Below are 113,938 nucleotides of genomic sequence, written 5' to 3'. Positions count from 1 at the left end.
GCTATAAGTCCTTTTACGTAATAAGGAACCCGTTCCCAACCTTCACCATTGCCACCCAGCCAATCAGACTCAGGACCAAGGTTTGATGCTTCCGGATAAAGTTCTTCGGCATGTCCGGTTGCTCCATCTTTTTGCAATTCCAATTGTTTCAGCAACCAGCCTTTGGCTTTTATACTGCCAAGGGGAAGCTGTATGTACGTGTCGGCCGTCAATGGTGCACGGTTGTATACATATTGCTTTCCATGGCTGTTTTGCGCAAATAGCAATGACGGAATCGAGGCAAATGCTAAGATGAGTGATTTCTTAACGTCCATGTTTATAAATGGCTTTGTGTGTTTAAAGAACAAGTTTATTATAAAATATTTACTGTTTTAGTTATTATTCGCAAATTGATACAATCTGAAGAATTTTTGAAACGTATAGGCGAGTATTATCACTGAATGTTAATATTGCTTAATGACTGGATAAAAAATCAAAATTGCGAGCTTTAGAATGTGCTTTATTTGTTGCCAAACCTAGCTGATCTCATGAAATGAAAAAGTACCTGTTTATTCACCTCATCCTTTGTGTTTTCTTTTTTACACCCTGCACGCTTATTGCCCAAATCGCGGAAAGGCCACGTCCTGTGGAATGGGATCAGCTGGTAGCGGGCGGACGGTTTAAAGACCGTTTGTTACCTATGCCAAAAGGCAAGCTAAGCAGCGATACCTGGGGTGCCAAAGATGTACTGCCCCGTTATGTAGATAATGGTATTGAAGACCGTATAAGATCTTATTGGGGAGGGAAAATAATTTTAGGATCGGATAAGCTGTATCATCTTTATGTAGCCGGCTGGCTCGAAAGCTCAGCGAAAGGCCATGCAGAGTGGCCCAATTCAATCGTTTACCATACGGTAAGCGATAACTCAATTGGCCCTTTTGTGGTAAAAGATACTGTTGGCCCAGGCCATAATCCTGAAGTTTTTCAGATCAAAGACGGCAGATATGTGATTTACATTATTGATGGATATTACATTTCAAATAGTTTAAACGGACCGTGGGAATTAAAGCATTTTGATTTTGATAAAAGGGACCGTCCGATTATCGAAGGCCTGTCTAATTTAACCTTTGCGCAAAGAGAAGATGGTTCTTGCCTTATGGTTTGCAGAGGGGGAGGTGTGTGGATCAGTAAAACAGGTGTATCTGCTTATAACCAAATTACCGACAGAAGGGTGTATCCGAATGTAAAGGGTGAGTTTGAGGATCCGGTGGTGTGGCGCGATAACGTTCAATATCATTTAATTGTTAACGACTGGTTAGGGCGAATTGCCTTTTACCAACGCTCAAAAGATGGGGTTAACTGGGTTACCGATACCGGAGAGGCATATACCATTGGGGTTGCAAAACATGAAAACGGACAAGTAGAAGACTGGTATAAATTTGAGCGTATTAAAGTGCTTCAGGATAATTACGGAAGGGCTATTCAGGCGAACTTTGCCGTAATAGATACTTCGAAAGCAGATGATAAGGCCAGCGATCGTCATAGTTCCAAAAATATTAGCGTTCCGTTGAATCCTGGCGTTTTATTAACCCTGCTGAATAAGGAAATGCCAACAACTAAAACCAATGTGATCAGCGTTAAAATTGTAGCCGAAAAAGGATTTAATCCACAAACAGATGTAGATGTTAAATCCCTACGTTTTGGGGCGTCAACTGAAGTTAACTTTGGCAGAGGGGGCAAGGTTTTAAGTGTAACAAAATCAAACAAAGACCTTATTGTAAATTTTGATGCCAAAGGCAGTGGCATCAAAAAAGAAGAATTTGCACCAAAACTAATCGGAAAATCTACCGCAGGTAAACTGCTTTATGGATATACCCGCGTACCATGGTTAAACTACAATGAGGCCATTCTTTCGGCCCGCAAACCGGTGTTTAATACAGAGGATAATAAAACCAACTTAAAAATAGTGGTGGAAAACTTTGGTCAGGTGGTTTCGAAAAAAAGTGCGTTGGAGGTTACTTGTCTTGTTGGTAACGTGAAGAAAGCTTTGGGCGTTTCAGCGGTTCCGGTGCTACAGCCATATGGTAAAACAGAAGTTAGTTTGCTTACAGGTCAGGTATTCGAAAAAGGGAAGGAGTATGCGTTTTCTGTAACTGTGAGTACCAATAATACAAAAGTTTCCTTATTCGAGTTTAAGGCCGTTCCGGTTAAATAGTTATCAGAAGGTTTCTTCAGTATTCAGGTCGGTTATGTGTAGGTTATCGAAATAACCTATCCCTGCTATTGTCAATCTGATTCCCATGATCTTACCAATTGATTTGTTGTATTGCGTTTTAAATGCTTCTTTATCATTGATAAATAATTTAACCTGTTTGTTTTCAATTCGGAGCTTTAAATCGGCACCGCGACTCAGGTCATGTCCAAGTGCCCTGAGGTCGTATTTATCACCGCTTCTGGTGTTTTCAGAGAATTGATAACTTGCCCAGGCTACACATTCAGGTTTAATGATACCGAACATATGTTTATTTCTTTCTCCGTAAATAAACAGATCTGCTTGCGAGCACCTTACACCGGCCCTGTTTTCTGAAGAAGCAACATGCATCGTGAGTTCAAAATTGTCTCCGTTAATGGCTGTAGGTTTTATATTTGAGAAAGCAACAAAGAAAGTGCGATTGGTATCCACGCCGGCACTATAAACTTCTTTTGCTGATACGCTTATCGGTTTTCGAAGGCCCAAATTCTTTACTAAAACGGGGTATACCCTGGTGGTATCCTTCATCACAGAAGTAATGGCGCTCCAATCTTTACTTTGCAAATAAACATATCCGGTATCAATGGGCTTGTTCTTATACAACAGCACCGGGTAATACCTTCCCGGAATCTCATAGTAATGATTAAAAAGGCTGTCAGAAAGGTTAATTCGCCTTATCCGGCCATCTCCAAAATCAACAGAAAAATTAGAAGATGAATCAGACAATGGTCCGGCTGCGTCCAGTTTAAATATGGCCGAATGGGGGGTAAGTCCTTCGGGGTTTATGCAGTTCAGTTTTATGTTTTGAGCAAATAAATCACTGTCTTTATTTAGTTTTCTTAATAATACTATCGCGATAAACGTAGTTAGTACTATAAAAGCTATAAAGTAAAACATTTTCTTGTTGCTTTCCTGCCTATACATCTCAGGAGTTTTAGCAGGAGCCTTCTGTACTAGTCCGGTTTTTACATCTATAATGGGGTTCTTAAACTCAAATTCGTACCAGTCTCTATAGCCTATAAATTTTGCAAGGGCATCGCGTGTTGCCTTTTGAGGATAATATCGGGTAGGTGTTTTAGATTTTCCAAAGATTCTTTTAAGGGTGCTTTCGCTTAAATGAATGGATGTTTTACGTGATAACAAACCACTCAACCTTACATAGTCGCTGTTCGTCCAATCAGAAATTGGTTTTTCACCAATCTGGTCAGCTACTTTCTGACAGCATATATCCAGCTGTTGAAAAAATATTGAATTTTCAGCTTGTTCAGAATGCCTGTTCATCTGGTGTAAGTGGTTGTTTTATAGTTGGTTAGGTTGTTTAAAATATTGACCAATATTTTGGATATGGTATTGGCGGCTCATTCTGTAAAACGGGATATAAATTTACTAAACCAATCAAAACTAAATCAGATTGACAAATAACAATCTTTTTTAAAACTTAACCAAATATAAATGAAAAGAAAATTATTACTTCTGGCGATGTTTTTGGGCCTGCAATATGCAGCCATCGCACAAACCAAAAAAGTATCGGGTAAGGTTATCGATGCCACCACAAAACAACCTCTGGCGGGTGTTAGTATTACTGTTTCAGACACCAAACAGGGAACAAGTACCAATGCGGAAGGCGCGTTTACCTTAAACGCCCCCTCCGACGCAAAAACCATCCTCTTAACTTTCGTCGGCTACCAGGACCAAATTGTTGAACTTACGGGTAAACCACTTCAAATTGGTCTGTTGGTTGATAATAAAGACCTCAACGAAGTTGTAGTAGTTGGTTATGGTACGCAAAGAAAAAAGGACCTGACTGGCGCAGTAACCTCAATAGGATCAAAGGATATAGGCGGACGACAAACCCTTCAGGTTTCTGAAGCCCTGCAAGGCAGTGTTGGAGGTGTTTCTGTAACCCGTAGCAGCAGTGCACCTGGCGCGGGATCCAGTATTTCGATAAGAGGGATTACTACCATCGGAACAAACAGCCCACTAATTATTGTGGATGGGGTGCCTGTAGGTAATATTGATAATGTAAACCCAAATGATGTTGAAAACATTACGGTGCTAAAAGATGCGGCCTCAGCTGCAATTTATGGATCAAGGGGAGCGGCAGGTGTAATCTTAGTGACCACTAAAAGAGCGAAGGAGGGCCAGAGCAGCCTGGAGTATAACTACGAGTATGGTGTGCAAAGGGCAACCGCATTACCTGAATATGCAGACGTACAAGATTATATGCGCTATTTTAATGAACAGGCTACAAACGACGGCGCTTCTACGGGCCCTTTTCCGCAAGCAAGTATAGATAAGTACTTAGAAAACAACCTGGCAGATCCGGATAAGTTTCCTAATACCAATTGGCAGGAAACGGTAATGACCAATAAATCCGCTCCACGCCAGCGTCACGATCTGGTATTTACCATGGGAACTGATAAAATTAAAACCAAAGCCTCACTAGGTTATTCAGATGCAGGAGCGTTTTACGACAACCGATCTTACAACAGATACCTGTTTCGCATCAATAATGACCTGCAGTTGAACAGCAAAATGAATATCAACTTAGATGTTGCCTATAAAAGAACAACCAATAAAGGCAATGGGAATGAATTAAATAACAGCTACAATCCCATTTATGAGGCACGTATAATGCCGCCAATTTATGATGATTTCTATTCCAATGGACTTTCAGCTTTTGGGAAAGATGGCAGAAATCCAATTGCTCAGATCAACGAGGGAGGATTTAGTAAAACCCTGGCAAATCAGATCAGCGGTCGCATTATGTTTAATTACAAACCTCTTCAGGGACTTACCTTAACCATGCAGGTAGCGCCAACTTTTGATCTGGATAAGGACAAGTATTTCTCTAAACAAATAAAGTTTACCAATGCCGATGGCAGCATAAGTACCATTGTGAACCAGCCTAAAACTATCCTGAGCGAAGGCAGGAACGAAGCCTTTAGTGTTAACGGGCAGTTGCTGGCTAACTATACCAGAGAGATCGCAAAAGACCATACCATTGATGTGCTTGTGGGTTATGAAGAAAACTACAGGTCACTTGAATCTTTGGGGGCTTCCAGAACCGGTTTTGCCCTTGTTGATTTTCCTTATTTAAATGCCGGAAGTACAGAACTGAGAGATAACTCGGGCAGTGCAAATGAATCAGGATTACATTCCCTTTTCAGCCGTTTGCAATACAATTACAAAAATAAATATTACATCCAGGGAAATATCCGTTCAGACAGGTCCTCCAGATTTGCGGAAAAATTCAGAAATGCAATATACCCATCGGTTTCTGCAGGCTGGACAGTTACCGAAGAGAGCTTTATGAAAAATATGAACTGGCTTTCTTTCCTTAAATTAAGAGGCTCATGGGGGCGTGCAGGTAATGAGCGATTGTTAGACCGAAACAATAACCCTGCTTATTATCCTTACCAGGCAACTATAGACTTTACAAACGCTTTGTTTTATCAAAATGGTGTTGTTACCCCATTAACCGGTGGCGGGCAGCAAGTATATGCCGTAGAGAACATCAGCTGGGAAACCAGTCAGACCACAGATGTTGGACTAGACGCAGCTTTTCTTGACAACAGGTTAACTGTTTCTGCTGATTACTATAAAAAGAAAACTTATGATATCCTGTTGCCGCTCGATATTCCGCTTTATTTAGGATACGACAAGCCTAACCAAAATGCAGGTGTATTAAATGTGAAGGGCTGGGAGCTGGAAATGGGCTGGAAAGATAAAATCGGGAACGTGAATTACTCCGTTGCTGCCAATGTTTCAGATGCGAAATCAAAAATCGGAGATCTGAAAGGAACAGAATTCAGAGGCGATCAGATTATCCGTAATGGCAGTGAATACAATGAATGGTTTGGATATAAGGCCAATGGAATATTCCAGACAGCGGCAGAAGTTGCCGGAGCACCGGTGCTAAATGCAAACACTAAACCAGGAGATATTCGCTACCAGGACCTGAATAACGATGGAAAGATCACTACCGACGATAAGGTGCTGTTGGGTGGAGCATTACCGCGCTATCAATATGGAGGGAATATAAGACTCGATTATATGGGTTTTGATTTCGGTGCCGTATTTCAGGGTGTCGGTAAAAAGTTAAGCCGTTTAAATGACGAAGTTACTCAGCCATTTGCCGAAGCGTTTGGAAATGTACCGATTGAAATGGTCGGGAAATTCTGGAGCCCAAATAATACTGCAGAACAAAACCTACAAGCCACTTATCCTAGGCTATCACGTACCTCTACATCGAACAACTATACCTTGTCAGATTTCTGGTTAATCGACGGCTCTTACTTTCGTGTAAAAAATCTTACACTCGGGTATACCTTAAAGGAAAGCTGGATAAAAAAGGCAGGCATTCAATCGTTCCGTTTCTATATCTCAGCTAACGATCTGTTTTCATCCAGTAAGTTTCCGAAATACCTGGATCCCGAAGCCGGAAACTATGCTTACCCAATTGTGACTACAATACTGGCCGGTGCAACCCTAAAATTTTAATCATGAAAAAGTTCTATTTAATTATCATCATATCTGTAGGCCTATCTGCCTGCAATAAACTCGACCTCAATCCACTTTCTGAGGCCTCAACCGGGAATTTTTATTCTAACCAAACCGAACTGGAACTGGCTGTTAATGACCTTTACCGACTGGTTTTCTGGGGGAATGATAACGAATTGTTTGGCGACAATGAGTGGCACCGCGGCCAGTTAACAAATGCAGTGATCGGCGGCACTATGAATGCCGACGATGCTGCGGTGCAAACTTATTGGCTGAACTGTTACAAAGCCATAGCAAGGGCAAATTCCTTTTTAGCCAATAAAGATAAAGCGGCGGGCAACACCACAACCGCCGTGATGTTGAGGCTGGAAGCAGAGATGCGCCTGATCAGGGCGAATCAATATGCTAAACTGGTCACCCATTTCGGCGATGTTCCTTTGCTGACCACTACTTTAACTTTAGAAGAATCTTATGGGATCACCAGAACCAGTAAGGATCAGGTACTTGATTTTGTTTTTAAAGAGCTTGATTTTGCAATAACAAATTTACCGGAAACCTATGCCCAGGCGGAAGTGAAAAGGCTAACCAAAGGAGCTGCATTGGCTATAAAAGCGCGTGCCGCTTTATATATGGGGAAATATGATGTGGCCCGAGATGCAGCAAAGAGAGTCTTGGATTTAGGTGCGGCCAATGTATATAGCCTTAATGCCAGCTATTCTCAATTGTTTCTAAAATCAGGTGAAACCAGCAAAGAGCTTATTATTAGTATTCCAAGAGACCAGGCTCAGCAGGTTTTTAACGGGGCAGCTTATGTGCAGGACAATGTCTCCAGGAATGCAGGGGGCTTTGGTGCCCAATTGCCAACACGGGATATTGTGGATGCTTATGAATGTACCGATGGAAAGCCCATTGACGAGTCGTCATTATATGACCCTAAACAGCCTTTCAAAAACCGTGATCCTCGTCTCACGGCTACAGTGGTAGAGTTCAACACCCAATGGCTTGGGTATAATTATACCCCACATCCTGATTCTTTAACTGTGTATAGTTCAAAGCAGAATAAAAGTGTATCCAATAAAGATTCACGTGCGGTTGCAGCATTTGCAAGTTTTACAGGTTTTCTATGGAAAAAAGGGATTGATCAAACCTGGGCCGACCGACTTGCCGAAGATAACGATGCCATCGTTATCAGATATGCCGAGATGCTACTCACTTATGCAGAAGCAAAGGTAGAACTGGGAGAAGCTGACGTTACCGTTTTAGATGCCATTAATCAGGTTAGGGCAAGAGCTTATGGTGTTACTGCTGCGCAAACCACATTGTACCCGGCTGTGACTACAACAGATCTAACAGCACTTAAAAAGATTGTACGAAGAGAAAGAAGGATAGAATTTGTAAAAGAAGGGCTTCGCTATATGGACCTGATCCGCTGGCATCTGGCCGAAAAGGTATTGACAAAACCGGTTATTGGCTTGCCCGACCCGGCAAATCAAAACCGATCAAAATGGCCTTTTCCGGGTGTTACCCCGCTTGACAACGATGGTCTGGCCGATTATTCTGGTTTTGGATCTGATGTTAAGGTGCTTATTGAAAGGAAGTTTGATAAAAGCAGACAATACCTGTGGCCTATACCGGCTGTAGAAAGAAGGGTAAATCCTAGCATCAGTCAAAACTTAAACTATTAATATAACACACACATAAATGAATATTAACCCTAATTTCAAAAGTTGTGCTGCCCTGGCGGCACTACTTTTCTCTTTGAACACATTCGGTCAGAAGACAATAAAACCACTGCAGGTAAGTGGTGTATATCCACATTTAGCAACATTTAATGAGGGCTGGCCAAAAACAGAAAAAAGCACAGTAGGATTTGGTGAGGGATTCGAAAATGGTATCGGTGCAATTATTCCTTGGGCAAACAAGCTATGGATGGTTACTTATTCCCCTCATACGCCTAATGGAAGTGCAGATAAGCTTTATAGTGTAGATGCAGATCTTAATGTAACCATACATCCCGAAAGTATCGGCGGTACTCCTGCCAACAGGATGATCCATAAAGAATCGAATCAGCTGATTACCAGTAGTTATTTTATTGATAAAAATGGAAAAGTAAGAGTGATTCCCTTTTCTGTAATGCCAGGCAGGATGACGGCAACCGCAAGGCACCTGATTGATCCGGCCAACAAAGTGTACTTCTATGATATGGAGGGTAAGGTGTATGAGGTTGATGTAAATAGTCTGGCTGTTAAGAAACTATTTGAAAAACCTGTACCAGGTTGGCATGGAAAAGGTGCTTATACAGGACAAAACCTATTTGTAGTTGCTAATAATGGTGAGGAAGCCGTTTTTAACTTAAAGAAGGAATCACTTGAAGCGGGCGACTTGCCTAAGGGACCTGAAGAAATGGGTGTTTTGGCCAGCTGGGATGGTAAGACCTGGAAGATCATAGAACGGAAACAATTTACGGATATCACAGGACCTGGAGGTATTTATGGTTCACCAGACGATAAAAGTCCGCTATGGGCAATAGGCTGGGATAAGCGATCGGTAATTTTGAAATTGCTTGATGATGGACAGTGGTACACCTATCGATTGCCAAAAGCCGCACGTACATATGATCATAGGGGCGGATGGTATACTGAATGGCCGCGCATCAGAGAAGTGGGCAATGGAAAAATGCTGATGGATATGCATGGCATGATGTACGATTTTCCAAAAACCTTTTCCAGAAACAACAGTGCAGGCATTTCTCCTGTAAGCAGCCATTTGCGTTATATTCCTGATTTTTGCAGCTGGAACAATCAGCTTGTAATTGCCACAGATGAAACTACTGTACTCCAAAATTCAATGGCAGGCCGGTCTCAATCTAACCTTTGGTTTGGGCAATGGAGCGATTTAAAAACATGGGGCGGTGCAACAGGTTGGGGTGGCCCATGGGATAACGATGCGGTAAAAGCAAATATGCCTTCGGATGCCTTTCTGGTTAATGATTTCAATAAAAAAGTACTGCATTTAACTCAGACATCAGATCAGGCCGTTAGCTTTACCCTACAGGTTGATAAAACAGGGAATAATAAATGGGTAGACTATAAGGTAATTAAAGTGCCGAAAAATGGTTACGAGAATTTTATTTTTCCGGCCGATTTTAAAGCTACCTGGATAAGGTTTAAAACTGATAAGGATTGTACTGCTTCTGCCTTCTTCCATTTTACAGGAACGATGCACGAAAAGCAAGATCCCATGTTTAATACCTTAAGCGATATTACCGACAAAGATGTAGTTAGTTCTACGGTTATTCGCCCTGCAAACTTCAACAAAAACCTGCAGGTATTGTCAACCAGCAACGGCAAATGTCAGTACGCAGAAGTCAATGAAAAATTGACCTTTTCTGCAGGGGCAGTAGACAGTACCTCCCAAATGAAACGTTTACTGGCCTTGGGGAAAGCTTATTCTGTTGATGAAGCATCGGTTATTATAAAAGATAAGACGGGAACTTTCCGTGTGCCAAAAACATCGGATGCCTACGAGACTTTTCTTTATCGCGACCGTCGTGAAGTTGAGTCGGAGCGCTTTATGCTAAACATACAAGGAACCTTTTATGAGGTAGGGCGCGAGGCCGGATTTATAGCCCTTCGTCCTGTTACCACACACCATAAAAAGATCATAGATTTTTGTACCTGGAGAGGTTTACTGGTACTAAGCGGAACCAAACCGGAAGCAAAGGCCGATGGCCATTACTTTGCTAATGAAAAAAACACCGATGGACTTTGGTTCGGAGGAATTGATGACCTATGGAAAATGGGCAAACCTAGAGGGCATGGAGGCGTTTGGAAAAATGCTTCGGTTAAGACCGGCACGCCATCTCTGCCATTTCTTATGACGGGATATGATAAGAAGAAGGTTTCCTTAAGTGCTGATAAGGATGTGAAGATCACCCTAGAAGTAGATTTTGACCTTTCCGGCTTTCATACCTATAAAACCTTTACGGTGCCTGCCGGTAAAATCATCAACTACGAGTTCCCGCAAGGATTTAGTGCACATTGGATAAGGGCAATTTCAGATAAAGACTGTACTGCAACAGTTGAGTTTACCTATCAATAAACAAAATGGATCTAATTAAAGACAAAACGGCAACTCAGTATCTCCTGAGTGCGCCCGTAATTGTGGCTGCGCTTGGGTATTTTGTGGATATTTATGACCTGCTGCTTTTTGGTATTGTGCGTATACCCAGCCTTACAGAGCTTGGGCTGAATGAAGCAGAACGCTCGGTTCAGGGGGCAAGTATTTTAAACTGGCAGATGAGTGGTTTACTGATCGGGGGAATACTCTGGGGAGTTCTTGGCGATAAGAAAGGGCGTTTGTCAGTTTTATTCGGCTCCATAATTACATACTCTATAGCAAATTTTGCCTGCGGATTTGTACACGATGTGAGCATTTATAAGCTATTCCGTTTTGTAGCCGGGATAGGATTGGCAGGAGAACTTGGAGCAGGCATTACGCTTGTTTCAGAAAGTTTGCCTAAAAGACTCAGGGCTATTGGTGCTTCGGTAGTGGCAGGAGTAGGACTTCTTGGCGCTGTTGCCGCCTATTTTACAGTAGAACTCTTTAGCTGGCGATATGCCTATTTCACCGGTGGTGGATTAGGCATATTGTTGTTGTTTCTGCGGATCGGTGTTTTTGAATCGGGCATGTTCAAATCTATGCAGGACTTTGATGAGCTTAAAAGAGGTTCACTGCTTTCCTTCTTTACTGATAAGAGCAGGCTTAAGCTCTATTTGAAATGTATAGGCATTGGATTACCCACCTGGTATGTGATTGGTATTCTGGCCACGTTTAGCAATGAATTTGGTAAGGCATTGCACATTACCGAAAACGTGAAACCCGGGTTGGCAGTCATGTGGTGCTATGTAGGACTAGCATCAGGCGATTTGCTGAGCGGTGTAATCAGTTATTATCTGGAATCTAGGCGTAAAGCGGTGGGATTATTTATGTTATTTACTTTAATCGGAACTATCATTTATCTATACGCCGGCATAAGCAGTGCCACAGGCATATATATGATGCTCTTGTGGCTTGGATTTGGTATTGGTTACTGGGCGATGTTTGTAACCATTGGCGCGGAACAATTCGGTACAAATATACGGGCAACTGCTGCTACCACTATCCCTAATATGGTAAGAGGGACAGTGGTAGGGATGACCACCTTATACGGTTTTTTGAAACCAACAGTATTAGAGCTGCACGCTGCGGCAATTGTTGGTTTCATCTGTTTTGCAATTGGCTTTTACTCGATTTTAACCATTCCTGAGACTCACGAAAGAGATCTTGATTTTGTAGAGCCGGAGTAAAACCCGGTCTGCATACTTTATAAGGCCTTGTAATTCAGTCATTAAAAATATTCTGTGAATTAATTTGGAAATGTAAATACTATATCTACATTTGTACTGTACTACATAAGTATTACAGTTCTACTTTACTCACAACGCTATGATCGAATTAACAAACCTTAGTTTCGGATACAGGAAAAAAGAACTTCTGTTTTGGAATCTGAACCTTAATCTGGAGACTGGCCATATTTATGGCTTGTTAGGGAAAAATGGGGCAGGTAAATCAACTTTACTTAAAAACATTGCGGGTCTGGTTTTCCCAACAGAGGGTACCTGCAAGGTTAATGGCCTTAGTGCCGCCAAGCGACTTCCTTCTTTTTTACAGGAATTGTTTTTTATTCCGGAAGAGATGGAACTGCCGTCGCTTTCAGGGAATGAATATGTTCGCCGTACTGCTCATTTTTATCCAAAGTTTGATCACGCGCAATTCTATAAAGTACTTGCTGAATTCAATGTGAATCCCGATGATAATTTAAACCAATTGTCTTTTGGTCAGCAGAAAAAAGTTATGATCACTTTTGGTCTGTCCACCAACACCTCATTGCTGATTATGGACGAGCCTACAAACGGGCTTGATATTCCTTCAAAAGTCCAGTTCAGAAGAATCATGGCCTCTTCAATTACAGAAGATCGCTGTATGATCATATCTACCCACCAGGTAAGAGATCTGGACAGTCTGATCGATACCTTACTTGTTCTTCACAAAAAAGAAATTGTGTTGAACAAGAGCCTGGATGAAATTGGCGACCGCTTACTTTTCAGTACTGCAGGTAGTTCCAATAAAGATGGAATACTATACTCTGCGTCTAATGCTATCGGTAATAATACCATTAGCCTCAATAACCAGCAACACAACAATAAGGTTGATATGGAGCTGCTCTTTAATGCGATAATTGACGATCACACTGCTGTAATTGAATCTTTAAAATAACGCTATCATGAACGAAACTTTCAACTTTACCCGCTTTCTTAACCTTTTTAAGAAACACACTGCTGAGCAATACAAAACTTATTTAATGTCGGCAGGTGTATTAATTGGGGTGTTAATCTTAGTCCTGGGTTTTATAAGTTATAGTACCCATGGGCATATGGGGCCTGTTATACAAGGAGCTATGTTTGTAAATTTCCTGTTTTTTTCAGGAACTATTTTTACCAGCTTGATCTTTACCGATCTGGGCGACAGAAAAAAGTCTATTCCGGCGTTGTCTCTGCCTGCTTCTCATTTCGAAAAATACCTGGTGTCCTGGCTATACTCTTATGTGATATTTCAACTGGTCTTTCTGGGCTGTTTTTATGCCATTGATTACCTGGTGATCAGTATCGGGAATGCAAACTCGCCAGACAAAATTGAGGTTATAAATGTATTTTCTACTGATAGGAAAGTCTGGGTGTCATTTTTAGTCTTCGCTATTTTACATTCCATCTGTTTTTTTGGCGCAGTATTTTTTGAGAAGCTTCATTTTATAAAAACGGTATTTAGTTTTTTCATTTTTATTGCGGTGTTGTGCCTGTTAAACCCGGTTTTACTTCATACTATATTTCAGGAGGAGATTGATAACGGGATTCCCTTTAACATGGTTGGCTTGGTCATAAATAAAGAATATATATATATTGAGCCAACACAAACAAGCTATATTATTGCAGCAACAATAGCCATTTTGATTTCGGTTATCCTTTGGATAAGTACCTATTTCAGGCTAAAAGAAAAACAAGTGTAAGATGGAATTTAGAGAGAATGAAGCGATATACATGCAGATTGCAGGTTATGTAACTGAAAATATCATGTTGGAAAAATGGTTGCCGGAAGAAAAACTGCCGTCGGTACGTGAACTGGCTGCCGATCTGCAGGTGAACCCGCTAACTGTGGTAAGGGCATATGAGTTTCTGCAAGGCAAAGAGGTAATTGCCAACAAAAGGGGTATAGGTTTCTTTATTGCTGCGGATGCCGTACAGAAAGTAAAGAACTACAGCAAAGAGCGCTTTCTGGGGCAGGAGCTACCAGAGTTATTCAAAAGTATGTATCTGCTTGGCATTAGCGTAGAAGATATTGCTGAGCGATTTGAGATTTTTAAAGCACAAAACTACCAAACTAAATAGTTATGAAAACCAGCACAATGTTTATACTAGCAGCAGTGGTTGCCACATTTATTGGCCTTACAGCTTATAATTTTAGCCTTAAAGCATCCTTTTTAAAAGGAGACTATAAAAATCCGTTTAATGGTTTAACGTTTAGTTCTGTTAAAGATGTAAACCAAGTCGAATTGCAATCGGCCAACAGAATTACCATCCGCATTGAGAAGGGCAAAACTCCGGGCCTATGGCTAAGAGACAGACTTAAGGGGAACCTGGTATGGACAAAAAATGGGAATACCATAAAAATTGACCTGACAAAGGCAGCAAAAGACGGCGGGTTTCAGATATGGGACAATGAATTGATCCTGATCATGCCAAGCACTGTGAAGCTAACCAGCCGTGCCTATCACAGAAATAAGGAAGAAGAAAAAAGAGCTCATATTTCTGGCGGCATTAATATTTCCGGTTTCGAGCAAGACGTGATGCAATTGGATTTGGGTAAATATACCACCACATTTTTAGACAAATTAAAGATAGGAACATTAAATGCAGTGATAGGGAATAAGGACAAGGGGAATGCCAGCCTGGTTATTTCTTCGGCAAACCAGATCAATACAGCGGCTTTTGATATTCCGGGTGAGGGAAGTCTTGACTTGATGGACCCAACCATTACTAAAACGCATTATACCATCTCTGATAAGGCAACGGTTTCTTTGAACGGCAAAGCCTTACAAGCTATTAAAACAGAATAGGTGTTGATGCCATAATCAATATTACCATAATCCGGAAACGGCAGCCATCATATTTTCAGATAATTTATAAATTAACAGAAAATATTTCCTGTATGACTATTAGTAAAAAGCATCTTTTGGGATTGCTGACTGTTTCCGGATTACTATAAAAAGTATTGCCATGATACATGGAGAGTTATTATTTATTCATCCATTTAGAGAAGGTAATGGAAGAACCGTGAAGATGTTAGCTAACCTAATGGCTAGGAAGCAAGGGTATGATGCATTGTTGTTTGAAAAGACAAATGATGGAAACTTTTTTGTATATGTGAAGGCAATACAAAAATCTGCTGAAAAAGACTGTCGATTAATGATAGAATTCATCAGTTCTATTTTTCCAAGCTAAGAGAAATCTTTTTTAGTGAAGCAGATGCAACATCATCTGGAATATTGATTCCTTCTATTTTAAAAGAAGCTATCATGGATTTAAGATTTTCTCTCTCATGGAGGTAGTACCCTTAGCTGAGGTTTTAGCTTTCTTAAGCACATCACAAAATACGGAAACATTTAAACAAATGCTGTAGCAAAATAGTGTTCTGTAGTTGGAGTTATCTAAAAGACAAGTTTATTTGTCTTTTAGATAAATAAACTGTATATTTAGACTTCTTTACTAATCCTTTGGTTATGAAAACGCTTATTAGATTCCCTAAGTACATCGGTTTATTCTTAATTGTGATCGGAATTCCTATCCTATTGACCTCCAGATTATCAACTGCTGAAATTCCCTTGCTGAGTGGTTTATTTATTTTATTTATATCTAGCCAGGGCAGGGAAGATGAAAGGTCGGGTGCTATCAGAACCTCTTCAGCTTTCTTGGCGTTAATCCTTGGATACTCGATTAAGCTGGTGATCAGTAATCTTTATGACCATCAGATCATTGCGTTCGATCTGATTTCAATTAATTACTTTCTGATTATGGTATTCGCTCTCGCAAATATTATCCGCTTCTCGAGATTATACTTCTTTATGGCCTAATCGGAATTAAATGAAAAACACTATAAAGGTAGAGCGTGCCAGGCATAACCTTACCCAAGCTGCGCTTGCAGATAAAGTAAATGTTTCGCGGCAAACCATTAATTCAATTGAGATTGGAAAGTTTGTCCCGTCTAGCGTACTGGTATTGAAGATTGCCGCTGTATTTAATGTTGCTGTAGAAGAGATTTTTGAGCTGGAAGAGCAGGACTGGAAATAGTAAAAAGCAGGGGTGATGAAAGGGATATGAAGTGCCTCTATTAGCTTGGTTTTTGAACGTCCTTTAAAGCGATCGTCTCGACCAAAGGAGTGGTCTACGAAGCAAATTGATGGCGTAACCAAGAGATCTCTCGGTTTCTCGGGACGAGGAAGGGTGATGAAAGGCAAACAAGGACGATGACGGGGGTGTTTTAGAGGTGCGAGTTATATCATGATGAAGAAGGAGTGTCTTAGGATCGTGAAACGGTTTCCATAACGGTTTTTAATTGGGGGGCGAACTCCAATCCCCATTTATCAACAGCAGAGATCAGCGGCAGAAGGGATTTTCCGGTTTCGCTGAGCTGGTATTCAACACGCAAAGGAACTTCGGCATAGCTTGTCTTTCCAACCATTCCATGAAATTCCAGTTCCCTCAGTTGTTGTTGTAATACGCGTCTGGTGATGCCGGTTATCGCATTTAGGAGATCTCTGGGGCGAGTTTTTCCTTTTGAAATTTCATCGAGTATGCAAAATTTCCATTTGGAGCCTACAACTTCCATTGCTACAATAAGACCGCAATTATAATCGATGGGAATTTTTCGCTGATACATATGACTTTTTTTAAATTCAAAAGTACTAAACTGATGGTTTAAGTCAATAGGGATTAATTAACCCCGTATTTCAGCGGCGCTTTATAAGCCTGATCTTTGTGGCACAAATTTAAACACATAACTTTTAATAATTATAGCATGAAAACTTTGGTAATTGTGATACATCCGGATCTCGAAAATTCGGCAATCAACAAGCGATGGATTCAAGAATTAAATAAATACCCTGAAAAGTATACCGTACATGATCTGCACGCCCTCTATCCGGATGAACAAATTGATGTTGCGCATGAACAAGAACTGGTTGCAGCACATGATAAAATCATATTTCAGTTTCCATTTTACTGGTTTAATTGTCCGCCGTTTTTAAAAAGATGGTTGGATCTGGTATTGACGCATGGTTGGGCATATGGCAAAGGCAGTGGGTATAAACTGGCCGGTAAGAAAATTGCTTTGAGTATTGCTGCGGGTATAAATGAAGAGGATTACCATTCGGGAGGAAGGTATAAATATACACTCAAACAACTCACCGCTCCGTTTGAGATAACGTTTGATTATATCAAGGCAGATTACAAACCGCTTTTTGCTTTTTACGGAGCGGAGCATAATGCTACTGAAGCAAGAATTGAAGAGAGTGCGAAGGATTATATTTCTTTTTTGGACGAAATGTAAAAAAGTGCTGTTGCTTGACTTTAACTCTGATATTGTGTATTATTTGATTAATAACTCAGCAACTAGGGCCGCTACAGCAATTAGGGACAGACTATATGATTATATCCGTTATGCCGATGAAAAGAAGGTGAAAGCGATATATACAATGGTTGAAGAAGAAATTAATGAGCAGATCGATTTATGGGAAGACAAAGATTGTTTAAAGGAAATTGATACGCGTCTTGATGAGCATGAGTCAGGCAATGTTAAAACTTCGACTTGGGAAGAGGTAAAACAGAGGGTTAAATTGGCAGTGAAGGGTTAATGAGCTATAATATTAGTTTCCATCCTGCTGCTGAAAAGGAGTACATTGAAGTTTATCAATGGTACGAAGAGCACTTAGAGGGGTTGGGCGATCGTTTTAGTCGGTCAGTTGAAAGAGAGATTAAACTCATTTCCAAAAACCCAGAGCACTATCAAATTAAAAAGCTAACTGTAGGGAAAGTAAAGTAGACGTTTTTCCATATATTATTGTGTACAAGATTTATCAGAAAACCAATGATATTTTAATCGTAGCTGTATTTCCCACAAGTAGGAAGCCGGGCAAAAAATATCGTAAATAGGATTTATTTTAAAAGATTTTCCGTTTTTGTAAGGAAATTGCCCAGGGCTTCTTTAATGTCAACATCCATACGGTCGGCTAAAACGATGAGCCACCAGATGCTTTCCCCTAGTTTGTGTTCCAGTTCGGTATCTGTGTTGGCTTTTGGCCAGCGCTGCTGTTGCGACATGGTGTGGCGGCCAACCAATCCTGCATCGGTTAAAAACGCTAAGGCATCTTCTTCTACAGTCCATTCGGCACCGTGGTGAGAAAGCTCAAGTTCGTGGTATTTTTTTCTAAGCGCTAACGCGCGTTCTATGATTTGGTCGAAATTATTGTTGTCCATTTTTTAATTGAATGAGGCTCTGAATTCCAGAGGGGTGATATTGGTTTTCTTTTTAAAGATTTTACTGAACGATTGGGGATGTTCGAAGCCTAATTGATAAGCTATTTCTGCTACTGTTAAATGGGATGTTGACAGAAATTCCTTGGCTTTTTCAATCAGTTTTTCGTGTATATGCTGCTGGGCATTTTGTCCGGTAAGCGAACGGAGCATATCACTTAAATACCTTGGAGAAACATTTAAATGCTGTGCCAGGTATTCTACAGTAAGGAGCCCGTTATCCAGCGGTTGCTCTTTGTCAAAGTAGCTGCTCAACACATCTTCCATTTTCACGAGCAGATCATTGTTTACGGCTTTACGGGTAATGAATTGTCGTTTATAAAAGCGATTGCTGTAATTCAGCAGTACTTCGATATAAGAAATCATGAGGTCCTGACTGAAATCGTCGATGGTGCCGTTTAATTCTTGCTGGATGTTATCCAGAACGCCTAAAATAATTGTCTTTTCTTTATCTGAAAGGTGCAACGCCTCATTGGCTTCGTAAGAGAAAAATCCGTAAGATTTTATGTTTTTGCCCAGGGGGTAATTTCTGATAAAATCGGGGTGGACAAGCAATGAGAAACCTTCATACTCTTTATCGTCGCCGATAATTGAGATCAGTTGATTGGGAGAGGTAAATATCATACCACCCTCGTCAAAATCATAATATCCCTGACCATAACCGAATATCCCTTTCAGTGTCTTTTTGAACGATATTTTGTAGAAATTGAACAAAAAAGAACTTTTGATATAGGCCTCGTTCATTACCATTGTGGAATTATCTACAAGGCTGATCAACGGATGCAGGGGTTTAGGCAAGCCCAGCATCCGGTGCAGTTCTGAAATAGAATTTATCTTCAAAAGGTTGTCTGCTTCTTTCTTCATAAAAAAGCTGCGGAAACCCACTCATCGCCTAAGCGTGGGTGGGGGGAAAGCAGCTACCCCCTAATTTTAAAATTAAAATATTACTTTTTTTTAGTTATATCGGCTATTATTTTTAGTTGTTCAATTAATTCTGTACATTAATATTCTGAAATTAGTATTGAAAATAAAATTGCTTCCAACTGCTGAACAAGCAGCGTTGCTTCTGGAAACTTTTCGGGAAGCAAGTGTGGTTGGGTAGTTTGCTGTGCTAATTTACTAATTCTCCGAACACCATTTTGTTCATCTCCTTTACAGATGCTTCAGCACCAATTTCGAGACGTCTGGCATATAGTTGATTGGCAAATTCTCCAGCTACATATCTAAGTTGATCTTTACCATCGGTAGCGGCTTCATACACCACTTTGGCGATTAATTCTACCGGCTCAAAATTGTCGGGATTCATTAAACCGAATAATTTTTCTAATCCTTCTTCGTAGGCAGGGTGGTGAGCAACAGCTAAAGATTCTCCTGCAAAATTGGTTTTAATTCCGCCTGGTGCGATGGTTTTGATGCCAATGTTGTGAAGGCCTAATTCAAATGACATGCTTTCGCTCCAGCCTTCCAAAGCCCATTTTGTGGCGTGATAAATACAATCCAAAGGGAAAGTTACGAGGCCGCCGATAGAGGTAGTAGTCAGGAATAGTCCGCTTTTCTTTTCCCTGAAATAAGGCACAAAAGCCTGGGTAACGCGGATTACACCTAATAGGTTGGTGTCAATTTGTTTTACCAGCTGCTCATCTGAGATTGCTTCGAGTGCACCGATTAATCCGTAGCCGGCGTTGTTTAATACCACATCGATGTCGTGTTTTGCTATTGCTTCTTTTACTGTGTGCTGGATTTGTTCTACATTGGTAACGTCTAATGGCAGTAAGGTTACATTTTCCAGTGTATTCAATTCGGTTTCTTTGTCGGGATTGCGCATGGTGGCGATAACGTTCCATCCGTTACTTTGAAATAGTTTGGCAGCGGCTTTTCCTAAGCCTGAAGATGCTCCTGTAATAAAAATTGTCTTTTTCATTTTGTAATTGTTTAAATGTGATATGCAAAAGTCAGCAGAAGTTAAGTGGTGGATGTGACCATATTGAGGAATGTAGTAGCCAAAATGACGAAGGGTTGTCTGATTTCGGACAGTGGTGTTCATATTCGCACAAGTGATTGGCGATGAAATTGCTGTTTTTGGCTCAGAAAAGGGTGTTTTGCCTTATGGCTATGTTGTTGCAATGTTGATTTTGATTAAAAATATAGTTATGCTGAAAAATTACTTCAAGATCGCGTTCCGGAATTTGAAGCGCAATAAATCATATACACTGACTAATGTACTTGGTCTGGCGCTGGGGATCGCCTCTGCGGTTCTGATATTTGCATTGGTGAAATACCACCTGAGTTTTGATGCTTATCATTCTAAGGCTGACCGGGTTTACCGGATCACTACGGAATTTCATGGTGAAGAGACAACTTACAACACCGGGGTAACCTCGCCACTTGCGGAAACTTTTAGAAGTGATTATCCCCTTGCTGAAAAGGTTGCCAGCGTGGCTGCTCTTCCAGATAGGGTTGTCGCTGTTCCTTCGGCCAATGGGTCAGAAGCAAAGTTTGAAGAGCGTGTGGCATTTGCTGAGCCGGAGTTCCTTGATATCCTTGACCTACCATTGATCCGCGGAAATAAGCAATCGGCTTTGCGTGTACCAAATACCGCACTGATTACAGAACGCATTGCCAGGAAATACTTTGGCGGAGCAGATCCTATTGGTAAAACCTTTCGTGTAGACAATACATTTAGTTTCACGGTTTCGGGCATTCTAAAAAATCTCCCTGTAAATACTGACCGGCCTGAGGAAATCTATGTGCCTTTTGAGCATTTAAAACAGCATAGCCCCTGGATGGTTGAAAAAGACTGGTGGTTTAGTGTAAACAGAAACTTGCAGTGTTTTATACTGGTTAAGTCGGGGGTGACGCCTGCCAGAATAAAAGAGGCACTTATTGCCATGTCTGACAGTCATTACAACGCGAAAGATGCCAAGTATTTTCAATTCAGGGCACAATCACTTTCTGATATCCACTTTAACCCTAATCTGCATGGCCCGGTTGAGAAGAAGAATCTCTGGGCACTGTCGTTAATTGGCGTTTTTCTGATCATCACCGCTTGTGTGAACTTTATTAATCTGGCTACTGCGCAGGCGCTGAAACGTTCTATTGAAATTGGGATTAAGAAAGTTCTGGGGGTTCAGCGTTGGCAGTTGTTCTGGCAGTTTATGGTAGAGACTGCGGCTATTACTACGCTGGCTATGGTATTGGCTTTGATTATGGCGGAGTTAAGTTTGCCTTATGTAAACCAGCTTTTTGGCGTGCAGGTAAAACTTCATCTTTTCAGCGATGTGTATATGCTCCTGTTTTTACCAGCATTGTTCCTTGTTATGATTGTGCTTTCGGGTTCTTATCCGGCTTTGATACTGGCCGGCCTGCAACCTGTGCTTGCTTTAAAGGGGAAATTGTCTCAAAAGGACGCGGGTGGTATTTCAATGAGGAGGGGGCTAGTGGTTACGCAGTTTGCTATTTGTCAGTTACTGATCATCGGTACGCTTGTGGTTGCTGGTCAGGTGCGTTATTCGAGGCAGGCAGATATGGGGTTCCGCAGGGATGCCATGGTGATGCTTCCTGTTCCGAATAATGAGGTTGCTAAAATCAGTGCACTTAAAGCCGGACTTTCGGGGATAGTGGGAGTAGAAAACCTGACGTTTTGCGGTGATGCACCGGCTTCTGAATTTGCTCCAAGTACCAGTATTCTGTTTGGTTCTCGTCCGAAGGCGGAGGAGTTTGGTATATCAACCAAAGCTGGAGATGCGAATTATGCCTCGATGTTTAATTTGCAAATCCTTGCAGGGCGTAACTTGATGCCTTCGGATACAGTTCGTGAGTTTCTGATTAATGAAACTACTGTGAGGAAACTTGGTTTGGCCAAAAATGAGGATGCTCTTGGCCAAACTGCGGTGATGAATGGTTATAAGGGTACTGTGGTAGGTGTGGTGAAGGATTTTCATAATAAGTCCTTCCATCAGGGTATTGATGCACTTTATATTACCACTTTGCGCGATAATTATGGCGCTTGTGCGGTAAAAGTGGATATGGCCAATATGAAGTCTACGCTTGCTGCGATGAAGGATGTTTGGGCAAAGACATATCCGAATAATGTATATAAGTACGATTTTCTGGATGATAGGATCGCTAAGTTTTATGAGCGCGATCGTATTATATTGAATCTTATACAGGTTTTTGCCGGTATTGCGATACTGATCGGTTGTCTGGGTTTGTATGGATTGATCTCATTTATGGCTGCTCAAAAAACAAGGGAAGTGGGTGTCCGCAAGGTACTGGGTGCGAGTGTGCAGAGTATTGTATGGCTTTTTGGCAAAGAGTTTACCCGTTTGCTGCTGATTGCTTTTTTAGTTGCAGCGCCTCTGGGCTGGTGGGTGATGAATAACTGGCTAGAGAATTTTCCTTACCGGATCAGTATTGGGGCAGGGATTTTTGTGCTGGCAATTCTGGTAAATATGACTGTGGCGGTTTTGACGGTGGGGTATAGGTCTGTGAAGGCTGCAATGATGAATCCCGCGACGAGTTTAAGGTCGCAGTGAGGTGTTAATTAGGAAACCTTACTTGCTTATTAACTTAACATACACCACCGTTTTAAGTAGGTCTTCTTTTCTGTGGCGTGAGATAGGAAGCTGTTTTCCGTCGATGAAAACCCGGCCTCCTGAAATGGCGTCAATTTTACGGATGTTAATCAGATAGGATACATGTATTCTGAAGAACGAATCTTTAGGGAGCATTTCCTCTAATGAGGTCATTGTTTGGTGAATGACAAAGGTTTTATCTTTGAAGTGTAGTTTCAGGTAATTCTGCATTCCTTCGACAAATAAGATATCTTCCCAAATTATTCGTCGAAAAGTATCGCCTTGTCTGATATACATATCTGAGTCGGATCCTTCCTTACTATTTTGTAATACGATACGTGATTGAAATAGGTCCAATGCCTTGTTTGCTGCCTGAAAGAAGCGCTGAAATTCCAATGGCTTTAACAAATAATCTACAACGTTCAATCTAAAGCCTTCCAGTGCATGCGCTGAATAAGCCGTGGTCAATATGGTGAGCGGGGATTTGTCTAATGACTCCAAAAATTCAAGTCCGGACAGCATGGGCATGTTAATGTCCAGAAACATCAAGTCGATATCCTTTACTTTCAGTATCTCTGTTGCCTTCATTGCGGAGGTGCAAGTATCTGAGACCTCAAGAAAATCCAACTGGTTAATGAAGTTGACTACCCCTTTAATTGCAACTGGCTCATCATCCACAATTAAGCATTTAAGCGGCTGACTATTTGTTTGTTTCGATAGTATCTCTGTCATAATTCTATATTTTGATCACCAGTTTTGTATAATAAGTTGTTCCCGAATCTTTGATTGTTAAGCGATAATCATCGGCATAAAGAATATCTAGACGTTTCTTAATGTTCTCTAGTCCTAAGCCCGAAACGCTGTCTTTTTCCTGCTGAATATTCGATTTGGAGTTTTCGATTTCCAGGCAAATCGAGTTAGCTACCTGCTCAAAATCTATGTTTACATAAGCCTTTTCTGATATGCCACGAGACACATGTTTAAAGGCATTTTCTATAAATGTGATTAATAACAAAGGGGGGAATTCCCTGACGTTATCTTCGACCTTCCAGGAACAATTTATGGTCAGCTCGTTTCCCCATCTTACTTTTTCTATATCAATAAAGTCTTTCAGGAACAGAACTTCCTGCTCTATGCTTACTTTTCTGTTTTTCTCACTGTTAAGCTGATGACGAAGTATTTTAGAATATTTTATTAATAATGAAGAGGCCAGATCTACATCTTCCAACATTAGTATATTGATGTGATTCAATACATTAAACATGAAATGAGGATTGATCTGCTGATGAAGTATTTGTAGCTGGGACTCAACCAACGCTTCATGCAGTTTCATGTTTTCCTCATAGAACCTCAATCCGCAAAATCCAAAATTAACGAATAAGGCCACGAGTAATGCATTGATGTACATTATGCCAAACAGACTCCTCCCCAATAATAACTCGGAGGGAGGAAAAACGCCACTGTCTTCTAAATAGAGAAAACCATAAAGAATTGCAGGTATACATACGGCAGATATAGCTGACACAAGAAAAAACTGCCCAACGAATAAAAGCATCTTTTTTTGTCTCATTGCTTTTTGCAGCAGGTTTTTGCTTAAGTATGTTGTAAATGGGTATACACATGACATGACGCATAATGCTAACAAACCTCCTTCCAGAATAGACGAGTCGGGTATGTATCGAAAGCCAAAGACAATGGTTAGGAATATCCATATGAGGATAACAAACCGATCGTAATTTTTCAAAAGTGTCATGCCACAAAGTTAAGGGTATTAATCTATAGTCGATTACCAGGCGTCAAAGCGAAATGCCCATCGGTCAAAACTATTTTTGTCGCGCCGGGATCCCCTGGATATTTGTCTCAACAGACGTAAAAAACGTCTTGTATATATTAAAATTATGAGATTATTATTGATTTGTGTTTTTATAAGTGTGACTTGTACAAACATCAGCGCACAGGTTTTTTTTAAGACTGAATATTTCGGAACATCAAAGTATCAGGTAACAGAAGGTGATTCTAGTCAGACGATAGGAAACAGTAAAGGTTCAGCAATGGTGTATCAGGGTGGAATAAACATTCCTCTATCGATGAAGCTGAATGAGAAAAATCGTCCAACAATGTGGTCTATTAGCGGAGGCGGGGCATATGTTAAGCTTAGCAATAGAAATTTTACTGAACCATTGGTTATTGATGAGATTTTGAATCTTGGTGTAAGCCTTAATTATCAACGACCATTAAATGATAGGTGGTCACTGAAGGCGGGGATAGGTGGCGGAATTTTTATGCCAAGCACTAAATTGTCGCAAATCAGGTATAAAAATACATTGGCTAGTGCTAGTGTTGTTTTCATTCGTCATTTGAGGCCGAATCTGGATTTGGGAGGTGGTCTTGCTATCAATAACTCTTTCGGATTTCCGATGCTATTTCCGGCTTTTTACCTCAACTGGACCACATCTGGGCGGTATGGGATTAAGGTTTCGCTGAAGGATGGTCTTGAAATGTCGGCAGGCTATAATGTCAATAAAAACTTGAGGCTAAGTTTTGTAGCGGAGATTAACGGACAGATGGCTTTATTGGAACAGGAGGGGGAGGATAAAATGTTTACTCATCAATACTTTGTTATAGGGTTACGGCCGGAAATAAAGATAGGTAAACGTGTTTCTATACCGCTCACTTTTGGGTTAAATGCCACGCGTACGGCACAAATAACCAATAGAAGTTTAAAGACGATTTTTCAGGATAAAGGTTATTCTTTTAAGGCGTCTGCTTATGCTTCGGCAGGCTTGCAAATTGGGTTTTAAGGCGGTGTTTGCATAATCAAGAGATCTCTTGGTTCCTCGGGACGGGTTAGGGTTGCAGGCGACTAGTTAAGGATGATGAGCAACCGCAGATTAACCAGCAGTCAATACATAGCCGCAATTGGTCAAACTATTTTGAGTAGCGCTGCAGGATTTATCTCTTTTGTGGAAAATAAAAACAAATGAAAATGGAATTAAAATTGAAAAATCTGATAATGCTACTCTTGATAGGTACTGCATTTATCACTAATGAAACAAAATCACAAAGCAAAAGCCCGGTACATATCGGCTTTAAAGGGGGCGCAAATTTCTCTAATCTTTCCTTGTCTAAGAGTAACCTTGACGCTAAGTATTCACTGGGTTATCATGGAGGGATTTTTACAAGGGTAGACATTTCACAATTTTACCTACAAGGCGAGGTATTGTACTCCCAAAAAAAATCAAAGATTGAAAATGGTAGCTTTGGTGCTCAAAAAGCCAAATGGAACAGCATTGAAGTTCCAGTATTGGTTGGTTACAAGCTATTAAATTCCGAAGATCTAACCTTCAGAATTTTTGGTGGAGGCGTTTATTCTTATGTATTGAACGACAAAGCTTCAATTTTGAAACAGGCATCCGAATCCTTTCGGAAATTCGACAAATCCAACATTGGTTATCAGGCAGGAGCGGGTGTGGATATTGGCAGGTTTACTCTTGATTTGAAATATGAAGGAGCTTTGACCAATATGAGTAAGGAATTTAAAGTAAGGCCGAGTTCCTTTCAGGCGAGTATTGGCTTCATGATCTTCTAAAATTCTTTTTACGTGTATACTTTGGTATATCCAGTAGTAGAAAAACCTTGCAATAATTTGATTGCAGGGTTTTATTTTTATGACGATTATTTTTCCCCCGTTCTCTCAAGTACCAGATTGACTAAAGATGTGGAGATTCTAAAGTTGGTAGCTTGAATTTTTTCAATGTAAGGTTTAACAGATGAGATAACTCCATATTCTTTAGCCTTCGCTAATAGACCAATATCACAGATCAACCTGCTATGATCAACGAATTGCGGCAGTTGGGTAACAGCAAAGCTATTTTGGTTACAACAACTGGCAAGGGGTTCCGGAAACCGAATAACCTGAGGCATCCGCATTCCTGGAGTATTGCGAATGAAATAGAAGTGGTGAAATGGCTAACAAGCCAGTAGAAAGGGTATAAATTTCTTATTTATCAAGGAAGCGTTCAATCATTGGAATAACATATTCTTCTTCTTTGGAATTGGATTTTAGGGTTGTTATTTCGCCGATGTACTCACCGTGTACACCTGGTATTATGGCTAATTTTGAGTTGGCAATCAGTCTGTTCATTTCTATAGCATGCTCGGGTTTTACAGCATCTTTATCACCTATTATGATTAGCGTTTTGGCTTTAATAGATTTGATCTGTTCGTCTGGTATGTCTTTAAAATTTACCATGCGCTTTGCGTCTCTGTCGTGCATTATTTGAAGGCCTTTAGGATCAGGTGTTACGGCCAGGTAAGCATCTTTTAGCTCCTGGGGCATATTTGATAAGTTCGCCTGTTTCATGAAATCCCAAAATTGCGCAGGCATTCCATTTCGTTTGCAAAGTGCAGAGCCCAGAACGATTTTATCTACAATTTGTGGGTGACGAATGGCTATCTGTATAGTGGTTGTTCCTCCGTTACTGAAACCAAAGAAGTCGGCCTTGTCAATATTTAGATTTTTTAAAAGTGCTGCAGCATCGTCTGCGTCTTGTTCAAAGGTTGCATCCTTACCTCGATCACTGGTTCTTCCATGGGCCTGCAATTCAACAGCAATAATCTTTCTGTATTTAGCCAGCATTGGAATAACCCTTCCAAATGTTGTTTGAATGGTAGAACCCCCACCGTGAAGTAAAACAAGTGGCTTGCCCTCTCCATAAATTTCGTAGTACATCTTAATTCCGTTGACTTCTGAGTAGCCGTGAGTTTTTGTTTGTTCTGAGTGGTTTGTATTGTTACAAGATGATAATATCAGAGCTGTTAAAACAAGATGTACAATTGTCTTTTTCATTTTATAAGGGATTTATTATAATGCAACCATTTGGTTGCCAAATATAAGAACCACTAAATAGTTGAGCAAATGTTTTTGAAAAAAGGTTTTGTAAAGGGACGGCATTTAAAACTGCTATTTGCCTATTATTGATTGTAGTTGTGCGGGGTAGCGGGCGCCGGAAATTTTGATTGCTGTTAATGCCGCGGTTATTCTGCTGAGGGCATCATCAGTTAGCAAAAGGTTTGCACCACCAATGTTTTCTACAAGGCGATTTAATTTTGTTGTGCCGGGTATAGGAACAATCCAGGGTTTTTGAGCCAGGAGCCAGGCCAATGCTATTTGTGCAGATGTAGCGTTGTTGTCTTTTGCAATTGAAAGAATCAGATCGAGTAATGCCTGGTTGGCTTCTCTGTTTTCTTTGCTGAAACGGGGCGACATACTTCTGCCATCGGTTTTATCAAATTCTGTGTCGGGGTTTATTGTTCCGGTAAGAAATCCTTTGCCTAATGGGCTGAACGGAACAAAGCCAATACCCAATTCTTCTAAGGTTGGTATGATTTTTTTTTCGGGGTCGCGGTAAAACATAGAATATTCACTTTGCAACGCTGCAACAGGCTGAACTGCGTGTGCTTTACGGATGGTTTCTGCGCTTGCTTCTGATAAACCGAAGTGTTTTACTTTACCTTCCTGTATTAAGTCTTTTACTGTGCCTGCAACCTCTTCAATAGGCACATTGGAGTCAACTCTGTGCTGGTAAAACAGATCAATATAATCGGTTTTTAATCGATGCAAAGAGGCTTCGGCAACGGCTCTAATGTTTTCAGGGCGGCTGTCCATTCCCAACATTGTTTTGCCTTCCCTGAAACCAAATTTGGTTGCAATGACTACTTGCTTGCGAAATGAAGAAAGGGCCTGACCCAGTAATTCTTCATTGTCGCCATAAGCTTGCGCTGTATCAAAAAAAGTAATACCTTCTTCAAACGCGGATCGTAATAATTTAACGACTTCGTCTTTTCCAGGTGCCTCGGGAAAGCTTAATCCCATACAACCTAAACCTAACGCAGATACTTCTAATCCGCTATTTCCTAATTTTCTTGTTTTCATTTTTTATTGGTTTTGAAATTACTGTAGCAAAGTTGGTTCAATAAAAAATGGAATCATTTGCCATTTGGCAAAAAGTGATTTAGCGAATGTTTTTTCTTATTCTGCTCAATGAAGATTGGGTGATGCCTAAATAAGAAGCCACATATGATAGTGGTATACGATTTACTAAGGTTTGGAATTTTTCGAGAAATTCAAGGTAGCGTGTGGCGGCATCCTGGGAGATTAGCTGACTTCTTCTTTCTAATTTTTTCCTAAGATACGTTGCCGTTATTTTTTGAATGATGCTATTCCAACCAACAATAGTATCGGAAATTTCTTTCCAATCCTTTTTTGAAAATACAACGAGTTTGGTGTCGGTAATAGCTTGCAAATATTCGGAGGGGGTGTAGTTTGTTTCCCCATCATGGCCATCCAGAATCAAATGGTTTTCTTCGATAAAGTAGCGTGTATGTTCTTCGCCTTCATTATTATGATAGAAAACCCGAAGAATGCCGTGTGTAATAAAGCCAATCTTTGCCACAACTTTTCCTGCTTCCCAGAAATGTTCGTCTTTACGAAGTGCTATCTCGTGCGCTTTGTTTGAAATAAAGTCAATTTGTTGTGGGGTCAAATTGCCGAATTGTAAAACATATTCTAGAAAGTTTTTCATAGGGTATCTAAAGTAAACTTAATCTTGTTGAAATAAAACTGGAGAGATTAATGATTGTAACATCATGAGCGGCAATATAAGTATCACTTTGAGGTGTAATGATAAAGCTACTTTTAGGCTCCAAATCCTGTATACAATTTAAGAAACCTCTGGATATAGTTGGAGCATTTGATAATTTAATCTCTATACATGCTATTGGAGTAATGCCTTGAACAAGCAGTAGATCACATTCGGCTCCTGCCTGAGTACGGTAAAAAAATAAATCCAGATGATCAGGTTTGGCTTGAAAAATCTGTTCCACAACATAGCCTTCCCAGGAGCCACCTACCGCTGGGTGTCCAAACAGATCATTTAAGTCGGATATATTTAACAATCGATGAAGTATTCCGGTATCTCGTATATAAGTTTTAGGTGACTTAATTAATCGCTTCTTTGCATTCACAAACCATGGCTGCAAACGTCTCACCATATAGCCTCCTTCTAAAAAATCAAGATATTTCATCACGGTTGTAGCACTTACACCAAGTGATCTTGCAAAAACCTCTGCATTTAATAAATTTCCATTTGAATGCGCAAGCATACTCCAAAAATTACGCAACGTAACAGATGAAAGCGTAACGCCAAACAGCATTGCTAAATCCCGTTCGACGTAGCTTCTTATAAAATCATTAAGCCATTCAATTGTATAATCATCATCGGTAGCTAAGAGTGCTTCTGGAAAGCCACCTCTGAACCAATTCATTTTATAGTCCAACTGTTCAGTTAGCTCAGTAATCCCGATAGGAGTTAATTCAGTATAGGCTATACGTCCAGCAAGAGACTCCGATACTCCCTTCACCAAAATAGGGGAAGCTGATCCAAGCAAAATAAACCTTCCCGCTTTCCGATTTGCATCAATTAGGGGTCTTAGAACAGCAAACAATTGGGGCATTAGCTGAATTTCGTCTATAATTATCCTACTGTTTTCATATAAAGTCAGGTAGCTAAAAGCATCTTGCAATTTGTTTTGATCGTTAGGATTTTCCATATCTAGATACAAACTCTCTTGCTGGTCAGATTTCAATTGTTTAGCAAGTGTAGTTTTACCGACCTGTCGAGGTCCTAATATGGCAACTGCGGGTGACCTTTTAAGTTTTTGCAAGAGTATTGGCTCCAGATTCCTTTTTATCATACCCAAATTTACAAATTAACCTAGTAAATCCAAATTTAAAGTTTGGATTTACTAGGTTAATGGTGTTTGATGTGTGTTTGGAATGGGGGAGCTGTTCCAGATGACGGGGAGTAGAGAATCGGGGGTGAGGGATGAGCCTGTTATTTGATGCAAGTTTTTTAAATTGCTTGTCTCATTGGTTAGCTAAAAAACTCCACATGAAAAACTTGCTCAATATAACAAAGACCTTGAAAAAGATGACGCTGAAATTGAGCACGGTGAGTTCACTACTGTTACGGATTTAAAGGCTGAAGCTAGTAAGTGGTAGTAGTTTGGAGTAATAGTATCTAGGACCAGACTCGGATAATCCGAATGAGGCATACAAGCAAGTCCCCTCTAAATTATTGATCATAACGTTCCTCTTGAGCGCAGGAGTAAGGATGAGGTGGTTAAGCATGTTTTTTTGTCTTACCCAATTAGTGCGACACTGTCGCACCAATTAAATTGCAACCTATATGGAATATGAGTGGATGCTTAAAATAGATTGATAAAGTTGTCGTCATCTCCTGGTTAACCAAAGGAGATGACGATCGCTTTAGATTGCTAAGTATGCTGATTGGCTGTAGCACAGGTTTGTGAACGCTAAAAAAATGTTTTTTTGATAATTTTATTTTGAAATATTGCTAAAAATATTAGTAAATTCGTTTATTCAATTTTACTGATATGAGCAACAGACCTCAACGAGAACACAGACCGTTATTTGAATATTCAGGTAAGTATGAGCAAACAGTTAGAACAATAGATTTGATCAGAAAAATATTTAATAATGCGCTTAAGCAAAGGCTATGGGTATTTGAGCCATCAGTGAAAAGGTGGTTCAGTCCGGAAGAGTTCATGGAAATGTATGAACGATACGACAATCTGGATCCGAAATGGATTGCAAAGATTGAAGTTCGTGATCCGATGGAGGGGCTGGAAGCTGCGGATACGCAGGTTGAAAGTATACTTGCTAGGAAAGCAATATTGACGAAGAAGATTATTGACTATGAGCGGGCTAAACAGAAAAGGATCGAGGACTCGATAAAGGTAAGGCCAAAGGTTAAACAAATATAACCCTGATATTTTCTCATTCATTGCTGATTTTGCCCGCTCTAGCGATTAATTTAATGTTAAAGATGCTCTAATCAGTAACTTTGGGTATATGCAAGAGAAATTACCTGTAAAAAGAATGAACCGGCTAACCTGGTTGCTATCTGTGATCATAGGTATTATCTTTTACATTATCATTTCGCATGGCTCCCGCCAGGAGGACATTTATCCTTTTACCGGTTTTACGATATTTGGGATACTGATGATCGGCCATATTGATGTTCTTGTAATGGTCATTTTAGCAAGGCGTTTTGATGTGAAATCGAACCCGTTTATGTGGTATAGGTGCCTGATTGGTTATCCGTTGAGTATATTGGTGTACTTTGTTACCTGGCCTTTTGTAGCCCGAATGGCAAATGTAAGCTGGACGTATACGGACTTAAATTTGTTCCTGGCATTTATAGGTTCGGGGTTTGTTATCAATACCATGATCATTTTAATGCACGATTCGGTATTGCTGTATGAACATAAACTGCACAGTGAACTGGAGCTTTCGAAGTTAAAAGCGGCTAATGCGGAAGCAACTAATCTTCTGTTAAAACAACAGATTCATCCCCACTTTCTGTTTAATGCTTTGAATACGTTAAAAGCATTGTACCACAAGGACGCTCATATTGCCGACGAGTATATTGTTCACATGGCAGGCTTTTTAAGGGCTTCCATTTATTATCATACTGATAATATTGCCAAATTGAAAGATGAGGTTCATGTATTAAATGACTATCTGGAAATGCAGCGGATAAGGTTTGGTACAGCGCTGGATTGCAGTATTGATGTGCCTGTTGAAACCCTAGAGCGTTATTACCTGCCTTCGTTTTCTTTGCAGCCTTTGTTAGAGAATGCGATTAAACACAATAACTTCACTTTGCTGGCTCCGCTAAAGGTTAGCATTACCCAGGATGGTGACCGTTTGCTGATCAGCAATAACGTGCAAAAGAGGAACATCATCGTTGCATCTACCAATTATGGGTTGGCTAATCTTGCGGAAAGGTACAAGCTATGCTCTGGCGACGAGATTAAGATTATAGAAACAGACAACATCTTTTCAGTCAGTATAAAATTATTAAATTATGAAGATCGTAATCATTGAGGATGAAGTGGTTGTTGCAGACGACCTTGAAATGAATATCATGAAGCTGATTGACGAACCTTTGGAGATCGTGAAGTTGAGCTCAGTAAAAGAAAGTATTACTTATTTTAAAGACAATGAGGCTCCGAATCTGATCTTTAGCGACATACAGCTAGGTGACGGATTGAGTTTTGAGATCTTTGTAGCTGAGCCGGTTTCGGCCCCTATAATTTTTTGTACAGCCTACGATGAATATGCCCTGGATGCGATTAAGGCCAATGGCATCGATTATATATTAAAGCCGTTTACACGACAAATGCTGAATACCGCTCTGCAGAAATACATGCAGCTGAAGAAGATATTTTCGGCAGATCAAACCCCGCAGTATGAAACTTTGCTAAAGTTACTTTCGGGGAAAGAGGCTCAAAAAGCGGCTTCTATACTGGTATATCATCAGGATAAGATCATTCCTGTTAATCTGGATGACATTGCCATGTTCTATCTGGATAGTGAGTTAACGCATTTGCTGACCTTTTCGGGAAAAACTTATTATCCTAATAAAAATCTGGATGAGCTCGAGCGTTTAGCTGGTAGTGCTTTTTTTAGGGCTAACCGGCAATATCTGGTGTGCAGGAAGGCCATTATTGATATTTCGAGTTTCTTTTCGAGGAAGTTATCCTTAAACTTAAATATTCCCTTTGCAGAAAAGGTAATTGTGAGCAAGGGGAAAGCTCCTGTATTCTTGAAATGGCTGGCTAAAGGTACTAGTTAGATACACTTTGGTAAGTCCGATTTCGAGTAGCTCTCTGATGTTCAGGGGGCTACTGCTGTTTTTGGGCTTTTCTTTCAGTCGGGTATATGCCATTTCCGGTATGACTTTGCCCGCTTCGGTCACATTTTGCTTAAAAGGGGTTCCTGTTAACCTCACCTTTGATGTAAATAACCCGCTGGTGTGGTGGGGAGTAATGAAAAAGACTTCAAAAATCAATAATTAAAAAACAGATGAAAAAGTTAGTATTAGTGTTAGTTGTTTTGGTTGTAGTAAGCACAAAAGGTTTTAGTCAGACCGCCGAAAACGCTGGTTTTGTTCAGAAATTGATGAAAAAGTTAGAATTCGGTATTACCGCAGGAGGTAATTACAGCAATTTTAGTGGTGCCAATTTTGATACAGAGGCGCTTCCAGGTTTCCATGCGGGACTGACTGTTTCTTACAAGTTCACAGACAATTTCCTGGTAACAGAGGAATTTCTTTACTCGCTGCAAGGGGCTAAAGTAAAGGCAGGGAAGTTTGCCGGACAGGATATAAAGCTATCGTATGCTTCCGTGCCAATCCTTTTTAAATACAGCACAAATTCGGGGTTCTATATTGAGGCTGGCCCGCAGGCAAGTTTTAAGGTAAAGGAAGACATTGGTGGGGTTACAGATGCTAAGTTCGCTAAGAAGATTGATTTTGGAGTGGCAGGAGGGCTAGGGTTCCAGTCAAAAATGGGCGTAGGGATTGGTGCAAGATATGTTTATGGTATGCAGAAAGTTCAGGAAACGCCATCGGTGGCTTTAGGTGATTTGAAGAATAATAGCATACAGGCTAGTATATTTTATACTTTTTAAACATTTGTTTATATATGTAGAGCTGTGTCGCCTTGGTTATGTGACACAGCTTTTTTGTTATTTTACTACGGTAGCTTCGAGTTCTACTTTTAATGTTTCAAAGAGGCTTGTTACTTCCAGTAGGGTTGTTGCCTGTTTGATGTTATGTTTGGCGATCCATTCTTGAAGAATAGGGAAGTTGGGCCAAAGTTCTGCTGTTGCAGTGGTGTAGATGTTTAGCTTTACGATGTTTTTGAGTTCATAGCCGGCTTGGGTGATTACTTGTTCCAGATTCTGTATGGCCTGGATTAACTGGGATTTCATGTCTTCGTTGCTAGATATGCCATCTTTATTGATTGCTGCTTGTCCGGAGACGTAGAGTGTACTTTGAGCTTGTTTTACTTCAATAGCCTGTGAGTAGCTGCGTTCGTCCTGCCATTTCCAGGGATTGATATTTTTTAATTCCATTGTATTTGCGTTTTGATTTGCATTACAAAGGTGGGGATAGCTGGGGCTGTTGGGAGTTGATGTTTCTCACTATTATGATGTGAGGTATGTCACACTTATTAGGATAGTCTGCTTAGTGTTTCCCTTGAAATGCCAAGGTAGGCAGCGATGAGGCTTTTGGGTACGCGTTGAATAAGAGATGGATATTGTTTGATTAGCTGTTCGTAACGTTCTTTAGAGTTGGAGGTTAGCCAGGAGATGATGCGTTTTTGGGATCCAAGAAAGCCGAAGTTTGCTTTTTGAAGTAAGAAACGTTCCATCTTTTGGAGGTTATCGCATAGGTCCTGGTAGCCTTTTAGTGTGAGGCATAGGACTTCGGTATCTTCTAAGCACTCTAAGGACATGGTGGCTTTGGTTTCCGTGAAAAAGGCATAGTAATCGCTTTCCCACCAGTCTTCCATAGCGAAAGAGACGATGTGTTGTTTGCCGGTTTCTTCTGTGTAGACTAGTTTTAGGAGCCCGGAGATTACAAAGTAGGAATATTTGACGGCTTCGCCTTCTTGAATGAGGAATTGGTTTTTTTTGAATTTTTTAGTGGTGAAATGGGATAGGATGAAGCCGTATTCTTCATCGGTTAGGGGGACTATTTTTTCTATATGGGTTCTGAGGAATTCCTGCATGGGTTAAAAGGGGGGCTGGAGGTGAGGAGTTTGTATAGGGGCTAATATCTGAAATTAAATTGGGATGGGGGGATGGGTAGTAGGATGGCTAGATTGCAAATATAAATTAGATTTTGTTTTAAGGCTTTTGCATATTTGAACTGGCCGTATCGTAAACTAATAGTCGGACATGATAATTGAAGCAGAAATCATTAACCAGCCGTCTTCTGGAGAATATGACGAAAGAATCTATGACAATGAAAGTCCCTGGAATTCTCAAGGCTGGACATGGATAAAGTTTACAAATGACGACTATAGTGAGTGGTGTGGGGAGTTTCGAGGTTTTCCAAGAAGGGTGGCAATTTCGACGGTTTCTAATCTGATTTTGGTATTAACCTCAGACTACTTATTTCTACTGGATAGATTTAAAGGAAATATAATTGAATTAGAAGACCAGCCGCAGTATCATAATTTAATTGTAGCACCAAGTGGAAGTTTTTTTATTTCAGGTTATTATAGATTCGAAAAAATCACAACAAGTCTAAAGGCTAAAATCAAAATTGAGAGTCCTATTGATATGGACATGATAGAATTTAAAGGTTGGAATGGTGATAAATTAGAGTTTACTTGTGATGAATTTCTGAATTGGGATAGGCATCTGAAAATGGTGTATGATGATCAGACCGATAGGATAGAGATAGTGAGTGGATAAAAGGTTCTATTTATTAAACTTTATTAGGGTGTCATCGATTTGACTCCGGCACTCGTACTCATGTCTTGTGTTACTTTAAAGGGAAACCCGTATCAGACCAACTGTAAAGCTATAGGCGGATAAGACCGTGTAGTAATCCAACAATTTTCTTTACCTGTAGATCATCACACATCTATTTAAAATCTTTTCATTAATATTACTTCAATTAGTTCATCTGAATTATCCGATAACAAATTAAGCTTTCAAATATGATCCTATTTAAAAATAAACTCCGCTTACTCACTTCTGTTTTTTTCTTTCTTGCGATTTATTCCACTAACCTTTTCGCTCAAGAGGTAACAGATACAACATCAAAAGAAACTCGGGCTACGCTAGATGGACCACCAAGACTAACTGGTGACCCTTTAATTTTCTTTGATGGAAAGGAAATGCTCATGTCTGAAATGATGAATGTAAATCCAAATGAAATCGCCATGGTTACTGTATTGAAGAAAGATACTTTTGAAAAATATGGCGAAAAGGCTAAACATGGAGTGCTACTGATCCAAACTAAGGTTTATTGCACAAAACTTTTTCAGCAGTACTTATCGGGAAAGTCGGCCGAATACAAGAAAATACTTAGTGATGATTCAAATGATCAAAACGTAAAGTATATTTTAAATGAAAAGGTTTTAAAAGACAATTACGAGGGTGATTTGGCAAGTATTGCAGATAGCACATTTATTAGTATTAGTGTAGTGGGGGCGAAAGAGCTTAAAGCTTATGAGGTTACCGATAAGAAGTACGGAGTGGTAATTAAGACAAAGCCTAAGGATAAAAAGCAGATTGAAGAGTAGTTATGCCTAGTTGGAAATTAGAGAATGCTAATGAAGTTCGAAAGGAAGCACCATATACTTTCTATAAACCGTCTGATGAAATAATTGATCGGCTAATACCTGGAGAAGCAACAGTTAAGCTGATATTTTCATTTGAATCTGATGACCCAGATGCTGTTAGCGCAGAACGAATGTGGGTTATCATGGAGTCTGTTGATGAGTATGGTAATTATTCTGGTATTTTAGATAACGACCCTTTTTATATTAAAGATTTAAAGGCTGGCGATTCTATCACCTTTAGAAGGGAACACATTATTCAGTATAACACACTTGATGAGTTGGATTTTGAAGATCCAATGGGTGAGATGATCGAAAAATGTAGGCGAAAATGCTTTGTATCTAATCATATTCTTGAAGAAGGATTTAAGGTTGGTAGATTATACCGTGAGGAAGGGGATTATGAAGATTATTCGGGATGGACAATTATGAGTGATTATGAAACTCAGGAGTATATTGATGATTCGACAAATCTCCAATATGTTTCAATAGGGAAGGTATTAAATCTTGATGATAGCTTTATTCACTTACTTGAAGAACCTATAGGATCGGATTTCGCGAGAGATGAAGTAACAGGGCAATATTTCTCAATTGAATAGAAAGCACTAAGCATATGCCACGGCTATCTATTCAATTGAAACAGTTCTAAATAAAACTAGTAGCTAAAAACGAGTTTAATAAACCGACTTCCAGATCTTAAATGTATTCTGGTGGTTCCCGTCTATTTGTCTTATGACAAGGCAAAGGTGTTCTTCCCTCTGAGGGAAATACTTGTCAATGATTTGCTGAGTTTGCTGAATTAATTGTCCGAGGTGCTGTTCAAAATCAATGTTTTTAACATCTAAAATAACCTGATTCATTCTTGCTGAAATTGTGCATTCGAAGGTAAATTCTCTTTTGAGCGCTTTTACTACTTTTGACCTCAGTTTTTTCATTGAATTCTGATTTTGGGTTATTAAAAAGGGTTTCCCCATTAATTATTATCAGTCTAAACGTTAGCTGCCTGTAATAATTGTGCAGGAAAATGTCATTATTTTATTCTCCTGTTTTTATTTGGCAACATTCTAAATTAGCAAAAATAGTATAAGGGCCAACCTTTTCTGTGTTGTTTTATTGTAACAAATTTGGGTGATACCAGGTGGCTCTCTTATAGTGATCTGGATCACATAAAACAAGCTTTATTTTAATGGTGATGTAGGTCACACAACTTCTGGGCAAATCCTTTAGAACTTTGATGTACAATTAAAAACAAAAGTTATGAAAATTCAAAAATTTGAAATCTTAGCTGCCCAAAGTAATATTGATTGGGTAGGCAAAAAAGTAACCGGAGTACACAATGGTACCATTGGTATTAAAGAAGGTGAAATTATTCTGAACGACGGTAAACTGGAAGGTGGTAAATTCATTATCGATACTACTTCTATTAAAATACTGGACGTTGCTGATCCCGGAACGAATGCACAATTTGCCGGTCACCTGGCTTCTGACGATTTCTTTGCGATTGAAAAATATCCTGAAGCAACATTGGAAATCACCTCAGTTTCTGGAAATGATGTTGAAGCCGACCTGACTATTAAAGGCATTACCAACCCAATCAATTTTGATGCATCGATAGCGGCAAATGGCGACATTTTGCGCGCTACAACCAAACTGTTAGTTGACCGTACCAAATACGAAATGAAGTTCCGCTCGGGCAATTTCTTCCAGAATTTAGGTGATACCCTGATCTACAATGATTTTGAATTGTCTATTGAGGTAACCGCTAAAGCTGTACAACCAGTTTTAGCCTAAAATATAAAGCCATGCCATACATTAAAATTGAACTAACCCGCGAAGGGGTTAGTCGCGAACAAAAACAAGCCCTGATTAAAGGGGTTACCGATCTGATGACAGATGTATTGAATAAAGACCCTCAGCTGACCCATGTGGTGATTCAGGAAATAGAACTTGATGATTGGGGATTTGCAGGTGAACAGGTATCTGTATTAAGAGAAAAAGGGATTACAGCCGATAAAAAATAAGGGAATGAAAAAGCAAACCATAATAGTTACCGGTGCCTCATCCGGAATCGGTAAAGAAATAGCCCGCCACTTTTTAGAAAACGGGGATAATGTAGTGATCAATTCATCAACCCCGGAAAAGCTGGAACTGGTTTATCGGGAGCTTGGTGGGGGCGGGAACCTGGAAATGTTAGCAGGGAACGTAAAGGATAAAAGTACAGGTGAGCAGCTTTTGGCTATAGCCCTTGAGAAATTTGGAGCGGTGGATGTACTGGTAAACAATGCCGGTATTTATGAAACTAAGCCATTTCTGGAAGTGGATGAGGCTTATCTGGACCGCTTTTTAAATACCAACCTGAAGGGCACTTTTTTTACCACACAGGCGATTATTCCACAAATGTTGAAACAGCAGAGTGGTGTAGTGATCAATATTGGTACTCCGTTGGTAAATCATGCGCTTGGTGGTGGGCCATCAACTGCACCAATGACCTCTAAAGGAGGAATACATGCGCTTACCTTGCAGCTTGCGGCTGAATTTGGAAAACATAACATCAGGGTGAACACTGTTGCGCCGGGCGTGATCCGTACACCTATGCATGGTGAAGATGCGGATCAAAGTGCAGGATTGCATTTGCTTAACCGTGTTGGTGAGGTGGAAGACATTGCACAGATGGTATATTTAGTTGCCAGAAGCAATTTTATAACTGGAGCAATCATCAATGTAGATGGTGGTATGGCTGCGGGGCATCACCTAAATTAATTTGACCTATAAAAACTAAAGAAAATGAAAACTACTAAAGAAGATTCATTGGCAATTACCCAGGCACTGGAAGATTATTATTTTAAAGGGATTTATGAAGGTGATACGGATAAGCTGCGGAAGGTTTTAAACCCGGGTACTTTGTTGTTTGCCGATATAAAAGGGCAGCCTTATTTTAAAACGCTTGACCAGTACCTTAATGGTGTGGCCAACAGGGAAAGTCCTAAAGATTCTGGTAAGCCTTTTAAGGGAACGGTGATATCGATTGAGGTGATCAATACCATTGCTGTAGCTAAAGTGCATGTTAAAATGTATGAGTTCAATTATGACGAGTTACTATCGTTTCATAAGATTGATAACCGCTGGATGATGGTTAACAAAATGTTTACAGACGTAAGCGAATAGATTTAAATCTTTAACTTTAAAGCGTACAATGAAACATAGCTGATATGCCATCGGAAGCTAAGGAAATTTTAAAAGCTCATATCGATAAATTGGTTGTTCTGACCGATGAACAGTTTGATTATTTTTTCTCGCATTTTAAAAAACTTAGCTTCAAAAAAGGGCAAGCCATTATAATGGAGGGGGATGTGGTGGATTGTGAATACTTCGTGATTTCGGGTTGTTTAAAGGCTTTTTTTATCAACGATGACCTGAAAATGTTTATCCTGCAATTTGCCATGCCTACCTGGTGGGCTTCTGATTATAACGCGTTGTATAGCCATACCAAGGCCACCGTTAATGTGGACTGTATTAGCGATGCGGAGGTGCTTTGCCTTAGTAATAGTGACCGGGAAAAGCTGTGTAATGAGATCCATAAGGTAGCGCATTTCTTTAGGTGGCGGACGAATAGAGGCTATGTGGCGGTTCAAAAAAGGTTGTTATCCTTTATGAATAATGATGTGCGGTATAGGTATGAGGAGCTTTTGAAGCTGTATCCGGAGCTTTATAATATGGTGCCTAAAAAGTTGATCGCTGCTTATTTGGGTGTTTCGAGAGAGACGTTGAGCCGATTGTATAATGATTAATGAATTTTAAGATGATGTGGTACGAAACAAGAGCATCGAAAATATTGGGGATTGATTATCCTATTTTGCAAGGGCCATTTGGGGGGAACCTTTCTTCTGTGGCGCTGGTATCGACAGTGTCTAACGCTGGTGGACTTGGGGGCTATGGGGCTTATACATTGAGTCCACAGGAAATTATTGAGGTAGATCAGCAGATTAAGGCTGCAACGAATAAGCCTTATAACATCAATTTATGGGTTTCTGATACGGATGCGGTTGATGGTACTGTTTCTGATGAGCAGTTTAAACAGGCCCAGGCTTTGTTTAAACCTTATTTTGATGAAGTGGGCATCGCATTGCCTGAAAAACCAGTGCCATTTAAATCGCGTTTTGAAAATCAGCTGGAGGTGATATTACATCAGAAACCACCTGTGTTTAGTTTTATGTTTGGTTTGCTGGACGAGGATATTTTGGAGCAGTGCAGAAGGCTGGGGATTGTTACCCTTGGAGCGGCAACTACATTGGATGAGGCCATAGCATTGGAGGCAACCGGGGTTGATCTGATCATTGCCTCTGGCTTTGAAGCGGGTGGACATCGTCCTTCTTTTTTGGCCTCAGCTGAATCATCGACCACCGGAACGTTTGTATTGCTTCAATTGATTAAAGAAAAGGTTAAAATTCCGGTGATTGCTGCAGGTGGTATTGCCAATGGAAGGGGGGTTGCGGCGGCGCTGGCACTTGGTGCAGAGGCGGCTCAGATTGGTACTGCTTTTCTGGCTACTGAGGAGTCGAACGCTACGGTCGTCCATAGGAAAATGCTGTTCTCGGATAATGCTAAGTATACTACCTTATCGAGGGCTTATACCGGAAGGCTTGGCAGGGGAATAACCAGCAGGTTAGCAAAGGATATGATCCATAAAGAGTATGGCTTTTTGCCTTTTCCGCTACAAACGCAGTTCATGTCGCATTTAAGAAAGGGTGCGATTGAGCAGGAGAAGTGGGACTTGATTTTGTTCTGGGGCGGGCAGATAGCGCCAATATTAAAACACAGGAAAGCAGGGGCGCTGATGCAATCTATACTGGAGGAGACTACGGCGTATTTTGATCAGTTATGATCCTGCCAGCCTGCCAAGTAATTTTAATTTTTGTTTAAGTGTTTCGGACCAGGGTAGGCCCAAGGAAAGCCTCATGCAGTTTTCAAACTGATTTTGCAGGGTAAACATCCTTCCGGGAGAAATGCTGATGTTCTGTTTCAGCGCCCTTTCGAACAGTACTGTAGTATTGATTTCTTTATTAAACTCTACCCATAAGGCAAGCCCGCCTTGTGGTCGACTCGTTTTGGTCCCCTCTGGAAAATATTCGGCGATGGTATCTATATATTGCTGGTAGTTGTACTGTAAGGTTTGGCGCAATTTGCGCAGGTGATTTTCGTACCTGCCGGTTTTTAGAAAGTTAGCTACTGCTTCTTGTGTAATGGTCGTTGAGGATATGGCGTGCACCAATTTTAGTTTGAGGATTTGTTCTTTGTATTTGCCTGGTGCGATCCAGCCCACGCGATAACCCGGTGCCAGGGTTTTGGAAATAGAACTGCACCATAGTACTGTTCCCTCGGTATCAAAGGACTTGCAGCATTTAGGGCGTTGGGCGCCAAAATACAGGTCGCCATAGATGTCGTCTTCTATAAGCGGAACGCCGTGTTTGGCCAAAAGTGCGACGACTTCTTTTTTATGTTCATCAGGCATGCAACTACCCAAGGGTGTATTGAAGTTTGGAACCAGCAGGCACAGGTTGATTTTGGAGACTACTTTTTTTAGGGCATCGATTTCGATTCCCGTGATGGGATGGGTAGGCAGTTCGATTACTTTTAGCCCTAAACTGCGAGCCAATTGCAGGATGCCCGAGTAACACGGGCTTTCCATTGCGATGGTATCGCCAGGCTTTGATAGGGCCATCATGCAAAAGGATAGTGCATTCATTCCGCCGGCTGTGGTGACCAGGTCGTTTTCATCAAAATTCCCTCCCCAGGTTAAGGAACGTGTTGCAATCACTCTTCGTAATTTCTCGTTGCCTTGTAAGGGTTCGTATGCGGTGCCACTGTGGCTGAGTGATCGGGTGGCCTGGACGATTTCCTTATTTAGCTTAGCTAAGGGCAATAGCTGATCTGCAGGTGCACCGATGGAGAAAAACGTAAGATCAGTATTGCCCATGTTGGCGTAGATTTTACGGATCAATTCTTCGGGCTCCTGATTGCCATTGATTAATGAAGGACTGCTTACTTCTGCAAGCGGAAGCTTTTTGTAGGGTAAGCGATTTACAAAATAGCCGGATTGTGGTTTTGATTGGATGAGCGATTGTGCTTCGAGTTCGAGGAATACCCTTTTTGCGGTGTTCATGCTAATGCCATGTTCGGTGCATAGCATTCTTACTGATGGGAGGCGGTCGCCCTCTTTTAGAACGCCGTTTTTAATGAGACCGGCAATGTTGTTTGATAATTCTGTATACAGGAAGTTACGCTTCATTATGTAAAGATAACTGTGTCTGTTTAAATTTCAAAAACTGTAACTGTGTTCATTTAATGCTGCCAGCTATTTTTGTATAAAAAATTAGATATTATGTTAGAAGTTATTGTTAAAACAGGTAAAGAGAATATGGATGTAAAGACGGTACACCGATTCTTAAGTGAGGATTCTTATTGGGCGAAAGGTATTTCGTATGAATTGGTAGATCGATCGTTAGCGAATTCTTTTTGCGTCGGTGCTTTTGTAGAGGGAGCGCAGGTTGGATTTGGCAGGGTGATTACGGATTATTATACTTTTGGGTGGTTCGCTGATTTTATGGTGTTGCCTGAATTTAGGGGAAATGGGATATCGAAGGTAATGCTGGCTCATATTTTTGAGCAACCGTGGTCGAAAAGGTTAAGGAGAAAAATGTTAAATACCAGTGACGCGCATGGTTTATATCGCCAATTTGAATTTAATGATCTGGCCAATCCAGGTTTTATACTGGAAGTTTATAATCCGGAGGCTCATTTGCAATATAAAGGAGAAGATGCTTAACTTTAATGCACCTACATCATCCTTAAAAAACATTGAATGCTATCAAATTACGCTAAATTTCTGCTCCTGCTGCTGTTAACGGTATGCTTTTCCTTCGCATTTGCCCAAAAAGACAAAAAATATCTGGCTCAGGTTCGCCTGAATGGCAAATGTGGGTTTATTGATGTTTCTGGTAATGAAGTGGTACCGCTGGTTTATGATGATGCGGGTTTGTGGAACAACAACCTTGTACCGGTAAACATTGGAAAATACATCCCTAAGTCGTATCCGGTAGTGGAAATGCCCAGTGGACAAAGTGAAAATGTGAATGTTGTTGCTATAGACAACTCTGAAAAGGCAGGCAAATGGGGCTTTTGCAATTCAGCGGGGAAATTGGTAATTCCTGTTCAATTTACAAATGCGACTTTCTTTAATGAGGGAATGGCGGGAGTGGAGGTAAATGACAAATGGGGCTTTATTAATGCGAGTGGAAAAATGGTGGTTGAGGCGATATATGATACGGTCGGCTATTTTTCGCAAGGGCTTGCTGTTGTAGCAAAAAATGGAAGCTATGGCTATGTGAATTTAAAGGGAGAAGAAGTAATAAAGCTTCAATATTTAGGTGCTGAGACTTTTGAGAAAGGGTTAGCAAAGGTGCTTGAGAAATACAATTCGAGAAAGGGTGATAAAAAAAGTATTGGCAGGCTCATTAACCTACAGGGAAAAATAGTTACGGATACTAAGTTTGATATTGAGTCGAATTTTGGGAATGGGTTGGCAAGCTTTTCGTTTGCCGAAGCTAAGACTGAGGATAGTTTTGTATATGGACTTATTACGATAACCGGGCAGGTGGTAGCACAACCAACTTATAGGGAGATTTCGGCATTTAGCAATGGCCTGGCCCTGGTGATGGTTTATAAAATACATGAGTTTTATGATGAGTATGTGCCGCATTACGGCTATATAGATGCGAAAGGGAAAGAGGTAGTAAAGCCCAACCTTGCCAAAGGGGTGGACTTTAGTTATGGCATGGCGACGGTTGCAAGATTTGACAGCAAAGATGACGGGCAATCGGAATATGCGCTGATTGATACCAAAGGAGAGCATTTACTTGATTTTAACTGGAGTAGTTTAGCTATTTTGGATAGCAAGCATCTTTTGGCAAGCTCTCTTAAGAATCCGTATGAAAAAGTAATAATTGATACGAAAGGGAAACAGATACTTGCACTTGGTGATAACGGATTTGCCAGTTTGGGGAATGGTTTGTTTTTTGTGAAAAATGTAGATTATGAGCCAACAGCTTTTATTGGTTTGGACAAAAAGCCATTGATTGACCTGAGCAAAAATAAAACGACAAAATTTATTTCGTACCAGCACGGTTTACTTCGTTTTGGTGATTTGGATGGTAATTACAACGAAGTGAGTGCCATAAAGCTTGGCCTTATGGATTTAAAGGGTAAGGTGATTGTAAAACCCAAGTATAACGAAATATGTGATTTTGAGGCTACGGACAACTCTTTGTAAGCGCTTAGTTTTGTGTGATTTCATAAAAATCCTGAACCGGATCGAAAGGATTTTTATATCGGAATTGTGCTTTCTTTAGGACTTTCTTTGCGGCTATGTTATCGCGGTTGACTACGGCGCCTATATTGGAAATGCCTTGTGAAAGGATTTGGTCTACGATGGGAGGAAGGATGTCTGTCATGAGGTAACAGCCGCTGGCAAAACTGCTGAGGTAAAATTCGATGAAGAAGGGATAGTGGTCGATCTGGTAATGTTCCTGTGCTACCTGAGGGGAAATGAGGTCGATGATGCCTACGACTTTGCTGAGTTTTTTATCGGTAATGAAATGAAGGTAGTTGCGCCCGGCATGGGCATTGATGAGCATGGTTTGCAGGAATAGTTCTGCTTCCTGAAATGTACTCAATCGTTTATTGGGAACGAATTTTAAGGTATGATCATCGGAAAGGATGCAAAATACTTCTTTTGAGATTTGACCAAAACGTTCCAGGTCTTCGGGCCGGAAAGGGTGGATCAGGTAGTTTTCATTTTCAAAGGTAATGGGCTTGAACATAGGCTGGCCAAAAATAAAAAACTAATTCAAATTCTATGAATTGGGTGGGTTCTATTTTTGAAAAGTTTGTAACTATTTAAGGGATTCTTGTATATACAAGTTGTTTTTTTATCTTTGTAGGTGAGAGCGTTAATACGGGGGTAGATCGAGAGGTCTGCCTCCATTAATGATAGTATCATCAGGGTTTTCAATACTTTCATTTTCAATATTAAACTTGCAAATAGCAATTTGCTTTTTGACTGATTTTAATTCTTTCATTTTCTCGTCTATTTGCAGTAATTTCTTATCAAGAACTTCAATTTTTGCTTTTTTGCTGATTTGCTTTTTGTACCAGGCATCTACAACTTCCTTGATTTCGGCCAGCGTAAAACCTACCGCTTTTGCCATTTGTATAAACCTTAATTTCTCGACAACATCATCTCCATAGTATACGTAGTTATTGGTTTTTACTTCCTCTTTCTTTTCGCCTGTGAATAGACCTGTTTTTTCATAAAATCTTATAGTGCCGATAGGTATTCCTGTTTCTTTGGAAAGCTGATTAATTAATTTCATATGTCTTTGGAGTATAAAAATAAAAATGAACTATGTAGTATACTTCATACTTGTTGGTTACAAAATTACTGTTTAGTTTTGCTTTTACAATTGAAAATTGATCAGTAATTAAAATTATCAAAATGCAGTATTCAGACGAAGAACTAATAAAATTGCTACCTGATTTTAAAAACAATTATGCAGAAGTGAATGGGACGGAGCTGCATTATGTGGAGGGTGGTGAAGGACAGCCTTTAATTTTAATTCCGGGATGGCCGGAAACTTGGTGGGCTTATCATAAAGTAATGCCATTACTGGCAACAAATTATCGTGTTATTGTAATAGATATGAGGGGTATGGGTAGTTCGCAAAAGCCATTGGACGGTTACGATAAAAAGAACATGGCGAAGGATGTTTATGAGCTTGTGAAAAAATTGGGATACGGAAAAATTAATATAGCGGGTCATGATATTGGGGCCCACGTTGCCTTTAGCTTTGCTGCCAATTTTCCGGAGATGACTTCGAAGCTTATTGTTCTAGATACCCCGCATCCGGATGCGGGAATGTATCAACTCCCTATGCTCCCGATATTAGGGGCAAACTATACTTATCCATGGTGGCTTGCCTTCAATCAAACAAAAGAACTTCCTGAACAGCTGCTAGCAGGTAGGATATCTATTGTAATAGAATGGATTTTTAGAAACTTATTGAAAGATCAAAATAGTATTGATGAGTTTGATAAAGCTGTTTATGCTTTTGCTTATGATAGTAATGATGGAATACGTGCGTCAAATGCCTGGTATCAGGCTTTTCCGCAGGATATAGAGGATAGTAAAACGTATGGTAAACTCATGATGCCTGTAATTGGAATTGGTGCTACCGGGTATGAAATGCTGCAGTATTCCCTGCCTAACTATACAACAGATTTACAGTTGGCAAAAGTTGAGGATAGTGGCCATTTCTTGCTTGCAGAAAAACCTGAAGAGTTAGCTAACCTTATAAAGGGATTCTTAGGGTAGCTTGAGATCGGGAGGTTCATTAATTAGCCAAGCAGATTCTCCAGCGTTGTTTCTTCAAGTATCAGGTGCTGCGGTACGCCGTTGGTGTCTTTTTTCCATTCAATAAGTCTGATCTTGCCGTCTTCTATTTCTATACCAGTGATGTCGCCATCGTTAAAACAGCAACAGCCGGCATTGAAATAGGTATTTTTGGAATTTTCAAGCCTGGGAGAGGTATTGCCACTGATTTTTCCTGCCAACAGTTCGGCTTCCAGTTTCTGAATGGTTGCTTTGTCGTCTTTTTTCTTAGCCTCGTTTAGCCTGATGTAAGTACGTTCCAGGTGGGTAAGTGAATTGAATACAGGCTGATGGGTGTGGCCGGTAATTAAAGCGAGGTTGGTTTGCTTGGCGGTCCAGTCGTACATGATCTGGTTGTGTTCGGATTTGAGCTGGTTATCAAAGGCAGGTGTATTGGGGTTGATGCGGAGGAAGGATTGCACCGGCCCCCAAATATTGGAGACGAACCATTTGCTGAACCAGTTTCCATCGCTTTGCATATCGCCCTGATGGCCATGGGTGATAAATATGTTGAGTTGCTGCTCTTTAACAGCGAGGGTGAAAATGATGCCCTCATATATTCGAACCTTTGTCCCAAAGATGTTTTTGAGCATAAAGCCCGCAAGGGGATCGTTGTCCCAGTAGAGATCGTGGTTGCCAAAAAGCTTGATATAGGCATTGCGTTCCAGAAAGCGCTTTTCTGCTTCGAAGTTTGCTTTGTTGTGTTTGATGACATCGATGAGCATGTTTTTCCAAAGCTCTTCGCTGTCGCCCAGGTTGCCGTATAGAAAGTCGTGCTCGTTGTAATAACGGAGTGCGGCCAGGTAATTGTCTTCGCAAAGGGTGAAGTCGTCCTGATGACTTCGGTTTCCTTTGTGCTGGTCTGAAAAGAGGATGATGCGGTGTTTTGTGCCCAGATCGATAAGTTGCCCTCGTTTGCCAGGACGCTGTATGATGTCCTGGTATAATGCCGATAGTGCTTTGTGTACTCTCGTGCTATCTGGCCTTGATGCGTATTTATTGGCAAGCCTGATGATCAACGGAGAAAATAGCTTTTGTAATAATTTGCGCATACACTAAAGATAAGATTTACTGAGCTTTTTAACAAAGCAGTTTGAGCTTTTGAACAAAACGTTGCGCTGAATTCACCGGTACCTTTGGATTGTATTTAAAAATTAAGACAATGGCAAAAGTATGGTTTATTACAGGCAGTTCGAGAGGATTAGGGCGGAGCCTGACAGAAGCAGTGTTGAATAGCGGCGATAAAGTTGCTGCAACGGCACGCGATATTACACAATTGAATGATCTGGTAACACGATTTGCTGATCAGATACTTCCTATAGCGCTGGACGTAACTGATTATGAACAGGTTTATGCATCTGTTGCTGAGGCAGCGAAACATTTTGGACGTATTGATGTGCTGGTGAACAATGCTGGATTTGGCATCATCGGCGCTGCCGAAGCTTATACAGACGAGCAGGTACGCAGTCAGCTGGAAACAAACCTGTACGCACCAATTGAAATTACCCGTGCGGTTTTACCTTATATGCGCAACCAGGGTGAGGGACGTATATTGCAAATAAGCTCGATAGGCGGAAGAGTGGGTAATGCTGGTTTAACGATGTATCAGGCGGCAAAATTTGGTTTAGGCGGCTTTACTGAGGCTTTGGCTAAGGAAGTAGTGCCACTGGGTATATATGTGACCAGTGTAGAGCCGGGTGGTTTTAGGACCGATTGGGCAGGCGCATCTATGACCTATGCAAATGAGATTGAGGGTTATGAAATGGTTAATCAGCGGACAGCACTATTTAAAGGGGGAAAATTTATCCCTGTGGGAGATCCTGAGAAAGCAGCAAAAGTGATGGTTGAACTGGTTTCGCATCCTGCGCCACCGGTGCATTTGGTACTAGGCAGTGAGGCGATAGGTATGCTGAACAATGCCAATGAGGTGAGGCAAGTGGAAATGGAAGAATGGCTGGATGTAAGCTTATCGACAGATCATGATGATTCTGAGAACTTTCTTGCTAGTGCTGACGGGAAGTGGTACATCAGCGATGTTAAAAGAAAACAGTAAAAATGCTTAATTTTATGACCTATGACTAATTCGCCCATTGCTTACTCTTGCTATTTTACCCGCAACAGGCAGGGGGAGCAGTTTGTTCCTGAGCATGTGTTTAGTTACCAGATATCTGGTACGCTGACGATAAGTGACGGCATTAGTGAGCATGTTTTTAATGAGGGTGATTTTCGGTTCATCAGACGAAACCAGTTGCTTAAGTTTGTGAAACAGCCTCCTCCGGGAGGGGTTTTTAAATCGGTTTCCATTTATCTGGATCAGACGGCTTTAAGCGACTTTAGCATGGAGTATGGCTATAAAGAGGAAGGTAATAGAAACAGGGTTGCTGAAAAAGTGAAGCCTTTGGAAGGTTTTGGACTTTATCAGAGTTTTATGAATTCGCTGTTGCCGTATGTCGAGGCTGATCAGTTGATTAATGCGGATCTTCAGAAATTAAAACAGCGCGAGGCAATTATGATCCTGCTGCAGACGAACCCTGAATTAAAGGATGTGCTGTTTGATTTTAGTGAGCCCGGTAAAATAGATCTGGAGGCCTTTATGAATAAAAACTTCCATTTTAATGTGCAGTTAAAGCGCTTTGCCTACCTTACGGGGCGTAGTTTGGCTACGTTTAAACGCGATTTTTCGCAGGTTTTTAATGTTACGCCAAGCAGGTGGCTGCTGCAAAGGAGGTTGCAGGAGGCGCATTACCTGATTAAAGAGAAAGGCCGGGCACCATCAGATGTGTATCTGGAGATTGGGTTTGAGGACCTTTCACATTTCTCGTTTGCATTTAAAAAGATGTATGGCTTGCCGCCATCGAGAATTTACTAATCATCCAGTCCTTTTCCATTGAGGATTAGGGGCATGCATTTTTCGACCCTTGCTGCTCTGGTTTTGGATTGTTTGGCCGAAGTGAAATAGAGATGGTAGCCTCTTTGTCGGCCCGGAGTTAATGCTTCAAAAGCGGTTTTTAGTGCAGGGATGTGATCCAGTTTGTGTTGAAATTCGGTAGGGAATACGAGTGCTGTATGTTCCTTGAAATCGACTTTTAAGCCGGCTTTTTCTACTTCAATGGCTTGGTGGATATAGGTTTTGAGGATGGCTTCCTGTTCAACTATTTGGAGTGCGTTGGTGAAGCGGATTTGGCGCGCCGACTGCACATTCTTTGTTTGCTGAACCAGGATGCCATTGGGATCGTTTAACAGGGTGCCTTTGAAAAACAGCAGCGCACAGTATTCTTTAAATACGTGGATTAACACGATGTTGCTGTTCTGATAAGTGTAACAGGGGCAGCCCCATTTTAATTCTTCGGTAAGATCGCAACTGAGCACGATTACTCTTAACCGCTCTATTTCTTCCTGCCACTTTTTTTCTTTGCTGAAATAAAAATCAACTTTAGGATCCATACTGTTCGTTAGTTTTTTGTGAAAAATTAGACCCTTAGTGCGCCACGGAAGCCCCTGGCGGCATAGTAAGATTCTGCACCGTTGTGATACAGGAACACGGTTTCGTAGCGGTAATCACCAAAAAGTGCTCCTCCGAGTTTTCTGATGTCGGCAGGTGTTTTTAGCCAGCTCGATGTTTTGGTGTCGAACTTTCCGAGTTGCTGCAGTTCGCGGTATTGTTCTTCCGTTAATATTTCTATGCGCATATCGGCAGCCAGATCCATTGCACTATTTTGTGGTTTATGCTCTTTTCTTGCATCTAACGCCGCGCGGTCATAACAAAGGCTTCTACGTCCTTTAGGGGTTTCGGCTGCACAATCGTAAAAGACGTATTCGTTTGTGTTTTTATCGTAACCAACCACATCAGGTTCGCCGCCGGTTACTTCCATATCATCTAGCGACCATAGTTTTTCAGGACTAGCATCGAGTTTTGCCTGTACTTTGGCCCATTCTATATCTTTATGGCGGCTCATGTTTTTCTCGAAGCGGTTTTTAAGCGTTTTGAGTAGTTCTTCGCGTTGTTCTGGAGACAACTCTTTTTTGTTGTTTTTCATGCTTTTATAGATTAATTGTGGTGATCTTTCTATCTGCAGGTCTGAAATACCAAGATACAAAAGTCAGCACTAGTAATAATATTGGTCCAAAAAAATCTTTGCCACCATCGCCATTGGCTAAGTGAGAGCATACTGCGCCCGACATGGCGAAGAAAAAGCCTGCATAAGCCCATTCTTTTAACAGGGCGAATTTTGGGATAAGTACTGCTATGACGCCCAGTATTTTCCAAATACCCAGGATGGTTAGGATATAGATGGGGTAACCTAAGTTTTTCATCATGGTTACTTCATCTTCCATTTTAATTAATTGGACTATTCCGGTTGATAACATTCCTAATGAGAGCCAGATTGTGGCGATCCAATAGATGATTTTATTGCGCTTTGTCATGGTGTGTTATTTTAGTTTGCTTACGATGTTTTGTAGTTTGTTGTGTGCCATATTGATGCCCTGAGCAAATGGTAACTGCAGTACCTGATCTCTGATTTCGGTTGATTTATATACGATATGCATGGTGAGCTTGCTGGTATTGTTGGTGAGTTTTTCGAATTGCAGGAACTCCAGCTGGGCATCGAAAGGGGCGTTGTCCATTTCAAATGTCCGGGTGATTTTCTGGTCTGGAATAAACTCGTGGATGACTCCGTTGGCGTGAAATACAACGTTTCCCTTAGGATCGCTGGTTTGGAAATGGTAACTACCATGTTTTTTGTTTTCCAATTTAAGCACTTTTGTGTTCATCCACTGTTCTATGATCTCGGGTTCTACATAGGCTTTGAAGAGGAGTTCTAATGGCAAATCGAATTCCCTTGTGATTTTGAGTTCCTGTTTGCCATTTTCGGCATCGATTTTAGTTTTTTGTTCCATAGGGTTCTATTTTTTTGATTGGTAGTTTTTCATTATGGATTCCAATTTGTTGAATCGGTCGTCCCACATTTGGCGGAATGGTTCGATGAAGTCGGCTACGTCTTTCATTTTTTTTGCGTTTATGTAATAGTAAATTTCTCTGCCGTTTTGTTTTTGTTCGAGCAATTGGCACTCTGTTAATATTTGCAGGTGCTTTGAAACTGTGGGCCTTGCGGTATCGAAATTTGCGGCTATTGAACCGGCGGTCATTGATTGTGTGGCCACCAATAGCAGGATAGCCCTTCTGGTTGGGTCGGCTATGGCTTGAAATACATCTCTTCTTAAATTCATCGTGTAGCTATTTGACTACAAATATATGTGTAGCTATTTAACTACGCAAATTTTTTTGTTTTTTTTTAGAATGATGTTTTTGCATGTAATTGGTGTGGAGGGAATTGTGTATTTTGGTGGCATGCAGAAAAAGGAAATAGAAACTTTTTGCCCGGCAAGTAGATCGGAGTGGAGGCAGTGGTTAAAAGAAAATCATAGCTCAAGCCAGTCTGTTTGGCTTATTCAGTACAAACAAAAATCGATGAAGCCGAGTATATCCTGGAGCGACTCGGTAGATGAGGCGCTTTGTTTTGGTTGGATTGACAGTACCAGAAAAACAATTGATGAGGAAAGTTTTATACAATTTTTTACTAAGCGTAAGCCAACCAGCAATTGGTCGAAGATCAACAAGGCAAAGGTTGAGCGGTTAATTGCTGAAGGATTGATGACCGAAGCCGGCTTAAAATGCATTGAGGTTGCTAAGAAAAATGGCTCATGGTCTATTCTGGATGCTGTGGAGGAATTGTTTATCCCGAAAGATCTGGAGGAAGCGTTCCTTTCGCAGCCAGGTTCAGTAGATTATTTTAACAGTTTGAGTAAGTCTGTTAAAAAGATGATACTGCAATGGGTTACGCTTGCCAAGCGGCCTGAAACCAGAGAAAAAAGAATTACTGAAGTGGCAGAGCTGGCAGCCAAGAAACTAAGACCGAAGCAGTTTTGATAAACCTAAAAGTACGTGTTTTTGGATTCTTTTAGCCTCGAAATTAGGGTTGCGATTAGCGAAAAATAGCTTCTGTTTTCGTGATGAGGGCGGTATTTTTGTATCATGATAACAAGGAAACTATTTACGCTTTTAATCGTTCAAATGGATATAAGTTCTCACCTTTGTGGAAATTTTGAGAAGTACTCATATTGCAATTGAATAAATACCATAAATATTGAAACAAGCTAGCGAAAAGCCTGAGGAGCAAAAACTGAAAAGGGGTTTGCAAAACAGGCATATTCAGTTGATTGCCCTTGGCGGAGCCATAGGAACAGGGTTATTTTTAGGCATTGGTCCGGCGGCTGTATTGGCTGGGCCTTCTGTAATTTTAGGCTATGCGCTGGCCGGTATTATTGCCTTTTTTATTATGCGCCAGTTGGGCGAAATGGTGGTGGAAGAGCCTGTTTCGGGTAGTTTTAGTCATTTTGCCTATAAGTACTGGGGACCGTTTGCCGGCTTTGCTTCTGGCTGGAACTATTGGGTGCTGTATATCCTGGTAAGCATGTCGGAGTTAACTGCCATTGGCATTTACGTGCATTTCTGGTGGCCTGAAATTCCGCTGTGGTCATCGAGTCTTTTCTTTTTTGTTGCCATTAATGCTTTAAACCTCACTTCAGTTAAGGTATATGGTGAGGTGGAATTCTGGTTTTCGATAATAAAGGTAGTAGCCATTATTGCAATGATCATTTTTGGTGTTTATCTGCTTTTTAGTGGGAGTGGAGGTGAGCAGGCAAGTGTTCAGAACCTATGGAATGATGGTGGCTTTTTTGCAAAGGGTTGGTTTAGTGGAGATGGAAAAGGTGGCTTTCAGGGATTGTTTGCCGCAATTGCATTGATCATGTTTTCATTTGGCGGACTGGAATTAATTGGGATAACGGCGGCAGAGGCAGAACAGCCTGAAAAAACAATTCCAAAGGCTACCAACCAGGTGATTTACAGGATCCTGATTTTTTATGTGGGTGCGCTTGTGATCTTGTTTTCATTATCTCCATGGAAAAATATTACTACGGATAGTAGTCCTTTTGTAATGGTTTTTGAGAGTTTAAAGGGTTTTCAGTTTACGCTTTTAGGCAAGACCATTTACTTTACGAGTGTGATTGCCAATGTGCTTAATGTTATCGTATTGACAGCTGCCTTGTCTGTTTATAACAGTTGCGTTTACAGCAACAGCAGGATGTTGTTTGGATTGGCAGAGCAAGGGAATGCACCTTCTTTTTTATCGAAGCTGAATAAGAACTCGGTACCTATAAATGCGATTTTGATATCGAGTTTGTTTGCTGCGATATGTATTATAATTAATAAGCTAATGCCGGAGAAGGCATTGGAGATTTTGATGTCGCTGGTGGTGTCGTCGTTGATTATCAATTGGTTGATGATCAGTATTACGCATTTGAAATTTAGAAGGAGTAAAGAAGCGGATCAAATTAAAACCAAGTTTCCTTCTTTTATTTATCCACTATCGAACTATATATGCCTGGTATTTCTGGTAGGTATTTTGGTGATTATGTGGATAACGGGATTGAAAATGTCGGTTGAGTTGATTCCGGGATGGATTTTACTGCTCTATGTTTGCTACCTGTTGGTTAGAAAAAAGAAAAGCGGAGATAAATCCTAAGATTTACCCCCGCCATCTAAATTAACGCTCTCGTAAATATAAACGAAGAAAAGAGCAAAAGGTTTAAACGTTTCTGCGTTTTTTTGGAGGTATGACAGTAATATGATATTGTGAGAAGTTGATTACTCACTTTACCTTAAATGCAGCAGGGTTTGGAAGGAAAGTTGGCGGCCAGCGCGTTTGTTTTGGTAAACAACGAACATTGCGGTAGCACAAAGACCGATTACTCCTGCCAGACAAACTGCTAGTCGCGGACCAAAAGCTTGTGCTGTCCACCCAATAAGTAAGCTGCCAATTGGGATCATGCCCTGGTATGCCATGATGTAATAGCTGATTGCACGGGCCCTCATTTCGGGGATGGTATGTGTTTGTATGTAGGTGTTTATGGCCGATGTTTGTGCCATCATACCGATGCCACCAAAGGCCATGAATACAAGGGCTAAGGATAGTATGCCTGAGTAAGCCAGTAAGATTAAGCTAACCCCGAATATGGTGCTTGCCAGCACTACGATTCTTTTTAGTGGTTTGGCAGATCGTAAATTGGCCAGATACATGGCACTAATGACAGAGCCTAAACCGGCTGCGCTCTCGAACCAGCTAAATGTTCCTGCATCGCCATGAAAAAGATCTTTGGCGAAGATGGGCATGAGGGTATTAAATGGTATGACGAACAGACTGCTAATGCCTATCATCAGGATCATGCTGCTCAATTCTCTGTCGCCGGATACATACTTGAAGCCTTCTTCCAGTTCGATCCAGATGCTTTTCTCTGATCGTTCGACAACGCTGAGGTTCAGTTTCATTAAGAATAAACACACGAGCACGGGGATATAGCTTAAAAAGTTTCCAATGAAGCAAAAGTCTTCGCCAAAAGTACTGAGGATTACCCCGGCAATAGCAGGCCCCACGATGCGCGCAAGGTTTGCCATGGTAGAGTTTAGTGCAATTGCATTGGGAAGGTCTTCTTTATGATCGACCATTTCGACCATTAAGGATTGACGGCAGGTAACATCAAACGCATTTATAATGCCTTGCACCAGACTTAAAAAGATGATGGCAGGTATGTTGTAAAATTTGAAAAAGATGATTGCGGCAAGCGCTCCGGCCTGCATCATTGATATTACCTGGGTAATGACAAGGATTTTGTAACGGTTGTGCCTATCGATTAAGCTGCCTGCGTAAGGTGATAGTATAAGTGAGGGGATAAGACTGGCAAAAGCCACCAGGCCTAATAAAAGTGCAGAGCCTGTTAGTCGGTAAACTAACCAGCTGACAGCAGTTTTTTGCATCCATGTTCCTATTAAAGAGATACTTTGGCCATAAAAGAAAAGTTTGAAGTTGCGGTATTTTAATGATCTAAATATATTCATGTGTAGTAGATGTCTTGAAGACATTACAAATTTCGGAATAAGTTATTGAGTTGTAAAATTGATTGTTTTAATGATATTGATTAGTTTTAACGATTGGTTATGGAACTTAGACAACTCAATTATTTCGTAAAAGCGGCTGAACATCTTCATTTTACTCAGGCTGCAGCTGAATCGTTTGTAACGCAATCGACCTTATCCCAGCAGATAAAGCAATTGGAAGAGGAGCTGGGCATGTTGTTGTTTGACAGGATAGGCAAGCATGTTAGGCTGACCGAAGCTGGTGGTGTTTTTCTAATCCATGCAAAACAGATACTGCTGGACGTACAAAAATCTAAAGCGGCGATATCTGAATTGAATAATCTGGCGGTGGGCGATTTGAAGATTGGGGTTACTTATGCTTTTAGTTCTATGGTATTGCCGGCATTGGCTCCTTTCTCATCAAAGTACCCTGGGATTAAAATATTTATTGAATACGGAACGCCGGAATCGTTGGAGATTAAGTTGAAGGCCGCGGAACTGGATATCATTCTTAGCTTCCATGAAGAATCTGATAATCAGGGACTGGAAATGCAGCCTTTGTTTTCTTCTAAAATTGTGATGGTGGTTTCGCGTAAGCATCCATTGGCATCTTTAAAGAAGGTAACGGTGGCAGAGCTCGGTGCATTGGAACTTATTTTACCGGGCAAGGGCTTTAGTTCGAGAGACTATGTAAATGAGCTTTTCGGTAAACGAAAAATCGTACCAAAGATTAAGATTGAAATGAATGAGGTAAACTCATTGCTCACGCTGGTGGAGAGTACATCGTGGGTTACGATTTTAAATGAAAAGGCCATCATTAGCTGGGATACGCTGATTGCTATTCCAATTGCCGGGAAGGAACGTTACAAAAGAGCGTTTATATTAAGGCAAAAAGGGATTTATCAAAAGAAGGCCGCTAATTTATTTATTGAAGAGCTGAGCAAGATACTCTGGTAAATTGATACGCATTGGCGAAATATTGAGACGGATTGATTACTTAATGAGGTTCATATTGCCTTACTTTGTTTTATAACCATATATAAATTAAGAAGATGCGTAAACAATTAATAACAGTTGTACTCTTTTATTTGTGCAATGTAAGTTTGGGTTTAGCTCAGGTTTCTCATGTAAACACTCAGAAGTTTGACCATAAATCGGGGGTGACTGCAACATACAGTCAAAGTATTTTGAAAATAACCTGGCCTGCAGGGAGTAATAATTACGGGCAGGTTGACCTTAATATGGAGAAGGGAAAGCCGTTGTTTAGTCGCCTGCTTATTGGCGAAGCTAAAAAGGCTAAACTGGTTTCAACAGATCTTGATCCAAGCTTTTTGCTTACCATTGGTAAAAGGGATTTGATATCGCAAAATGGTTGGAATATCTTCTTTGATAAGGTTCCCCAGAAAAAATATAAGACCTACAATATAGAGCTGGAGAAATCGGCTGCGACCGTAAAAACGATAGGCAGCAGGACGGTGGTGACCATTTCTTCGTTAAAAGCTGACCGTTTTTCTGGTGATCTGGAGATTACTTTTTATAACGGGAGTCCGATGTTTAACATCGCGGCAGTGATGGCTACTAAAATTGATTCGACGGCTATTGTATACGATGCGGGTTTAATTAACAGATCGGCAAGCTGGAAAAACATAGCTTGGATAAATACAGGAGACAGTTTGCAGACTGCAAATGCGGTTAATACTGATAGTTCAAAAAACATAGCTGTAAAATACCGCACCATAGCTGCAAAGGGAAAGGAAGGGGTTTTGGCAATATTCCCGGCGCCTCATCAGTACTTTTATCCTTTGGATGAAGCCTTTAACCTGAAATTTACCTGGTATGGAAGCAACTATAGGAAAATGACCGATGGATATGGTATTGGGATTCGTCAGGATTTAGAGGGTGATAGAAGGTTTGTGCCTTGGTTTAATGCGCCACCTGATACCAAACAGCGGTTAAATTTCTTTTGCCTGCTTAGTGCAGCGGATGAAAGCGCTGCGTTTACTGAGGTGAAGAAGTTTACAAATAACGATACCTATGTTAAGCTGCCGGGCTATAAAACAATGTCGAGCCATTTTCATAATGAGTTTATTATGAAAGTAGTATTGGCAAATAAGCCAATTCCTGAAGTTCCTGATTTTGTGAAGGTGTTTAAGAATACAGGAATAGACATTGTGCATTTGGCTGAGTTTCATTATACGGCTCACCCTAAAGGACCGGATGAAACAAGATTGAAAGAATTGGATGCACTTTTTGAACAATGTAAACGACTGTCGGACAATAATCTTCTTTTGTTGCCAGGTGAAGAACCCAACGAGTTTTTTGGTGGTCACTGGTTAGCGCTTTTCCCTAAGCCTGTTTATTGGATCATGTCGCGCAAGAAGGAAGTGCCTTTTACTGAAAATCACCCTAAGTATGGTAAGATATATCATATTGGCGATAAAGATGATATGCTGAAACTGCTTGAGGAGGAGAAGGGACTGGCCTGGACTGCACATGCCCGCACAAAGGGATCTGTTAACGCGCCTGATGTGTACAAGGATGAGGCGTTTTTTAAATCAGATCATTTTATGGGCGCAGCATGGAAGGCGATGCCTGCAGATTTGTCGCAACCAAGACTCGGGAATCGGGTATTGGATTTGATGGACGACATGAACAACTGGAATTTGAAAAAGACGGTGATTACTGAAGCGGATCTTTTTACAATAACACCCGAAAATGAGATGTATGCACACTTAAATGTAAACTACCTCATGATGGATGCTTTGCCTGAGTTTAATAAAGGCTGGCAACCGGTATTGGATGTAATGCAGCAGGGGAAGTTTTTTGCAAGTACAGGAGAGGTGTTAATTCCTGAACTGACTATAAACGGAAAGCGTTCGGGCGAAACAATAGCGCTGGATAAGTCGGGTTTTGCAAATGTTAAGCTTAAACTAAACTGGACCTTTCCAATGAATTTTGTAGAGATCATATCGGGTGATGGCAATAAGGTGTACAGAGAGAAGGTAGATCTTACCAAAACGAAGGCTTTTGGGGCTGAACTGCTGCAGTTTAAAACTAAACTGAGTAACAGAACATGGGTAAGGGTAGAAGCGTGGGATATAGCAGCAAATGGGGCTTTCAGCCAGACTTTTTATATTAAACATTAAACCAAAGCTACAATACACACACATGCGAATTAATAATTTGTTTTATACACTATGTATGGGTGGGGTAACCATGTTAACTGGTTTGGCACTTCATACAAATGCACAGGTTAGTGCCACTCAAAACCCTTATAAAGAATTGCCTTTGGGAGCAATTAAACCACAAGGTTGGTTAAGGGAGATGTTGATCAGACAGAAGGATGGGGCAACAGGCAATCTGGATAAGCTTTATCCGGTTGTGATGAACGAGAGAAACGGATGGCTTGGCGGAGATGGTGATCAGTGGGAGCGAGGACCATATTGGATAGATGGACTTTTACCGCTCGCTTACCTTTTGGATGATAAAGCACTTATTGCTAAGACAAAGCCCTGGGTAGAATGGGCAATTAAAAGTCAGCAGCCCGATGGATATTTTGGCCCAACTAAAGACTATAGTTACGAGCGCGGTATGCAGCGCGATAACAGTAAGGACTGGTGGCCAAAAATGGTAATGCTAAAGGTACTTAAGCAGTACTATTCTGCTACAGACGATAAAAGAGTGATCACGTTGATGACCAATTACTTTAAATATCAGCTAAAAGAACTGCCATCTAAACCGCTGGATCATTGGTCTTTTTGGGCACGTTATCGTGGAGGTGATAACCTTCAGGTGATTTACTGGTTGTATGACATTACCGGCGATAAGTATCTGCTGGATCTTGGAGAATTAGTGCATAAACAGACTTTTGATTATACCAATGCTTTTTTAAATACAGATATGTTATCCACTTTTGGAAGCATCCACTGTGTTAATCTGGCTCAAGGAGTAAAGGAACCTATTATTTTCTATCAGCAGCATCGTGACAATAAGTATCTGGAAGCTGCTGATAAAGGTCTTAAAGACATCCGCATACAAAATGGGGTGGCTCACGGGTTATATGGCGGAGACGAAGACCTGCACGGAAACAATCCAACACAAGGATCGGAACTTTGCAGCGCAGTGGAGATGATGTTTAGTTTGGAAAGTATGCTGGAGATCACCGGTAAAATTAATTATGCAGATCATCTCGAAAAGATTGCGTTTAATGCCTTACCTGCACAGGTGTCGGATGATTTTATGGATCGCCAGTACTATCAGCAGGCAAACCAGGTTATGGTTACCAGACATACCCGTAATTTTAATCAGGATCATAGTGGAACAGATCTGTGCTATGGTTTGCTTACAGGGTATCCATGCTGCACCTCTAATATGCATCAGGGATGGCCAAAGTTTGCACAAAACCTTTGGTACCAGACGGCGGATAAAGGGATTGCTGCTTTAGTATATTCTCCAAGCGAGGTTAAAACCATGGTGGGCAATGGCGTGGAAGTGAATTTTAAAGAGGAAACAAATTATCCTTTTGAGGAGCGGATCAAGTTTACGCTTGGCATGGCTAAAAAGGTAAAATCCGCTACTTTTCCTTTTCATCTTAGGATACCTGAATGGTGCAAAAAAGGATCGGTAAAAATTAATGGGCAGGTATTTAAAGAAGTTGCGGGCAACCAGATCGTTAAAATACAACGTGAATGGAAGTCGGGCGATGTGGTTGAATTGGAATTGCCAATGCACGTTTATAAAAACAGCTGGTATGAAAATTCAGTGTCTGTAGAACGTGGTCCAATTACTTACGCTTTAAAAATGAAGGAAGAAGTAACCCGGGTTAAAAATGATAAAGATCCGATAGAATATGGGAATTATTATGATGAAATAAGGTCATCTTCGCCATGGAACTACGGACTGATTGAAACGCCTGACAACAAACTTGATGAGCAATATAAGGTGGAGAAAACGGGGGTGGTTTCCAATTATCCATGGAACCTTAAGAATTCACCAATTGCGATTAAAACAAAGGGTAAAAGAATTCCTTCGTGGCAGTTGTATAATGAAATGACAGGACCAATTCCGTATAGTTTTGTATATGGCATAGAAACCTCTTTGGAAGAAGAAATTACGCTGGTGCCTTATGGTTGTACCAGTTTGAGGATTTCGCAGTTTCCAATGGTTCAGAGGAAGTAGTGTTAAACAGTGTTAAAACCACCGTTAAACATTGTTAAAAAACATTTTCTGGTTGTTCAATAATTTACCTTCGGCAGCATAACGATCTTAAATCAATATCTGCTCTTATGAAAAGAACAATTAGAAAATGTTTTTTTTTAATCCTTTCCTCACCATTGTTTATCTCTGCCGCGTATGCTCAAAACGATGGAAAAATCAGAGGTAGGGTAACCGATACTGCCAGCAAACCTATAGCATATACTGTGGTTAGCCTTTTAAACGCTGATTCGACAGTAGTTAAAGGGTCTTTAACTACAGAAAACGGAGAATTTACCTTCCTTAATATTCCCTATGGCAGGTATTTGATAGTAGCAGAGGCCATGGGTTATAAAAAATCAGTTAGTGATCCAGTTGCTATTAGTCAGGCCCATAAAGATCATCTAATTGAAAGTAGATTGCTTTTTGCTGATGCACTACAATTAAATACAGTTAGTATCATCGCTGAAAAACCGTTGATTGAGAGGAAGAGTGATAAAGTTATTTTGAACGTTGCCAATAGCATACTGGCGGCAGGGAATTCGGCTCTTGATATACTTTCCAAAGCTCCAGGGGTAACGGTTGATAACGAGGGAAACATAAGCTTAAAGGGTAAAAGAGGGGTAAGCATAATGATAAATGGAAAACTCACTTATTTGTCTTCCGAACAGCTAATCGCATTATTGAGATCAACCACTGGTAACTCGATTGAAAGCATAGAGATGATGAGTAATCCCTCTGCTAGATATGATGCATCGGGAGGTGCGGGTATTATTAATATTAAACTTAAAAAGAATCAGGGTGATGGCACAAATGGTGCAATTACCACTGGTGGCGGTTATGGTAAATATTATAAGTATAATGGTGGCCTGATGCTTAATCACCGTGTAGATAAGCTAAATGTATTTGGAGATTATAACTACTCAGAAAATAAGGATTTTCAGGATCTAAATGTTAAAAGAAGTAATACAGCGGGAGTGGAGCAAACCTTTTTCGATCAAAAAGGCAGAGAAGTTTATCTTCATAGAGACAATAGCTATCGAGCAGGGATAGATTATTACTTAAATGACAAAAGTGTATTGGGTTTTTCGATGAATGGTTCGTTTAAGAACATTAATATAACAAGCGAAAATACAACCTTAATGGGGAGTAAGATTTTTACTCAGGATTCTTCTGTTGTGGCCATTAACCCCGGCAAGAGCAGGTATGCTGACCAGGCTTATAATCTTAATTACAAGATCAGAATAGATACTGTAGGACAAGAGTTAAACGCTGATGTAGATTATGTTCATTTTTACAGTAATAATAAGACCATCTACAACAATTATTTTTATAGTGCTTCAGGTAATTTACTTAAAGCGCCACTGATTTATAGAAATGCTACTCCCTCTAATGTTAACATTCTTGTGGGTAAAGTGGATTATACACTTCCTTTAGCTTCTAAACTGAAACTGGAGATGGGGGTTAAAAGCAGTTACGTACGAACTGATAATGATTTTCAGTTTGAAAACCTGAAGAATAATATATGGAATAACGATACATCTAGAAGTAATAAGTTCATTTATAAAGAGCAGATTAGTGCTGCTTACGCCAATATACACAAGGAATATAAGTCTACAACCATTCAGGTGGGTTTAAGAGCTGAGTTTACCCATTCGGAAGGTAATTCGTTAACAACGAAATCGGTGGTAAAAAGAAACTATCTGGATTTATTTCCCAGTATCTTTATCAATCAGACACTTAGCCCCGATCATGAAATCGGTGTTTCCTATAGCAGGAGAATAGATAGGCCAGATTACCAATCATTAAACCCTTTCCTGTACTTTTCTGATCTGTACACGTATAATCAGGGGAATCCTTTACTAAATCCGCAGTATACAAATGCGTTTGAGTTTTCTTACGGCTACAAAAAGATTGTAAATGCAACAATTGGATATAGTGCAACTCGTGATGTGATTACAACCACTTTACTTACCGACAGCATAAAGAAGACGTTGCTTATAAAAGATCAGAATCTGGCAAGCGAAAGTACTTTTAATCTAAATGTTAGTGCCCCGTTAACAATTACCAAATGGTGGAATACAACTAATGAAGTGACTCTGTATCATACTGATTATAGTACCCCGGAATTAATGGGAGTGCCTTTTAAAAGTAGTAAACTTACCTGGTTGGCAAACATTACGCAAAGTTTTCAGTTGGACCCTACACTTAGTGCTGAACTTACGGCAAGTTATCAGTCGGCACAGATTTATGGAACTTATAAAGTAAGGCCTATATATGGTATTGACCTGGGGTTTAGCAAGTCCTTTGCAGACAATAAAATCAACCTAAAGCTTGCAGCTACAGATATTTTTAATCAGCGTAAGGCAAATATTAGCAGTGCAATAGCCCAGCAAGATTATAAGGTTTATCAAAAGCCTGAAACCAGAGTATTCAGATTGACTTTTACCTATAATTTTGGGAGTAAACTGATAAAGGCTGCGAGAGAACGAGCAAATGGTTCATCCGCAGAACAAAACAGGGTGAAATCGGGGAATTAATCAGACGAGATATTTTTGTAACAGCTTTTCCAATTCATGAGGAAAGAGGGGCTTCTTTAAAAGCTTAATCACATATGGATTTGCCTCAGCCTTTTTAATGTCACCAAAATCCAGAGTGGATGAAAGTATTGCGATTAAGCATTTATCTTTTACAACTGCCGGGAATTTCTTATAGATTTCTAAAAATTCAAATCCGTCCATCTCGGGCATTTGTATGTCCAGCAAAATAAAATCGGGTAGATTTGCTACATCGTCGATATGTTTGTTTAGGTAAGACAGGCCCTCTTCACCAGAGTGACATAGAATAGTCTCATCAAACAATTTAGAGATTGAAATGATTTTTGAGTTTATTTTAAGATCCACCTCATTATCATCCACCAGCATTACTTTTTTGTACTTACTTAACATTCGGGATTGTAATTTTAAAAGTTGTTCCTTCTGCAGTATTTGAACTTACAGATATCTTTCCATTAATCTTGTTGAGCGCTTCTTTAACAATAAATAAACCTAAACCACTACCATGATTGATCTTGCTTTTAAAGAATTGTGTAAAAATCTTTTCCAGATGCTCATTTAATATGCCCATCCCATTATCAGCAATAGTAATTTCTACTGCAGTCAGGCTGACATTAACATTGATATCTACTTTTTTATTCTTCTCATCTTCTTTTTGATATTTGATAGCATTAGATATCAGATTACCCAATATCACTTCTATTCTGAAAACGTCTCCATAAAAAGGAATATCCTGTTTAATATTTACATGGAAATGGGTGTCTCTATCACTATAGGAATAAAGTTCAATCAGTTCATTTATAAGGGTTGAAAAATTTACAGGTGTATGTTTGGCAACGGTTTTATTGTTTTTATAATATTGCAGTGTTTTTTGAATATAGTAATCCAGTTTATTAGAACAGGTTTCAATTAAGCCCCAGTATTCGCCACTAGAATTAAAAAGGCCTTCCATTTTTACCAGGTTCACTATACCCATTGCCGAAACAAGAGGAGCTCTTAATTCATGAGAAATGCTATAGATGAACCTATTTAGTTCATCATTGGTTTTCTCTAACTCGATAATTTTATTTCTTAAGTCTATTTTGGCTTTATAAGCGTCGTAAGCATTCTTTATGGAATTATGAAGTTCCAAATCATTCCAGGGCTTGGTGATGTATCTGTAAATGTCGCCATGATTAATAGCATCTGCCAATGCTTCTATATCAGTATAACCAGTAAGTAAGATCCTTATCGGGTCCGGATAAGTTTCAATAATGCTTTTGAAAAATTCCACACCTGTAGTTTGCGGCATCTTTTGATCCGCTATAATTACGTGAACAGAAACATTTTCCAATATGGTTAAACCCTCGGCAGCTGAAAGAGCAGTATAGATCTCATATTGTCTTCTAAAGCCAGCTTTAAAAGCGTGCAAATTGTTTTCTTCGTCATCAATATAAAGAACCCGTACTGTTGGCGCATTCATAAATAAAGTGTTAATTTCAGTTTACAGGCAAGGTAATAATAAATTCGGTACCTTGATTCACTTTTGTTACAACTTCAATATTTCCATGATGATTTTCTATGATCCTAAAAACTATAGAGAGACCTAGCCCTGTTCCTTCGCCAACATCTTTGGTAGTAAAGAATGGCTCAAATATTTTTTGTCTAACTTCCTCTGGCATGCCCGTCCCAGTATCCTTTATGCTGATTTTTACCTGATTACCATCCTGCCAAGATCTTACTGTCAGAATGCCAGGTTCATCTTTGGCGTCTTTGATTTTAATGGCATGTATGGCATTGGAGATCAGATTCATGAAAACCTGGTTGATTTTTCCAGGCAGACATTCCACTTTGGGAATATCTCCAAAATCTTTTATTACTTTAAGATGATCAGGGAATGTATTTTTTACAAGAACAAGGGTAGAAGCAAGGCCTTCATTCAGGTCAACAGGCTTGGTGTCATTTTCATCAAGTCTGCTAAAGTTCTTTAAGCTTTTTATAATTTCAGCAGTTCTCTTAGCACCTTCAGAAATTCCTGACAGTAGGGATTTGATCTCATCCCTTACAAAATCTATATCAATTTGTTTTTTAAACGAATCAATTTTAGCGAGCTGGGGCGCAAGTTCTTCATTGAAGTCCAGTTTCTCGTACATCATGATTAAACTGTCCATGTCAAGAATATCCAATTCCAGAGGTTTGATATTCGAGGTAACGAAGTTAATCGGATTGTTAATCTCATGGGCTATGCCGGCTGTAAGCTGACCTAGACCGGCCATTTTTTCTGAGTCTACCAGCTGACTTTGTGCTTCTTTTAAGTCGCTTAAAGTAATCTCAAGGGTTTGGTAAGATTCCTGTAATTCAAGTGTTCGTTCATTCACCTTTTTCTCCAATTCGATATTTTGTTGTAATATCAATTGCTCATTTTCAAGCGATATGCGAAGGGCTTCGGCCTGTGAGTCTTCTTTCTCCTTTTTAAAGATATTGATCTTGTCTGCAAGCGCAAAGGATAGTAAGATCACTTCAAGCGCGGAGCCAAAAGGCATCATGTTGTAGGTGATCGTATTGTAAGGTAAAATATTGTAGTCTTTAAGCACAAAAATACAAAGGCCGAACAAGAACATGCTCCACGCAATCAGAAAGAATTTCGCCGGGCGATAGCCTTTTCTGTAAATCAAGACTGCATTTAAAAGCATAAACAATGCTACCGTCATGGCTGCTATTTGGAGCAGCTGGTAAGACACGTTCATGTTTCCCAGAAACATCTGAATAAATGCGATGAAGTACAGCAGATAGAAAATTTTTGAGAATTTATGGAGGTTTGGAAGGATTTCCTTGGTGTGGAGGAATTTCTTCATAAACTCCAATCCTGTTAAAGCAGCTAGTGGTGTCAGTATGTAAACGGCATGGAACGAGATCCATACATTGTTTGGCCATAGATACTTAAAAGGGAAGCCCTGAAAATTTGCCTGAAGCAAACCAATAAATAAAATATTGATGATATAATATAGGTAAGTACTATCCTTTGTCGAGATATATAGGAACAAATTATAAGTGAACATGACCACCAGTACCCCGGCAAAAATACCAAATATCAAAAATGAATCTGCATTCTTGGCAGTAATGATCTTACTTTCACACAGTGTGGTTGGAACCTGAAGCTGTTCATATCCACTTATTTTAAGATAGATAGTAGTGATTTTTCCGGGCTCTAGACGAAACTTGAAAGTGCTGAAAGGATTGTCAAATGTTCTTTTGTAATAGGGGCGTCTATCACCTATAAATTCTTTGTAGACAACGTTATTCTGGTCATCCAATTGATAAAAATTAACGTAATCTATAGTAGGTAAAGGAATTTGAAGAATGAGATGAGGGTCGTCTGTATTATTTTGTACTTTGAACTTTAGCCAATAACTGAAGTTGCTTATGCCTAAATTAGGCACATCAGAGTCTGCAGCTTTAAACTTTTTGCTGTTTAATACAGCCTTAAGGTTAAGTTTGTTGCTCGAATCGGTAAGCAAAAACATTTGTTTGCCAAAATTGCTTAACGTCTCATCATTATGTAGTTTAATGACTTCCTGACTAGCCGCAGGTAATGCTATTGAGCAGGGAATTAGCAAGGCAAAGAATAACCTTAATAAAAAAGATCTAATCATAGACAGGTATTAATAACTGATAATCTATATCTATCTCACCCTTTGGCCCCTGCTCGATTGTATGTTGTATTGGATTATTTCTCAAATCAAATATTCGATCTCTATCATACTCATCTGCCGTTTCCAAAGTTTCAGCATTCATCTTTCTCAATACTCTTGCAATATAATCGTCTTTTGGATAAAAAAACTCACCATTATTACCAATTCCATTTTCAACTATAAAACCAACTCTTCTTACCATGGGCATGGTATAGTCTCCGCAGATGGTAAATAATGATCCAAGTCTGATTTGATTTACAATTGCAATACCTGCTCTTACAAGCAAAAGGCTGATGCCGATGCCCGCAACACTCTTTGCGTTCCACAAACCGCAGAGTTCACCTGTGCCATCGTCAAAGTATTCGTTGATGACGTGTGCTACTTTGGGATCCATGTATCCTACAGCTTTTTCAACAGGGAGGGGATGAATCCCGTCTGCAATATGAACCCTTACTCCTCCAACAACGTTTCCTTCTTCATCCTCCGCAACTATACCATGTACACTTGGTAAATCCATCCACAGTCTGTTATTTGTTGTAATGTTAGTGATACCATAATCTCTCAATACCTGAACATGCCCGTCTAGATACCTCTCGCAAGTGTCAAGATCTTTAATTGCCGTAAAAGATCGAAATGTAAATTTTCTCATATTGTGTCTAGGAAAACTTTAAAATATCTTCCAGTGGTCTTTTTAATGATCTAGAAGATGCTTCGTCAGCGTAAGACAACCTGAACATGAAAATTCCACAACTGTTTCCCAAAGCAGGAAATATTTTCCGCAGGTCGTATTGTAGAGATTCGAGCTCTTTGGCCATATTAGCCGTCATGCCAGCACCATTAGTCTGATTAAACCTATCAAATACAAACAACGTGCCGCTGATAGGCTGAAACGAGAGACCGTTTAAATTAGCAGTGATCCATGCTCTTTGAAGGGCTTCGCCACCTTTCACAAAACTCTTCGGATTATACTCCGGCATACTAATCAATCCGATGGCAGACGAAGAAGCAACCCCTCCTTTAGATATTTTTTCAAAAGCGCTTCCACCTCCCCATTTGTTTAATAAGGTAATTACTTCGGGTTTAGAAGCAACCATCATTCCGGTCCTGTCACTTTCAGACAATTCCAGTGTGGCAATGTCGATTCCTTCAATTATCGGTGATCCATCTGCAGAAGGCCATTTGATCTCTTTCGTAAACAAGTCATGGTGGCCCTGGGGATGCAAAAATCTCAATCTTTCTACTGATGCTACAATATTTGCTATTTCGTTAATGGATTCTCGATCTTCTACAAGATCCAGATGTGCTTTTGGTTCATCAACGCTTACATTCTTACTTATTTTGGCAGTAACAGTGGCATCAATAGGCTGCTGATCTCCCTTTTTTCTATTGGTTAGCCTTAAACCTACCCCAGCAATCAACTCATTGCGATAGGTTTGTTCCTCTGCTTTACTAAATCCAAATGCTGCGATTAATTTGCTTTCACTTCCTGCTGGAAACAAATTGGTTGTTGTTTCCAAACCAAGACTGGCAGCTTTTATTTTTAAATTTTCAATAGCCGCTCCGAGTGAAATGTAAGAAGCTGTGTTCTGAAAGTCCATCCATGAAATCGATTGGTTTTCATCATGGAACAGGAACAGTTGTCCTTTATGATATAAAAACTTCCACGGCTGGCTATTGCCTCCAGAGGGAGCAAGTCCTGCTGCTGCAGCTAATTCTTTTACCTGCTCATCCGTGAGTGTTAGTTTTGAATGAATTTCAGTAGCTATCGTAGCTACTGCTTTTTGCATTTCATCTAATTTTAACTCTGGAGCAGAATAATCTATCACCTTATAGAAATCGTCTTCAGGTTTTACTTTATCGCTAATGATTTCTTCAAGGTCTACAAAATACCTTCCCGAATCATTGTACTGTCCCAATGCAATCCTTCTGCAAACATCAGCACCTAAAGCACCACCTAAAGCCACCGCCGAGGCTAATTGTGGCCAGGTAGTGATAGATTGTCCGACTTCAACCATAGAAGCTTTTAGTCTATCTGATGACGTCTCTAGGCCCACCATAGGAAGGAGGTAGGGGATCTTCTCTTCGTTGGTTTTTAAATATTTGATTTTCGTGTGATCGAGATGGTCTATTAATCCGTGTAATATAGCCCTGTCTGGTTCAAGGTCAAACCTTTCTACATCCAGTGTGCCTTTATCGCTAGCGTCCATTACAACGGGAACCCGAAGCGCTTTTGCCTTATGTCTTAGTAAAATTTTAATGTCCAGTCCATCGCACTCATCTACAATCACATCTAGTTTTCCACCTTCCAAAAAGAAACGGTCCATATTCTCTTCCGTCATCCCATCTTCAAAAAGTGTAACTTTCAAAAATGGATCTATTTCTTTAATTTCTCTGGCTACAATCACCACCTTAGGTAAGCCCAGGTTGTGTACGCCAGTTCTGATTCTGTTGAGGTTTGTCAGTTCCAATAAATCAAAATCCGCCAATCTGATCTCTCCAAAACCACGTTCCATAGCCATAGTTATCGATACTGATTGGCCTACAGAAAGACCAACAACCCCTACTTTTTGCCGGCCTAAAATATCCCTTTCTTCTCTGGTGATCTTGTAAATGTTGCGGCTGGTTCGCATTTCGATAAATTCTTCTTTATCCAGCAAATGCACTAAGCGCTCAGACCATGGGTAATATACCCATACCCCATATTCCTGCATAGATAGATCACCGATATGAAGTTTTTTTAATTTATTTAATTCCTCTTCACTAGGTTTCTTCTTGGGTAATTTAGACTTTATTAAATCATCCAACTGAGTGTCAATTTGATCATGTATGGAGATGTGCGGCTTCTTTTTAAGCAATTCCTCAAGCCTATTTTTGTCATTTTCCAAATAAATTCGAAAAAATAAAGGCTCTGTAGTCATAGTGTCTTCCACTGAGTTGTTCTCTAATAATAGCATCGTAATAATAGATAAAAAATATGCCCTCAATTATTTATTTCAATAAATACAAAAATAGTATATTTGCTAAATATTTAACTATCTTAAGTAGGAGTTTAAACAATTTAGCATGGTTTTTTAGTTTTATGGATAGGCAAATAATAAGCGTATTGTATGTTGATGATGAAATACATAATTTAAACGCCTTTAAAGCTTCTTTTAGAAGACTTTTTAACGTTCATACAGCAGAGTCCGCTGCTGAGGCAGTGCAAATATTGAAACAAGAACATGTTAATATCATACTTACGGATCAGCGCATGCCTGTTACTACAGGTATAGAGTTCTTAGAATCAATCATTGATGAATATCCTGATCCAATTAGAATACTTCTTACTGGATACGCAGATATAAATGCAGTTATTGATGCAATCAATAAAGGACAGGTTTATTTATATATTGCTAAACCATGGCAAGAAGAAGAACTCCGATTAGCTTTAGAAAAAGCTTTTGAAGTATTTTCTTTAAGGGAGAGAAATAAAGAATTAAATGAGGAACTACTACTTGTCAATGAGCAACTAGAGTTTATGTTGAGACAGAAGTTATTGTCTTAAGCATAGCTTTTGAGACTCCAAAGAAGGTTTAAATAGTTCAGTTTGATCTGTCTGAAAAATCACGAGCCTAGAGTTTAAGTCAAACAATTATTTAGAATAATTAAAAGTTCTATTAGAAAATAACTTTTAAGCTAAAAAACTTCATTAAAACTTATAATATCAATATATTTAACAAAAAACATTTCAGAGATTATGAGCAGCAGTGCTTCAATAAACGTTTTGTATGTAGATGATGAACTTCACAACCTAAATTCTTTTAAAGCCGGGTTTAGAAGGTTATTTAATGTTTTTACTGCTGAGTCTGCTTTAGAAGGGAGAAAAATTCTTGAGGCAGAGAATATTCATGTTATTATTACAGACCAAAGAATGCCAGTTATGACTGGTATCGAATTTTTGGAATCCATTATACCTGATTTTCCCGACCCGATAAGAATTCTCTTGACAGGGTACGCAGATATAAATGCCGTTATAGATGCAATAAATAGGGGGCAGGTTTATAAATATATTCAAAAACCATGGATGGATGAAGATCTGAGGATTAATATAGAAAAGGCCTTTGAAATATATTCTTTAAGAAAAGAGAATAGGGAACTTACCCAGCAACTGATATTAGCAAATAAGCAATTAGAATTTTTGCTAAGGCAAAATAATTTATTGCCTTAAATCTAAGAGACAATCAACTATGAGAATCTGGAGAATAACTTTACTAACATTAATTCATCTCTCCTTTTTCTTAAGTATTCAGGCACAAAATATATCCAATGAAGGCACTGACTTTTGGTCAGTATTTCCTACCCATGATCCTGCATTTTATCTGGAACTACCAAAGCTCGCCAACAATACCATTTATGTGTCTTCAAAAAATAATTCAGAAGTAACAGTGACCTGTGGAGCTTGGAGTCAAACTAAGGAGATTATGGCCAACATTGTTGAACCTTTTCTTATTCCACGAGCTGATGCATACATCGATTTAAACGACATAAATACCATTAAAGTTCAAAGGGGGATACACATAAAGGTCAAGGATGGAATGCCCAAAGTAGCTGTATATTCACATATTTATGCAGGTAGACGTTCTTCCGCATCTCTAATCCTTCCAACGGAAGCACTTGGGCAACAGTATTTTTCAATGAATTATACTCAAAATGGCAACATAAAAGATGGGGCAGGCAGAAATTATTTAGCGATTGTCGCAACTGAGCCAAATACAAAAATAATAATACATGCCAGAGGGGGGGATAGACCAGTCTCGTTTACCAATGCAGGAGAGGTCTATGAATATATGCCACCTGATCAGCAGGATTTGACCGGTACAGTTGTTGAAATAGATCCACGCTCTCAAGACAATTGTAATAAACGATTTGCTGTTTTCTCTGGAAATACTTCAGTTTCTATTGGTAGGGGAGATCCTGACAAAGACTCCAGAGATCCGCTATATCAGCAATTATACCCACCAAGCAGCTGGGGTAAAAACTATGCGGTGGTTCCATTTAAAGATAGAAAATTCTTGTTAAGGATATTAGCGCAGGAAAATAATACTCAGGTAGACTTTAATGGAGGTACATTTACACTGAACAAAGGGCAATTTTACGAGAGCCCCTCGCCTCTAATGGAATCATTGTTCATTAAGGCAAATAAGAAGATTAGTGTTGCACAATATTCTTTAAGTCAAATCTGGTCATCTGCAACAAATCTTGAGATGTTAAGCGATCCCGATATGGTACTGCTAAATCCAATAGAGTTTAACATTAAGGCAATCACGCTTTTCTCCTCCACAAAAGAGCGCATCTCTGAGCGCTATATTAACGTGAGTATGAGAACCTCAGCCACATCAACTTTTAAAATTGACGGAGCCACTCCAGAAAATGGCACCTGGTCAGTAATATCATCTAATCCGGAATATTCAGGCATACAGATAAGAATTAATAATATAAGTTCAACACTAACCGCTAACGATGGCTTTAACGCTATTGCTTATGGTTTTGGCGAGAAAGAATCTTATTCGTATTCTGCCGGAACAAATCTAGCTGCCGACAATTACCTTTTGATTCATAATCAGCTAACCAATACAGATTCAAAAAATGCATGCGTTGGTCAAAAATCAAATTTTAAAATTGTCTTACCCTATAAGGCATTAAACATAAAGTGGAATTTAGAGGGAGATCCTCAGGCAGATTATACACCAGAACCTCAAATAATACCTACTCCAGATGGTCCTTCCTATGCATATTTATACAACAAGGATTTCATATTTGATGAGTTGGGTAAATTGAGAATGCAGGTCACAGCCGTAAGACCAAATGAAAATAATTGTTTAAGTGCTGAAATTGAATATGATTTTGACTTTGATGTAAACCCCGTTCCTACGCCCATTGTAAGTACGGATGCAGAAGGGTTTGTGGATTCCTTAATTACCTTTACAGACCGAAGCTATTCTAACTTAGAAGATAAGCCCCTCAATAAGTGGTTGTGGGATTTTGGAGATGGCCACGTATCAACAGAACAGAATCCAACTCATATATATCAGAAAACGGGTAATTTTGCGGTTAGGTTTGCCACCGGAAGAGACGAGGGGTGTATGTCTGATGTTATTACAAAAATGATACGTATCAAGGTCTATATAGATTATTCGAAAGATATACACCCGCCAAATGCCTTTAGTCCTAATGATGATCAAATAAATGATGTCTGGGAAATCAATGCCATTGAGGAATGCCCTGAAGCTACAGTGGAGGTATTTACCCGTTATGGAGCACGTGTTTTTTTTAGCAAAGGTTACTACACTGTACCTTTCGATGGGAAGTACAAAGGTGAAGCCTTACCTGTTGGAACTTATTATTATATTATCGATCCAAACGATGGCAGAAAAAGGGCAACTGGAGCTTTAACATTATTGAAATAACGTGAGAAAAAATATATACATCATTCTGGCACTTGTGTTACTAAATATTGCTGCATTGGCTCAGCAAAGGCCTCAATATACCCAGTATATTTTTAATAATTACCTGTTAAATCCTGCCATTAGTGGCATTGAAAACTATACAGACATAAAAGTTGGTTATAGAAAACAGTGGGTTGGTATAAATGATGCGCCACAAACTTCATTTGTTTCAGCAAACTGGAAGCTCGGCGATGATTATTTATGGAGAAATCCACTATCATTGCCTGATAAGGGAGACAACCCGATGAGCAGAAATTATATGCAAAACTACACTGCTTCTCCTTCACATCATGGGATGGGAATAATCGCCGTGTTGGATGAGGTTGGACCGATATCGAGATTAGATGCCAATATTACTTATGCTTATCACCTGCAGATGGCCAATCAGTTAAACCTTTCAGTAGGTGTTGCTGCAGGATTAACCAGGATAGGGTTTGATTCGAGCTCATTGCAGTTTCATGAAGGTGAGATAGAACCTGCGACGAGGAATGCTATTGAAAGTCAGATTAAGCCTGATTTGGGTCTTGGAATTTGGTTATACGGAGCCCGGTTTTTTGCAGGTGCATCAGTGCAGCAAATCTTATCTCAGAAATTAAAATTTGTCAATGATCCTGGATTTAATCTTGGGAAGGAGGTACCTCACTTTTTTATTACAACCGGGTATAGATTTTTTGTCTCTGAGGAGATATCAGCAACTCCTTCAGTGATGTTCAAAAAGGTGAGTCCTACGCCGGTATCAATAGATGTCAATATGAAATTGTCCTTTAAAGACCGATTTTGGATAGGGGGAAGTTATCGTAAAGATGATTCGTTCGCAGCATTAGCTGGAGTGAATATTAGCAAACTGATTAACCTTACCTATTCTTACGATTTTGTAACTTCAGATCTGAATCGTGTTACAAATGGAAGTCACGAAATAGTTTTAGGATTCCAGCTCAACAATGTGTACGAAGTGTTTAGCACTACAAAAATGTGGTAATGCAATATTAAAGCTCTTTTCTAAGGCGGGCCACGGGAATATTCATTTGCTCCCTATACTTGGCAACAGTTCTGCGGGCAATATTGTATCCCCTGTCTTTTAATATTTCCGTTAACTTTTCATCTGCCAGCGGTTTACGTTTATCCTCGTTGCCGATACAATCTTCAAGGATTTTCTTGACCTCTTTATTTGAAACCTCTTCGCCGCTTTCTGTTTGTATGGCTTCAGAAAAGAACGATTTCAATAGAAAAGTACCAAATTCGGTTTGAACATATTTAGAATTGGCAACCCTCGAAACCGTTGAGATATCCATGTCTATTTTATCTGCAATATCTTTTAATATCATTGGACGCATTTTACGCTCATCTCCTGTCAGCAGATATTCATATTGATACTGCATAATGGCATTCATAGTTTTAAGCAAGGTCTGTTGCCTTTGTTTAATGGCATCAATAAACCATTTTGCGGAGTCCAGTTTTTGTTTTACAAACTGAACAGCTTCTTTCATTTTTTTATCTTTTTGAGCTGCTTTGTCATAATGATCAAACATATCAATGTAAGAGCGGCTAACTCTTAATTCTGGCGCATTCTTTGAATTGAGTGTAAGTATTAAAACACCATCATTGTTTGATACATGAAAATCAGGGATTACCTGTAATTGTTTTGTCGTTACCTGATTAGAATCGCCAGGTTTAGGGTTGAGCCTTAATATTTCAGCAATAATTTCCTTAAGGTCTTCACTGCTTAAACCCAAGGATTTTTCAAGTTTATCGTAATGTTTTTTTGTAAACTCGTCTAGATAATTCTCAACAATTTCAATAGCCTTTAAAATAATTGGGTTATTAGGGTCTTTTCGTCTTAATTGAAGTGTTAAACACTCCTGCAGATCTCTGGCGGCAATACCAGGAGGATCAAATGCCTGAATAACCTTAAGCATTTCAAGAACATCTTCTTCCTCAACCATTACATTTTGAGAAAATGCAAGGTCGTCAATCATAGATGTAATCGGGCGGCGTAAATAACCGTCATCATCTAAGCTACCTATAATTTGTTTGCCAATAATAAAGTCCTGATCCGAAAGAGGAACAAGATCTAATTGTTCCTGCAAGCTTTCAAAAAAAGTACTTTCAATTGCAATTGGAGTTTCTTTTTTTTCTTCGTCATCGTCATTGTTGTTGTACGATGTACTGTAATCATTTACACTATCATCCTGCAAATAATCATCTACATTAAATTCATCAACACTTTCTTCCTTTGGTCCAGCTTCAAAATCATCTGGTGTATCATTTAAATCATCATACTCACTTTTAGGCTCTTCTGCAATCATCAAACTTGGGTCTTCCAATGCAGGATTTTCTTCCAATTCTTCTTTAATGCGTGTATCTAAAGCAACGGTTGGTACCTGCAGCAATTTTATAAATTGAATTTGCTGAGGCGATAATTTTTGAAGGAGTTTTTGTTGTAAATGTTGTTTAAGCATAGAGTAAGTGGCCCGGTAATTAATATACCTGCTTCAAAAATACGCATTTCGTTTATATAATAGCAATTGCCACAATTATATTATAGAAAATACCTGATAAACAGAGCGAAATATATCAATCGTTTTCAGTGAAATGTTTCATCCATCATTACACTTAAACAATCTGTAATTGATAATTGAAACTTTGTATCGGTTCAAGCGGACCCATGGTGGATGTCTGTCATAGGGGTGCCAATAACAGGTTAAATTTAGGTTAAAAAATGGCTTGGTCTGGATGGAGAGCACTGAAAAAGTCCTTTACAAAAATGTGGCAGCTCATAAATCATGAATTGCCCCGTTTTCTTTAAGTTGTAAGAAGTTTTTTTAGCTAAAGTTTTCTGTAGCCGGCTCTGAGAGTGTCAAAATCAATTATTTCATAATTTTATTTCTCTCGTTTATTTTCGAGCCACTTTTTTAGTGCCCTACTTGGGCGGTCTTTTTTTTGAATTTCTTCAAAAAAAAATCTTTGATATGAATGTTTAATTTTCTATTTTTAGTTAAAACATAACTAAACTACTATATTATTATGGGATTTGTAAAAGAATTTAAAGAGTTTGCCATCAAAGGCAGCGTAATGGATTTGGCTGTCGGTGTAATTATCGGTGGCGCTTTTGGTAAGATCATAGACAGTGTTGTTAATGATCTTATTATGCCGTTAATTTCAGCAATAGTTGGTTCGGTTGATTTTAGTAATATGTATGTAGTACTAAAAGGAAGCGTTACTGAAGGATTGGCACTTGTAGATGCAAGAAAAGTTCCTGGAGCTGTTGTTTTTGCCTACGGTAATTTCATTACAGTAGCTATTAATTTCCTATTACTTGCTTTAGCCGTATTTATGCTTGTAAAAGGCATTAATTCTATGAAACGCAAACAAGAGGCAGTTGCCGCTGCTCCTGCAGGGCCTACTAAAGAAGAGGCTCTACTTACTGAAATCAGAGATCTACTTAAAAAGTAAATTAAAAGCTCTTTTTGACACCTGGGTCGGTTATAATAATATAATCACCCAGGTGTTTGTATTTTTCCCAATCTGGATTATTATAATCTGTCGAAGGGAAGCATGAGAGATTCGAAATGATAAGTTTCTTTGAAGTATCTTTTAATTTTGCAAACGCACCCAGCCCTTCATCACTATGAAAGCGACCATTAAGCTGAAGTATCTTTGTGCCCTTGTGTTTCTTTATGTATCTGGCAATTGACCAGGCCATTGTAGCATCCCAAAAATTTTGAGTCTGATATATTTTTATGCTACCCATATTATGGCCACCAAGTTCCTTTGTAAATTTATTGTAATAGCTTCCGGTTGCAGTGTCTATGGGTAATGGAGGTAAATAAGATCTCGATTCCTTCGGTAAGGTATTTAGCACATCTAATCCTGATTTACTAACCATATTGCTATATCTTGCAGCTCCATTTGCTCCAATTACGTCTATTTTATTGGCTTTTGCATACTCAATAAGAGGTCTGTAATCCTTATAGTTGTTCCATGCTCTTGCTTCTTTAGTGAAGTTTTTTTCAGAGATATAACCACCCAAATATTCATTTATAACCGGCTGTACATCGGTATGAAACATCTCCATAGAAAGGGCAGTTTTGGGATATGCAATATGTATCTGTTTAAGAATTTCAAGTTCCAATGTATGCCCTACTGAATCATTATGCTCTTCCCCAAAAAATAACACATCTATCTTGTTTAAGTCCTTGACCAATTCATTTATAGAGATGGCTTTTCGGTTTTTAACATCATAAATTTTATATTGTTGGGAAGTTTGAGCTATACTAAATAAAGGTAGGCATAAGCAAATAATAGTAAAGAGATGTTTCATGTCCTAAAAGTAAGGGATATTTTCACCGATTAAAAATACACGTTTACCGATCTTTAGCGCAGATATGAATCATTCATGTTGGCTAATGGGTTCCTTCTATATACATTTGATCCACAACTATTACATTAAAAGTTAAATAGAGCATAAAATTCATAAAGATTGTAATAGACTTTACTGAATTATATAAAATATAAGGAAATGGAAAAATTTACAAACAACAACAGTTCTAGCAGATTATGGAGTGGGTTGATAATATTGGGAGTAGGCCTGGTGTTTTTTTTAAGAAATTTTGGTGTCGATATCCCTCATTGGGTTATCAGCTGGCATACCCTGTTGATTGTAATAGGTTTGCTGGTTGGCTATAAGAGGAATTTCAATGGTGGCGGGTGGTTGATAATGGTGTTGGTAGGAGGATTCTTTACGCTTGAAGACATTGGAGAATTTGACTTGTCCAAATACTATTTCGCTATTGCATTTATTATTCTTGGTTTGTATATGATTTTTAAACCCAAAAGAACCGAATGGGATAAAGAGAGATGGCGAAAAAGATGGAATAAAAAACACCCGCGTTTCAGAAACTTTGATGGATCTGTAAATACAGACGAGCCAAAAGAATACAGCGATATGAATAAAGATGATATTCTTGATTCTGTGAATGTGTTTGGGGGCAGCCATCAAAATGTATACTCAAAGAATTTTAAAGGAGGAGATGTGATTGCCATTTTTGGTGGCTCGGACATTAACTTAACGCAAGCAGATTTTGAAGGCACAATAATTCTGGAGGTGGTTGCAATATTTGGAGGATTAAAGATCGTGATTCCACCAAGTTGGGAAGTGAAATCTGAGGTTACTGCCATTTTTGGTGGTATGGATGACAAGCGTGCAATGGGTCAGGTGATAGACGGACCAAGGAAAATAATAATTATTAAGGGGGTGGCATTATTTGGCGGGGTGGACATTAGAAACTTTTAAAACCCTATGTTATGAAATGGTTTTTAGTAAGATATATTTATGAAATAGTTTGCGGTGATGGTAATTACAAACCGCAGTTTGATGAACAACTAAGATTGATGTTAGCATTAAATAGTGCAGAAGCACTTTTAAAAGCAGAAGAAACAGCTCATAGTTTTCATCCGCCATTTAAAAACTGTGGTGGCGAATTGGTAACCTGGAAATTCATTTGTATTGCTGATCTGCATGAAATTCAAACACCAGATGACGGTGCTGAAATTGCATCGATAATGCATGAACCAATTGATGTTTCTGCTTTTTTAGATCAGATAGAAAAGAGACAAGCGTTCTTAAAAGAACATATACAACTTACAACTACAGAATTAGATTGTTTTGACAACTAGACCTCTATCGGTACCACAGATCCAGAAGTTTTCCCTTGTTATATTTTTAGCATGGGTTGCTATTTTTGTGTTCCTGTTTTATTATACACTGAATTTTAGTCTGCCTGTTTCCGTTGCCGATAGTTTAATAACAAATGGTCTGCTGGCTGTCGCATGTATTATTTTGAGTAATTTATTGGGTTATTATCAACCTAAAAATGAAACGATATTGTTTATATTGGTATTAACCTTAATGCTGGCTCTGATCATTACTTTTGCAAGTAAGTTCGCATTAAACTTTTTGTTCGTAGATAACCTTACTTACCAAAGTTTTTTAAACTTGTCTTTATTGGTTCGCTTTATCATTGTATTTATATTTTTAGCCTGGTGTGCTTTAGCTAATATTTTATGGTATAGACTGGAAGAACAGTCGGCCACTCAGGAAAGATTACTCACTGCTCAGAATTTATCAAAAGAAGCAGAATTAAATAAGCTTAGGCATCAGTTGCAACCGCATTTTTTGTTTAATAGTTTGAACTCTGTGTACGCACTCACTATAGTAAATCCCAAAGAGGCAGGTACTATGATCACTAAGCTTGCGGCCTTTCTAAGAGGTACTTTAAAACGAGATGATGAGGTTTGGGTTAGTGTAGGGGAAGAGATGGAATATATTGAACTTTACCTTGACATAGAAAAAGTAAGGTTTAGCCACAGATTAAATATTGATATTAGCGTAGATGAGAATACACTTAATCTGCGTTTGCCAGGCACATTATTGCAACCTATAGTAGAAAATGCAATAAAATTTGGCTTATACAATACCTCGGCCGCAATTACAATATCTATGCATGTAAAGGTTGAAAATAATGTATTAGTGATTATGGTACAAAACCCTTATGATCCTGAAATGAAGGCAGCTGGTGGAACAGGTTTCGGTTTGTCTGCTATCAAAAGAAGGCTATATTTGTTGTTCGCTGATGAGAAGTTACTGAAAACGAAGGCTACAGAAGATAATTTATTTATAACAACGCTTAAAATACCTCAGGCAAATGATAAGAACGATACTAATTGATGATGAACCCTTGGCCAGGGATATTGTGAAACATTATCTGAGCGACTTTCCTAATATTGAGGTGGTGGCTGAGTGCAATGATGGGTTCGAGGGTATTAAGGCAATCACTCAGCATCAACCTGATTTTATTTTTCTGGATATACAAATGCCAAAAATTAATGGCTTTGAGATGTTGGAATTGGTAGAGAAGCCACCTGCCGTAATATTTACCACGGCATTTGATGAGTATGCAATTAAGGCTTTTGAAGTTAATGCGGTCGATTATTTACTGAAGCCGATAGAAAAGAGCAGATTTGATCTTGCCATGCAGAAACTGCCATCAAGGTTAAGTAATAATGGAGATGAATCAACCAGAGAACTATTGGATTCAGCAGCACTTAGCCCAACACAAAATAACAGGGTTGTAGTTAAAAAAAATGGGGTAATTAAAATTATTGCTGTTTCTGATATCCATTACCTTGAAGCTGATGATGATTATGTGAAAATGAGCACCGTTGAGGGGATATTCCATAAGAATAAAACAATGAGCTTTTTTGAACAAACTTTGGATTCCGCACAGTTCATTAGGATACATCGTTCTTATATTATAAATTTGGCCCAGGTTACAAAGATCGAATTGAAAGAAAAGGATAGTTATATTGTTCTTTTAAAATCGGATATATGGCTGCCAGTGAGTAAAACAGGGTATGTGAAGTTGAAAGCTGCACTAGGCTTATAGAAAATTCTAATTCTATTTGCAAATAGAAAAAAATCGCACTATATTTGCACCTCTTAATTAAAAAAATAGTCTAAGATATAATACAGTTATGAAAAGAACATTCCAACCTTCGCAAAGAAAGAGAAGAAACAAGCATGGCTTCCGCGAAAGAATGGCTACAGCAAACGGTAGAAGAGTATTAGCTTCACGTCGTGCAAAAGGAAGAAAAAGATTATCAGTTTCTGACGAACGTCGTCATAAAGCATAATTTTTGATTGCAGCACGTTTAGGTGTTAGCAGATCAGAACATCTGCAAAGTTGCGATCAAAAACATGAACACATTTAATAAAGAAGAACGGTTATGTAGCAGGAAGTTAATTGACTTGCTATTTAAGAACGGTTCTTCTTTTTTATTATACCCCTTTCGTGTATCTTATTTATATGTAGATACAGAACACAAATATCCTGTGCAGGTTGTAATTAATGTTTCTAAGAAACGCTTTAAAAAGGCGGTAGACAGAAATTTGATCAAACGCCGTACCCGTGAGGTTTATCGCCTTCAGAAGCAATCACAGCTTTACTCATCTCTTGTCGGTTCTAATAAGCTATTATTGCTTTCTGTTCAATTTATTGGCAAGCAGATTTACGATTATTCATTTTTTGAGAAGAAAATGTCCGGAGTTTTTAAAAAATTGCTTGTAGCTGTTGGAACCAATGAAATGAAAAAAGCTGATGGGGATAATTAAACAGATCATTAGCTGGATTTTTTTAGGCTTGATAAAACTTTATCAATGGTTTTTGTCTCCATTATTAGGAGCAAGTTGCAGATATACCCCTACTTGTTCTCAATATGGTATTGAGTCCATAAAAAAGCATGGTCCGTTTAAAGGAGGGTGGTTGACCTTGAAACGTATTGGTCGATGTCATCCATGGGGTGGTCATGGCCATGATCCTGTTCCGTAATGATATTTTTAATTTAAACTGATGGCTACTATACTTCAAATTGAAACCGCTACACAAGTCTGTTCTGCTGCAATAGCACATGATGGTAAGACCATAGCTTTAAAAGAGTTAATGGCAAATAATATTCATGCCGGTAGCTTAACTTTGTTTATAAAAGGGGCTATGGATTCTACGGGATTACAATTTGAGGATCTTGATGCTATCGCAGTAAGTATGGGGCCAGGCTCTTATACGGGATTGCGTATTGGGGTGTCTACCGCAAAAGGACTATGCTTTGCACTTGATAAACCATTAATTGCGATTCCTACGCTTCAAATGATGGCTCAGGGATTTATGCTTCAAAATCCTGATTACAGTGGTCTGATTTGCGCAATGATTGATGCCCGAAGAATGGAGGTGTTTACTTCTATTTATGATAATGGTCTTAAAACTGCGTCTCCGGTTTCTGCTAAAATAATAGATGAGCAGAGCTTTGCCGAGGAATTAAACACTAATGTAATCACTTTTATTGGTAACGGTGCTGCCAAGTGTGCTGATGTACTGAAGCAGGAAAATGCAAGATTTTCTGAACTGAATTTTAACTCGGCATCTTACATGAGTAAACTTGCTCATGAGGCCTATGAGTCTTCCAGATTTGAAGATGTTGCTTATTTTGAGCCCTTTTACTTGAAAGATTTTGTTTTAACCACACCTAAAAAGAAGTAAAGCTTTTGTTCTTCTTCCTCATTATCTCGAACATAGGAGTGATCTGTTGAGCCATATTGCTTACAATATGGCAGAGATGGATGTCTGGTAACCTAAGGACTCAGGAAAGAGACCGCTCACTATGTTCGAGGTGACGAGCGCCTTAAACATGGGGATTTATTTTACTTCGCAGCCTTTTCGAGGCCAGAGTAATATTCCACATTATCTTTTTTTAGAGAATACACTGAAAATTCGTTTGAAAAAACCAGTTTCCTGATCATCTAAGCCTGGTATATAGCTGCTGTTTTGGGGGTGTTCTACAGTATAACCGAATTTAATACCTAATCCTATGTAAAAGGAAGCTCCATTATATCCTGATCCTGGGGATGTATCAGATTTAATTGCTGCATTAGCGGTTCTAGTTGTCTTAAGGAGATTGTCTGAGCCCATAAAGAACTCAAAGTTTGGTGTTTGATACATCCCCTGCATTCCAAAAAGGAATAGGTTGTTGAAATTATAGATTGGAATAGCACTTACAGAAAAATCATTATAACGGAATTTATTTACAATGGCGGCATCACCTCCATTATAAAATAGATTTTTTGATACAATAAAGCTAGGTGTATAAAAACTAAATGTTTTGGAGATCAGAAAATCAGCCTTGGCATTTGTAAGGGTATAAAAGCTTTTATTTACTGCACTATTTTTTACAATATCTGTAATTTGGTTTGTTATCCTTTGATCTTTATCCTTCGGACTGAGGGGTGGAGTGTTTGGATCATCATCTTCGGGGATTATGGTAGGAGCAAGCCTGTTGTCAAAGTTGCTTACATAGGATCTGTTGCTCCATCTTATTACGCCCAGATCTTTTATATTGGCCATAATAAATACCCCACTTTTTGAGGTGTATGTTGTGCCAAAGCTAAGTGCGAGACCTGGGTTTTTAAATGTAGGGATCAGGTCATTTGTTTCTAATTCTTTGGTTTCCAGAAAACTTGATTTATATGTTCCTTTTAACGATAAAGCTATTTTGTCCAACGTTGGTTCGGCTTGGATAGCTGAATTGTTAGTCTTTAAGCTGCTATAGGAAATTCCACTTAGTAAACTAACTTTAACACCGAAAGCAAGCTTTTTGGTGTAGTTTTCTCTGTAAGTTAAGCTGAATTGATGATAAGATTGACCATAACCGCTATTGTTAAATGGATTTTGAGTTAAATTGGAGCTGTTAATGAACCTGGTGTAATCATCTATTATTGCAAGTGATTCATTAGTGTATTTTGCATGAAGGTCTGTTCGTAACTGCCACGAAAAACCGATCTCCTTATGGTATTTGTAGGATTTAAATATCTTGAAATTGAATAAATATATGTTGGAATTTTGATAGATCTTGTTTAGCTTATTTGTTCCGATTGGAATGTCCTTTACTGAAAGTTTTCCAGTGCTAATTAATTTATGCATTATATCCTCATTGCCTTTATTGATGGCATTTATTCCTAAATAGGGTAAAAAGAAATTTGAAGCATATTTGCGCGAAGAATCTAAAACAAATGTTTTTTGTGCTGGGTTCTCAAATCCATCAAATAAAGTTTTGGTATTGAAAAGGCCGTATTGTTGAGCTTTTAGTTGGTTGAAAAGAAATAGAAATGAGAATAGGATCAGATATTTTCTCATAATGAGTCGTTTTCTAATATTAATGAATCTTGCGGTAAAGGTTGTAGTTTCCTGCTCATCAAAACATTTGTTTGAAATTTACCATTATCTCCGCTAAGTTGGTATATAAATGACTGATAATTTTTTAATCCTTTTTCAGACGTGATGTGCTTATAGTAAGGAAGGTAGATGTTTTTAAGAAATATATCTGATGAATTATTGAGGTCGATAACGAAACTAATGCTGGAAGTATTTGGCAGTTGATTTATGCTACTGGCATAGCTTTCTTTATTTATAAAAAGGCGATTGTTTTTATAACTGTTTAGAAAAGATTGTACTGTACTGGCATTATTAGCAAAAACCATGTAATTATCTATAATGATGTAGTAAGGTCTTTTAAATTTCTTAAAAGGCTCTCCAAAATAAACATACAAAAAATCATCCTCTTTAAATAGCTTTATACCATCTCCGTAATCTGTGCTAAGATCTAATAATAACTGATCAACTTTTTCGCCGTTACTCAAATTGATTGCTCCAATTTTTTCTGTAGTACTTAGCTGAAAGGTAATAAGCTGATCTTTGAAGTATTTGGGTATTATCTGATTTGGATCTATATGGTATTTAGCACTGATATTTTTTAGTACCTCTCCGGCTTTATTCTCTTCCTTTTTACTGGCGAACCAGCTTTGTAGCTTTCCTTTCCAATCTGTATAGTTTTCTATGGCAAAAACAGTGTAGTTGGCTGTGTTTTCTGGTAGAATGTTGGTTATGGTAATTTTTTGTGCATTGGAGTTAGAGAACAACTCGTAGTAGTCATTTGGGGCACTGTTTTGAGTTACACCAGTAAGTAATATTTTTTCTTTACTGAAATTGTATACAAGTGATGCAAATGCATTACAATTATCAAGTACTGAAAGCTCCCCGCTAAGTTTTCCCGGCATAGTTGATTTTAACAATTGAGGAAGAATTTTGAAATTGATGTAGACTTCGGCAAGACTATTTTTTGTTAGCCTGGTGGTTGATTTGATGTGTTGGACAAATTTATTGTTACTATTAATTGGGCTAGATAATGCATTTGAAATGGATTGCGCAGAGCTTGATAATAGCAAGAGGTTATCTTTAGTACCCAAATAGAATATCAAACTATCTGGTAAAGTAATAGTCGTTATCTTTTGCGAAGTATCTAATTGCAATTTAGCAGATGCCAATGAAATCAATAATTGGTTTCTGTTAGATCCAGGATTTATCTGGGTGCTATATAACAAATCTATACGTTTGTCTTTTCCGGGAATGAGACTAATATATATATTCTGTTTGCCAATAATACGGTTGATATCGGGAGCTGATAGTATATGGTCCTTTATAGATTGCAGTTGAGCGAAATTGTTTTCTCCGATAATCTCCTGCAAAATATCCTGACCTTTTAAGATGTCAAATATGCTTTTATCGTTTTGAAAGGAAAAGATAAGGGCAGAATTTGCTGTAGCTGCGTATAAACTACTGTCATTACTTTCCCGATCCGTATTTAGACCAGAAAAATACATATAAGCCAGGGTTAAGATGGCAGTAAACAGAGCTATTATTATGACAAGAATTTTTTTCATTTGCTGTTACTACAAATTTAATTTTAATAGTTGGGATTAATAATAAATGCTTCAAGTTTGTTAAGTTTGTTATCTCAAATTGTGGGTTTAGAATATAATGGATAAACGTATATTGATAACTGCATCATTATTTGGAGCTATTGCAGTAATGCTTGGAGCTTTTGGTGCACATGGCTTAAAGAATGTATTGGATGCCGGCTCTATTGAGATCTGGGCAAAAGGAGTGGAGTATCAGTTTTATCATACCTTCGCATTGCTTTTTCTTGCTCAATTTAAAGGTCGGGAAGCTGGGCAAGGCAAATTTATAAACCTGGCATATGGCTTTTTTACGTTTGGTATATTGCTGTTTTCCGGGTCATTATACTTACTTGCAACACGCAGTGTTACAAACATTGGTTTTGTAAATTACATTGGTCCGGTAACTCCTATTGGAGGTTTGTTGTTGATTCTTGGCTGGTTGTCGTTGCTTTTAGCGGCTTTAAAAAGTAAATAATGTTGGATTTTCTTGATCCGGAATTTGTTGAAAGAGAGACACTCTTTATTGAGGTCATTTTACCTCTTTCACTGTCCAAAAATTATATTTACCGTGTTCCTTTTGAGTTAAATGATCAGATAGCGGTCGGTAAACGTGTAGTAGTTCAGTTCGGGAAGAATAAAATCTATACAGCCTTAGTTAAAAGTATCAGTAAAGAAGCCCCCGAAGTTTATGAGGCTAAATACATTATTGATGTTGTTGATACTTATCCGATCATTACCGCTGAACAGTTAAATTTATGGGATTGGATGACTTCTTATTACTTATGTAATGAAGGTGATGTACTGTCGGCTGCATTGCCAACCGGCCTGAAACTGGCAAGTGAAACGATCATCGTATTGAAAGAGGAAAGTCCACTTTCTGATGACGACGGTGTTATTCAGGAGATTGTTTTTACAGATAAGGAGCAAATCATTTTAAATGCCTTAAGAAGCAGACCAAGATTAACTATCGATGATGTATCGGCATTATTGGGACAAAAAACAGTTTACCCGATCATTAATTCCTTGCTGGGCAAAGGAATGGTTTATATCGCCGAAGAAGTGGTAGAGAAATATAAACCTCTGTTAAAGTCATTTGTTTCTCTGCAGCCATTTTACAATGAGGAGGAGAACTTAAAGCACCTGTTTTCGATTTTAGAGAGGGCACCTAAACAATTGAATGCGCTTTTGGCTTATCTAAAGCTTTCTAAGCAGCAGACTACTATTTCAAAGCAACAATTGCTTGAAGAGAGTGCTTGTGGCACAGCGGCCCTTAAAACGCTTGTAGATAAAGAAATTTTTGCAATATACAAGCGTCCGGTTAGCAGACTAATGGAAAATGCTGATGATTTTGTGCTAAATTTTGAACTTAGCGAAGCTCAAAATAAAGCTTTACAAGAAATAGAAGACGGCTTCCTCGCTAAGGACGTTATGTTATTGCATGGTGTAACTGCATCAGGAAAAACACAGATATATATAAAACTGATTGAAAAAGCAATTGAAACAGGAGGACAGGTATTGTTCTTATTACCTGAAATTGCTTTAACTACTCAAATAGTAGAACGCATACAGCGTTATTTTGGAGATGCTATTGGTGTTTACCATTCTAAGTTCAATAATAACGAGCGGGTCGAGATTTGGAATAAGGTATTAAATGGCAAATATCGCGTGGTTCTGGGCGCTCGTTCTGCGGTATTTCTGCCTTTTAAAGAATTGAAGTTAATTGTGGTTGACGAAGAACATGAATCTTCTTATAAGCAACATGATCCGTCACCAAGATATCAGGCTAGGGATGCGGCAGTTTATCTGGCACATCTGCATCAGGCTAAAATTGTGCTTGGGTCTGCTACACCATCTATTGAAAGCTATTACAATGCGATTAGCGGTAAGTATGGTCTTGTAACAATTACCGAAAGGTTTGGTGGGGTTGATTTACCTTTACAGGAAGTAATTAGTATTTCCGAAGAAACGAAACGCAAGAAAATGGTTTCTTATTTTTCAACTAAGTTGATTGATGAGATTGCTTTTACATTGGAAAATAAGGAGCAGGTAATTTTGTTTCAAAATAGACGGGGCTATGCCACCATCCTAATTTGTGGTACCTGTGGTTATGCACCTAAGTGTGTAAATTGTGATGTGAGTTTAACTTATCACAAAACAAGTGGGAAATTACATTGTCATTATTGCGGTTATCATCAAAGTAGTATTAACATTTGTCCGGCCTGCGGGTCGGTTCACATTGAACAGAAAGGATTTGGTACTGAAAGGGTGGAAGAAGAGCTGAGTTTGATTTTTCCTGAAGCAAAAATCTCCCGGTTGGATGTAGATAGTACACGTACTAAGAATGGATTGCAGCAGATCATTTCTGATTTTCAAGAGAAAAAGACAGATATTTTGATCGGCACACAGATGGTTGCTAAAGGATTGGACTTTGATAATGTGACGCTAATTGGAGTAATTAATGCTGATACACTTTTGAATTATCCTGATTTTCGGGCTTTTGAAAGAAGTTATCAACTGTTGGCGCAGGTTGCAGGTAGGGCCGGTAGAAGGGATAAACAGGGTAAAGTAATTATACAGGCCTATGATGATAACCATAGAATTATTAATCAGGTTATAGATAATAAATACCTGGAGATGTATAATGAGGAACTTGCAGAACGCAGGCAATTTAATTATCCTCCATTTACAAGACTCATCTTTATTAATATAAAGCATAAAGATGCTGATCTTTTAAATGTGGCCTCGCAGAAGTTTGCGAACATTCTTAAAGGGCAGCTAGGCGGGAGAGTACTTGGGCCCGAACAACCATTAGTGTCACGTGTCAGGAATTACTACATCAAACAAGTAATTATTAAGAGTGATAAAAATACTTCGGTGCAAAAGGTAAAGACGATATTGAAAGATACCATTGTTCAATTTCAATCGGAAAAAGACTATCGCGCAGTAAACATTCAGGTGGATGTTGATCCATACTAGTTTTTATTGGGATTGATTTTGTGCGTATTAGCCTTTTTTTAACTTTTTAGAGCTAAATAATTAACTTTATTAGATTTGAAAAGGCTAATTTTGGGGTGCTATGGCGTATAAGTTTGTTGACAATTACAGAGAAAAGGGAGCGAGAAAGAAATTAGTTGAACACCTTGAAGCAAGAGGTATTACTGATAAAAGGGTGTTGAAAGCTATAGGTAAGGTGCCTCGTCATTTCTTTTTTGATGAAACTTTCTGGAATCAGGCGTATAAAGATATTGCTTTTCCAATTGGCGACGGACAAACTATTTCGCAACCTTATACAGTTGCTTATCAAAGTGAATTATTGCATATAAAAAAGGGAGATAAGGTTCTTGAAATTGGTACTGGATCTGGCTATCAAACTTGTATTTTAATGGAGCTTGGGGCTAATGTCTATACTATTGAGCGGCAGGAAAGCATCTATAGACACACCATACGGGTTTTGCCTGGAATGGGATACAATGCTCATTTCTTTTTTGGCGATGGATCAAAAGGGATTGCTGATCATGCACCCTATCATAAAATCATTGTAACAGCGGGGGCTCCCTTCGTGCCAGAGATATTGCTTAAACAACTTAAAGTAGGAGGGATTTTAGTAATTCCTGTAGGTGATGAGCATTCACAAAAAATGGTAACTGTAATTCGTGTAAGCGAAACCGATTATGAAAGGATAGAATTGGACACCTTTAGGTTTGTACCCCTGGTTGGAGATCAGGCCTGGTAATTTTTTGCAGGGCTGTTAGAATTTCATAGCCCTGTCCATTTCTCTTTTCGATTCTCTGTCTTTTATACTATCTCTCTTGTCGAATTCTTTTTTACCTTGTGCCAATGCAATCTCTATCTTAGCAAATCCTCTTTCATTGGTGAAAATACGTAACGGGACAATAGTGTAGCCCTTTTCTTCGCCTTTTACTTTAAGTTTTTTAATTTCTTTTTTTTGTAAAAGAAGTGCCCTGTCGCGTTTAATATCGTGGTGGTGAAATGAACTATGGCTGTACTCTGAAATGTGTAGGTTTCTTACGTATAGTGTATTGCCTATAAACATGCAAAATGCATCAGACATATTGGCCTTACCCTGTCTGATGGCTTTTATTTCTGTGCCTAATAAAGCAATTCCTGCATTATATTTTTCAATAATGTGGTAATCAAAATAGGCTCTTTTATTTTTAATCTGGATATCGTTCTTCATAAGAATCCGCTAATATCTCAATTTTATCTCACAATAAGCACTGGAATAGTCACTTTATGACGTACAGAATTCACTGTAGTTCCAAGTATTAGATCCTTTAAGCCTTTATGTCCATGGGCACCCATAACAAGCAGTTCAAGGTTGCTTTCGTTCGTAATATCTACAATTGCTTTTACCGTACCTCCATAGCCAATATGGATGGTGGCTTTGTATCCAAGTTCCGCCAAGTTACTACGGTATTTTTCCAGATTTTCTGTGTCGCTTTGTGTTTCATAATCTAATGCTGATTCTCCATGGTAGCGAGCTACAGCTGTTTCAACCACGTGGATTAAATGATAGTTGGCTTGTTTGCCCCCTTGGATTAAAGCATGCCTTATGGTGTTTCTGTCATTCTTAGAAAAATCGACAGTAATACCGATTTTTTTGTAGTGGATTTTTTCAACCTCATCAATATTAAGGGCACTGCCATGTGGAGTTACATTTTGCTCACGTTTAATTTTACTGATTAGTGGATATATGAAAACATATAATAAAAGCAATCCAATAAGTATAGCTAATGGAACTATTATAGCATAAACATACCAACCACCATCAGCACCCCAGGTCTTAATTTCTTCTACAACTAGTTTGACGTTTAAGGAAACGATAACGATGGAGCTTCCCCAAGCTAGAATTTTTACCCATGTTTTGATGGCGAATCCTTTCATCGTGCGCTTGTCTGATGTGAAGTGGATTAGTGGGATTACTGCAAAGCCGAGTTGAAGACTTAATACGACCTGACTTAAGATCAATAAACCACCTAAAGCATCATTACCAAACCATAATATAGTAAAAAAAGCTGGTATAATTGCCAGTAAGCGTGTAATTAATCGACGTAACCATGGCTCTATACGAAGCTTTAAGTGGCCTTCCATTACAATTTGCCCGGCCAAAGTACCGGTTACCGTAGAACTTTGTCCTGCGGCGATTAATGCGATGGCAAAAAGAGCTGGAGCAACATTGCCGAAAATGTTTTGAAGTAGTTTATGGGCATCTTGAATTTCCGCAACCTCATGTAAACCGTTTTTATAGAATGCAGCAGCTGCAAGAATTAAAATGGCAGCATTTACAAAGAATGCGAGGTTTAAAGCTACGGCTGTATCAATGAAATTAAACTTAATGGCTTCCTTGATCCCTTTATTATCTCTTTCAAATTTTCTGGTCTGAACCAGTGACGAGTGCAGATATAGGTTATGCGGCATCACAGTTGCACCAATGATACCAATGGCTATATATAATGCTTCTCCTGATAGCATAGTTGGCTCAAAGCCTCTTGCAATTTCTTTTAAGGATGGCTCTACTATGAACATCTCTACTAAAAATGAAACGCCTACTATAAAAACCATTGATACAATAAAGGCTTCCATTTTGCGCATTCCTTTATTCAGTAAGAAAAGAAGGAGTACTGTATCAAAAATGGTTAAACTAATTCCCCAGATTAAAGGCAAACCAAACAATAAGTTTAAACCAATTGCCATACCTATAATCTCAGCAAGGTCACATGCTATAATTGCAGTTTGTGCCAGGCCAAAAAGTGGAATATTTACCCATTTTGGATAGCCGTTTCTTGAGGCTTGCGCAAGATCTAGACCTCTCACAATACCCAGACGGGCGCTAAGGGATTGCAGAAGCAATGCAATGAGGTTAGACATTAACAAGATCCAGATCAGCTGATAGCCAAATTTACTGCCGCCAGCAATATCTGTAGCCCAATTTCCTGGATCCATATAGCCAACACTTACCAGGTAAGCAGGGCCAATAAAAGAAAGGATACGTCGCCAACCCGTTCTTTTGCTGGTATCAACACTCTGATGTACTTCACTTAACGAGCCGGAATTCTTTGCGTTGGTTTCAGGTTTTTTCATGGTATATTTTAATGAGGATGTGTTTTGCCACTTCCCGGCTTACATTAATGTGTTTGTTTTCCATACTTAGCTCTAAAGAACCATCAAAATCTGTGATTTCCGTAATTCTTATTTGCTTACCTAGTGTGAGGCCTATTTTTTCGAGATGTTGTAAAAAGAGGGATGAATGTTCACTAACTCCCATAATCAGGCCTTTGTCTCCGGTCTTGAGTTTAGATAATTTTATAAATACTGTATTATCAAGCTTTCCGTTTTTATCTGGTATAGGATCGCCATGTGGGTCATTTCTGGGGAAAGCGAGGAATTCATCTAAACGTTCAATAAGTTCGGGAGATTTAATATGCTCTAACTCTTCGGCTATATCATGAACTTCGTCCCATTTAAAATTCAGTTTCTCTACAAGAAACACTTCCCAGAGCCGGTGTCTTCTTACAATGTTAATTGCTGCGTTTTTTCCTGATTCTGTAAGTTTTACTCCCTGATATCTTTTATAGTCAACTAATTTTTTGTCAGCCAATTTCTTTATCATATCGGTAACCGAAGCCGCTTTAGTCTGTATTCTTTCAGCTATAGCATTGGTTTGTACCGTGCTTTCAGTATTAAGCGAAAGGTGATAAATGATTTTAAGATAGTTTTCCTCTGTGAATGATTGCATTTATGGTTGCCTAACTATAAGTTTAGACAAATCTAAAAAAATATTAAGAAATAAACTGTAAATAATTGTAACATTTTTAGAATAAAATTTGGTATGTAACGCATTCTTATTCTACCTTTGCATAATATTAATAAAACTAATGGCAGCAGAACTAGATAAAACTGATTTTAAAATTCTTAAATTACTACAGGAAAATGGAAGGATAACTAATTTATTGTTATCTCAGGAGATAGGACTTTCTCCAGCTCCTACATTGGAAAGGGTACGTAAATTAGAGATGTCAGGATTTATCAAAAGCTACCATGCCTTGGTCGACGAAGAGAAATTAGGTTTGGGTATTAAAACTTTTATTCAGGTTCAACTTGATTTTCATAAAAATAATACCATACAGATCTTTTTAGATGAGGTAAATCAGATTAAAGAAATTACAGAATGTCACCACGTTACAGGACAAGCTGATTTCTTACTTAAAGTTTACGTTAATGACATTAAAGCTTATGAACGTTTAATCATGGATAAGATCAGTAAAATATCTGTAGTTAAAACTTTTCAGACAATGATGATCATGTCTACTACCAAAAAGGAACCAATCGTTCCTTTGGAATACTAATTTCTTTTAGACAATTTGCCAGTCAATTGCACTAAGACTTTGTTTTTCTAAAATGGCGTTGGCCTTAGAAAAATGCCTGCACCCAAAAAATCCATTATATGCCGAGAAAGGAGAGGGATGGGCTGCTGTCAAAATAGTGTGTTTGGTCTGATCAATTAATGCCGATTTATTTTGAGCATATCTACCCCATAAAAGAAAAACGAGTCCTTTTCTATGTTCAGATAGCTGACTTATTATTTTGTCGGTAAATATTTCCCAGCCCTTACCCTGATGAGAAGCTGCTTCGTGGGCTCTTACCGTTAAAGTTGCATTGAGTAATAAAACTCCTTCATCTGCCCATTTGGTTAAATTACCATGAGTAGGAATAGAAAATCCTTCAACATCGGTAGCAAGTTCTTTATAAATGTTCTTTAAGGAAGGCGGAATTGTAATATCTTTTTGAACTGAAAAGGATAAGCCATGAGCCTGTCCCTGTCCATGATAAGGATCTTGTCCTAGGATCACTACTTTAACTTTATCGAATGGAGTGTGATCTAGTGCATTGAAAATATCTGATCCTTTAGGGTATACTGTAATGCCTTTTTGTTTTTCCTGTTCCAAGAAAGCTTTTAGATCTTTCATATAGCTTTTTTCAAATTCGGCATCTAGTTCTTTAAGCCAGCTCTTTTCTAAAGTAATCGACATATTAGTTTTTTGATAATATAAGTACCAAATCTTCTTCAATACTTATAATTGGTTTTTCAATAATCCGACCGAGCTCTTTTCCATTATCATAAATAATAAAGGTTGGTACGCGATCTATATTTAAGTTATCTAATAACCCATTTTCCGTTTTTTTTGTTCTATCCACACAGATAAAAGTTATGCTTTTTTTATCAGGAGACAATGTATCTATAGTTTTTAGAAAATGAGGCAATTGTTCACGACTATCGCCACACCATGTTCCTAAAACAATGGTAATAGTTTTGTTTGCTAATAAAGGTTGCAACTCGCCTAATGCAGCAGATTCAGGACTATATTTGGGGTACTCGTTATCATACTTTTCCCTCATAGCTGGAAATGTTGTTACAGCATCTCGGGTACAGGTATTTAATAGAATGATTTCACCTGTTGAGGAGTCTTCTATTTGCTTATTAATATGCTGTGCTGTGTTTTCCATAATTAAAGATTTGCAAATCTATTCATATTTTGAAAATCTTTAGGTAAAACATGAAAGGAACATCATTTCTTTTTTGCTGAAATTATAATTTTAAATCTGTTTTTTGGTATTTAAACACGATATTTGCAAAAAAAATTATAAAAGGATATGCCAAATATAGTTCGTCTTATTTTAGGTTTTGTTGTGTTGGGAGCTTCCATTGCCCTTATGTTCTTCAGTTTTTGGGGATGGGGTATTCTGGGGATTTTTATAAGTATCCTGATTCTTGTTACATATTTTTATAATGAGAATATGTTACTTGCTCAGTGGTTTTTAAGAAAAGACAATATGGTTAAGGCCGAAGTTTTCCTGAAAAGAATCACCAATTATGAAAAGCAACTGATCAGGGTTCAGCAAGGTTATTATAACCTTTTGATAGGTCTTATTGAATCACGAAAGGCTCCTATGCAATCAGAAAAATATTTCAAGAAAGCACTTTCTTTAGGTTTACATATGGACCATAATATTGCCTTGGCTAAATTAAGTTTAGCTGGTATATCAATGGCAAAAAGAAATAAAAGGGAAGCCCAAATGTATCTGACCGAGGCAAAAAAGGCAGATAAAAATAAATTACTTGCTGATCAGATAAAACAAATGAAGGATCAGCTTGGAATGATGGATAGACAACAACAGGTTAGATACAGATAAAGAAAAGCTTAAAGCCACATGCAAATGTGGCTTTTTATTTTTCGCTTAATCTGTCAAAGTTTTCATTAGGTTCATAATTCTCTGAATTTCTGCTGATGATATCATCTTCAAGATAATCTTTCTTTCTGCTAAAGAACAATTGCTCTGATTGTATTCTTGTGATCAGCTGGCGGATCAACGTCAAGTCAAATGCTTCTTTACTTAGCTTTATGCAGTATTCTTTTTCTGTTATTTCAAGGCTTGAACTGTTCATAATTTATCAATTTTAATATGCCCTAAAAATAGAAAAGGCCCGCTAAGTTTTTATGTAGCAAGCCTTTAAGTTTATGTTATCTCTATGTTAAGAAAACCAAGCAGTTACGTCTTCTTTTGAAGGCATGGTTAATTCTAGCTTAAGTTTCTTGCGCATTCCTCCGAGATCATTAAAAACCTTGTTTGGGTTTGCGCCTTTTAACTCTTCAATTGTATTGATTCCCATTTTTCTAATTACCTGAACCCATTCAGCCGGAATACCTGCATTTACGAAATCTTCATCGGTAGTTAGCTTGGCTTTTTTCTCTGGTCTCATTTGAGGGAAGAACAGCACTTCCTGGATGGTAGACTGGTTAGTCATCAACATTACTAATCTGTCTATACCTATTCCTAATCCTGAGGTAGGTGGCATTCCGTACTCAAGGGCTCTGATAAAATCATCGTCCATAGCCATGGCTTCGTCATCACCTCTGTCTGCTAATTTGAGCTGATCTTCGAAGCGCTCTTTTTGATCGATGGGGTCGTTAAGTTCTGAATAAGCATTACCAATTTCTTTACCCATTACAAATAATTCAAATCTTTCTACCAGACCTTCTTTGCTTCTGTGTTTTTTAGCAAGAGGAGTCATCTCTATAGGGTAGTCAGTAATATATGTAGGTTGGATCAGGTTTGCTTCAACTTTCTCACTAAACAATTCATCAATAAGCTTACCACGACCCATTGATGTGTCTATTTCGATATTGAGACTTTTACAGGTTTCTTTTAATTCCTCTTCAGTCATGTTAGAAACATCTATGCCTGTATACTTTTGTATTGACTCATACATGGTCATTTTTTCATAAGGACCTTCAAAGTTTATCTCATGTTCACCAACCTTTACAACCGGAGATCCATGAATAGTTACCGCAATCTTTTCAAGACATTCTTCAACCATGGCCATCATCCAGATATAGTCTTTATAGGCTACATAGATTTCCATGGCGGTGTACTCAGGATTATGAGTACGATCCATACCTTCATTTCTGAACATTTTACCGAACTCATATACACCGTCGAATCCTGCCACAATAAGCCTTTTTAAATAAAGCTCATTGGCTATACGAAGGTATAGCGGCATATCTAATGTATTATGGTGTGTAGTAAAAGGACGTGCAGCAGCACCACCATGAATAGATTGTAATATAGGAGTCTCCACTTCCATCCATCCCTGGTCATCAAAATAACTTCTCATGGTGTTGATTACCTTAGAGCGGTTAATAAAGATTTGTTTAAAGCCAGGGTTTACAGTTAAATCAACATAACGTTGTCTGTATCGTAATTCAGGATCGGTAAATCCGTCATATATATTACCATCTTCGTCACGTTTAACTATTGGTAAAGGTTTTAATGCTTTAGAAAGGAGTTTGAACTCTGTAACATGAATAGAGATTTCACCGGTTTGAGTTGTGAAAACATAACCTTTAACACCTATAAAATCTCCAAGGTCAAGTAGTTTTTTGAAAACTGTATTGTAAAGCGTCTTGTCTTCATCCGGACAAAGATCATCCCTTTTTAAATAGACTTGTATTCTTCCTGTAGCGTCTTGTATTTCGACAAATGAAGCACTTCCCATAATACGGCGGGTCATTATCCTGCCGGCTATGCTGATATTCTTATATGCCGTTTTATCCCGCTCATAGTTCGCTAAAATATCTGCAGCATTTGCGTTTATTTCAAATGCTTCGGCAGGGTAGGGATTTATCCCTAATTCACGCAATTGATTTAGTGAATTACGGCGTAATAATTCTAATTCTGATAGTCCTGTACTCATATATCTCTTGTATCCGGCAATAAGCCGTATAATTTTATTTGTATTGTATTTTTAAAATTATGCAAAAATAGGTATTTACAGCATTTTTTGTCTGTATTAAATAGGAATATTCAGCACAAATCAGAATATATTAATCTGCCTCAACTGATTCAGTATACATTTCGTTAATAGTGTCTGCATATTTTTTTTCAAGAACTTTCCTTTTGGCTTTTAAGGTTGGTGTTATTTCACCCTCCTCAATACTAAAGGGATTGCGTTTAACTTTAAAATTCTTAATTCTTTCAAATTTCGCAAGTTCTCCTGAAAACTTTTTAATGTCCTGACCTATCCAGTCTATAATTTCTTTTTCTTTTATAAAAACTTCCGGCTTTTGAAAAAATGACTCGGGAAGTTTAAATGTTTCCTGAAGGTTCTCTTTGTTGGGGATGATAATTGCAGTAAGATATTCTCTTTTATCGCCAATTAAAAACAACTGATCTATTTTAAGACTTTTAAGATAGATGTTTTCCACTGGAGTAGGATAAACATTCTTCCCGTAAGCATTCACGATCATGTTCTTTAGTCGATCTGTGATTTGTAAATTGCCTCTGTAGAATCTGCCAATATCACCTGTATGAAACCAATTGTGTTTGTCAATAGCTTCGGCAGTTTCAGCTGGCTTATTGAAATAACCCTGCATAACACAGTGACCTCGAACAATTATTTCTCCTTCTGCACACTCAAAATTAGGGTCAAAAGATTCATGTGTTTGGATGTTGATCATTTCTTTGGTTTCTACATCCTGTATACCGATTTCAATACCAGGAATTACACGACCAACTGTTCCATATACCTGCCTGTGATATTCGGTAACAGACATAACCGGTGATGTTTCTGTCAGCCCAAAGCCTTCAAGTATTTTGATGTCAAGATTTCCAAAGAATTCGCCAACGTTTTTAGGTAAAGCCGCCCCACCCGAGATCATAAATTTTAATCTGCCACCTGTTTTCTCCTTTATTTTACTAAAAACAAGTTTCTCGGCTATTGAACGCTTTGCTGAAAGAAAGATGCCAGGTGATCTTCCGGCTTCTTTTTCCTGACGATAGTTCTTGCCTGTTTCCAGGGCCCAAAGAAAGATTTTAGACTTTAATCCGTCTCCTGCTGTACCACTTTTTATGGCCTTGTCATGAATCCTTTCTAATAATCTGGGAACGCAATTCATTACAGTGGGCTTTATTTCACCCATATTTTTTGCCAGTAGTTCTAAGCTTTGGGCAAAGGCAATTTTGCAGCCCTGTGCACAGCAAACATGATAAGTTGCAGTGCGCTCAAAAACGTGAGATAAAGGCAAAAATGATAAGAATGTTTCAGTCTCATCAATAACGGGGATTTGTTGTAAACATACCTTAACATTTTCAACGAAATTACTATGAGAAAGCATTACGCCCTTTGGAGTTCCCGTAGTGCCCGAAGTATAAATTAATGCAGAAATATCTGAAGGACTAAGTGCATCCCTGAGCGCTTTTATTGCTGTTAATTTGCCCTCCGTCAGATTGCTTTTAGTATTAAGAACTTCTTCAAAACTTATGATTTCTACATTCAGATCTTCAGAGACGGTAATCTTTGTGTAGTCTGCAAAAGTAGGAATGATATATTTTAACTGCCGACAGTTACCTGCAATTTTCAGTATTTTCTTATATAAGAAGGTATTCCCGACTAAGATAGCTTTGATACCTGAATCATTTATGATGTACTCTACTTCGTGTTCTGAAAGGGTAGGATATATAGAGGTATTGATGGCTCCAATTTGCTGTATCCCCTGATCATAATAGACATATTCAGGAGAGTTCTCTATCATTAGTCCCATTCTATCACCTTTCTTTATCCCTTTATTTAGAAAGAATACTGAAACTGCGTCTGCATTGTCGAGCGTTTCTTTGAATGATATTTCTTCCCACTCGGTACTCTTTTTGTCTATAAGAAAGGTTTCTTCCGGTTTATGAATGTTTTCAACTACATTTCGCAGTAAACTGGGAATCGTAGCCGACTCGTTGAATGATACCATATTATATGATTGGTTAGCTTGTTATAGCAATGATAAACTTTTCCTTTTAAAAATGCAACCAGCATATCGGTGCCTTTTATATAATAAAAAAGGGCGCTAAAAGCGCCCTCTACAAATATAGTGAATGTATGTTAAACAGAAAAACTCTCTCCACAACCGCAGGAACGGCTGGCATTTGGGTTGTTGAAATTAAAGCCTTTTCCATTTAAACCATCAGAAAAATCAAGTTCAGTGCCTGCCAGGTATAAAAAGGATTTCATATCCAGGGCTATTTTAATGCCTCTGTCTTCAAAAAACTGATCTCCCTTTTGTTCTTCGTTATCAAAGTCTAGATTGTATGATAATCCTGAACAGCCACCACCTTTAACTGAAACGCGTAAGAAATAGCTGCTATCCATATGCGCATCTTGCATAAGGTGATCAATTTTGCTCTTTGCTTTATCTGTTATCGTGATCATGTCTTAAATAGTATTAATTCTAATAATGGTATTCAAAATGTATACCAAATTATACTCATTTTAGTTAAACATTGTAGCTTATACGGCTACATCTGTAATATTTACCTAGTGATGAGATTTAGCTAATTCAAATGGTGCCATACCGTTTTTAACACGGTAATCGTTAATTGCTGATTTAATAGCATCCTCTGCCAATACTGAACAGTGAATTTTTACCGGAGGTAAAGCCAGTTCTTCAACAATGTCCATATTGTCAATAGTTAATGCTTCATCAACAGTTTTTCCTTTTAACCATTCGGTTGCTAATGAAGATGATGCAATTGCAGATCCACATCCAAATGTTTTGAATTTAGCATCTGTAATTACGTTGTTTTCATCTACCTCAATTTGTAAACGCATTACGTCGCCACACTCAGGTGCACCAACTAAGCCTGTACCAACTGATTTACTATCTTTATCTAAAGTACCAACATTTCTAGGGTTGGTATAATGTTCCATTACTTTTTCTGAATATGCCATTTTATTTTACTTTAAATCTCTGTTAACAGAGATGATTTATATTTTTATTAATTAAGGGGCCATTATTAATGTTCAGCCCACTCAATTTTACTTAAGTCTATGCCTTCTTTAAACATTTCCCAAAGTGGAGAAAGGTCTCTAAGGTGATTAACTGCTTTTTTAGTGTTTTCGATTGCGTAATCAATTTCTTCTTCAGTTGTAAAACGACCTAATCCGAAACGGATAGAAGAGTGCGCAAGATCATCAGATAATCCAAGGCTCTTTAAAACGTATGAAGGTTCTAAAGAAGCTGAAGTACATGCTGAACCTGATGATACAGCAAGATCTTTCATCGCCATCATTAAGCCTTCTCCTTCAACATATTTAAATGAAATATTAGCAACATGAGGTAAACGGTAGTTTACATTTCCGTTTACATAGCTTTCTTCGAGCTGAGTAAGAGCAGCTTCAAGTTTATCTCTAAGGCCAGACAGACGTTTAGCTTCACTATCCATCTCTAAACGGCAAAGTTCACAAGCTTTACCTAAACCAACAATACCAGGTACGTTTAATGTTCCTGAACGCATACCGCGTTCGTGACCACCGCCGTCCATTTGTGCTGTTACCTTAACTCTTGGGTTTTTACGACGTACATAAAGTACACCTACACCTTTAGGACCGTACATTTTATGAGCAGAAAATGCCATTAAGTCAATTCCGTCTGCGTTTACATCGACAGGGATTTTACCAACTGCCTGCGTAGCATCTGTCATGAATAAAGCACCGTGTTTATGAGCAATTGCCGATATTTCTTTGATTGGTTGAACAACACCTATTTCATTGTTTCCATACATAATGGTTACAAGAATAGTTTGATCGGTCATCGCGGCTTCAAGTTCCTGAAGATCAATAAGACCATCTTCTTTAACTTTAAGATAAGTAACTCTTGCACCTGCTTTTTCCAGATGTTTACAAGTATCTAAGACAGCTTTGTGTTCAGTTGTAGCGGTAATGATATGATTACCTTTATCCTGATACATCTCGAAAACACCTTTTATACCCAGATTGTCTGCTTCCGTAGCACCCGAAGTAAAAATGATTTCTTTTTCTGTACAGCCAATTAATTTGGCTACCTGCTCACGAGAGTAATCAACAGCTTCTTCAGCAACCCATCCAAAGGCGTGATTACGGCTGGCAGCGTTACCGAACTTGTTTGTAAAATAAGGTAGCATTGCTTCTAAAACCCTAGGATCTAGAGGGGTAGTGGCATTATTATCTAAGTAAATAGGAAGTTCCATCGTTTTTGTTTATTCTTATTAATAGACAAAGATACGAAAAAAGATTACCAACAATTATAATTAATACCTATGATGGTATAGTTAAAACTTGCATTTTTACATTTGTTTAACGCATTAATTCGTTTATGAAGAAGATTGAGCATATTGGTATCGCAGTAAAAGACCTTGATCTTTCCTGTGGTTTGTACGAAAGGTTGTTGGGGACTTCTTGTTATAAGAAGGAAGGAGTAGCTTCCGAAAGTGTGAATACAGCTTTCTTTAAAACAGGAGAAAGTAAGATCGAGTTGCTTGCGGCTACTTCTGAAAATAGCCCAATTGCGAAATTTCTTGAAAAGAAGGGAGAGGGTATACATCATATCGCATTTGAAGTGGATAATATCGAATTGGAGATGGAGAGATTAAAATTAGAAGGCTTTGTATTGCTTAATGAGCAACCAAAGCAAGGAGCTGATAATAAATTGGTGTGTTTTGTACACCCAAAGGGTACTAATGGAGTTTTGGTTGAATTATGTCAGGAAGCGCAATGATGGATGAATTAACCTCACTGAGTAATATTATTAATAAGGATTTTGATATTGATAACCTGACTACTGAAGCTTTAATGAGGGAGCGGCTAATTGAAGCATTTGCATACCTGTTGGATAATGATATCTCTAAAATGATGAACATTTTATACAGGACTGATGTTGATGAAGTTAAACTGAAAGCCTTGTTGATTAGCAACTCCGAATTACCCTCAGCAGAGGTGATTGCTGATGCTTATATTGCAAGACAAAAGCAGAAAATAGAAACACGCAAAAAGTATAGTAGATAATTTTCACATACTTATTTGTTTCTAAAAAATAAAATCACGATATTTGCATCCTTAAAAATAAGCGACACATAAGTATATAACAATATGAAAAAAGATCTGCATCCATCAAACTATAGATTTGTAGTATTTAAAGATATGTCTAACGAGTACTCTTTTTTAACAAAATCTTGTGTAGATACTAAAGAGACTGTTCAATGGGAAGATGGTAACGAATATCCTCTATATAAATTGGAGATTTCTCATACTTCTCACCCTTTTTATACTGGTAAGATGAAATTGGTTGATACTGCTGGTCGTATCGATAAATTCAAAACTCGTTACGCTAAGAAGTAATTATACCAAAATAAAAAATTATTTTAAAGTCCCGGTGCTGTTGCTTCGGGACTTTTTTTATTTTTGTCGCTTATGATAATCAATTTATTTGATGATAGTGCGTGGAAATCTCTACGACCGCTATCTTTCACACGACCAGTTGCAGATCTCCGTATCGGGATTTTAACTATTGCCCAAAAATGGGAAAAGTATTTAGATGCCAAATCTGGATTTTTAACCATAGCTTATCTGGCAGTAAAATATCCTTCACTATCTGGTGCCGAATTATTTATCAACGGATCTGTATGTCCGGATGAAGGCTTGTTAGATGCTATATCTAATCTGAAACATGGCGAGTGTTTAAAGAAACAAGATCTTGTCATTGCATATAAAATAAATGCTGCCGATTTTGATGCTCATCCTCTAGATAAACTGCAAACTATAACGTATTCTGGCAATTTCATCAGGATTGCTGTTCCAGAGGATATTTTTAAGTTCAATGATACTGAACTAAGAAAGGATTTTGCACTACTTACCAAAGGAAGGACCTCCGTGAAATTAAGTACAACCAATACGTTTATTGGTGATAATATTTTTGTCGAAGATGGAGCCGAAGCGGAATGCTCATCCTTTAATAGTTTAAACGGACCTATTTATCTTGGAAAAAATTCCCAGGTATGGGAAGGTTGCCATATAAGAGGTTCTTTTGCCTTATGTAGTGATTCTCAAATTAAGATGGGCGCAAAAATTTATGGACAAACCACTATTGGACCTTACAGTAGGGTAGGCGGAGAAATTAATAATGCTGTCATCTGGGGGTACTCATCAAAAGGGCATGAAGGATATTTGGGGAATGCAGTTATGGGGCAATGGTGTAATATCGGTGCCGACAGTAACAACTCTAACCTTAAAAATAACTATGCAGAGGTGAGGTTATGGGATTATGAAAAAGAAAGCTTTCGTCAAACAGGATTACAGTTTTGTGGTTTAATTATGGCTGATCATGCTAAATGCGGTATCAATACCATGTTTAATACAGGTACTGTGGCTGGTGTAAGCGCTAATATTTTTGGCCCTGGTTTTCCTAGAAATTTTATACCGGATTTTGCATGGGGCGGGGCTCAGGGATTTGATGTATACAGCTTAAATAAAATGTTTGAAACCGCCACTAAGGTTTACGAGCGCAGAAATTTAGAATTTAATAAAATAGAACAAGATATTTTAACACAGGTTTTTGAAGATACAAAGACCTATAGACATTTTTAATTAAAGATTATGAGAAAAAAAATAGTAGCCGGAAATTGGAAAATGAATTTGGATTATGCTGAAGGCATATCATTGTTTTCAGAAATTGTTAACATGGTTAAAGATGAAAAAAAAGGTGAACAGTTAGCCGTTATCTGTGCTCCATATATTCATTTAAACAGTTTAGCTAAGCTTGGTGGCGATGTGGTAGGTATCGGCGCAGAAAACTGCCATGAGAAAGAAAGCGGTGCCTATACCGGCGAAATTTCTGCTAAAATGATAAAATCAGTAGGTTGCGGGTATGTAATCGTTGGCCACTCAGAAAGACGCCAGTATTTTGGCGAAAGTGACCAATTGTTAGCCCAAAAAACAGTTGCTGTATTACAAAATGATTTAACTCCTATTTTCTGTATTGGCGAAACGCTTGAAGAGAGAAATAACGGAAGCTATTTTGAAGTTTTAAAATCTCAATTAGAGAACGGAATCTTTGGCTTAGGTGCTGCTGATTTTTCTAAAGTTGTAATTGCATACGAGCCTGTATGGGCTATCGGAACTGGTTTAACTGCATCATCTGATCAGGCTCAGGAAGTTCATGCTTTTATCCGCAAGGAAATTGCTGCTAAATATGATCAGGCAACTGCTGATAATACCAGCATACTTTACGGAGGTAGCTGTAATCCAAAAAATGCTGCAGAACTGTTTGCTCAAAATGATATTGATGGTGGTTTAATTGGTGGTGCTTCTTTAAAATCAAGAGATTTTGTAGACATCGTTAAAACTTTCAATTCTTAATGCAATACATACAGGTTACTTTCAGCTTCACCGAGGTTCAGGAATATCAAAAAGATTTATTGATTGACGAACTAGCAAACATAGGTTATAATACTTTTGAGGACACATCTGACGGATTCGACGCTTTTGTGGGGCTTGATCATTATAATGAGCAGGCTTTAAAAGAAGTTATGGCTCAGTTTGAAGGGGAACTTAAGTATACCTATGCAGTAGCAGAGATCGCAGCAGAAAACTGGAATGAAGAATGGGAGAAGAATTTTGAACCATTAATTATTGACGATCAGTGTTATGTCAGGGCTACTTTTCATCAGCCACAACCTCAGTATAAGTACGAGATAGTGATTGATCCGAAAATGGCCTTTGGTACCGGCCATCATCAAACTACAACCATGATGATGCAATATATCCTATCTACGGATGTTGAAGATCAGATCATATTGGACATGGGATGTGGAACTGGAATATTAGCCATTTTAGCTTCTAAAAGAGGAGCTAAAAGGCTAACTGCAATAGATAATGATGATGTTTGCTATGAAAGTACACTAGAAAACTCAGCATTAAATAACATCACAAATATCACTGCACTGTGTGGTGGTAAAGAAGTGATTCCTAACACCTCATTTGATATTATTCTTGCAAACATAAACAGGAATATCCTTCTTGATCAGATTTCAAGATATGCTGAAATACTAAAAGAAAATGGAAGCATTTTCTTCAGCGGATTTTACGAATCTCCCGATCTTGAAATGATAACCGAAACTTGCAAAGAGTTTGGTATCAATTATGTTAGTCATAAAAAGATTGGTGAATGGGTTGCTGCCCACTTTAAAAAATAAAAGAATGCGTATACATTTTATCGCTATAGGTGGCAGTGCCATGCACAATCTTGCCATTGCCTTACATAAAAAGGGGTATCAGGTTACCGGCTCCGATGATGTCATCTTTGAACCTTCAAGCAGCAGGTTGGAAAAGCATGGGATTCTACCTAAATCTATGGGGTGGAGCGAAGATCATATTACAGAAGACCTGGATGCAGTTATTCTGGGAATGCATGCACTTGTGGATAATCCGGAGTTATTAAAAGCTCAGAAATTAGGCTTAAAGATATATTCTTATCCAGAGTATATTTATGAGCAAACAAAGGATAAACTTCGTGTGGTAATAGGTGGGAGTCACGGTAAAACAACGATTACCTCCATGATATTACATGTTCTGAACCATTACAAGAAGGATTTTGATTATCTGGTTGGCGCACAATTAGCCGGATTTGATACCATGGTTAAAGTCACAGATTCTGCTCCTCTGATCGTTATTGAGGGAGACGAGTATTTGGCCTCACCAATTGATCGCAGACCAAAGTTTCATCTGTATAAAGCAAATATTGCGGTGATCAGCGGAATTGCCTGGGATCATATTAATGTATTTCCTACTTATCAGGACTATACCAGGCAGTTTGAACTTTTTATAGATACAATTCAACCTGATGGGAAACTAATTTTCTGTAATAAAGACAATGACCTTAACACTATAGTCGAAAATTCAAATGCCCCAATTGAAAAGATTGGGTATGGAATTCCAGATCATGAAGTAAAAGATGGTATAACCTATCTGCTGCCTGACGAAACTGCGTTAAAAGTATTCGGAGATCATAATTTAATGAATCTTAATGCCGCTAAACTCGTATGCAAGCAATTGGGTATCTCTGAGGAAGAGTTTAACATTGCAATAGCTTCCTTTACTGGTGCGGCAAAGAGATTAGAACTTTTAAATAGCTCCAATGAAACAAATGTATATAAAGACTTTGCTCATTCGCCGTCAAAGTTAAAAGCAACAATCGAAGCGGTGAAAACTCAGTTTGCTACACGAAAATTAATTGCCTGTATAGAGTTGCATACGTTTAGCAGCTTGAATAAAAATTTTCTTGCTCAATATGCAAACACTATGTGTAATGCAGATGTTGCAATTGTTTACATTGATGAAAAAACATTTGTGCATAAGAAAATGCAACCATTTACAAAAGAAGAGGTACAAAAGGCGTTTAACAACGATAAACTGCAGTTTTTTAATGACTTTACTTTATTGGAAAGTTACTTGCGAAGTATAAAATTTTACCGTACTAACTTGTTATTAATGAGTTCTGGGAATTTTGGTGGACTAGATCTTACGAAATTGGCACGTGAGTTGAATACAGTATCCTAAAAAGAACAAACAACAAATAATACACCTAAATTTTAAACATGAATATCATTGGTAAAAACATTAGACAGCTACGCCAAAAAAATGGCTGGAGTCAAGGTGAAGTAGCAAAGCGTCTAAATATTTCCATCCCTGCATTTTCAAAAATCGAAACTGGTATCACTGATATAAACATATCGAGATTAGCGCAAATAGCGAATCTGTTCGAAGTTTCTACTATGGATATTATTTCAAAAGAGGGTGAAAATCCTCAATCGCTTAATTTTGAAGAAATCAACAGCTTAAAAGACAAACTTTCTCAAAGAGAAGAAGAAATCATTAAGCTGCAAAAAAAGGTTATTGATCTTTACGAAGAAATTCGCGAGAAATAAATCCCTAAAAGAAAATTTTACGCATGGTCAGGTGTCGCTTTCCAAAGGTGGCACCTGTTGCTTGGTGAATTGAGAGCATCTTATCATTAAAATCACCTACCCACGATAATTCCAGTTCATCATACTGATTAAGTGGTAAAACATATTCCTTTAGTTTTATAAAAAGTGCAGATTCTAACCCGTGTTTTTGATAGGACTTTTTTGTACCCATTACAATAGCCCGCATTCTGTTTACGCCCACCCAGCGCTTATAAACAAACTTTAACTTTTCAATTATTCCAAGTTTACCATTAAAGCCTTTAATCATCTGGTTGGCATCTGGTATAATAACTACAAAAGAAGCAGGCTCTCCGTTCACGTAAGCAAACCAAATTAGTTTTTCATCCATTATAGCTTCCATCATTTTGAAGCTTTCTTGCAGTGTTTCCTTTTTTATTGGTACAAAGTTTTCAAAGTCTTCCCAGCCGTCATTATAGATCTCCATAAGATCATGAACATATTTTTCTGCATTCTTTTTAGAGAAGTGTTCAAATGTGTATCCTGGTTTGTTTGCAACCCAGTTAGCGATTTTTGTGAAACGCTCCGGAAATGGATTTCTTACAGCGAGATGATTGGTTATTTGTTCATATTCTGTATTAAATCCGTATTCCTTAAAGAAGTCATGATAGTAGGGGTGGTTATAATTCATGCCAAAAGAAGGTGGGGTAAAACCCTCAACTAGTAATCCCCAGAATGAATCATTTTCACCAAAGTTTATTGGGCCATCCATTGCTTTCATGCCATTTTCCTCGAGCCACAATTTGGCTGTATCAAATAGTTTAAAAGCTGCGGTTTGATCATTTATGCATTCAAAAAAACCCATGCCACCGGTGGGTTGATCGTATTGAAAAGCTTTTTTCTCATTTATAAAAGCAGCCACTCTTCCTATTGTCTGGCCTTTATTATCTTTTAGCAACCACCTTTGGCATTTCCCGTGTTTAAAGAAAGGATTTTTATCTGGGTTAAATATTGTATTTATATCCTGGTCTAATGGACAAATCCAATTTTTATCATTTTTATAAATAAAACGGGCAACTTCTAAAAAATCTTTACTGGTTTGTTTATCAGATACAGGTACAATTGTCATGCTTGATGATTGGGATAAAATAAAAAGCATCCCAATGGGATGCTCATAAACTATTATATTTTTAGTTACTAGTAGTCGTCATCGTCGTCGTCCGCACCAAAACTATCAAAAGTATCCAGATCATCTAACGGCATATCAAAATCGTCATCATCATCGTCATACTTTTTCTTCGTAGTAATTTCGTCTTGCGAATCTTCCATCTCAGCTTCTGGATCCACTAATGGACTTTTCTTAATTGGTTTCTTTGGAGTTTTCATTACAAAAAATATAATTCCCTAAGGTTTTTATTTATGAGTTAAATTTACAGAAAATCTTTTTAAATCAAAAGAACGATGTTTTTTAAAGTTTTTCTGTATCTCAAAAGTAAGATAAATAGAAATTCCACAACGAATTTTTTTTAAAAAAAAATAAGGCAAAAAAAAATGGTAAAGCTATGAACTTTACCATTTTTTAACACACAAATGAAACCTGAATTGAGATATAGTTTTAGGTTAGGTAAAATATCTTTGATCAATTCTATAAGAACGCTTTTTACAAACTCTGTTTGTTTTAATATCTATAACAAGTTTAATGCAAATTTTAAAATGATTAATTTTTAATTAGTGAGTGGTATAAAAAATTGAGTAAACGGTATTTTACTACTTTAAGGGGATGGCTATTGACACAAATGTGCCCGAATTACCGTTTTGTTTTATCTCCATTTGTATAGGATTTACTTCAACCCTATTTAAAAGGTTAATACGTTCCCGTGTTAAATCCATGCCCTTACTTACATGATGTCCCTTTTTATCTCTCAGAGAATTGTCTATACCTATACCATCATCAATAATTTGGATCAACAGATGTTCAGTCCCTATTAAATCTATATGTATATCAATTTTACCACCCTCTTCCTTAGGCATTATCCCGTGCCATATGGCATTTTCTATATATGGCTGAAGCAACATAGAGGGTATTAAGGTTTCTTCTTTATCTATAGCCTTATTTAGCGTAATGGTATAATTCAATTTGCCTCCAAATCTTTTCTTTTCTAAACTGAGATAAAGCTCCAGATATTCAATTTCTTCCTCAAGCGTTATAAAGCTTTTTGTACAAATTTCCAGATTCTTCCTGATCAGCCTGGCAAAACCGGTTAATATCTTGTTTGCCGAGGTGGTATCTTTTGTGTTTATATAATGTTGTATAGAGTTCATCACATTAAAAACAAAGTGCGGGTTCATCATTGCCTGTAAAGCCCGTTGCTCCAGCATCAAAATTTTATTCTTTAACAGGAGCTGCTCTTGTTCTTTGTTTTTTCGTCTTTTAGTTACAAAAACTGCTACTTTATAAAATATAAAGCCTGCAAGTAAGAATGTGATTATAAGAAACCATGGTGTTTGCCAAAAATGACTTTTTAGAAGGAAGTTGATCTTGGTAGGGCTGCTCCAATCACTATTATTGGTTTTGGCACTTATTTCAAAAACATAATCACCCGGTTCTAACGAAGAAAACTCAAGTCTCCTGTTCTTTGTCTCTGTCCAGTTGGCATCAGATTTTAAACGATATCGGTAAACAATATTTCTATTTTGAAAATCAATAGCGCTATAATAAAATGAGATGTTATTGTCCGATGGGTCCAGTGTATGACTCGTTTCATTTAGCCCAAGCTTGATCTTATTGTTAATTATAGATGATATAAACACTTTAGGAGGATCATTTATAGTTTTAACCTTATTGATTGAAAAATAGACCAGGCCGTTGTTAGTTGCGAAGTATGCATAACTGTTATCAATATACAATGAGTTAACATCATCTTTAAGCAAAGCATTGGTAAATTCAAAAGTTTCAACAAACGTCTTTTGATTATTTAATGAAACCTTGTTAATGCCATTATTGGTAATTATCCACACATCATTACCCTTTATGAATAGCTTTTTACAAATATTATCTGCAAGTCCGTCTCTTTGGGTAATAATCTTTATCACTTTTCTGTTTTTGATAAAAATAATTCCATATCCATCAGTAGCAAGTACTATAGTGCCATCATTCAGTTCCTTTATGTCATTAATTCTCCGGGTTAAAAGACTACTCTTTTCATAGTAACTGTATAATGAACCATTAGAAAATTCTGATAACCCGTTGATATTAGAAAACCAAAGGTTTTGGTTTTTATCAAAAAATACGCAATAAGCTCTATTGTTAAAGAAATCAGTCCCTTGCTTAAAGTATAAAGAGCTAAATTCAAATTTACCTTCAGTGTAGGGTAAAATAACTACGCCAGAGGACAGGGCCAGAGCCAGACTTTTATCTTTTGCTACACTAAAACTCTTAATTACAAACATCGAGTTGGTAGCTTCCCTTAAGTAATCTATTTTTTTATTACCCCCATAAATATTTGCTATTCGGCCTAGTCCATACTCTGAAGCAAAATATATGGTTTCATTTGCCGTATCTAAAGTAAGCTGTTTGATGATGTTATATTTCTTTTTATCCGGTATTGAAATTTTACTAACAGAAAGATTAATAGGATCAAGAATATTAATGTCGGCCTCATCTAATCCAAGCCAGAAGCGATTTTTGTTGTCTTTAATAACACTTTTTACAACGTTGCTGCTTAATCCGTTATTTTGGTCTACTATATAAAGCCGTTCCTCACTTTTCGGAAGCATGTAAATCCCATTGTTAGTGGTGAACCACATATTGCCCTTAGCATCCTTTATTACCTGACTTGATGATATGTTGTTCAGGTAAGTAATCATTTTTCCCGAACGACCAATAAAATATATTCCAGAGGCGTTGCTAATCCATACATCTTTGTTATCATCTAAATGAAAAAATCCCGGATCATTGTTTAATAAAGATGGATCAATTTTTAACTGAAAATACTGGACATTTCCATTTTGAATGTTAAGTCCATTTTTGTCGAGAAAAGCGAGCGTTTTATCTGGCATATTTAGTCCAGACTTATAGTTTATGAGTAGCGTTTTGTGTGGAATTACGGTGAATTCCGAACCATTAAAGGTTCGGACAGATCGATTGCTGAATATCCAAATCTTTCCAGATTTATCTTCATGCACAAAACTATTAATAAATTGGCGGTTACCATTTGCCGAGACATATTTCATGATGGATTTCCCGTCCCAGGTCACCAAAACATTCTTGTTCGTGCCAAACCAGATTCTACCTTTGCTATCTTCAAAAAAAGAAACAATAACCGCATTGAATCTTAATAGCTTAAGTAGTTCGTTGTTTGTTTCATTAAAGAACTTGCCATTAAAAAAATAGCTTAACTGCCCATTTAATGCCAGAAACCATATTTTTCCACTCTTGTCCTCCTTAATCTGTAGAATTTGGTTGTCAGGCAAACCATCATCAACAGAAAAGGTTTCGAATACTTTTCCATCAAATCTGCTTACCCCCGCATCAGTGGCTACCCAAATATATCCTTTGGAATCTTGTAGTGTATAAAAGCAGCTATTACTTGGAAGTCCGTCTTTAGTGCTAAAATGTTGTAGGTATGTACTTTGTGAATAGCCATTCAAGCTAAGAATTAATAAAACAATTAGTATTGTACTGCTTATGGTCCAATTCTTTATTTTATTTATCACTGTCAAAATTGGTATATGATTTAACCTTTTCCATAAAATCACTTGCTCGTCTTCTGGAAACCGCAATTTTATCGCCATTTTTTAATATCAGCTCCAACCCATTTTTAGAATTGTACTCTCTTAAGTAATTCAGGTTCACTATGCTTGATTTATGAACCCTGATAAACTGATGGGCAGGAAGGATTTCTTCGTATTCCTTTAGAACTTTTGAAACAGTGATTTTATCTTTGTTGGCCAAATGGAAAACAGAATAATTACTATCTGCTTCAATATGAATAATATCTTCAATACTTACTAAGCTGTATCCCTGTCCGTTAGGTAAGCTAATTTTACGAATTTCGTTTCTTTCTGATAGATTGACCGCTAAATTTTGCAACCCTTCATTACGAGTGTGCTCCGTTTTACTCAAGGTGATATATTTTGAGGCCTTATTAACAGCCTCTTTAAGCTCATCAATATCTATAGGCTTAAGCAGATAATCCAATGCATTTGCTTTAATCGCTTTTAAAGCATACTGATCGTAAGCAGTAGTGAAGATGACATGCGTTTTAGTGGATTGTATTTGAGGGATTAAATCGAACCCATTTTCTCCTGGCATGGCAATGTCCAGAAAAATAAGATCAATGGCATTGTGGGCCAGTAAGTTTCGGGCTTCCGAAACAGACTTTGCTATGCCAGATATATGGATATTCTCACAGTTTTCCTGCAATAAAAAATATAATGAGGAACGGGCAAACTCTTCATCGTCTACAATAATAGCATTCAGCACAGTAATAGATTTTATTTATGGTGAATTTATTAAAAAAATGAACGATTGAAGAATATTTCTTTCAAACACCGAAAACCGAACTCATTTTTCTTTCGTAAGTGCAAATATATGCAACAGCTAAAGTCGTAATCAACCAAGGGCTTTTAGCCCTTATAGAACTAATAAATTATAGAAAACTCAAACTTAAAAAACTATGAAAAATTTACAAGAACAAGAAAAGCAAGAATTG

Annotated in this window: 120 protein-coding genes (2 of these 120 only partly in view); 70 read left to right on the top strand and 50 right to left on the bottom strand. The window is 38.5% G+C overall.

Going from position 1 to position 113,938, the window contains the following annotated elements; genetic code table 11:
- Positions 1-314 carry the 5' end (the start) of a beta-L-arabinofuranosidase domain-containing protein gene (locus AC6CH7_RS06540; RefSeq protein WP_498261919.1) on the bottom strand. The gene continues 2,209 nt to the left of window position 1, outside the view, so the window shows 314 of its 2,523 coding nt (coding positions 1-314); it begins with the start codon at positions 312-314; its stop codon lies beyond the left edge, outside the window.
- Positions 315-532: 218 nt separating this feature from the next.
- Between AC6CH7_RS06540 and AC6CH7_RS06535 the strand changes: the two genes are divergently transcribed.
- Positions 533-2,194 carry a glycoside hydrolase family protein gene (locus tag AC6CH7_RS06535; RefSeq protein ID WP_498261918.1) on the top strand — a complete coding sequence of 554 codons (1,662 nt, stop codon included), beginning with the start codon at positions 533-535 and terminating at the stop codon, positions 2,192-2,194.
- A 3-nt stretch (positions 2,195-2,197) separates the two neighbouring features.
- On the opposite strand, the gene AC6CH7_RS06530 is transcribed toward AC6CH7_RS06535, so the two are convergent.
- Positions 2,198-3,511 (bottom strand): hypothetical protein, encoded by a 1,314-nt coding sequence (locus tag AC6CH7_RS06530; protein WP_498261917.1) that lies wholly within the window; start codon positions 3,509-3,511, stop codon positions 2,198-2,200.
- Positions 3,512-3,682: 171 nt separating this feature from the next.
- Here AC6CH7_RS06530 and AC6CH7_RS06525 point away from each other — a divergent pair, with 171 nt between their 5' ends.
- The 11 genes from AC6CH7_RS06525 to AC6CH7_RS06475 all read left to right on the top strand — a co-directional run bounded on the left by AC6CH7_RS06525 (position 3,683) and on the right by AC6CH7_RS06475 (position 16,176).
- Positions 3,683-6,733: a SusC/RagA family TonB-linked outer membrane protein gene (locus tag AC6CH7_RS06525; RefSeq protein ID WP_498261916.1), complete on the top strand. Its 3,051-nt coding sequence runs from the start codon at positions 3,683-3,685 to the stop codon at positions 6,731-6,733.
- A gap of 2 nt (positions 6,734-6,735) precedes the next feature.
- Positions 6,736-8,418: a RagB/SusD family nutrient uptake outer membrane protein gene (locus tag AC6CH7_RS06520; protein WP_498261915.1), complete on the top strand. Its 1,683-nt coding sequence runs from the start codon at positions 6,736-6,738 to the stop codon at positions 8,416-8,418.
- Positions 8,419-8,434: 16 nt separating this feature from the next.
- On the top strand, positions 8,435-10,834 hold the full coding sequence (locus AC6CH7_RS06515; RefSeq protein WP_498261914.1) for a hypothetical protein: 2,400 nt from the start codon (positions 8,435-8,437) through the stop codon (positions 10,832-10,834).
- 5 nt (positions 10,835-10,839) lie between these two features.
- The gene (locus AC6CH7_RS06510) at positions 10,840-12,081 is read left to right on the top strand and encodes an MFS transporter (RefSeq protein WP_498261913.1); all 1,242 of its coding nucleotides are present in this window, start codon (positions 10,840-10,842) and stop codon (positions 12,079-12,081) included.
- A 139-nt stretch (positions 12,082-12,220) separates the two neighbouring features.
- Positions 12,221-13,051: an ABC transporter ATP-binding protein gene (locus AC6CH7_RS06505; RefSeq protein ID WP_498261912.1), complete on the top strand. Its 831-nt coding sequence runs from the start codon at positions 12,221-12,223 to the stop codon at positions 13,049-13,051.
- A 7-nt stretch (positions 13,052-13,058) separates the two neighbouring features.
- Complete coding sequence (locus tag AC6CH7_RS06500) at positions 13,059-13,838, top strand: hypothetical protein (protein WP_498261911.1); 780 nt, start codon at positions 13,059-13,061, stop codon at positions 13,836-13,838.
- Between the two features lies 1 nt (position 13,839).
- Positions 13,840-14,217, top strand: coding sequence for a GntR family transcriptional regulator (locus AC6CH7_RS06495; RefSeq protein ID WP_294869674.1), 378 nt, complete (start codon positions 13,840-13,842; stop codon positions 14,215-14,217).
- Positions 14,218-14,219: 2 nt separating this feature from the next.
- Positions 14,220-14,945: a hypothetical protein gene (locus AC6CH7_RS06490; RefSeq protein ID WP_498261910.1), complete on the top strand. Its 726-nt coding sequence runs from the start codon at positions 14,220-14,222 to the stop codon at positions 14,943-14,945.
- Positions 14,946-15,066: 121 nt separating this feature from the next.
- Positions 15,067-15,330 carry a Fic family protein gene (locus AC6CH7_RS06485; protein ID WP_498262348.1) on the top strand — a complete coding sequence of 88 codons (264 nt, stop codon included), beginning with the start codon at positions 15,067-15,069 and terminating at the stop codon, positions 15,328-15,330.
- A 278-nt stretch (positions 15,331-15,608) separates the two neighbouring features.
- Complete coding sequence (locus AC6CH7_RS06480; RefSeq protein ID WP_498261909.1) at positions 15,609-15,959, top strand: hypothetical protein; 351 nt, start codon at positions 15,609-15,611, stop codon at positions 15,957-15,959.
- A gap of 10 nt (positions 15,960-15,969) precedes the next feature.
- Entirely contained in the window at positions 15,970-16,176 is a 207-nt protein-coding gene (locus AC6CH7_RS06475; RefSeq protein ID WP_498261908.1) for a helix-turn-helix transcriptional regulator, read from the top strand.
- 229 nt (positions 16,177-16,405) lie between these two features.
- Here AC6CH7_RS06475 and AC6CH7_RS06470 read toward each other — a convergent pair whose 3' ends face one another.
- Positions 16,406-16,765: a winged helix-turn-helix transcriptional regulator gene (locus AC6CH7_RS06470; RefSeq protein ID WP_498261907.1), complete on the bottom strand. Its 360-nt coding sequence runs from the start codon at positions 16,763-16,765 to the stop codon at positions 16,406-16,408.
- A gap of 138 nt (positions 16,766-16,903) precedes the next feature.
- Here AC6CH7_RS06470 and AC6CH7_RS06465 point away from each other — a divergent pair, with 138 nt between their 5' ends.
- Genes AC6CH7_RS06465 through AC6CH7_RS06455 form a run of 3 tightly spaced genes read left to right on the top strand, consistent with a single transcriptional unit; the run spans position 16,904 to position 17,926 of the window.
- A complete protein-coding gene (locus AC6CH7_RS06465) occupies positions 16,904-17,434 on the top strand; it encodes an NAD(P)H-dependent oxidoreductase (protein WP_498261906.1) in 531 nt (176 codons plus the stop codon).
- Positions 17,435-17,444: 10 nt separating this feature from the next.
- On the top strand, positions 17,445-17,738 hold the full coding sequence (locus AC6CH7_RS06460) for a hypothetical protein (RefSeq protein ID WP_498261905.1): 294 nt from the start codon (positions 17,445-17,447) through the stop codon (positions 17,736-17,738).
- Positions 17,738-17,926: a hypothetical protein gene (locus AC6CH7_RS06455; RefSeq protein ID WP_498261904.1), complete on the top strand. Its 189-nt coding sequence runs from the start codon at positions 17,738-17,740 to the stop codon at positions 17,924-17,926. Before AC6CH7_RS06460 ends, AC6CH7_RS06455 begins: the two co-directional genes overlap by 1 nt.
- 113 nt (positions 17,927-18,039) lie before the next feature.
- On the opposite strand, the gene AC6CH7_RS06450 is transcribed toward AC6CH7_RS06455, so the two are convergent.
- The 3 genes from AC6CH7_RS06450 to AC6CH7_RS06440 all read right to left on the bottom strand — a co-directional run bounded on the left by AC6CH7_RS06450 (position 18,040) and on the right by AC6CH7_RS06440 (position 20,338).
- A complete protein-coding gene (locus tag AC6CH7_RS06450) occupies positions 18,040-18,360 on the bottom strand; it encodes a MazG-like protein (RefSeq protein WP_498261903.1) in 321 nt (106 codons plus the stop codon).
- A 3-nt stretch (positions 18,361-18,363) separates the two neighbouring features.
- The gene (locus AC6CH7_RS06445) at positions 18,364-19,281 is read right to left on the bottom strand and encodes a helix-turn-helix domain-containing protein (protein ID WP_498261902.1); all 918 of its coding nucleotides are present in this window, start codon (positions 19,279-19,281) and stop codon (positions 18,364-18,366) included.
- Positions 19,282-19,528: 247 nt separating this feature from the next.
- Positions 19,529-20,338, bottom strand: coding sequence for an SDR family oxidoreductase (locus AC6CH7_RS06440; RefSeq protein WP_498261901.1), 810 nt, complete (start codon positions 20,336-20,338; stop codon positions 19,529-19,531).
- Between the two features lie 112 nt (positions 20,339-20,450).
- Here AC6CH7_RS06440 and AC6CH7_RS06435 point away from each other — a divergent pair, with 112 nt between their 5' ends.
- Complete coding sequence (locus AC6CH7_RS06435; protein ID WP_498261900.1) at positions 20,451-22,952, top strand: ABC transporter permease; 2,502 nt, start codon at positions 20,451-20,453, stop codon at positions 22,950-22,952.
- An 18-nt stretch (positions 22,953-22,970) separates the two neighbouring features.
- Here the strand turns inward: AC6CH7_RS06435 and AC6CH7_RS06430 are convergent, their stop codons facing one another.
- Positions 22,971-23,723, bottom strand: coding sequence for a LytR/AlgR family response regulator transcription factor (locus tag AC6CH7_RS06430; protein ID WP_498261899.1), 753 nt, complete (start codon positions 23,721-23,723; stop codon positions 22,971-22,973).
- A gap of 4 nt (positions 23,724-23,727) precedes the next feature.
- Positions 23,728-24,561, bottom strand: coding sequence for a sensor histidine kinase (locus tag AC6CH7_RS06425; protein WP_498261898.1), 834 nt, complete (start codon positions 24,559-24,561; stop codon positions 23,728-23,730).
- Positions 24,562-24,889: 328 nt separating this feature from the next.
- Between AC6CH7_RS06425 and AC6CH7_RS06420 the strand changes: the two genes are divergently transcribed.
- Both AC6CH7_RS06420 and AC6CH7_RS06415 read left to right on the top strand, forming a co-directional pair.
- The gene (locus AC6CH7_RS06420) at positions 24,890-25,792 is read left to right on the top strand and encodes a DUF6268 family outer membrane beta-barrel protein (RefSeq protein ID WP_498261897.1); all 903 of its coding nucleotides are present in this window, start codon (positions 24,890-24,892) and stop codon (positions 25,790-25,792) included.
- 185 nt (positions 25,793-25,977) lie between these two features.
- A complete protein-coding gene (locus AC6CH7_RS06415) occupies positions 25,978-26,580 on the top strand; it encodes a porin family protein (protein ID WP_498261896.1) in 603 nt (200 codons plus the stop codon).
- An 86-nt stretch (positions 26,581-26,666) separates the two neighbouring features.
- Here AC6CH7_RS06415 and AC6CH7_RS06410 read toward each other — a convergent pair whose 3' ends face one another.
- On the bottom strand, positions 26,667-26,816 hold the full coding sequence (locus AC6CH7_RS06410; RefSeq protein WP_498262347.1) for a DUF3368 domain-containing protein: 150 nt from the start codon (positions 26,814-26,816) through the stop codon (positions 26,667-26,669).
- 6 nt (positions 26,817-26,822) lie between these two features.
- Between AC6CH7_RS06410 and AC6CH7_RS06405 the strand changes: the two genes are divergently transcribed.
- Complete coding sequence (locus AC6CH7_RS06405; RefSeq protein ID WP_498262357.1) at positions 26,823-26,975, top strand: hypothetical protein; 153 nt, start codon at positions 26,823-26,825, stop codon at positions 26,973-26,975.
- Between the two features lie 16 nt (positions 26,976-26,991).
- Here the strand turns inward: AC6CH7_RS06405 and AC6CH7_RS06400 are convergent, their stop codons facing one another.
- From AC6CH7_RS06400 to AC6CH7_RS06385, 4 genes are all read right to left on the bottom strand, one after another.
- Positions 26,992-27,840 (bottom strand): alpha/beta fold hydrolase, encoded by an 849-nt coding sequence (locus tag AC6CH7_RS06400; protein WP_498261895.1) that lies wholly within the window; start codon positions 27,838-27,840, stop codon positions 26,992-26,994.
- Positions 27,841-27,954: 114 nt separating this feature from the next.
- Positions 27,955-28,926: an aldo/keto reductase gene (locus tag AC6CH7_RS06395; protein ID WP_498261894.1), complete on the bottom strand. Its 972-nt coding sequence runs from the start codon at positions 28,924-28,926 to the stop codon at positions 27,955-27,957.
- A 79-nt stretch (positions 28,927-29,005) separates the two neighbouring features.
- A complete protein-coding gene (locus tag AC6CH7_RS06390; protein ID WP_498261893.1) occupies positions 29,006-29,575 on the bottom strand; it encodes a Crp/Fnr family transcriptional regulator in 570 nt (189 codons plus the stop codon).
- Between the two features lie 7 nt (positions 29,576-29,582).
- A complete protein-coding gene (locus AC6CH7_RS06385) occupies positions 29,583-30,746 on the bottom strand; it encodes an ATP-binding protein (protein ID WP_498261892.1) in 1,164 nt (387 codons plus the stop codon).
- Positions 30,747-31,448: 702 nt separating this feature from the next.
- Here AC6CH7_RS06385 and AC6CH7_RS06380 point away from each other — a divergent pair.
- The 4 genes from AC6CH7_RS06380 (at position 31,449) to AC6CH7_RS06365 (ending at position 34,551) form a co-directional block, all read left to right on the top strand.
- The gene (locus AC6CH7_RS06380; protein WP_498261891.1) at positions 31,449-31,838 is read left to right on the top strand and encodes a hypothetical protein; all 390 of its coding nucleotides are present in this window, start codon (positions 31,449-31,451) and stop codon (positions 31,836-31,838) included.
- A gap of 88 nt (positions 31,839-31,926) precedes the next feature.
- On the top strand, positions 31,927-32,964 hold the full coding sequence (locus tag AC6CH7_RS06375) for a sensor histidine kinase (protein WP_498261890.1): 1,038 nt from the start codon (positions 31,927-31,929) through the stop codon (positions 32,962-32,964).
- Complete coding sequence (locus AC6CH7_RS06370) at positions 32,945-33,715, top strand: LytR/AlgR family response regulator transcription factor (RefSeq protein WP_498261889.1); 771 nt, start codon at positions 32,945-32,947, stop codon at positions 33,713-33,715. The genes AC6CH7_RS06375 and AC6CH7_RS06370 overlap by 20 nt, the downstream gene beginning before the upstream one ends.
- A gap of 230 nt (positions 33,716-33,945) precedes the next feature.
- Complete coding sequence (locus AC6CH7_RS06365) at positions 33,946-34,551, top strand: porin family protein (RefSeq protein ID WP_498261888.1); 606 nt, start codon at positions 33,946-33,948, stop codon at positions 34,549-34,551.
- 57 nt (positions 34,552-34,608) lie between these two features.
- Here the strand turns inward: AC6CH7_RS06365 and AC6CH7_RS06360 are convergent, their stop codons facing one another.
- Positions 34,609-34,998, bottom strand: coding sequence for a RidA family protein (locus AC6CH7_RS06360; protein WP_498261887.1), 390 nt, complete (start codon positions 34,996-34,998; stop codon positions 34,609-34,611).
- A gap of 98 nt (positions 34,999-35,096) precedes the next feature.
- Complete coding sequence (locus AC6CH7_RS06355; protein ID WP_498261886.1) at positions 35,097-35,657, bottom strand: Crp/Fnr family transcriptional regulator; 561 nt, start codon at positions 35,655-35,657, stop codon at positions 35,097-35,099.
- A gap of 169 nt (positions 35,658-35,826) precedes the next feature.
- Between AC6CH7_RS06355 and AC6CH7_RS06350 the strand changes: the two genes are divergently transcribed.
- The 3 genes from AC6CH7_RS06350 (at position 35,827) to AC6CH7_RS06340 (ending at position 37,819) form a co-directional block, all read left to right on the top strand.
- On the top strand, positions 35,827-36,348 hold the full coding sequence (locus AC6CH7_RS06350) for a hypothetical protein (RefSeq protein ID WP_498261885.1): 522 nt from the start codon (positions 35,827-35,829) through the stop codon (positions 36,346-36,348).
- Positions 36,349-36,596: 248 nt separating this feature from the next.
- Entirely contained in the window at positions 36,597-37,184 is a 588-nt protein-coding gene (locus tag AC6CH7_RS06345; RefSeq protein ID WP_498261884.1) for a hypothetical protein, read from the top strand.
- Positions 37,185-37,186: 2 nt separating this feature from the next.
- On the top strand, positions 37,187-37,819 hold the full coding sequence (locus AC6CH7_RS06340; protein WP_498261883.1) for an immunity protein Imm33 domain-containing protein: 633 nt from the start codon (positions 37,187-37,189) through the stop codon (positions 37,817-37,819).
- A gap of 75 nt (positions 37,820-37,894) precedes the next feature.
- On the opposite strand, the gene AC6CH7_RS06335 is transcribed toward AC6CH7_RS06340, so the two are convergent.
- Positions 37,895-38,155: a hypothetical protein gene (locus AC6CH7_RS06335; protein ID WP_172659791.1), complete on the bottom strand. Its 261-nt coding sequence runs from the start codon at positions 38,153-38,155 to the stop codon at positions 37,895-37,897.
- A 322-nt stretch (positions 38,156-38,477) separates the two neighbouring features.
- On the opposite strand from AC6CH7_RS06335, the gene AC6CH7_RS06330 reads away from it, so the two are divergent.
- The 6 genes from AC6CH7_RS06330 to AC6CH7_RS06305 are packed head-to-tail and all read left to right on the top strand — an operon-like array spanning position 38,478 to position 42,102.
- Complete coding sequence (locus AC6CH7_RS06330) at positions 38,478-39,011, top strand: YceI family protein (RefSeq protein WP_498261882.1); 534 nt, start codon at positions 38,478-38,480, stop codon at positions 39,009-39,011.
- Between the two features lie 11 nt (positions 39,012-39,022).
- Positions 39,023-39,241, top strand: a complete 219-nt coding sequence (locus AC6CH7_RS06325; RefSeq protein ID WP_048906676.1) for a tautomerase family protein — start codon at positions 39,023-39,025, stop codon at positions 39,239-39,241.
- A gap of 4 nt (positions 39,242-39,245) precedes the next feature.
- Positions 39,246-39,980 (top strand): SDR family NAD(P)-dependent oxidoreductase, encoded by a 735-nt coding sequence (locus AC6CH7_RS06320; protein ID WP_498261881.1) that lies wholly within the window; start codon positions 39,246-39,248, stop codon positions 39,978-39,980.
- 24 nt (positions 39,981-40,004) lie between these two features.
- Complete coding sequence (locus AC6CH7_RS06315) at positions 40,005-40,385, top strand: nuclear transport factor 2 family protein (protein ID WP_498261880.1); 381 nt, start codon at positions 40,005-40,007, stop codon at positions 40,383-40,385.
- 44 nt (positions 40,386-40,429) lie between these two features.
- Positions 40,430-41,008: a Crp/Fnr family transcriptional regulator gene (locus AC6CH7_RS06310; protein WP_498261879.1), complete on the top strand. Its 579-nt coding sequence runs from the start codon at positions 40,430-40,432 to the stop codon at positions 41,006-41,008.
- Positions 41,009-41,019: 11 nt separating this feature from the next.
- Positions 41,020-42,102, top strand: a complete 1,083-nt coding sequence (locus AC6CH7_RS06305; RefSeq protein ID WP_498261878.1) for an NAD(P)H-dependent flavin oxidoreductase — start codon at positions 41,020-41,022, stop codon at positions 42,100-42,102.
- Here the strand turns inward: AC6CH7_RS06305 and AC6CH7_RS06300 are convergent.
- Positions 42,097-43,506: an aminotransferase-like domain-containing protein gene (locus AC6CH7_RS06300; RefSeq protein ID WP_498261877.1), complete on the bottom strand. Its 1,410-nt coding sequence runs from the start codon at positions 43,504-43,506 to the stop codon at positions 42,097-42,099. The genes AC6CH7_RS06305 and AC6CH7_RS06300 overlap by 6 nt on opposite strands.
- A 93-nt stretch (positions 43,507-43,599) precedes the next feature.
- Between AC6CH7_RS06300 and AC6CH7_RS06295 the strand changes: the two genes are divergently transcribed.
- Both AC6CH7_RS06295 and AC6CH7_RS06290 read left to right on the top strand, forming a co-directional pair.
- Complete coding sequence (locus tag AC6CH7_RS06295; RefSeq protein ID WP_498261876.1) at positions 43,600-44,043, top strand: GNAT family N-acetyltransferase; 444 nt, start codon at positions 43,600-43,602, stop codon at positions 44,041-44,043.
- Between the two features lie 36 nt (positions 44,044-44,079).
- Positions 44,080-45,546, top strand: a complete 1,467-nt coding sequence (locus tag AC6CH7_RS06290) for a WG repeat-containing protein (protein ID WP_498261875.1) — start codon at positions 44,080-44,082, stop codon at positions 45,544-45,546.
- A 4-nt stretch (positions 45,547-45,550) separates the two neighbouring features.
- Here the strand turns inward: AC6CH7_RS06290 and AC6CH7_RS06285 are convergent, their stop codons facing one another.
- Entirely contained in the window at positions 45,551-46,096 is a 546-nt protein-coding gene (locus tag AC6CH7_RS06285) for a GNAT family N-acetyltransferase (protein WP_498261874.1), read from the bottom strand.
- A 129-nt stretch (positions 46,097-46,225) separates the two neighbouring features.
- Positions 46,226-46,648 carry a MerR family transcriptional regulator gene (locus tag AC6CH7_RS06280; protein ID WP_498261873.1) on the bottom strand — a complete coding sequence of 141 codons (423 nt, stop codon included), beginning with the start codon at positions 46,646-46,648 and terminating at the stop codon, positions 46,226-46,228.
- A gap of 122 nt (positions 46,649-46,770) precedes the next feature.
- On the opposite strand from AC6CH7_RS06280, the gene AC6CH7_RS06275 reads away from it, so the two are divergent.
- Positions 46,771-47,646 carry an alpha/beta fold hydrolase gene (locus AC6CH7_RS06275; RefSeq protein WP_498261872.1) on the top strand — a complete coding sequence of 292 codons (876 nt, stop codon included), beginning with the start codon at positions 46,771-46,773 and terminating at the stop codon, positions 47,644-47,646.
- 23 nt (positions 47,647-47,669) lie between these two features.
- On the opposite strand, the gene AC6CH7_RS06270 is transcribed toward AC6CH7_RS06275, so the two are convergent.
- Positions 47,670-48,755: a metallophosphoesterase gene (locus AC6CH7_RS06270; RefSeq protein ID WP_498261871.1), complete on the bottom strand. Its 1,086-nt coding sequence runs from the start codon at positions 48,753-48,755 to the stop codon at positions 47,670-47,672.
- Between the two features lie 110 nt (positions 48,756-48,865).
- Between AC6CH7_RS06270 and AC6CH7_RS06265 the strand changes: the two genes are divergently transcribed.
- Both AC6CH7_RS06265 and AC6CH7_RS06260 read left to right on the top strand, forming a co-directional pair.
- Positions 48,866-49,756 (top strand): SDR family NAD(P)-dependent oxidoreductase, encoded by an 891-nt coding sequence (locus AC6CH7_RS06265; RefSeq protein ID WP_498261870.1) that lies wholly within the window; start codon positions 48,866-48,868, stop codon positions 49,754-49,756.
- A gap of 21 nt (positions 49,757-49,777) precedes the next feature.
- Entirely contained in the window at positions 49,778-50,572 is a 795-nt protein-coding gene (locus AC6CH7_RS06260; protein WP_498261869.1) for a helix-turn-helix domain-containing protein, read from the top strand.
- On the opposite strand, the gene AC6CH7_RS06255 is transcribed toward AC6CH7_RS06260, so the two are convergent.
- Genes AC6CH7_RS06255 through AC6CH7_RS06235 form a run of 5 tightly spaced genes read right to left on the bottom strand, consistent with a single transcriptional unit; the run spans position 50,569 to position 52,932 of the window.
- Complete coding sequence (locus AC6CH7_RS06255; protein ID WP_498261868.1) at positions 50,569-51,147, bottom strand: YdeI/OmpD-associated family protein; 579 nt, start codon at positions 51,145-51,147, stop codon at positions 50,569-50,571. The two genes, AC6CH7_RS06260 and AC6CH7_RS06255, sit on opposite strands and share 4 nt — an antisense overlap.
- Positions 51,148-51,173: 26 nt before the next feature.
- The gene (locus AC6CH7_RS06250; RefSeq protein ID WP_498262346.1) at positions 51,174-51,740 is read right to left on the bottom strand and encodes a DUF4256 domain-containing protein; all 567 of its coding nucleotides are present in this window, start codon (positions 51,738-51,740) and stop codon (positions 51,174-51,176) included.
- A gap of 4 nt (positions 51,741-51,744) precedes the next feature.
- Positions 51,745-52,128: a DoxX family protein gene (locus AC6CH7_RS06245; protein WP_498261867.1), complete on the bottom strand. Its 384-nt coding sequence runs from the start codon at positions 52,126-52,128 to the stop codon at positions 51,745-51,747.
- Positions 52,129-52,134: 6 nt separating this feature from the next.
- Positions 52,135-52,602: an SRPBCC family protein gene (locus AC6CH7_RS06240; RefSeq protein WP_498261866.1), complete on the bottom strand. Its 468-nt coding sequence runs from the start codon at positions 52,600-52,602 to the stop codon at positions 52,135-52,137.
- A gap of 6 nt (positions 52,603-52,608) precedes the next feature.
- Positions 52,609-52,932, bottom strand: coding sequence for an ArsR/SmtB family transcription factor (locus tag AC6CH7_RS06235; RefSeq protein WP_498261865.1), 324 nt, complete (start codon positions 52,930-52,932; stop codon positions 52,609-52,611).
- 70 nt (positions 52,933-53,002) lie between these two features.
- On the opposite strand from AC6CH7_RS06235, the gene AC6CH7_RS06230 reads away from it, so the two are divergent.
- Together AC6CH7_RS06230 and AC6CH7_RS06225 are read left to right on the top strand one after the other, a co-directional pair.
- Positions 53,003-53,632: a YdeI/OmpD-associated family protein gene (locus AC6CH7_RS06230; RefSeq protein WP_498261864.1), complete on the top strand. Its 630-nt coding sequence runs from the start codon at positions 53,003-53,005 to the stop codon at positions 53,630-53,632.
- Between the two features lie 217 nt (positions 53,633-53,849).
- On the top strand, positions 53,850-55,289 hold the full coding sequence (locus AC6CH7_RS06225) for an amino acid permease (protein ID WP_498261863.1): 1,440 nt from the start codon (positions 53,850-53,852) through the stop codon (positions 55,287-55,289).
- Positions 55,290-55,420: 131 nt separating this feature from the next.
- On the opposite strand, the gene AC6CH7_RS06220 is transcribed toward AC6CH7_RS06225, so the two are convergent.
- The gene (locus AC6CH7_RS06220) at positions 55,421-56,659 is read right to left on the bottom strand and encodes an MFS transporter (RefSeq protein ID WP_294875634.1); all 1,239 of its coding nucleotides are present in this window, start codon (positions 56,657-56,659) and stop codon (positions 55,421-55,423) included.
- 99 nt (positions 56,660-56,758) lie between these two features.
- Between AC6CH7_RS06220 and AC6CH7_RS06215 the strand changes: the two genes are divergently transcribed.
- The 4 genes from AC6CH7_RS06215 (at position 56,759) to AC6CH7_RS06200 (ending at position 64,410) form a co-directional block, all read left to right on the top strand.
- Positions 56,759-57,634 carry a LysR substrate-binding domain-containing protein gene (locus tag AC6CH7_RS06215; protein WP_498261862.1) on the top strand — a complete coding sequence of 292 codons (876 nt, stop codon included), beginning with the start codon at positions 56,759-56,761 and terminating at the stop codon, positions 57,632-57,634.
- A 95-nt stretch (positions 57,635-57,729) separates the two neighbouring features.
- Complete coding sequence (locus tag AC6CH7_RS06210) at positions 57,730-59,823, top strand: CehA/McbA family metallohydrolase domain-containing protein (RefSeq protein WP_498261861.1); 2,094 nt, start codon at positions 57,730-57,732, stop codon at positions 59,821-59,823.
- A 22-nt stretch (positions 59,824-59,845) separates the two neighbouring features.
- Complete coding sequence (locus AC6CH7_RS06205) at positions 59,846-61,855, top strand: beta-L-arabinofuranosidase domain-containing protein (protein WP_498261860.1); 2,010 nt, start codon at positions 59,846-59,848, stop codon at positions 61,853-61,855.
- A 107-nt stretch (positions 61,856-61,962) separates the two neighbouring features.
- Positions 61,963-64,410 carry an outer membrane beta-barrel protein gene (locus AC6CH7_RS06200; protein WP_498261859.1) on the top strand — a complete coding sequence of 816 codons (2,448 nt, stop codon included), beginning with the start codon at positions 61,963-61,965 and terminating at the stop codon, positions 64,408-64,410.
- On the opposite strand, the gene AC6CH7_RS06195 is transcribed toward AC6CH7_RS06200, so the two are convergent.
- From AC6CH7_RS06195 to AC6CH7_RS06175, 5 genes are read right to left on the bottom strand one after another with little or no spacing between them, the layout of a single operon-like run.
- On the bottom strand, positions 64,411-64,818 hold the full coding sequence (locus AC6CH7_RS06195; RefSeq protein WP_498261858.1) for a response regulator: 408 nt from the start codon (positions 64,816-64,818) through the stop codon (positions 64,411-64,413).
- Positions 64,808-65,887 carry a hybrid sensor histidine kinase/response regulator gene (locus AC6CH7_RS06190; protein ID WP_498261857.1) on the bottom strand — a complete coding sequence of 360 codons (1,080 nt, stop codon included), beginning with the start codon at positions 65,885-65,887 and terminating at the stop codon, positions 64,808-64,810. The genes AC6CH7_RS06195 and AC6CH7_RS06190 overlap by 11 nt, the downstream gene beginning before the upstream one ends.
- A gap of 16 nt (positions 65,888-65,903) precedes the next feature.
- A complete protein-coding gene (locus AC6CH7_RS06185) occupies positions 65,904-68,057 on the bottom strand; it encodes a sensor histidine kinase (protein WP_498261856.1) in 2,154 nt (717 codons plus the stop codon).
- A complete protein-coding gene (locus AC6CH7_RS06180) occupies positions 68,050-68,745 on the bottom strand; it encodes a hypothetical protein (RefSeq protein WP_048906766.1) in 696 nt (231 codons plus the stop codon). Before AC6CH7_RS06180 ends, AC6CH7_RS06185 begins: the two co-directional genes overlap by 8 nt.
- A 7-nt stretch (positions 68,746-68,752) precedes the next feature.
- Entirely contained in the window at positions 68,753-71,050 is a 2,298-nt protein-coding gene (locus AC6CH7_RS06175; protein WP_498261855.1) for an Rv1355c family protein, read from the bottom strand.
- 125 nt (positions 71,051-71,175) lie between these two features.
- On the opposite strand from AC6CH7_RS06175, the gene AC6CH7_RS06170 reads away from it, so the two are divergent.
- From AC6CH7_RS06170 to AC6CH7_RS06155, 4 genes are all read left to right on the top strand, one after another.
- Positions 71,176-71,640: a response regulator gene (locus tag AC6CH7_RS06170; protein WP_498262345.1), complete on the top strand. Its 465-nt coding sequence runs from the start codon at positions 71,176-71,178 to the stop codon at positions 71,638-71,640.
- Between the two features lie 192 nt (positions 71,641-71,832).
- The gene (locus AC6CH7_RS06165) at positions 71,833-72,303 is read left to right on the top strand and encodes a response regulator (RefSeq protein WP_498261854.1); all 471 of its coding nucleotides are present in this window, start codon (positions 71,833-71,835) and stop codon (positions 72,301-72,303) included.
- 19 nt (positions 72,304-72,322) lie between these two features.
- A complete protein-coding gene (locus AC6CH7_RS06160; RefSeq protein WP_498261853.1) occupies positions 72,323-74,542 on the top strand; it encodes a T9SS type B sorting domain-containing protein in 2,220 nt (739 codons plus the stop codon).
- A 1-nt stretch (position 74,543) separates the two neighbouring features.
- Positions 74,544-75,560 (top strand): PorP/SprF family type IX secretion system membrane protein, encoded by a 1,017-nt coding sequence (locus tag AC6CH7_RS06155; protein ID WP_498261852.1) that lies wholly within the window; start codon positions 74,544-74,546, stop codon positions 75,558-75,560.
- Positions 75,561-75,567: 7 nt separating this feature from the next.
- On the opposite strand, the gene rpoN is transcribed toward AC6CH7_RS06155, so the two are convergent.
- Entirely contained in the window at positions 75,568-77,040 is a 1,473-nt protein-coding gene (rpoN, locus tag AC6CH7_RS06150) for an RNA polymerase factor sigma-54 (RefSeq protein ID WP_498261851.1), read from the bottom strand.
- Positions 77,041-77,605: 565 nt separating this feature from the next.
- Between rpoN and mscL the strand changes: the two genes are divergently transcribed.
- Entirely contained in the window at positions 77,606-78,034 is a 429-nt protein-coding gene (gene mscL, locus AC6CH7_RS06145; protein WP_498261850.1) for a large conductance mechanosensitive channel protein MscL, read from the top strand.
- A 1-nt stretch (position 78,035) separates the two neighbouring features.
- Here mscL and AC6CH7_RS06140 read toward each other — a convergent pair whose 3' ends face one another.
- On the bottom strand, positions 78,036-78,902 hold the full coding sequence (locus AC6CH7_RS06140) for a ChaN family lipoprotein (RefSeq protein WP_498261849.1): 867 nt from the start codon (positions 78,900-78,902) through the stop codon (positions 78,036-78,038).
- A gap of 198 nt (positions 78,903-79,100) precedes the next feature.
- On the opposite strand from AC6CH7_RS06140, the gene AC6CH7_RS06135 reads away from it, so the two are divergent.
- The 8 genes from AC6CH7_RS06135 (at position 79,101) to tsaB (ending at position 83,673) form a co-directional block, all read left to right on the top strand.
- Positions 79,101-79,874, top strand: a complete 774-nt coding sequence (locus AC6CH7_RS06135; protein ID WP_498261848.1) for a LiaF transmembrane domain-containing protein — start codon at positions 79,101-79,103, stop codon at positions 79,872-79,874.
- Between the two features lie 11 nt (positions 79,875-79,885).
- Positions 79,886-80,257 carry a DUF4288 domain-containing protein gene (locus tag AC6CH7_RS06130; RefSeq protein ID WP_498261847.1) on the top strand — a complete coding sequence of 124 codons (372 nt, stop codon included), beginning with the start codon at positions 79,886-79,888 and terminating at the stop codon, positions 80,255-80,257.
- Positions 80,247-81,308 carry a sensor histidine kinase gene (locus AC6CH7_RS06125; protein ID WP_498261846.1) on the top strand — a complete coding sequence of 354 codons (1,062 nt, stop codon included), beginning with the start codon at positions 80,247-80,249 and terminating at the stop codon, positions 81,306-81,308. The genes AC6CH7_RS06130 and AC6CH7_RS06125 overlap by 11 nt, the downstream gene beginning before the upstream one ends.
- Positions 81,286-82,026: a LytR/AlgR family response regulator transcription factor gene (locus AC6CH7_RS06120; protein WP_294874143.1), complete on the top strand. Its 741-nt coding sequence runs from the start codon at positions 81,286-81,288 to the stop codon at positions 82,024-82,026. Before AC6CH7_RS06125 ends, AC6CH7_RS06120 begins: the two co-directional genes overlap by 23 nt.
- Before the next feature lie 88 nt (positions 82,027-82,114).
- Positions 82,115-82,273: a 50S ribosomal protein L34 gene (gene rpmH / locus AC6CH7_RS06115; protein WP_055133745.1), complete on the top strand. Its 159-nt coding sequence runs from the start codon at positions 82,115-82,117 to the stop codon at positions 82,271-82,273.
- Between the two features lie 64 nt (positions 82,274-82,337).
- Positions 82,338-82,751: a ribonuclease P protein component gene (gene rnpA, locus AC6CH7_RS06110; protein ID WP_498261845.1), complete on the top strand. Its 414-nt coding sequence runs from the start codon at positions 82,338-82,340 to the stop codon at positions 82,749-82,751.
- Positions 82,738-82,968: a membrane protein insertion efficiency factor YidD gene (gene yidD, locus AC6CH7_RS06105; RefSeq protein ID WP_498261844.1), complete on the top strand. Its 231-nt coding sequence runs from the start codon at positions 82,738-82,740 to the stop codon at positions 82,966-82,968. The genes rnpA and yidD overlap by 14 nt, the downstream gene beginning before the upstream one ends.
- Positions 82,969-82,989: 21 nt before the next feature.
- Complete coding sequence (gene tsaB, locus AC6CH7_RS06100; RefSeq protein ID WP_498261843.1) at positions 82,990-83,673, top strand: tRNA (adenosine(37)-N6)-threonylcarbamoyltransferase complex dimerization subunit type 1 TsaB; 684 nt, start codon at positions 82,990-82,992, stop codon at positions 83,671-83,673.
- A gap of 201 nt (positions 83,674-83,874) precedes the next feature.
- Here the strand turns inward: tsaB and AC6CH7_RS06095 are convergent, their stop codons facing one another.
- On the bottom strand, positions 83,875-85,323 hold the full coding sequence (locus tag AC6CH7_RS06095) for a DUF5723 family protein (protein ID WP_498261842.1): 1,449 nt from the start codon (positions 85,321-85,323) through the stop codon (positions 83,875-83,877).
- Complete coding sequence (locus AC6CH7_RS06090) at positions 85,320-86,906, bottom strand: hypothetical protein (RefSeq protein ID WP_498261841.1); 1,587 nt, start codon at positions 86,904-86,906, stop codon at positions 85,320-85,322. The genes AC6CH7_RS06095 and AC6CH7_RS06090 overlap by 4 nt, the downstream gene beginning before the upstream one ends.
- 97 nt (positions 86,907-87,003) lie before the next feature.
- On the opposite strand from AC6CH7_RS06090, the gene AC6CH7_RS06085 reads away from it, so the two are divergent.
- From AC6CH7_RS06085 to AC6CH7_RS06075, 3 genes are all read left to right on the top strand, one after another.
- Positions 87,004-87,399: a DUF423 domain-containing protein gene (locus AC6CH7_RS06085; protein WP_498261840.1), complete on the top strand. Its 396-nt coding sequence runs from the start codon at positions 87,004-87,006 to the stop codon at positions 87,397-87,399.
- The gene (gene priA / locus AC6CH7_RS06080) at positions 87,399-89,900 is read left to right on the top strand and encodes a replication restart helicase PriA (RefSeq protein ID WP_498261839.1); all 2,502 of its coding nucleotides are present in this window, start codon (positions 87,399-87,401) and stop codon (positions 89,898-89,900) included. The genes AC6CH7_RS06085 and priA overlap by 1 nt, the downstream gene beginning before the upstream one ends.
- 100 nt (positions 89,901-90,000) lie before the next feature.
- A complete protein-coding gene (locus AC6CH7_RS06075) occupies positions 90,001-90,657 on the top strand; it encodes a protein-L-isoaspartate(D-aspartate) O-methyltransferase (protein ID WP_498261838.1) in 657 nt (218 codons plus the stop codon).
- 15 nt (positions 90,658-90,672) lie between these two features.
- Here the strand turns inward: AC6CH7_RS06075 and smpB are convergent, their stop codons facing one another.
- Genes smpB through AC6CH7_RS06060 form a run of 3 tightly spaced genes read right to left on the bottom strand, consistent with a single transcriptional unit; the run spans position 90,673 to position 93,681 of the window.
- Complete coding sequence (smpB, locus tag AC6CH7_RS06070; RefSeq protein WP_172659839.1) at positions 90,673-91,122, bottom strand: SsrA-binding protein SmpB; 450 nt, start codon at positions 91,120-91,122, stop codon at positions 90,673-90,675.
- Positions 91,123-91,145: 23 nt separating this feature from the next.
- On the bottom strand, positions 91,146-93,026 hold the full coding sequence (locus tag AC6CH7_RS06065) for an Nramp family divalent metal transporter (RefSeq protein ID WP_498261837.1): 1,881 nt from the start codon (positions 93,024-93,026) through the stop codon (positions 91,146-91,148).
- On the bottom strand, positions 93,013-93,681 hold the full coding sequence (locus AC6CH7_RS06060) for a metal-dependent transcriptional regulator (protein WP_498261836.1): 669 nt from the start codon (positions 93,679-93,681) through the stop codon (positions 93,013-93,015). The genes AC6CH7_RS06065 and AC6CH7_RS06060 overlap by 14 nt, the downstream gene beginning before the upstream one ends.
- A 139-nt stretch (positions 93,682-93,820) precedes the next feature.
- Between AC6CH7_RS06060 and AC6CH7_RS06055 the strand changes: the two genes are divergently transcribed.
- Positions 93,821-94,291 (top strand): Lrp/AsnC family transcriptional regulator, encoded by a 471-nt coding sequence (locus AC6CH7_RS06055; protein ID WP_048906633.1) that lies wholly within the window; start codon positions 93,821-93,823, stop codon positions 94,289-94,291.
- 6 nt (positions 94,292-94,297) lie between these two features.
- Here AC6CH7_RS06055 and ung read toward each other — a convergent pair whose 3' ends face one another.
- Both ung and AC6CH7_RS06045 read right to left on the bottom strand, forming a co-directional pair.
- Positions 94,298-94,975 carry a uracil-DNA glycosylase gene (gene ung, locus AC6CH7_RS06050; protein ID WP_498261835.1) on the bottom strand — a complete coding sequence of 226 codons (678 nt, stop codon included), beginning with the start codon at positions 94,973-94,975 and terminating at the stop codon, positions 94,298-94,300.
- Between the two features lies 1 nt (position 94,976).
- Positions 94,977-95,450 (bottom strand): thioredoxin family protein, encoded by a 474-nt coding sequence (locus AC6CH7_RS06045; RefSeq protein WP_498261834.1) that lies wholly within the window; start codon positions 95,448-95,450, stop codon positions 94,977-94,979.
- Between the two features lie 147 nt (positions 95,451-95,597).
- Between AC6CH7_RS06045 and AC6CH7_RS06040 the strand changes: the two genes are divergently transcribed.
- Complete coding sequence (locus AC6CH7_RS06040; RefSeq protein WP_172659844.1) at positions 95,598-96,137, top strand: DUF2892 domain-containing protein; 540 nt, start codon at positions 95,598-95,600, stop codon at positions 96,135-96,137.
- Positions 96,138-96,171: 34 nt separating this feature from the next.
- Here AC6CH7_RS06040 and AC6CH7_RS06035 read toward each other — a convergent pair whose 3' ends face one another.
- From AC6CH7_RS06035 to AC6CH7_RS06010, 6 genes are all read right to left on the bottom strand, one after another.
- Positions 96,172-96,390: a hypothetical protein gene (locus AC6CH7_RS06035; RefSeq protein WP_048906629.1), complete on the bottom strand. Its 219-nt coding sequence runs from the start codon at positions 96,388-96,390 to the stop codon at positions 96,172-96,174.
- Between the two features lie 87 nt (positions 96,391-96,477).
- On the bottom strand, positions 96,478-98,199 hold the full coding sequence (lysS, locus tag AC6CH7_RS06030; protein WP_498261833.1) for a lysine--tRNA ligase: 1,722 nt from the start codon (positions 98,197-98,199) through the stop codon (positions 96,478-96,480).
- Positions 98,200-98,329: 130 nt separating this feature from the next.
- Entirely contained in the window at positions 98,330-100,243 is a 1,914-nt protein-coding gene (locus AC6CH7_RS06025) for an AMP-dependent synthetase/ligase (RefSeq protein WP_498261832.1), read from the bottom strand.
- Positions 100,244-100,374: 131 nt separating this feature from the next.
- Complete coding sequence (locus tag AC6CH7_RS06020; protein WP_068892349.1) at positions 100,375-100,701, bottom strand: HesB/IscA family protein; 327 nt, start codon at positions 100,699-100,701, stop codon at positions 100,375-100,377.
- 105 nt (positions 100,702-100,806) lie between these two features.
- Positions 100,807-101,220, bottom strand: a complete 414-nt coding sequence (iscU, locus tag AC6CH7_RS06015; protein WP_048906625.1) for a Fe-S cluster assembly scaffold IscU — start codon at positions 101,218-101,220, stop codon at positions 100,807-100,809.
- A gap of 65 nt (positions 101,221-101,285) precedes the next feature.
- Positions 101,286-102,497, bottom strand: a complete 1,212-nt coding sequence (locus tag AC6CH7_RS06010; protein WP_498261831.1) for an IscS subfamily cysteine desulfurase — start codon at positions 102,495-102,497, stop codon at positions 101,286-101,288.
- Positions 102,498-102,622: 125 nt separating this feature from the next.
- On the opposite strand from AC6CH7_RS06010, the gene mce reads away from it, so the two are divergent.
- From mce to AC6CH7_RS05970, 8 genes are all read left to right on the top strand, one after another.
- Entirely contained in the window at positions 102,623-103,024 is a 402-nt protein-coding gene (gene mce, locus AC6CH7_RS06005; RefSeq protein WP_498261830.1) for a methylmalonyl-CoA epimerase, read from the top strand.
- The gene (locus AC6CH7_RS06000; protein ID WP_498261829.1) at positions 103,006-103,311 is read left to right on the top strand and encodes a hypothetical protein; all 306 of its coding nucleotides are present in this window, start codon (positions 103,006-103,008) and stop codon (positions 103,309-103,311) included. The genes mce and AC6CH7_RS06000 overlap by 19 nt, the downstream gene beginning before the upstream one ends.
- A gap of 84 nt (positions 103,312-103,395) precedes the next feature.
- Complete coding sequence (locus tag AC6CH7_RS05995) at positions 103,396-103,644, top strand: type B 50S ribosomal protein L31 (protein ID WP_048906621.1); 249 nt, start codon at positions 103,396-103,398, stop codon at positions 103,642-103,644.
- Positions 103,645-103,716: 72 nt separating this feature from the next.
- The gene (locus AC6CH7_RS05990) at positions 103,717-104,889 is read left to right on the top strand and encodes a putative sugar nucleotidyl transferase (RefSeq protein WP_498261828.1); all 1,173 of its coding nucleotides are present in this window, start codon (positions 103,717-103,719) and stop codon (positions 104,887-104,889) included.
- Positions 104,890-104,898: 9 nt separating this feature from the next.
- On the top strand, positions 104,899-105,660 hold the full coding sequence (tpiA, locus tag AC6CH7_RS05985) for a triose-phosphate isomerase (protein WP_498261827.1): 762 nt from the start codon (positions 104,899-104,901) through the stop codon (positions 105,658-105,660).
- Positions 105,660-106,496, top strand: coding sequence for a 50S ribosomal protein L11 methyltransferase (gene prmA / locus AC6CH7_RS05980; protein ID WP_498261826.1), 837 nt, complete (start codon positions 105,660-105,662; stop codon positions 106,494-106,496). The genes tpiA and prmA overlap by 1 nt, the downstream gene beginning before the upstream one ends.
- Before the next feature lie 4 nt (positions 106,497-106,500).
- Positions 106,501-107,859, top strand: coding sequence for a UDP-N-acetylmuramate--L-alanine ligase (locus AC6CH7_RS05975; RefSeq protein WP_498261825.1), 1,359 nt, complete (start codon positions 106,501-106,503; stop codon positions 107,857-107,859).
- Between the two features lie 38 nt (positions 107,860-107,897).
- On the top strand, positions 107,898-108,227 hold the full coding sequence (locus AC6CH7_RS05970) for a helix-turn-helix domain-containing protein (protein WP_048906616.1): 330 nt from the start codon (positions 107,898-107,900) through the stop codon (positions 108,225-108,227).
- 4 nt (positions 108,228-108,231) lie between these two features.
- On the opposite strand, the gene AC6CH7_RS05965 is transcribed toward AC6CH7_RS05970, so the two are convergent.
- The 4 genes from AC6CH7_RS05965 to AC6CH7_RS05950 all read right to left on the bottom strand — a co-directional run bounded on the left by AC6CH7_RS05965 (position 108,232) and on the right by AC6CH7_RS05950 (position 113,709).
- Positions 108,232-109,353, bottom strand: coding sequence for a GNAT family N-acetyltransferase (locus tag AC6CH7_RS05965; protein ID WP_498261824.1), 1,122 nt, complete (start codon positions 109,351-109,353; stop codon positions 108,232-108,234).
- A 68-nt stretch (positions 109,354-109,421) separates the two neighbouring features.
- Positions 109,422-109,553 carry a hypothetical protein gene (locus AC6CH7_RS05960; RefSeq protein WP_498261823.1) on the bottom strand — a complete coding sequence of 44 codons (132 nt, stop codon included), beginning with the start codon at positions 109,551-109,553 and terminating at the stop codon, positions 109,422-109,424.
- Positions 109,554-109,991: 438 nt separating this feature from the next.
- A complete protein-coding gene (locus tag AC6CH7_RS05955) occupies positions 109,992-112,940 on the bottom strand; it encodes a ligand-binding sensor domain-containing protein (RefSeq protein WP_498261822.1) in 2,949 nt (982 codons plus the stop codon).
- Entirely contained in the window at positions 112,930-113,709 is a 780-nt protein-coding gene (locus AC6CH7_RS05950; RefSeq protein WP_498261821.1) for a LytR/AlgR family response regulator transcription factor, read from the bottom strand. The genes AC6CH7_RS05955 and AC6CH7_RS05950 overlap by 11 nt, the downstream gene beginning before the upstream one ends.
- A 193-nt stretch (positions 113,710-113,902) precedes the next feature.
- Here AC6CH7_RS05950 and AC6CH7_RS05945 point away from each other — a divergent pair, with 193 nt between their 5' ends.
- A protein-coding gene (locus AC6CH7_RS05945; protein WP_498261820.1) for a ferritin-like domain-containing protein crosses the window boundary here: on the top strand, positions 113,903-113,938 show its beginning. 675 nt of this gene lie beyond the right edge of the window; only the first 36 of its 711 coding nucleotides appear in the window; the start codon lies at positions 113,903-113,905; the stop codon falls past the right edge of the window.

This window comes from Pedobacter sp. GQ55, from assembly GCF_059758925.1.
The sequence above is the reverse complement of the archived record's forward strand: the minus strand, read 5'-3'. Positions and strand labels throughout refer to the sequence as shown.

Excerpts from the sequence above, each read along its gene's own strand:
- AC6CH7_RS06535 (WP_498261918.1), top strand. The coding sequence starts at position 533 with ATGAAAAAGTACCTGTTTATTCACCTCATCCTTTGTGTTTTCTTTTTT.
- AC6CH7_RS06530 (WP_498261917.1), bottom strand. The coding sequence starts at position 3,511 with ATGAACAGGCATTCTGAACAAGCTGAAAATTCAATATTTTTTCAACAG.
- AC6CH7_RS06525 (WP_498261916.1), top strand. The coding sequence starts at position 3,683 with ATGAAAAGAAAATTATTACTTCTGGCGATGTTTTTGGGCCTGCAATAT.
- AC6CH7_RS06520 (WP_498261915.1), top strand. The coding sequence starts at position 6,736 with ATGAAAAAGTTCTATTTAATTATCATCATATCTGTAGGCCTATCTGCC.
- AC6CH7_RS06515 (WP_498261914.1), top strand. The coding sequence starts at position 8,435 with ATGAATATTAACCCTAATTTCAAAAGTTGTGCTGCCCTGGCGGCACTA.
- AC6CH7_RS06510 (WP_498261913.1), top strand. The coding sequence starts at position 10,840 with ATGGATCTAATTAAAGACAAAACGGCAACTCAGTATCTCCTGAGTGCG.
- AC6CH7_RS06505 (WP_498261912.1), top strand. The coding sequence starts at position 12,221 with ATGATCGAATTAACAAACCTTAGTTTCGGATACAGGAAAAAAGAACTT.
- AC6CH7_RS06500 (WP_498261911.1), top strand. The coding sequence starts at position 13,059 with ATGAACGAAACTTTCAACTTTACCCGCTTTCTTAACCTTTTTAAGAAA.
- AC6CH7_RS06495 (WP_294869674.1), top strand. The coding sequence starts at position 13,840 with ATGGAATTTAGAGAGAATGAAGCGATATACATGCAGATTGCAGGTTAT.
- AC6CH7_RS06490 (WP_498261910.1), top strand. The coding sequence starts at position 14,220 with ATGAAAACCAGCACAATGTTTATACTAGCAGCAGTGGTTGCCACATTT.
- AC6CH7_RS06480 (WP_498261909.1), top strand. The coding sequence starts at position 15,609 with ATGAAAACGCTTATTAGATTCCCTAAGTACATCGGTTTATTCTTAATT.
- AC6CH7_RS06475 (WP_498261908.1), top strand. The coding sequence starts at position 15,970 with ATGAAAAACACTATAAAGGTAGAGCGTGCCAGGCATAACCTTACCCAA.
- AC6CH7_RS06470 (WP_498261907.1), bottom strand. The coding sequence starts at position 16,765 with ATGTATCAGCGAAAAATTCCCATCGATTATAATTGCGGTCTTATTGTA.
- AC6CH7_RS06465 (WP_498261906.1), top strand. The coding sequence starts at position 16,904 with ATGAAAACTTTGGTAATTGTGATACATCCGGATCTCGAAAATTCGGCA.
- AC6CH7_RS06455 (WP_498261904.1), top strand. The coding sequence starts at position 17,738 with ATGAGCTATAATATTAGTTTCCATCCTGCTGCTGAAAAGGAGTACATT.
- AC6CH7_RS06450 (WP_498261903.1), bottom strand. The coding sequence starts at position 18,360 with ATGGACAACAATAATTTCGACCAAATCATAGAACGCGCGTTAGCGCTT.
- AC6CH7_RS06445 (WP_498261902.1), bottom strand. The coding sequence starts at position 19,281 with ATGAAGAAAGAAGCAGACAACCTTTTGAAGATAAATTCTATTTCAGAA.
- AC6CH7_RS06440 (WP_498261901.1), bottom strand. The coding sequence starts at position 20,338 with ATGAAAAAGACAATTTTTATTACAGGAGCATCTTCAGGCTTAGGAAAA.
- AC6CH7_RS06430 (WP_498261899.1), bottom strand. The coding sequence starts at position 23,723 with ATGACAGAGATACTATCGAAACAAACAAATAGTCAGCCGCTTAAATGC.
- AC6CH7_RS06425 (WP_498261898.1), bottom strand. The coding sequence starts at position 24,561 with ATGAGACAAAAAAAGATGCTTTTATTCGTTGGGCAGTTTTTTCTTGTG.
- AC6CH7_RS06420 (WP_498261897.1), top strand. The coding sequence starts at position 24,890 with ATGAGATTATTATTGATTTGTGTTTTTATAAGTGTGACTTGTACAAAC.
- AC6CH7_RS06415 (WP_498261896.1), top strand. The coding sequence starts at position 25,978 with ATGGAATTAAAATTGAAAAATCTGATAATGCTACTCTTGATAGGTACT.
- AC6CH7_RS06405 (WP_498262357.1), top strand. The coding sequence starts at position 26,823 with ATGATCAACGAATTGCGGCAGTTGGGTAACAGCAAAGCTATTTTGGTT.
- AC6CH7_RS06400 (WP_498261895.1), bottom strand. The coding sequence starts at position 27,840 with ATGAAAAAGACAATTGTACATCTTGTTTTAACAGCTCTGATATTATCA.
- AC6CH7_RS06395 (WP_498261894.1), bottom strand. The coding sequence starts at position 28,926 with ATGAAAACAAGAAAATTAGGAAATAGCGGATTAGAAGTATCTGCGTTA.
- AC6CH7_RS06390 (WP_498261893.1), bottom strand. The coding sequence starts at position 29,575 with ATGAAAAACTTTCTAGAATATGTTTTACAATTCGGCAATTTGACCCCA.
- AC6CH7_RS06385 (WP_498261892.1), bottom strand. The coding sequence starts at position 30,746 with ATGATAAAAAGGAATCTGGAGCCAATACTCTTGCAAAAACTTAAAAGG.
- AC6CH7_RS06380 (WP_498261891.1), top strand. The coding sequence starts at position 31,449 with ATGAGCAACAGACCTCAACGAGAACACAGACCGTTATTTGAATATTCA.
- AC6CH7_RS06375 (WP_498261890.1), top strand. The coding sequence starts at position 31,927 with ATGCAAGAGAAATTACCTGTAAAAAGAATGAACCGGCTAACCTGGTTG.
- AC6CH7_RS06370 (WP_498261889.1), top strand. The coding sequence starts at position 32,945 with ATGAAGATCGTAATCATTGAGGATGAAGTGGTTGTTGCAGACGACCTT.
- AC6CH7_RS06365 (WP_498261888.1), top strand. The coding sequence starts at position 33,946 with ATGAAAAAGTTAGTATTAGTGTTAGTTGTTTTGGTTGTAGTAAGCACA.
- AC6CH7_RS06360 (WP_498261887.1), bottom strand. The coding sequence starts at position 34,998 with ATGGAATTAAAAAATATCAATCCCTGGAAATGGCAGGACGAACGCAGC.
- AC6CH7_RS06355 (WP_498261886.1), bottom strand. The coding sequence starts at position 35,657 with ATGCAGGAATTCCTCAGAACCCATATAGAAAAAATAGTCCCCCTAACC.
- AC6CH7_RS06350 (WP_498261885.1), top strand. The coding sequence starts at position 35,827 with ATGATAATTGAAGCAGAAATCATTAACCAGCCGTCTTCTGGAGAATAT.
- AC6CH7_RS06345 (WP_498261884.1), top strand. The coding sequence starts at position 36,597 with ATGATCCTATTTAAAAATAAACTCCGCTTACTCACTTCTGTTTTTTTC.
- AC6CH7_RS06340 (WP_498261883.1), top strand. The coding sequence starts at position 37,187 with ATGCCTAGTTGGAAATTAGAGAATGCTAATGAAGTTCGAAAGGAAGCA.
- AC6CH7_RS06335 (WP_172659791.1), bottom strand. The coding sequence starts at position 38,155 with ATGAAAAAACTGAGGTCAAAAGTAGTAAAAGCGCTCAAAAGAGAATTT.
- AC6CH7_RS06330 (WP_498261882.1), top strand. The coding sequence starts at position 38,478 with ATGAAAATTCAAAAATTTGAAATCTTAGCTGCCCAAAGTAATATTGAT.
- AC6CH7_RS06325 (WP_048906676.1), top strand. The coding sequence starts at position 39,023 with ATGCCATACATTAAAATTGAACTAACCCGCGAAGGGGTTAGTCGCGAA.
- AC6CH7_RS06320 (WP_498261881.1), top strand. The coding sequence starts at position 39,246 with ATGAAAAAGCAAACCATAATAGTTACCGGTGCCTCATCCGGAATCGGT.
- AC6CH7_RS06315 (WP_498261880.1), top strand. The coding sequence starts at position 40,005 with ATGAAAACTACTAAAGAAGATTCATTGGCAATTACCCAGGCACTGGAA.
- AC6CH7_RS06310 (WP_498261879.1), top strand. The coding sequence starts at position 40,430 with ATGCCATCGGAAGCTAAGGAAATTTTAAAAGCTCATATCGATAAATTG.
- AC6CH7_RS06305 (WP_498261878.1), top strand. The coding sequence starts at position 41,020 with ATGATGTGGTACGAAACAAGAGCATCGAAAATATTGGGGATTGATTAT.
- AC6CH7_RS06300 (WP_498261877.1), bottom strand. The coding sequence starts at position 43,506 with ATGAAGCGTAACTTCCTGTATACAGAATTATCAAACAACATTGCCGGT.
- AC6CH7_RS06295 (WP_498261876.1), top strand. The coding sequence starts at position 43,600 with ATGTTAGAAGTTATTGTTAAAACAGGTAAAGAGAATATGGATGTAAAG.
- AC6CH7_RS06290 (WP_498261875.1), top strand. The coding sequence starts at position 44,080 with ATGCTATCAAATTACGCTAAATTTCTGCTCCTGCTGCTGTTAACGGTA.
- AC6CH7_RS06285 (WP_498261874.1), bottom strand. The coding sequence starts at position 46,096 with ATGTTCAAGCCCATTACCTTTGAAAATGAAAACTACCTGATCCACCCT.
- AC6CH7_RS06280 (WP_498261873.1), bottom strand. The coding sequence starts at position 46,648 with ATGAAATTAATTAATCAGCTTTCCAAAGAAACAGGAATACCTATCGGC.
- AC6CH7_RS06275 (WP_498261872.1), top strand. The coding sequence starts at position 46,771 with ATGCAGTATTCAGACGAAGAACTAATAAAATTGCTACCTGATTTTAAA.
- AC6CH7_RS06270 (WP_498261871.1), bottom strand. The coding sequence starts at position 48,755 with ATGCGCAAATTATTACAAAAGCTATTTTCTCCGTTGATCATCAGGCTT.
- AC6CH7_RS06265 (WP_498261870.1), top strand. The coding sequence starts at position 48,866 with ATGGCAAAAGTATGGTTTATTACAGGCAGTTCGAGAGGATTAGGGCGG.
- AC6CH7_RS06260 (WP_498261869.1), top strand. The coding sequence starts at position 49,778 with ATGACTAATTCGCCCATTGCTTACTCTTGCTATTTTACCCGCAACAGG.
- AC6CH7_RS06255 (WP_498261868.1), bottom strand. The coding sequence starts at position 51,147 with ATGGATCCTAAAGTTGATTTTTATTTCAGCAAAGAAAAAAAGTGGCAG.
- AC6CH7_RS06250 (WP_498262346.1), bottom strand. The coding sequence starts at position 51,740 with ATGAAAAACAACAAAAAAGAGTTGTCTCCAGAACAACGCGAAGAACTA.
- AC6CH7_RS06245 (WP_498261867.1), bottom strand. The coding sequence starts at position 52,128 with ATGACAAAGCGCAATAAAATCATCTATTGGATCGCCACAATCTGGCTC.
- AC6CH7_RS06240 (WP_498261866.1), bottom strand. The coding sequence starts at position 52,602 with ATGGAACAAAAAACTAAAATCGATGCCGAAAATGGCAAACAGGAACTC.
- AC6CH7_RS06235 (WP_498261865.1), bottom strand. The coding sequence starts at position 52,932 with ATGAATTTAAGAAGAGATGTATTTCAAGCCATAGCCGACCCAACCAGA.
- AC6CH7_RS06230 (WP_498261864.1), top strand. The coding sequence starts at position 53,003 with ATGATGTTTTTGCATGTAATTGGTGTGGAGGGAATTGTGTATTTTGGT.
- AC6CH7_RS06220 (WP_294875634.1), bottom strand. The coding sequence starts at position 56,659 with ATGAATATATTTAGATCATTAAAATACCGCAACTTCAAACTTTTCTTT.
- AC6CH7_RS06215 (WP_498261862.1), top strand. The coding sequence starts at position 56,759 with ATGGAACTTAGACAACTCAATTATTTCGTAAAAGCGGCTGAACATCTT.
- AC6CH7_RS06210 (WP_498261861.1), top strand. The coding sequence starts at position 57,730 with ATGCGTAAACAATTAATAACAGTTGTACTCTTTTATTTGTGCAATGTA.
- AC6CH7_RS06205 (WP_498261860.1), top strand. The coding sequence starts at position 59,846 with ATGCGAATTAATAATTTGTTTTATACACTATGTATGGGTGGGGTAACC.
- AC6CH7_RS06200 (WP_498261859.1), top strand. The coding sequence starts at position 61,963 with ATGAAAAGAACAATTAGAAAATGTTTTTTTTTAATCCTTTCCTCACCA.
- AC6CH7_RS06195 (WP_498261858.1), bottom strand. The coding sequence starts at position 64,818 with ATGTTAAGTAAGTACAAAAAAGTAATGCTGGTGGATGATAATGAGGTG.
- AC6CH7_RS06190 (WP_498261857.1), bottom strand. The coding sequence starts at position 65,887 with ATGAATGCGCCAACAGTACGGGTTCTTTATATTGATGACGAAGAAAAC.
- AC6CH7_RS06185 (WP_498261856.1), bottom strand. The coding sequence starts at position 68,057 with ATGATTAGATCTTTTTTATTAAGGTTATTCTTTGCCTTGCTAATTCCC.
- AC6CH7_RS06180 (WP_048906766.1), bottom strand. The coding sequence starts at position 68,745 with ATGAGAAAATTTACATTTCGATCTTTTACGGCAATTAAAGATCTTGAC.
- AC6CH7_RS06175 (WP_498261855.1), bottom strand. The coding sequence starts at position 71,050 with ATGCTATTATTAGAGAACAACTCAGTGGAAGACACTATGACTACAGAG.
- AC6CH7_RS06170 (WP_498262345.1), top strand. The coding sequence starts at position 71,176 with ATGGATAGGCAAATAATAAGCGTATTGTATGTTGATGATGAAATACAT.
- AC6CH7_RS06165 (WP_498261854.1), top strand. The coding sequence starts at position 71,833 with ATGAGCAGCAGTGCTTCAATAAACGTTTTGTATGTAGATGATGAACTT.
- AC6CH7_RS06160 (WP_498261853.1), top strand. The coding sequence starts at position 72,323 with ATGAGAATCTGGAGAATAACTTTACTAACATTAATTCATCTCTCCTTT.
- rpoN (WP_498261851.1), bottom strand. The coding sequence starts at position 77,040 with ATGCTTAAACAACATTTACAACAAAAACTCCTTCAAAAATTATCGCCT.
- mscL (WP_498261850.1), top strand. The coding sequence starts at position 77,606 with ATGGGATTTGTAAAAGAATTTAAAGAGTTTGCCATCAAAGGCAGCGTA.
- AC6CH7_RS06140 (WP_498261849.1), bottom strand. The coding sequence starts at position 78,902 with ATGAAACATCTCTTTACTATTATTTGCTTATGCCTACCTTTATTTAGT.
- AC6CH7_RS06135 (WP_498261848.1), top strand. The coding sequence starts at position 79,101 with ATGGAAAAATTTACAAACAACAACAGTTCTAGCAGATTATGGAGTGGG.
- AC6CH7_RS06130 (WP_498261847.1), top strand. The coding sequence starts at position 79,886 with ATGAAATGGTTTTTAGTAAGATATATTTATGAAATAGTTTGCGGTGAT.
- AC6CH7_RS06120 (WP_294874143.1), top strand. The coding sequence starts at position 81,286 with ATGATAAGAACGATACTAATTGATGATGAACCCTTGGCCAGGGATATT.
- rpmH (WP_055133745.1), top strand. The coding sequence starts at position 82,115 with ATGAAAAGAACATTCCAACCTTCGCAAAGAAAGAGAAGAAACAAGCAT.
- rnpA (WP_498261845.1), top strand. The coding sequence starts at position 82,338 with ATGAACACATTTAATAAAGAAGAACGGTTATGTAGCAGGAAGTTAATT.
- yidD (WP_498261844.1), top strand. The coding sequence starts at position 82,738 with ATGGGGATAATTAAACAGATCATTAGCTGGATTTTTTTAGGCTTGATA.
- tsaB (WP_498261843.1), top strand. The coding sequence starts at position 82,990 with ATGGCTACTATACTTCAAATTGAAACCGCTACACAAGTCTGTTCTGCT.
- AC6CH7_RS06095 (WP_498261842.1), bottom strand. The coding sequence starts at position 85,323 with ATGAGAAAATATCTGATCCTATTCTCATTTCTATTTCTTTTCAACCAA.
- AC6CH7_RS06090 (WP_498261841.1), bottom strand. The coding sequence starts at position 86,906 with ATGAAAAAAATTCTTGTCATAATAATAGCTCTGTTTACTGCCATCTTA.
- AC6CH7_RS06085 (WP_498261840.1), top strand. The coding sequence starts at position 87,004 with ATGGATAAACGTATATTGATAACTGCATCATTATTTGGAGCTATTGCA.
- priA (WP_498261839.1), top strand. The coding sequence starts at position 87,399 with ATGTTGGATTTTCTTGATCCGGAATTTGTTGAAAGAGAGACACTCTTT.
- AC6CH7_RS06075 (WP_498261838.1), top strand. The coding sequence starts at position 90,001 with ATGGCGTATAAGTTTGTTGACAATTACAGAGAAAAGGGAGCGAGAAAG.
- smpB (WP_172659839.1), bottom strand. The coding sequence starts at position 91,122 with ATGAAGAACGATATCCAGATTAAAAATAAAAGAGCCTATTTTGATTAC.
- AC6CH7_RS06065 (WP_498261837.1), bottom strand. The coding sequence starts at position 93,026 with ATGAAAAAACCTGAAACCAACGCAAAGAATTCCGGCTCGTTAAGTGAA.
- AC6CH7_RS06060 (WP_498261836.1), bottom strand. The coding sequence starts at position 93,681 with ATGCAATCATTCACAGAGGAAAACTATCTTAAAATCATTTATCACCTT.
- AC6CH7_RS06055 (WP_048906633.1), top strand. The coding sequence starts at position 93,821 with ATGGCAGCAGAACTAGATAAAACTGATTTTAAAATTCTTAAATTACTA.
- ung (WP_498261835.1), bottom strand. The coding sequence starts at position 94,975 with ATGTCGATTACTTTAGAAAAGAGCTGGCTTAAAGAACTAGATGCCGAA.
- AC6CH7_RS06045 (WP_498261834.1), bottom strand. The coding sequence starts at position 95,450 with ATGGAAAACACAGCACAGCATATTAATAAGCAAATAGAAGACTCCTCA.
- AC6CH7_RS06040 (WP_172659844.1), top strand. The coding sequence starts at position 95,598 with ATGCCAAATATAGTTCGTCTTATTTTAGGTTTTGTTGTGTTGGGAGCT.
- AC6CH7_RS06035 (WP_048906629.1), bottom strand. The coding sequence starts at position 96,390 with ATGAACAGTTCAAGCCTTGAAATAACAGAAAAAGAATACTGCATAAAG.
- lysS (WP_498261833.1), bottom strand. The coding sequence starts at position 98,199 with ATGAGTACAGGACTATCAGAATTAGAATTATTACGCCGTAATTCACTA.
- AC6CH7_RS06025 (WP_498261832.1), bottom strand. The coding sequence starts at position 100,243 with ATGGTATCATTCAACGAGTCGGCTACGATTCCCAGTTTACTGCGAAAT.
- AC6CH7_RS06020 (WP_068892349.1), bottom strand. The coding sequence starts at position 100,701 with ATGATCACGATAACAGATAAAGCAAAGAGCAAAATTGATCACCTTATG.
- iscU (WP_048906625.1), bottom strand. The coding sequence starts at position 101,220 with ATGGCATATTCAGAAAAAGTAATGGAACATTATACCAACCCTAGAAAT.
- AC6CH7_RS06010 (WP_498261831.1), bottom strand. The coding sequence starts at position 102,497 with ATGGAACTTCCTATTTACTTAGATAATAATGCCACTACCCCTCTAGAT.
- mce (WP_498261830.1), top strand. The coding sequence starts at position 102,623 with ATGAAGAAGATTGAGCATATTGGTATCGCAGTAAAAGACCTTGATCTT.
- AC6CH7_RS06000 (WP_498261829.1), top strand. The coding sequence starts at position 103,006 with ATGTCAGGAAGCGCAATGATGGATGAATTAACCTCACTGAGTAATATT.
- AC6CH7_RS05995 (WP_048906621.1), top strand. The coding sequence starts at position 103,396 with ATGAAAAAAGATCTGCATCCATCAAACTATAGATTTGTAGTATTTAAA.
- AC6CH7_RS05990 (WP_498261828.1), top strand. The coding sequence starts at position 103,717 with ATGATAATCAATTTATTTGATGATAGTGCGTGGAAATCTCTACGACCG.
- tpiA (WP_498261827.1), top strand. The coding sequence starts at position 104,899 with ATGAGAAAAAAAATAGTAGCCGGAAATTGGAAAATGAATTTGGATTAT.
- prmA (WP_498261826.1), top strand. The coding sequence starts at position 105,660 with ATGCAATACATACAGGTTACTTTCAGCTTCACCGAGGTTCAGGAATAT.
- AC6CH7_RS05975 (WP_498261825.1), top strand. The coding sequence starts at position 106,501 with ATGCGTATACATTTTATCGCTATAGGTGGCAGTGCCATGCACAATCTT.
- AC6CH7_RS05970 (WP_048906616.1), top strand. The coding sequence starts at position 107,898 with ATGAATATCATTGGTAAAAACATTAGACAGCTACGCCAAAAAAATGGC.
- AC6CH7_RS05965 (WP_498261824.1), bottom strand. The coding sequence starts at position 109,353 with ATGACAATTGTACCTGTATCTGATAAACAAACCAGTAAAGATTTTTTA.
- AC6CH7_RS05960 (WP_498261823.1), bottom strand. The coding sequence starts at position 109,553 with ATGGAAGATTCGCAAGACGAAATTACTACGAAGAAAAAGTATGACGAT.